This window comes from Pseudomonas sp. 37 R 15 (assembly GCF_900004865.1).
GTDB classification, from domain to species: Bacteria; Pseudomonadota; Gammaproteobacteria; order Pseudomonadales; family Pseudomonadaceae; genus Aquipseudomonas; species Aquipseudomonas fluorescens_AM.
On sequence record NZ_CVTV01000030.1, the window covers coordinates 1 to 115,343 of the forward strand.

At 59.7% G+C, this 115,343-nt stretch carries 101 protein-coding genes and 4 pseudogenes; 23 read left to right on the forward strand and 82 right to left on the reverse strand.

Annotated elements, in window-relative coordinates; translation table 11 throughout:
* Positions 1-37 precede the first annotated feature (37 nt).
* The 7 genes and pseudogenes from BFQ04_RS28465 to BFQ04_RS10010 all read right to left on the reverse strand — a co-directional run bounded on the left by BFQ04_RS28465 (position 38) and on the right by BFQ04_RS10010 (position 5,470).
* Positions 38-1,257 (reverse strand): IS3 family transposase gene (locus BFQ04_RS28465; protein ID WP_371914492.1). Its coding sequence is split into 2 segments (ribosomal slippage): positions 38-912 and positions 912-1,257, totalling 1,221 coding nucleotides; the frame shifts between segments, so codons are not numbered across the junction.
* 90 nt (positions 1,258-1,347) lie between these two features.
* Positions 1,348-1,950 (reverse strand): annotated as a pseudogene (locus tag BFQ04_RS09985) (MFS transporter); the annotation flags it as partial.
* Positions 1,951-2,033: 83 nt separating this feature from the next.
* Positions 2,034-2,432, reverse strand: coding sequence for a hypothetical protein (locus BFQ04_RS09990; protein ID WP_065950666.1), 399 nt, complete (start codon positions 2,430-2,432; stop codon positions 2,034-2,036).
* Positions 2,433-2,452: 20 nt separating this feature from the next.
* Positions 2,453-2,653, reverse strand: coding sequence for a hypothetical protein (locus BFQ04_RS09995; protein ID WP_065950667.1), 201 nt, complete (start codon positions 2,651-2,653; stop codon positions 2,453-2,455).
* Positions 2,654-2,676: 23 nt separating this feature from the next.
* Positions 2,677-3,753: an ATP-binding protein gene (locus BFQ04_RS10000; RefSeq protein WP_065950668.1), complete on the reverse strand. Its 1,077-nt coding sequence runs from the start codon at positions 3,751-3,753 to the stop codon at positions 2,677-2,679.
* The gene (locus BFQ04_RS10005) at positions 3,750-4,496 is read right to left on the reverse strand and encodes a response regulator (RefSeq protein ID WP_065950669.1); all 747 of its coding nucleotides are present in this window, start codon (positions 4,494-4,496) and stop codon (positions 3,750-3,752) included. The genes BFQ04_RS10000 and BFQ04_RS10005 overlap by 4 nt, the downstream gene beginning before the upstream one ends.
* 146 nt (positions 4,497-4,642) lie before the next feature.
* On the reverse strand, positions 4,643-5,470 hold the full coding sequence (locus BFQ04_RS10010) for an AraC family transcriptional regulator (protein ID WP_065950670.1): 828 nt from the start codon (positions 5,468-5,470) through the stop codon (positions 4,643-4,645).
* Positions 5,471-5,656: 186 nt separating this feature from the next.
* Here BFQ04_RS10010 and BFQ04_RS10015 point away from each other — a divergent pair, with 186 nt between their 5' ends.
* The 5 genes from BFQ04_RS10015 to BFQ04_RS10035 are packed head-to-tail and all read left to right on the forward strand — an operon-like array spanning position 5,657 to position 10,642.
* A complete protein-coding gene (locus tag BFQ04_RS10015; protein ID WP_065950671.1) occupies positions 5,657-6,796 on the forward strand; it encodes a tyramine oxidase subunit B in 1,140 nt (379 codons plus the stop codon).
* Between the two features lie 35 nt (positions 6,797-6,831).
* Positions 6,832-7,254, forward strand: a complete 423-nt coding sequence (locus BFQ04_RS10020; protein WP_012724249.1) for a RidA family protein — start codon at positions 6,832-6,834, stop codon at positions 7,252-7,254.
* 57 nt (positions 7,255-7,311) lie between these two features.
* Positions 7,312-8,604, forward strand: coding sequence for an NAD(P)/FAD-dependent oxidoreductase (locus BFQ04_RS10025; protein WP_065950672.1), 1,293 nt, complete (start codon positions 7,312-7,314; stop codon positions 8,602-8,604).
* Positions 8,605-8,615: 11 nt separating this feature from the next.
* Positions 8,616-9,461, forward strand: a complete 846-nt coding sequence (locus BFQ04_RS10030; protein ID WP_065950673.1) for an alpha/beta fold hydrolase — start codon at positions 8,616-8,618, stop codon at positions 9,459-9,461.
* Positions 9,458-10,642 (forward strand): multidrug effflux MFS transporter, encoded by a 1,185-nt coding sequence (locus BFQ04_RS10035; protein WP_065950674.1) that lies wholly within the window; start codon positions 9,458-9,460, stop codon positions 10,640-10,642. Before BFQ04_RS10030 ends, BFQ04_RS10035 begins: the two co-directional genes overlap by 4 nt.
* 1,317 nt (positions 10,643-11,959) lie before the next feature.
* On the opposite strand, the gene BFQ04_RS10045 is transcribed toward BFQ04_RS10035, so the two are convergent.
* The 4 genes from BFQ04_RS10045 to BFQ04_RS10060 all read right to left on the reverse strand — a co-directional run bounded on the left by BFQ04_RS10045 (position 11,960) and on the right by BFQ04_RS10060 (position 13,714).
* A complete protein-coding gene (locus BFQ04_RS10045) occupies positions 11,960-12,316 on the reverse strand; it encodes a type II toxin-antitoxin system RelE/ParE family toxin (protein WP_065950676.1) in 357 nt (118 codons plus the stop codon).
* A gap of 2 nt (positions 12,317-12,318) precedes the next feature.
* Positions 12,319-12,609: a type II toxin-antitoxin system ParD family antitoxin gene (locus BFQ04_RS10050; RefSeq protein WP_065950677.1), complete on the reverse strand. Its 291-nt coding sequence runs from the start codon at positions 12,607-12,609 to the stop codon at positions 12,319-12,321.
* Positions 12,610-12,810: 201 nt separating this feature from the next.
* Positions 12,811-13,026, reverse strand: coding sequence for a hypothetical protein (locus tag BFQ04_RS10055; RefSeq protein WP_058426048.1), 216 nt, complete (start codon positions 13,024-13,026; stop codon positions 12,811-12,813).
* Between the two features lie 451 nt (positions 13,027-13,477).
* Entirely contained in the window at positions 13,478-13,714 is a 237-nt protein-coding gene (locus tag BFQ04_RS10060) for a hypothetical protein (RefSeq protein WP_065950678.1), read from the reverse strand.
* Positions 13,715-14,517: 803 nt separating this feature from the next.
* On the opposite strand from BFQ04_RS10060, the gene BFQ04_RS10065 reads away from it, so the two are divergent.
* From BFQ04_RS10065 to BFQ04_RS29230, 3 genes and pseudogenes are all read left to right on the forward strand, one after another.
* Positions 14,518-14,796 carry a hypothetical protein gene (locus BFQ04_RS10065; RefSeq protein WP_065950679.1) on the forward strand — a complete coding sequence of 93 codons (279 nt, stop codon included), beginning with the start codon at positions 14,518-14,520 and terminating at the stop codon, positions 14,794-14,796.
* Positions 14,793-15,038 (forward strand): hypothetical protein, encoded by a 246-nt coding sequence (locus BFQ04_RS10070; RefSeq protein ID WP_065950680.1) that lies wholly within the window; start codon positions 14,793-14,795, stop codon positions 15,036-15,038. The genes BFQ04_RS10065 and BFQ04_RS10070 overlap by 4 nt, the downstream gene beginning before the upstream one ends.
* Before the next feature lie 596 nt (positions 15,039-15,634).
* Positions 15,635-15,781: pseudogene (locus BFQ04_RS29230) on the forward strand (IS5/IS1182 family transposase); the annotation flags it as partial.
* 238 nt (positions 15,782-16,019) lie between these two features.
* Here the strand turns inward: BFQ04_RS29230 and BFQ04_RS10085 are convergent.
* The 10 genes from BFQ04_RS10085 to BFQ04_RS10130 form a co-directional block, all read right to left on the reverse strand.
* Entirely contained in the window at positions 16,020-16,913 is an 894-nt protein-coding gene (locus tag BFQ04_RS10085) for a LysR family transcriptional regulator (RefSeq protein WP_065950682.1), read from the reverse strand.
* A gap of 81 nt (positions 16,914-16,994) precedes the next feature.
* Positions 16,995-18,047: an alpha/beta hydrolase gene (locus BFQ04_RS10090; protein ID WP_065950683.1), complete on the reverse strand. Its 1,053-nt coding sequence runs from the start codon at positions 18,045-18,047 to the stop codon at positions 16,995-16,997.
* Between the two features lie 48 nt (positions 18,048-18,095).
* Positions 18,096-19,040, reverse strand: a complete 945-nt coding sequence (locus tag BFQ04_RS10095; RefSeq protein WP_175413272.1) for an alpha/beta hydrolase — start codon at positions 19,038-19,040, stop codon at positions 18,096-18,098.
* A 121-nt stretch (positions 19,041-19,161) separates the two neighbouring features.
* Positions 19,162-19,935 (reverse strand): carboxymuconolactone decarboxylase family protein, encoded by a 774-nt coding sequence (locus BFQ04_RS10100; RefSeq protein WP_065950685.1) that lies wholly within the window; start codon positions 19,933-19,935, stop codon positions 19,162-19,164.
* Positions 19,936-20,164: 229 nt separating this feature from the next.
* Positions 20,165-20,632, reverse strand: a complete 468-nt coding sequence (locus BFQ04_RS10105; protein ID WP_065950686.1) for a (R)-mandelonitrile lyase — start codon at positions 20,630-20,632, stop codon at positions 20,165-20,167.
* 62 nt (positions 20,633-20,694) lie between these two features.
* Positions 20,695-21,687, reverse strand: coding sequence for an aldo/keto reductase (locus BFQ04_RS10110; protein ID WP_065950687.1), 993 nt, complete (start codon positions 21,685-21,687; stop codon positions 20,695-20,697).
* A 24-nt stretch (positions 21,688-21,711) separates the two neighbouring features.
* On the reverse strand, positions 21,712-22,302 hold the full coding sequence (locus BFQ04_RS10115; protein ID WP_065950688.1) for a flavodoxin: 591 nt from the start codon (positions 22,300-22,302) through the stop codon (positions 21,712-21,714).
* On the reverse strand, positions 22,299-23,288 hold the full coding sequence (locus BFQ04_RS10120) for an aldo/keto reductase (RefSeq protein WP_065950689.1): 990 nt from the start codon (positions 23,286-23,288) through the stop codon (positions 22,299-22,301). The genes BFQ04_RS10115 and BFQ04_RS10120 overlap by 4 nt, the downstream gene beginning before the upstream one ends.
* A gap of 599 nt (positions 23,289-23,887) precedes the next feature.
* Positions 23,888-24,244 carry a type II toxin-antitoxin system RelE/ParE family toxin gene (locus BFQ04_RS10125; protein ID WP_065950690.1) on the reverse strand — a complete coding sequence of 119 codons (357 nt, stop codon included), beginning with the start codon at positions 24,242-24,244 and terminating at the stop codon, positions 23,888-23,890.
* 2 nt (positions 24,245-24,246) lie between these two features.
* Positions 24,247-24,537, reverse strand: coding sequence for a type II toxin-antitoxin system ParD family antitoxin (locus tag BFQ04_RS10130; protein ID WP_065950691.1), 291 nt, complete (start codon positions 24,535-24,537; stop codon positions 24,247-24,249).
* Between the two features lie 545 nt (positions 24,538-25,082).
* Here BFQ04_RS10130 and BFQ04_RS10135 point away from each other — a divergent pair.
* The 3 genes from BFQ04_RS10135 to BFQ04_RS10145 all read left to right on the forward strand — a co-directional run bounded on the left by BFQ04_RS10135 (position 25,083) and on the right by BFQ04_RS10145 (position 31,331).
* Positions 25,083-26,849, forward strand: a complete 1,767-nt coding sequence (locus BFQ04_RS10135; protein WP_065950692.1) for a hypothetical protein — start codon at positions 25,083-25,085, stop codon at positions 26,847-26,849.
* A 726-nt stretch (positions 26,850-27,575) separates the two neighbouring features.
* Entirely contained in the window at positions 27,576-29,180 is a 1,605-nt protein-coding gene (locus BFQ04_RS10140; protein WP_256544570.1) for a HamA C-terminal domain-containing protein, read from the forward strand.
* Between the two features lie 6 nt (positions 29,181-29,186).
* Complete coding sequence (locus BFQ04_RS10145; RefSeq protein WP_065950694.1) at positions 29,187-31,331, forward strand: DEAD/DEAH box helicase; 2,145 nt, start codon at positions 29,187-29,189, stop codon at positions 31,329-31,331.
* 168 nt (positions 31,332-31,499) lie between these two features.
* On the opposite strand, the gene mobH is transcribed toward BFQ04_RS10145, so the two are convergent.
* The gene (gene mobH, locus BFQ04_RS10150) at positions 31,500-33,230 is read right to left on the reverse strand and encodes a MobH family relaxase (RefSeq protein ID WP_065950695.1); all 1,731 of its coding nucleotides are present in this window, start codon (positions 33,228-33,230) and stop codon (positions 31,500-31,502) included.
* Positions 33,231-33,452: 222 nt separating this feature from the next.
* Here mobH and BFQ04_RS10155 point away from each other — a divergent pair, with 222 nt between their 5' ends.
* Complete coding sequence (locus tag BFQ04_RS10155; protein ID WP_065950769.1) at positions 33,453-33,650, forward strand: DUF7740 domain-containing protein; 198 nt, start codon at positions 33,453-33,455, stop codon at positions 33,648-33,650.
* A 130-nt stretch (positions 33,651-33,780) separates the two neighbouring features.
* Here BFQ04_RS10155 and BFQ04_RS10160 read toward each other — a convergent pair whose 3' ends face one another.
* Positions 33,781-34,740 (reverse strand): ArdC family protein, encoded by a 960-nt coding sequence (locus BFQ04_RS10160; protein WP_065950696.1) that lies wholly within the window; start codon positions 34,738-34,740, stop codon positions 33,781-33,783.
* Positions 34,741-34,870: 130 nt separating this feature from the next.
* Positions 34,871-35,200 carry a hypothetical protein gene (locus BFQ04_RS10165; protein ID WP_065950697.1) on the reverse strand — a complete coding sequence of 110 codons (330 nt, stop codon included), beginning with the start codon at positions 35,198-35,200 and terminating at the stop codon, positions 34,871-34,873.
* Between the two features lie 455 nt (positions 35,201-35,655).
* On the opposite strand from BFQ04_RS10165, the gene BFQ04_RS10170 reads away from it, so the two are divergent.
* A complete protein-coding gene (locus BFQ04_RS10170) occupies positions 35,656-36,021 on the forward strand; it encodes a DUF3742 family protein (RefSeq protein WP_065950698.1) in 366 nt (121 codons plus the stop codon).
* A gap of 8 nt (positions 36,022-36,029) precedes the next feature.
* On the opposite strand, the gene BFQ04_RS10175 is transcribed toward BFQ04_RS10170, so the two are convergent.
* The 5 genes and pseudogenes from BFQ04_RS10175 to BFQ04_RS10195 form a co-directional block, all read right to left on the reverse strand.
* On the reverse strand, positions 36,030-37,586 hold the full coding sequence (locus BFQ04_RS10175; protein ID WP_065950699.1) for a conjugal transfer protein TraG N-terminal domain-containing protein: 1,557 nt from the start codon (positions 37,584-37,586) through the stop codon (positions 36,030-36,032).
* A 10-nt stretch (positions 37,587-37,596) separates the two neighbouring features.
* Positions 37,597-37,905: a hypothetical protein gene (locus BFQ04_RS10180; protein ID WP_065950700.1), complete on the reverse strand. Its 309-nt coding sequence runs from the start codon at positions 37,903-37,905 to the stop codon at positions 37,597-37,599.
* Between the two features lie 3 nt (positions 37,906-37,908).
* Positions 37,909-39,291: pseudogene (locus BFQ04_RS10185) on the reverse strand (integrating conjugative element protein).
* Entirely contained in the window at positions 39,288-40,244 is a 957-nt protein-coding gene (locus BFQ04_RS10190) for a TIGR03756 family integrating conjugative element protein (RefSeq protein ID WP_065950701.1), read from the reverse strand. Before BFQ04_RS10190 ends, BFQ04_RS10185 begins: the two are co-directional and overlap by 4 nt.
* 102 nt (positions 40,245-40,346) lie before the next feature.
* Positions 40,347-40,604: a helix-turn-helix domain-containing protein gene (locus BFQ04_RS10195; RefSeq protein WP_065950702.1), complete on the reverse strand. Its 258-nt coding sequence runs from the start codon at positions 40,602-40,604 to the stop codon at positions 40,347-40,349.
* A 168-nt stretch (positions 40,605-40,772) separates the two neighbouring features.
* On the opposite strand from BFQ04_RS10195, the gene BFQ04_RS10200 reads away from it, so the two are divergent.
* Positions 40,773-41,027 carry a LasR-specific antiactivator QslA gene (locus BFQ04_RS10200; RefSeq protein WP_065950703.1) on the forward strand — a complete coding sequence of 85 codons (255 nt, stop codon included), beginning with the start codon at positions 40,773-40,775 and terminating at the stop codon, positions 41,025-41,027.
* Between the two features lie 452 nt (positions 41,028-41,479).
* Here BFQ04_RS10200 and BFQ04_RS10205 read toward each other — a convergent pair whose 3' ends face one another.
* The 5 genes from BFQ04_RS10205 to BFQ04_RS10225 form a co-directional block, all read right to left on the reverse strand.
* A complete protein-coding gene (locus BFQ04_RS10205) occupies positions 41,480-42,442 on the reverse strand; it encodes a PDR/VanB family oxidoreductase (RefSeq protein WP_065950704.1) in 963 nt (320 codons plus the stop codon).
* A gap of 52 nt (positions 42,443-42,494) precedes the next feature.
* Positions 42,495-43,031, reverse strand: coding sequence for a cupin domain-containing protein (locus BFQ04_RS29970; RefSeq protein WP_083217953.1), 537 nt, complete (start codon positions 43,029-43,031; stop codon positions 42,495-42,497).
* Between the two features lie 29 nt (positions 43,032-43,060).
* Positions 43,061-44,137, reverse strand: a complete 1,077-nt coding sequence (locus BFQ04_RS10215) for an aromatic ring-hydroxylating dioxygenase subunit alpha (protein WP_065950705.1) — start codon at positions 44,135-44,137, stop codon at positions 43,061-43,063.
* A 79-nt stretch (positions 44,138-44,216) separates the two neighbouring features.
* The gene (locus BFQ04_RS10220; protein ID WP_065950706.1) at positions 44,217-45,317 is read right to left on the reverse strand and encodes an alcohol dehydrogenase catalytic domain-containing protein; all 1,101 of its coding nucleotides are present in this window, start codon (positions 45,315-45,317) and stop codon (positions 44,217-44,219) included.
* A 62-nt stretch (positions 45,318-45,379) separates the two neighbouring features.
* Entirely contained in the window at positions 45,380-46,111 is a 732-nt protein-coding gene (locus BFQ04_RS10225) for an alpha/beta fold hydrolase (RefSeq protein WP_065950707.1), read from the reverse strand.
* Positions 46,112-46,561: 450 nt separating this feature from the next.
* Here BFQ04_RS10225 and BFQ04_RS10230 point away from each other — a divergent pair, with 450 nt between their 5' ends.
* A complete protein-coding gene (locus tag BFQ04_RS10230; protein ID WP_065950708.1) occupies positions 46,562-47,248 on the forward strand; it encodes a GntR family transcriptional regulator in 687 nt (228 codons plus the stop codon).
* Between the two features lie 90 nt (positions 47,249-47,338).
* Here BFQ04_RS10230 and BFQ04_RS10235 read toward each other — a convergent pair whose 3' ends face one another.
* A complete protein-coding gene (locus tag BFQ04_RS10235; protein ID WP_065950771.1) occupies positions 47,339-48,259 on the reverse strand; it encodes a SphA family protein in 921 nt (306 codons plus the stop codon).
* 286 nt (positions 48,260-48,545) lie between these two features.
* Between BFQ04_RS10235 and BFQ04_RS10240 the strand changes: the two genes are divergently transcribed.
* The 4 genes from BFQ04_RS10240 to BFQ04_RS10255 all read left to right on the forward strand — a co-directional run bounded on the left by BFQ04_RS10240 (position 48,546) and on the right by BFQ04_RS10255 (position 51,688).
* Positions 48,546-49,094 (forward strand): VOC family protein, encoded by a 549-nt coding sequence (locus BFQ04_RS10240; protein ID WP_065950709.1) that lies wholly within the window; start codon positions 48,546-48,548, stop codon positions 49,092-49,094.
* A 19-nt stretch (positions 49,095-49,113) separates the two neighbouring features.
* Positions 49,114-50,004, forward strand: coding sequence for a fumarylacetoacetate hydrolase family protein (locus tag BFQ04_RS10245; protein ID WP_065950710.1), 891 nt, complete (start codon positions 49,114-49,116; stop codon positions 50,002-50,004).
* A gap of 157 nt (positions 50,005-50,161) precedes the next feature.
* Positions 50,162-50,941, forward strand: coding sequence for an SDR family oxidoreductase (locus BFQ04_RS10250; RefSeq protein ID WP_065950711.1), 780 nt, complete (start codon positions 50,162-50,164; stop codon positions 50,939-50,941).
* 81 nt (positions 50,942-51,022) lie between these two features.
* Complete coding sequence (locus tag BFQ04_RS10255; RefSeq protein WP_065950712.1) at positions 51,023-51,688, forward strand: polysaccharide deacetylase family protein; 666 nt, start codon at positions 51,023-51,025, stop codon at positions 51,686-51,688.
* 335 nt (positions 51,689-52,023) lie between these two features.
* On the opposite strand, the gene BFQ04_RS10260 is transcribed toward BFQ04_RS10255, so the two are convergent.
* The 24 genes from BFQ04_RS10260 to BFQ04_RS10375 form a co-directional block, all read right to left on the reverse strand.
* A complete protein-coding gene (locus tag BFQ04_RS10260) occupies positions 52,024-52,296 on the reverse strand; it encodes an HU family DNA-binding protein (RefSeq protein WP_065950713.1) in 273 nt (90 codons plus the stop codon).
* Positions 52,297-52,421: 125 nt separating this feature from the next.
* Positions 52,422-55,172 (reverse strand): conjugative transfer ATPase, encoded by a 2,751-nt coding sequence (locus tag BFQ04_RS10265; RefSeq protein WP_065950714.1) that lies wholly within the window; start codon positions 55,170-55,172, stop codon positions 52,422-52,424.
* The gene (locus BFQ04_RS10270; protein ID WP_065950715.1) at positions 55,172-55,588 is read right to left on the reverse strand and encodes a TIGR03751 family conjugal transfer lipoprotein; all 417 of its coding nucleotides are present in this window, start codon (positions 55,586-55,588) and stop codon (positions 55,172-55,174) included. The genes BFQ04_RS10265 and BFQ04_RS10270 overlap by 1 nt, the downstream gene beginning before the upstream one ends.
* Positions 55,551-57,068: a TIGR03752 family integrating conjugative element protein gene (locus BFQ04_RS10275; RefSeq protein WP_065950716.1), complete on the reverse strand. Its 1,518-nt coding sequence runs from the start codon at positions 57,066-57,068 to the stop codon at positions 55,551-55,553. Before BFQ04_RS10275 ends, BFQ04_RS10270 begins: the two co-directional genes overlap by 38 nt.
* A complete protein-coding gene (locus BFQ04_RS10280) occupies positions 57,058-57,870 on the reverse strand; it encodes a TIGR03749 family integrating conjugative element protein (RefSeq protein WP_065950717.1) in 813 nt (270 codons plus the stop codon). Before BFQ04_RS10280 ends, BFQ04_RS10275 begins: the two co-directional genes overlap by 11 nt.
* A complete protein-coding gene (locus BFQ04_RS10285) occupies positions 57,867-58,508 on the reverse strand; it encodes a PFL_4703 family integrating conjugative element protein (protein WP_065950718.1) in 642 nt (213 codons plus the stop codon). The genes BFQ04_RS10280 and BFQ04_RS10285 overlap by 4 nt, the downstream gene beginning before the upstream one ends.
* Positions 58,505-58,918, reverse strand: coding sequence for a TIGR03750 family conjugal transfer protein (locus tag BFQ04_RS10290; RefSeq protein ID WP_065950719.1), 414 nt, complete (start codon positions 58,916-58,918; stop codon positions 58,505-58,507). The genes BFQ04_RS10285 and BFQ04_RS10290 overlap by 4 nt, the downstream gene beginning before the upstream one ends.
* Positions 58,919-58,925: 7 nt before the next feature.
* On the reverse strand, positions 58,926-59,297 hold the full coding sequence (locus BFQ04_RS10295) for a TIGR03745 family integrating conjugative element membrane protein (RefSeq protein WP_065950720.1): 372 nt from the start codon (positions 59,295-59,297) through the stop codon (positions 58,926-58,928).
* A gap of 17 nt (positions 59,298-59,314) precedes the next feature.
* Complete coding sequence (locus BFQ04_RS10300; protein WP_065950721.1) at positions 59,315-59,554, reverse strand: TIGR03758 family integrating conjugative element protein; 240 nt, start codon at positions 59,552-59,554, stop codon at positions 59,315-59,317.
* A complete protein-coding gene (locus BFQ04_RS10305; protein WP_065950722.1) occupies positions 59,551-59,886 on the reverse strand; it encodes an integrative conjugative element protein, RAQPRD family in 336 nt (111 codons plus the stop codon). The genes BFQ04_RS10300 and BFQ04_RS10305 overlap by 4 nt, the downstream gene beginning before the upstream one ends.
* 186 nt (positions 59,887-60,072) lie before the next feature.
* Positions 60,073-61,446, reverse strand: coding sequence for an isochorismate synthase (locus BFQ04_RS10310; protein WP_065950723.1), 1,374 nt, complete (start codon positions 61,444-61,446; stop codon positions 60,073-60,075).
* The gene (locus BFQ04_RS10315) at positions 61,443-61,751 is read right to left on the reverse strand and encodes an isochorismate lyase (RefSeq protein WP_065950724.1); all 309 of its coding nucleotides are present in this window, start codon (positions 61,749-61,751) and stop codon (positions 61,443-61,445) included. Before BFQ04_RS10315 ends, BFQ04_RS10310 begins: the two co-directional genes overlap by 4 nt.
* Entirely contained in the window at positions 61,748-62,506 is a 759-nt protein-coding gene (locus BFQ04_RS10320; protein WP_065950725.1) for a thioesterase II family protein, read from the reverse strand. The genes BFQ04_RS10315 and BFQ04_RS10320 overlap by 4 nt, the downstream gene beginning before the upstream one ends.
* On the reverse strand, positions 62,503-64,101 hold the full coding sequence (locus tag BFQ04_RS10325; RefSeq protein WP_065950726.1) for a (2,3-dihydroxybenzoyl)adenylate synthase: 1,599 nt from the start codon (positions 64,099-64,101) through the stop codon (positions 62,503-62,505). Before BFQ04_RS10325 ends, BFQ04_RS10320 begins: the two co-directional genes overlap by 4 nt.
* Positions 64,094-64,813 (reverse strand): VOC family protein, encoded by a 720-nt coding sequence (locus BFQ04_RS10330; RefSeq protein WP_065950727.1) that lies wholly within the window; start codon positions 64,811-64,813, stop codon positions 64,094-64,096. The genes BFQ04_RS10325 and BFQ04_RS10330 overlap by 8 nt, the downstream gene beginning before the upstream one ends.
* Positions 64,810-66,009 (reverse strand): Gfo/Idh/MocA family oxidoreductase, encoded by a 1,200-nt coding sequence (locus BFQ04_RS10335; RefSeq protein WP_256544571.1) that lies wholly within the window; start codon positions 66,007-66,009, stop codon positions 64,810-64,812. Before BFQ04_RS10335 ends, BFQ04_RS10330 begins: the two co-directional genes overlap by 4 nt.
* Positions 65,952-67,130 (reverse strand): cytochrome P450, encoded by a 1,179-nt coding sequence (locus BFQ04_RS10340; RefSeq protein ID WP_065950728.1) that lies wholly within the window; start codon positions 67,128-67,130, stop codon positions 65,952-65,954. Before BFQ04_RS10340 ends, BFQ04_RS10335 begins: the two co-directional genes overlap by 58 nt.
* Positions 67,127-68,797, reverse strand: coding sequence for a class I SAM-dependent methyltransferase (locus BFQ04_RS10345; RefSeq protein ID WP_065950729.1), 1,671 nt, complete (start codon positions 68,795-68,797; stop codon positions 67,127-67,129). The genes BFQ04_RS10340 and BFQ04_RS10345 overlap by 4 nt, the downstream gene beginning before the upstream one ends.
* Positions 68,794-69,828 carry a class I SAM-dependent methyltransferase gene (locus BFQ04_RS10350; protein ID WP_065950730.1) on the reverse strand — a complete coding sequence of 345 codons (1,035 nt, stop codon included), beginning with the start codon at positions 69,826-69,828 and terminating at the stop codon, positions 68,794-68,796. The genes BFQ04_RS10345 and BFQ04_RS10350 overlap by 4 nt, the downstream gene beginning before the upstream one ends.
* On the reverse strand, positions 69,825-70,928 hold the full coding sequence (locus tag BFQ04_RS10355; protein WP_065950731.1) for a saccharopine dehydrogenase NADP-binding domain-containing protein: 1,104 nt from the start codon (positions 70,926-70,928) through the stop codon (positions 69,825-69,827). Before BFQ04_RS10355 ends, BFQ04_RS10350 begins: the two co-directional genes overlap by 4 nt.
* Positions 70,922-72,667, reverse strand: a complete 1,746-nt coding sequence (locus BFQ04_RS10360; protein ID WP_065950732.1) for an ABC transporter ATP-binding protein — start codon at positions 72,665-72,667, stop codon at positions 70,922-70,924. The genes BFQ04_RS10355 and BFQ04_RS10360 overlap by 7 nt, the downstream gene beginning before the upstream one ends.
* A complete protein-coding gene (locus tag BFQ04_RS10365; protein ID WP_065950733.1) occupies positions 72,664-74,397 on the reverse strand; it encodes an ABC transporter ATP-binding protein in 1,734 nt (577 codons plus the stop codon). The genes BFQ04_RS10360 and BFQ04_RS10365 overlap by 4 nt, the downstream gene beginning before the upstream one ends.
* Positions 74,394-79,850 (reverse strand): non-ribosomal peptide synthetase, encoded by a 5,457-nt coding sequence (locus tag BFQ04_RS10370; RefSeq protein ID WP_065950734.1) that lies wholly within the window; start codon positions 79,848-79,850, stop codon positions 74,394-74,396. The genes BFQ04_RS10365 and BFQ04_RS10370 overlap by 4 nt, the downstream gene beginning before the upstream one ends.
* 38 nt (positions 79,851-79,888) lie before the next feature.
* Positions 79,889-86,308 (reverse strand): non-ribosomal peptide synthetase, encoded by a 6,420-nt coding sequence (locus BFQ04_RS10375; protein ID WP_065950735.1) that lies wholly within the window; start codon positions 86,306-86,308, stop codon positions 79,889-79,891.
* A 294-nt stretch (positions 86,309-86,602) separates the two neighbouring features.
* Between BFQ04_RS10375 and BFQ04_RS10380 the strand changes: the two genes are divergently transcribed.
* From BFQ04_RS10380 to BFQ04_RS10390, 3 genes are read left to right on the forward strand one after another with little or no spacing between them, the layout of a single operon-like run.
* Positions 86,603-87,487: an ABC transporter ATP-binding protein gene (locus BFQ04_RS10380; protein ID WP_065950736.1), complete on the forward strand. Its 885-nt coding sequence runs from the start codon at positions 86,603-86,605 to the stop codon at positions 87,485-87,487.
* Positions 87,484-90,537, forward strand: coding sequence for a hypothetical protein (locus BFQ04_RS10385; protein WP_065950737.1), 3,054 nt, complete (start codon positions 87,484-87,486; stop codon positions 90,535-90,537). Before BFQ04_RS10380 ends, BFQ04_RS10385 begins: the two co-directional genes overlap by 4 nt.
* Positions 90,538-90,570: 33 nt before the next feature.
* A complete protein-coding gene (locus tag BFQ04_RS10390) occupies positions 90,571-92,718 on the forward strand; it encodes a TonB-dependent receptor (RefSeq protein WP_065950738.1) in 2,148 nt (715 codons plus the stop codon).
* Positions 92,719-92,802: 84 nt separating this feature from the next.
* Here the strand turns inward: BFQ04_RS10390 and BFQ04_RS10395 are convergent, their stop codons facing one another.
* A complete protein-coding gene (locus BFQ04_RS10395) occupies positions 92,803-94,857 on the reverse strand; it encodes a TonB-dependent receptor (protein ID WP_083217955.1) in 2,055 nt (684 codons plus the stop codon).
* 232 nt (positions 94,858-95,089) lie between these two features.
* Here BFQ04_RS10395 and BFQ04_RS10400 point away from each other — a divergent pair, with 232 nt between their 5' ends.
* Complete coding sequence (locus tag BFQ04_RS10400) at positions 95,090-96,079, forward strand: helix-turn-helix domain-containing protein (protein WP_065950740.1); 990 nt, start codon at positions 95,090-95,092, stop codon at positions 96,077-96,079.
* Between the two features lie 240 nt (positions 96,080-96,319).
* Here the strand turns inward: BFQ04_RS10400 and BFQ04_RS10405 are convergent, their stop codons facing one another.
* The 22 genes and pseudogenes from BFQ04_RS10405 to BFQ04_RS10510 form a co-directional block, all read right to left on the reverse strand.
* On the reverse strand, positions 96,320-97,051 hold the full coding sequence (locus BFQ04_RS10405) for a TIGR03747 family integrating conjugative element membrane protein (protein WP_065950741.1): 732 nt from the start codon (positions 97,049-97,051) through the stop codon (positions 96,320-96,322).
* Positions 97,052-97,141: 90 nt separating this feature from the next.
* Entirely contained in the window at positions 97,142-99,250 is a 2,109-nt protein-coding gene (traD, locus tag BFQ04_RS10410) for a type IV conjugative transfer system coupling protein TraD (RefSeq protein ID WP_065950742.1), read from the reverse strand.
* Positions 99,251-99,258: 8 nt separating this feature from the next.
* Positions 99,259-99,774: an integrating conjugative element protein gene (locus BFQ04_RS10415; protein WP_065950743.1), complete on the reverse strand. Its 516-nt coding sequence runs from the start codon at positions 99,772-99,774 to the stop codon at positions 99,259-99,261.
* Positions 99,771-100,319 (reverse strand): lytic transglycosylase, encoded by a 549-nt coding sequence (locus tag BFQ04_RS10420; protein WP_065950744.1) that lies wholly within the window; start codon positions 100,317-100,319, stop codon positions 99,771-99,773. Before BFQ04_RS10420 ends, BFQ04_RS10415 begins: the two co-directional genes overlap by 4 nt.
* On the reverse strand, positions 100,301-101,020 hold the full coding sequence (locus BFQ04_RS10425) for a TIGR03759 family integrating conjugative element protein (RefSeq protein WP_065950745.1): 720 nt from the start codon (positions 101,018-101,020) through the stop codon (positions 100,301-100,303). Before BFQ04_RS10425 ends, BFQ04_RS10420 begins: the two co-directional genes overlap by 19 nt.
* 9 nt (positions 101,021-101,029) lie before the next feature.
* On the reverse strand, positions 101,030-101,701 hold the full coding sequence (locus BFQ04_RS10430; RefSeq protein WP_065950746.1) for a chemotaxis protein: 672 nt from the start codon (positions 101,699-101,701) through the stop codon (positions 101,030-101,032).
* Positions 101,698-102,240, reverse strand: a complete 543-nt coding sequence (locus tag BFQ04_RS10435) for a PFGI-1 class ICE element type IV pilus protein PilL2 (protein WP_065950747.1) — start codon at positions 102,238-102,240, stop codon at positions 101,698-101,700. The genes BFQ04_RS10430 and BFQ04_RS10435 overlap by 4 nt, the downstream gene beginning before the upstream one ends.
* Positions 102,241-102,346: 106 nt before the next feature.
* A complete protein-coding gene (locus BFQ04_RS10440; RefSeq protein ID WP_065950748.1) occupies positions 102,347-103,093 on the reverse strand; it encodes a DUF5983 family protein in 747 nt (248 codons plus the stop codon).
* Between the two features lie 52 nt (positions 103,094-103,145).
* Positions 103,146-103,640, reverse strand: coding sequence for a RadC family protein (radC, locus tag BFQ04_RS10445; RefSeq protein ID WP_065950749.1), 495 nt, complete (start codon positions 103,638-103,640; stop codon positions 103,146-103,148).
* 100 nt (positions 103,641-103,740) lie between these two features.
* Entirely contained in the window at positions 103,741-103,998 is a 258-nt protein-coding gene (locus tag BFQ04_RS10450; protein ID WP_065950750.1) for a hypothetical protein, read from the reverse strand.
* 71 nt (positions 103,999-104,069) lie between these two features.
* On the reverse strand, positions 104,070-104,651 hold the full coding sequence (locus BFQ04_RS10455) for an STY4534 family ICE replication protein (protein ID WP_065950751.1): 582 nt from the start codon (positions 104,649-104,651) through the stop codon (positions 104,070-104,072).
* Positions 104,652-105,558: 907 nt separating this feature from the next.
* A pseudogene (locus BFQ04_RS10460) lies at positions 105,559-107,525 on the reverse strand (DNA topoisomerase III).
* 224 nt (positions 107,526-107,749) lie between these two features.
* Entirely contained in the window at positions 107,750-108,220 is a 471-nt protein-coding gene (locus BFQ04_RS10465) for a single-stranded DNA-binding protein (RefSeq protein WP_065950752.1), read from the reverse strand.
* Positions 108,217-108,735 (reverse strand): DUF3158 family protein, encoded by a 519-nt coding sequence (locus BFQ04_RS10470; RefSeq protein WP_065950753.1) that lies wholly within the window; start codon positions 108,733-108,735, stop codon positions 108,217-108,219. The genes BFQ04_RS10465 and BFQ04_RS10470 overlap by 4 nt, the downstream gene beginning before the upstream one ends.
* Positions 108,732-109,487 carry a PFL_4669 family integrating conjugative element protein gene (locus tag BFQ04_RS10475; RefSeq protein ID WP_065950754.1) on the reverse strand — a complete coding sequence of 252 codons (756 nt, stop codon included), beginning with the start codon at positions 109,485-109,487 and terminating at the stop codon, positions 108,732-108,734. Before BFQ04_RS10475 ends, BFQ04_RS10470 begins: the two co-directional genes overlap by 4 nt.
* A 219-nt stretch (positions 109,488-109,706) precedes the next feature.
* Positions 109,707-110,897, reverse strand: a complete 1,191-nt coding sequence (locus tag BFQ04_RS10480; RefSeq protein ID WP_065950755.1) for an STY4528 family pathogenicity island replication protein — start codon at positions 110,895-110,897, stop codon at positions 109,707-109,709.
* Positions 110,894-111,442, reverse strand: a complete 549-nt coding sequence (locus BFQ04_RS10485; protein WP_065950756.1) for a DUF2857 domain-containing protein — start codon at positions 111,440-111,442, stop codon at positions 110,894-110,896. The genes BFQ04_RS10480 and BFQ04_RS10485 overlap by 4 nt, the downstream gene beginning before the upstream one ends.
* Positions 111,439-113,025 (reverse strand): ParB family protein, encoded by a 1,587-nt coding sequence (locus tag BFQ04_RS10490; RefSeq protein WP_065950757.1) that lies wholly within the window; start codon positions 113,023-113,025, stop codon positions 111,439-111,441. Before BFQ04_RS10490 ends, BFQ04_RS10485 begins: the two co-directional genes overlap by 4 nt.
* Positions 113,026-113,039: 14 nt before the next feature.
* Positions 113,040-113,249 (reverse strand): hypothetical protein, encoded by a 210-nt coding sequence (locus tag BFQ04_RS10495; protein WP_065950758.1) that lies wholly within the window; start codon positions 113,247-113,249, stop codon positions 113,040-113,042.
* Positions 113,250-113,332: 83 nt separating this feature from the next.
* Entirely contained in the window at positions 113,333-114,175 is an 843-nt protein-coding gene (locus BFQ04_RS10500) for a ParA family protein (protein WP_065950759.1), read from the reverse strand.
* Between the two features lie 4 nt (positions 114,176-114,179).
* Complete coding sequence (locus tag BFQ04_RS10505) at positions 114,180-114,410, reverse strand: AlpA family transcriptional regulator (protein ID WP_065950760.1); 231 nt, start codon at positions 114,408-114,410, stop codon at positions 114,180-114,182.
* A gap of 101 nt (positions 114,411-114,511) precedes the next feature.
* On the reverse strand, positions 114,512-115,264 hold the full coding sequence (locus BFQ04_RS10510) for a hypothetical protein (protein WP_065950761.1): 753 nt from the start codon (positions 115,262-115,264) through the stop codon (positions 114,512-114,514).
* Between the last annotated feature and the right edge of the window lie 79 nt (positions 115,265-115,343).

Here is a 115,343-nt window from a genome sequence, read left to right on the forward strand (position 1 = left end):
TGGATTAGCCCCTACAAAACCGGACACCAACTCCCCGTTAAATTGATGCTGCCGCCAAGCGCCTGAACTCCCTCGGTGAGCGATATTTCAAGGCGCTGTGTGGATGCTGCTCGTTGTAATGCTCGAAGGCAATTGCCAGGTTACGCAGCGCCGTTTCTCTATCTGGTTTGGGCATATGCGCCACGTAGTCACGCTTGATAGTCTTTACGAAGCTCTCGGCCATGCCGTTGCTTTGCGGGCTACGCACCGGTGTCGTTACCGGTTGCAAACCGATCTGCCGGGCAAATGCGCGCGTCTGTTCAGCGGTGTATGCCGAACCGTTGTCGCTTAACCACTGCACTGGCGTAGTCGGCAGTTGGTCACCAAAACGCTTCTCTACGCTTTCCAGCATCAAGTCGCGGATATCATCGCCACTGTACCCGGTCGGGCTCGCGACCCAGCCGATGGCTTCACGGTCACAGCAGTCCAGGGCGAAGGTCACGCTCAGTTTGGCGCCATCCTCGCATCGGAACTCAAAGCCGTCCGAGCACCAACGCGTATCGCTGGTTTTCACGGCAATACGGCCTTCGTGCCGACGCGGCACGCCGGGCTGTTTGATCCGGCGCTCAAGCAGCAGGTTGTGATCACGCATGACCCGGTAAACCCGCTTTACATTGATCGCAGGGAGTCGTTGCTTTTCTCGTGCACGGCGCAGTAATCCCCAGACGCGACGGTAGCCATAGCTGGGCAGCTCGCTGACCTGTTGCTGAATTTCGACTACCAACTCAGCGTCATTCACAGGCCTGCTTCGCCGTACTCTGGGCGATAGCGATTGCTTGATCCGAACCGTTAATTGCGAGCGCGCCACACCGAGACATTTGCTGACCAGCTTCACTGGTCGTCCCCCGGCAACAAGGGTGAGTGCGCAATCCATTTTCGCGACCGGGCGATCTCTACGGCCTCTTTTAGAACTTCGGCTTCCATCGTCTTCTTGCCCAGCATCCGCTGCAATTCGCGGATCTGCTTGAGCGCATCGGTCAGTTCCGACGCCGGTACAACGGCTTCGCCAGCACTGACCGCCGACAAGCTTCCGTCCTGGTAAAGCTTGCGCCACAGGAACAGCTGGTTGGCGTTGATGCCGTTGCGTCGGGCCACTACGGACACGCTTTGTCCCGGTTCAAGGCTCTCGCGAACCATTGCCAGTTTCTGGTCGGTGCTCCAGCGACGCCGGCGCTCCTGGCCGAGCAATTCGCCACCCTTATTATTGCTGTTAGTCATAAACATACCCGTTTGCCTATCCCTTATCTTAAGGGGGGAACGGTGTCCTGTCTTTCATGGGGCTCGTTCACCGGGACAACTGGGTGACTTTTACGGCTGAGACTGAGCGGGCTCTCCGCTCAACGCATCGACCATGGGTGGGTGCTCCTGCACCGCCTGGCGCAAGTCCTCGGTGACTCGCAGCTCGGCGCCCGTCGGCGAGAACGTCGCCGCTGCCGCAAACGGCGCGGGATTGGCCGGCACGGGGCGTTTGCCGCGTCGCCACAGGAAGAAGGTGACCATGCACAGGTTCACCAGCGCAAATACCCAGAACAGGCCGTTGGCGCCGAACGAATTCATCACCGGCGAAATCATCATCGGGCTGATGGCCGAGCCCAGCGAGTTGATCAGCAACAGCCCCTGGATCATCGGCACCAACGCGTCGGCGGGGGCGCGGTCGGCGGCATGGCTGACGGCGACCGGGTACAGCGCGAACACCGCGCCGCCGAGCAGGAACAGCAGCACCGCCAGCAGCATCGACGACAAGGGCAGCAGTACGATCAGCAGTGACAATATGCTGCATGCCACCGCCAGAATGGTCAGCACCTGCAAGCGATCCTTGTGGTCGGACCAGCGTCCGACCGGGTATTGCAACAGCATGGCGCCGAGGATCGTCCAGGCCATCATGCTGCCGACTTCGCCCGACAGGGTGCCGAACAACTTGCCCGGATAAGCTTTGGCGATCGCCTTGAGCGTCTGGCTGGCGGACTGTTGCCCGATCTTGCGGCTGTGCTCGATCAGGAGTGGAGGTGTGACGGAGGGCATGGGGCACCTGGCTTACGCAGAGTACGGGGGTGGGAACTGAGGGTTCCGGTATAAAGACCGTGGGTGACGTCGAGCAGATAGCGCGTCTCCTCGGTCACCAATAACAAGTCGATCTGGACTTCTTCGATGACGATTTCGAGAATGATCAGCAGGCAAATGGCCGGCGCGGTAAATAACCAGTGGTAATAGGACTGGCTGAACAGCGAGGCGATAACACCCAGGATCCACAGTGACAACACCAGGCGCGGCGCCTGTTTCTGCAGGGGAATCCAGAACCGCTGCAACCTTTTGAGCTTGGCACTGTAGAGCCGTACCGAGTCTTCAAGCAGCGGCACGTCAATTAAGTTTCGATCACGATAGTTGATGGGCATACAGGCAATCCCAGGCTGAACTAAGAGAGGCGGGTGTTTGGCATGGCCAGGACGCGCGCAGGCAGCGCGCGGTTCAGCCAGGCCAGGTTGACTTCGTTGACTTGCACCCATTTGCCGTTCTCTGGAATCCCTTCGCAGCTCTTGAAAGCGATACAACGTCCCTGTGTGTCGAGCAAGGCAAAGTGGCGGTACCGATTGACCCTGAAAATAGAGAGGCGCATGCCTTCACCTGGGGCGGTTGAGGTTAGATGGCGACCAGTTGGTCGGGCCAGCTCAGTTCGAATAAGGTGCCGCCGTTGTCCAGGTTCCGGCAGGTCACGCTGCCTTGGTGGGACAGGGCTATCGCGCGCACCACGGCGAGCCCCAGGCCGCTGCCGCCCTGGGCACGGGAGCGCGAACTTTCCCCGCGCTGGAACGGTTCGAAGATGTGCGTTGCGAAGGCCTCTTCTATGCCCGGACCCTCGTCCGCGACACTCAAGGTGTTCAGGCCATCCTGGCTGCTCAGGTGCACCGTGACATTGCCTGGGGTGGCATGCCGTCTCAGATTGTCCAGCATGGCCAGCAACGCTTGGCGGATCCTGGCGGGATCACACTGCACAGGCCGTTCAAGCAGATCCAGATGCAGCACGAACCCGGATGCAAGCAGGCCCGGTTCGAACAGGCGAGCGTCTGCCTCGATTTCCTCGGCCAGGTCGGCGCTTTGGATATGGACTTCGAGGTAGCCGTTGTCTGCCAGGCCCACTACCCGCAGGTCTTCGATCAGGCGCGTCAGGCCTTCCACCTGGTTCAGCAGACTGTAGAACTGCGCCTGGTCCGGGGTAAACACGCCTTCCGCCAACCCTTGCAGGCGGCCACGCAGGATGGTCAGCGGAGTGCGCAGTTCGTGTGCAATGGCGGCATTCCAGAAGGATTGTTCCTCAGCCATGCGTTTCAATCTATCGGCCATGCTGTTGAAGTCATCCACTAACAAGGTGGCCTCCGCCAATGAGCGGTTGGAGGCGGTTGCCCGGGCATCGAGGTCGCCGTCGGCGAGGCGGCGCAGGCTGGTTGCGACCGAGTTCAAGGGCATCAGAATGCGTCGGGACAGTTTGATCGCGACCACGGCGCCCACTGCCAGGCTGATGCAGGTGATCAGTGCCATCCATGCCCACTCCACGCCGGTGGGCAGCCATTCGTCCACGTCCAGATCCGACGGCGGCCAGAACATCCAGAGCAACGCGTAAAACACATAGGAACCGACCACCGCCAGTGCGATCACGCAGAGCACCACGGCGGACATCGACAAAATGATCTGCCGGCTCAAACTGTTGGCGATCCTCATGGGGTGCTCCCGAATCGGTAGCCGACCCCACGGATACTGGCCGGTACGCCCTGCAGGCCCAGGTCTTCGATTTTGCGCCGCAGCTTGCTGATATGGCTGTCGACCGTGCGCTCCAGGCTGTCGCTTTCGGGCGAACACAGGGCCAGTAATTCGGCGCGACTGAATACGCGCTTGGGGGCCTTGGCCAATTGGGCCAACAACCTGAACTCGGTCACCGTCAGGTTGAGCGGGTGCTTCTGTGCCCCGATCTGCACACTGACTTCATGGCTGTCGATGTCGATTTCAAAGGCGTTCACCCGCAGTACGCTGGGGCGGGTGGCATAGCCATGATCGAGCGAGCGCCGCAGTACCGCCTGGGTCCTGGCGACGACTTCGGCCGGGTTGAACGGTTTGACGATGTAGTCGTCGGCACCGATGCGCAGGCCCATGAGTTTGTCCATGTCCTGGTCCTGGGCAGTCAGCATGATCACGGGGGTGGTGCCTCGGTGACGGATCTCGGCCAGTACCATCCAGCCGTCCAGGTTCGGCATCAGCACGTCCAGCAACACCAAGTCAGGCTTGAGCGATTGATGCAGTTCAAGGGCGCGGCAGCCATCCAGGGCATGGGCGGTCTGGAAGCCACTGCGCTTGAGATAGGCGCTCAGGATGTCGGCGATTTCGGGTTCGTCTTCGGCGATCAATATCAACGCCTGGCGTTTGTCCGCGAGGTCCGTGGGTGTCGATACTCGGTGTGATTCGGTCATGGTCCGCTCGGTCGTGCTGTTCGGTCGTCGCAGTATGGCGAATTAGCCTGTTGCGACGAAGACTACTGTGCACCACGAGCATGCGCTTTCATGGGAGGTTTTATGGAGAAACGATGGAGACGCGGATTTATTTGCGCAGAGTGTGATCAGGCGTAGCTGATCCTGTCGGTGTAGGCGTTTTGGGTCATTGTGCGTTGGTAGTCGCAGGGGGTGGTGCTGACCAGTTTCTTGAAATCGCGCAGGAAGTGCGATTGATCGGAAAAGCCCAGGTCGAGGGCCAACTGCGAAAACGATACATCGTGCTGGGTGTTGAGGGTGTCCAGGGCCGCCTGGCAGCGGATGATCCGGCAAAACGTCTTGGGTGACATGCCGGTGTCCTGATTGAACTGGCGGTGCAGGGTACGGCTGGTGTAGCCGCTGAGGTCTTCGAGTTGCTGGATGCGAATATCGCCGCGATGGTGCAGCGCCTGCTGGATGATCATGGCGGTGAGTTTCGATGTCTTGCCCATCAGGCGTGGGGTCAGGTAGTCGTTGAACAGCCGCATCTGATCGCCCAGCAGCGGTGCCTGGACGATGCTTTCGAATATGCGTTGGGCAAACTCGGAGACCTCTAGCAGGTCGAGTTCGCGTTCGGTCAACTCCTCGGCGAGTACATTGACGAAGCCGGGAATGACCCCCGGTGCAAAGCGCACGCCGAAGTAGTGGTGGTGCTGGTGCAACTCGACAGCCTGGGCAACCAGCGGAGTGCCGCAGATTCGCGCCGTGGGGCGTGTCGCATCACAGTCGAACAAAATGTCTACACAGCCGTCCGGTACGGCCAGCAGGTTGGCCGATTGCGCCACATCGAACGCATAGAAATGCGAGATCGCCGGGTGCGCGCAAGGCATCACCGAATAGCGTGAAGAGTTGAGCACGAACCAAGGCTGTTCGTTCGCTGTGTGGTGCCGGGGAGTCGGCACGCTCGGTTTGATCATGGTTGTACCTAGGGAAGGCCGCGCTACGGGAAATTTAACGCATTAATCACGCCAACTATTCGCGTGTCGGCGTGAGCGGCATGTCCGAAATTTACAATACCGCCGATACTCACCGCCTGATACTCGATCTCGACAGCGTGGAGCTGCGCCTACCGCAGTGATATCACCTTCAGCCCGAGAATAACTATGTCCACAACTACAAAAATCGACTTTATCTACCTCTCCGAGCAAGACATGATCCGCGCGGGTGTGACCGACATGCTGGCCTGCGTGAATACCATGGAGGAGATGTTCGGCTTGCTGTACGCCGGTGACTACCGCATGGCCGGCCCGAACAACGATTCCCATGGCGCGATGGTGATTTTTCCGCAGGATTCGCCGTTTCCGAACATGCCCAAACCCACGGCTGATCGGCGCATGATGGCCATGCCGGCCTACCTGGGCGGCAGTTTCTGCACCGCCGGAGTGAAATGGTACGGCTCCAATATCGCCAACCGCGAAAAAGGCCTGCCGCGTTCCATCTTGATGTTCACCCTGAACGACCCCGACACCGGCGCGCCGTTGGCCCATATGTCAGCCAACCTGCTGTCCGCTTATCGCACGGGTGCAATTCCGGGCGTGGGTGCACGCCACCTGGCGCGCAAGGACTCGAAAGTCGTCGGCCTGCTGGGGCCTGGCGTCATGGGCAAGACCACCTTGGCGGCTTTTATCGCTGTGTGCCCGCATATCGACACATTGAAGATCAAGGGCCGTGGCCAGAAGAGCCTCGACGACTTTATCGCGTGGGTCAAACACACTTATCCGCAGATCATCACGATAGAAGTGGTCGACACCCTCGAAGCAGTGGTCCGCGACTCGGACCTTGTTACTTATTGTAGCTCCGGTCCCACCGGCGACCCCTCGATCTACCCAATTGTGCGGCGTGAGTGGGTCAAGCCAGGCGCCTTTCTCGCGATGCCAGCGTCGTGCTCGCTTGACGCAGGCATGGAGCAGCCTGACGTACGCAAGGTGCTCGACAACACCGGTCTCTACCAGGCCTGGTTCGAAGAATTGCCCAAGCCCGCGCATCACAACGTGCCGGTGATTGGCGTGCGCTTCATGGACATGATTGCCGAAGGCAAGATGCAGCTCGATGACGTCGAAGACATCGGCAAGATCATCGCCGGAGCCGCGCCTGGCCGCCGGAACGATGAAGAAATCATCATCATGTCGGTGGGGGGCATGCCCGTCGAGGATGTGGCCTGGGGCACGGTGGTATACCGCAACGCTATCAAGCAAGGCATCGGCGTGACCCTGAACCTGTGGGAAACCCCGGAGCTGCGCTGAGCCACACCTTTCTTCAACCTGACGAGGTATTCGACATGACAAAAATCATCAAGCTCAAGACCGGTTCGCCGTTCGAAGACCAGGCCAGCTATTCGCGGCTGGTCGTGGTGGACAACTGGATCTACGTGTCCAACACCGCTGGCCGCAACCCGCAGACCAAGCTGATCCCGGAAGATGTCCTGGAGCAGACACACCAGGTGTTTGCCAACATCGAGTCGGCCCTGAAAGTCGTCGATGCGAGCCTGGCCGATGTGGTGTGTTCGCGGGTCTTTATCCAGGACCCCAAGGATGTGCCGGCCGTGATGGGCCTGATCGGTGAAAAGTTTCGCGGCGTCGACCCAGCCAGCACCGTCACTTGTCCACCCCTGGGCTCGACGGTCTACAAGGTAGAGTTGGAAGTGACAGCGTATCGCAATGCGTCGAAGGCGCAGGTCGAGGTCATTCGCCTGTCGCAATAATCGTCACGCGGCCGCGCGCAGGTGTGGCCGTTCTTATTCGCTTACCGAGTCTTGACCATGGCACCGACAATAGCGCCCGTGACAACCTCCACCGTGTTTCCCCGCGCCACCTCCGTCGTCATCATTGGCGGCGGGATCATTGGCCTGACGGCTGCGCTGACCCTGGCCGAGCGCAATATCTCGGTGGTGGTCGTGGAGAAAGGCCGGATCGCCGCCGAGCAGTCATCCCGAAACCTGGGCTGGGTGCGCAAGACCAGCCGCCACGCGGCCGACATCCCACTGGCCCTCGCCGCTGACCGCTTGTGGGCGCAGATGCCTGAGCGGGTAGGGGCAGATGTGGGGTATCGCCAGGAAGGCATCATGTTTGTCGGGCGCACCCCGGCGCAAATGGCAATGCACGAAAGCTGGCTCAAGTCGGTGGAGCACTTGTCGCTGGATTCGCGCCTGCTCAGCAAGCGTGAGATTGACGCACTGGTGCCCGGCGGCGTGGGTGACTGGGCCGGCGGCATCTTTACGCCCTCCGATGCGCGTGCCGAACCGACGCTGGCCAGCAGCGCGATTGCCAAGGCTGCCATGGCCATGGGCGTGGTGATCGTTGAGCAGTGCGCGGTGCGTACACTGCAAATGTCCGCAGGTGCGGTGAGTGGCGTGGTCACGGAAAAAGGTGAAATTCGCTGTGATCACGTATTGCTCGCGGGGGGCATGTGGTCACGTCGCTTTCTGGGCAACCTCGGCGTCTCGTTGCCAACCTTGCCGTTGACCTGCTCGGTACTGCGTACCCACCCCATGGACGGGCCGACAGAGATTGCTGTCGGCGCGCCGGACTTTTCGTTTCGCAAGCATAAGGACGGCGGTTTCATCATTACCCAACGCGGTAAGTTGGATGCCTTCCTGACCCTCGACCACCTGTTGCTCGCCAAGCAATACATGCCGCAGTTCCGTGCGCAACGCAGTGTGCTGAACGTGTCGCTGGGCAAGCCGTTTATTAATGACCTGGCACTGGCACGGCGTTGGCGCGCCGACAGCGTCAGCCCGTTCGAGCGCGTCAGGGTGCAGGATCCAGCGGCCAATCCACGGCTCAACGGCGACGCGATGAACAACCTGATTGCTGCCTGGCCGGTGTTTGAACAGGCGCGGATTGCCCACGCCTGGGCGGGCACTATCGATGTAACACCGGATTCCAATCCGGTCATCGGGCCGGTCGCGCAGATTCCGGGGTTGACGGTGGCCACCGGGTTCTCCGGGCATGGCTTCGGCACGTCGCCAGCGGCGGGGCATCTCGCGGCGGACCTGGTCAGTGGACACGCGCCGATCATTGACCCAAGCCCTTATCGCTTTGATCGTTTCTAAAGGAACACACCATGCCTTCTCAAAGCTGTTTCTTTACCAATCGCTCGGGATTGCGCCTGCACTTTTTGCGCTGGGGTGCATCGACCGGTGTGCCCATGGTTATGCTGCACGGCTTGCGAGCCTACGCCCAGACGTGGGAGTCGCTGGTGCAATCCCTGGGGGAGGATTATTGCGTCTACGCCCTGGACCAGCGCGGTCGGGGATTGAGTGACTGGGCTAAGCCGGCCACCTACCATACCCAGTCCTATGTCGAGGACCTTGAAGATCTGATTGCTTATCTGGGCCTGCAGCGTTTTGTATTGCTGGGGCACTCACTGGGCGGCGCCAACGCTCTTGAGTATGCGCGGCAACACCCTGGCCGCTTGCTTGGATTGATCATTGAGGATATCGGGCCAGGCTCCTCAAGCCAGGGTGATGGCGCTGCGCGTATTCGTCGCGAGATGGGCCGGACGCCGTTGAGGTTCGAGAGCTGGGAAGCGGCGCGCGCATTCTGGCAGGCTTCGCGTCCGGGGTTGTCGGAACACGGTCTGGCATCGCGTCTAACGCATTCGATGCAAGAGCGCGAAGGTGCGATTACCTGGCGCCATGATCAAAAGGGAATCGCCGAGGCACGGCTGAGTATCGAGCCTACGGACCTGTGGCCCGCAGTGCGCGCATTGGATTGCCCGAGTCTGTTCATTCGCGGCGCTCGCTCGGACTTCCTGCCCCCGGCGACGCTGCAAGCAATGAGTGCCAGCAACCCACATGTGCAGACGGTGGAGGTCGCCGACGCCAGTCACTATGTTCATGATGACCAGGGCGCGATCTTTAATGGGCTGGTTGCAGACTTTCTCGACCACCTTGCGCTGGCGGAATGAAACCCGCTCTGCGCCAGGTCGCGTTGCTGGCCTCGCTGACGGCTTTTGTGCCGTTTTCCATCGATACTTACTTGCCCAGCCTGCCGCAGATTGCTGTTGAACTGTCGAGCAGTACGGCTCACGTGCAGCATACGATCAGCGCCTTCCTCGCGGGCTTGTGCGTGGGCATGCTGTTTTACGGCCCGCTGTCGGACCGCTATGGACGGCGCCCGTTGCTGCTGGGAAGCCTGGTGCTGTACGGGCTGGGGACGCTGGGTTGTCTGTTTGCCGCAAACATCGAGCAATTGATCGCTTGGCGCTTTATCCAGGCGCTTGGCGGGGCCGGTGCAATGGTGCTGGCCAGAACGGTGGCTCGGGATCTATTCGGTCTGGCGCAGGCCGCCAAAGTGCTGTCTTGGATGCAAATGCTGACGATGATGGCGACGCTGGTTGCGCCCATGGTGGGTACCTGGCTGGTACTGATCGACGGCTGGCGCACGATATTCGCGGTGCTGTTCATCCTCTGCGGGCTGTGCCTGCTGATGGTGAGCATGGGCCTGAATGAGAGCTTACCGCCGCAGGCGCGAGGCGCATCTGTGAAGGCGGCGTTTGCGGCTTATCCGAGCATTTTCCGACAGCCTCGCGGGATGGCGTTGATCCTATGTATGTCACTGACGTTTGGCGGGGTATTCGCTTTTATCACGGCCTCGCCCTTTGTGTACCTGGAGTACTTCGGTGTGTCGCCGCGCACGTTCAGTGCGCTGTTTGGCCTTAATATCCTCGGCATCATTGCGGTGAGCTTTATCAATGCCCGCTGGGTTACGCGCCTTGGGCCGCAACGCATGCTGGGCTTCGGTGCCTGGGTGGCAGGTGGGGCAGGGCTGGCGTTGATGGTATCGGGATATACGCAGTGGGGTGGCCTGAACAGTATTGTGTTGTGCCTGATGTTGTACATGGGGGTGACAGGTTTGCTGGGGGCAAATTGCACAGCGAGCCTGATGAATATGTTCCCGAAGCAGGCGGGGGCGAGCGTTGCTCTGGGCATCTCGATGCAGTTCGCCTTTGGGGGGCTGGCAAGCCTGTGGGTCAGCCGCATGGCCGATGGTACCCCATGGCCGATGTGCCTGGTGGTGGGCTGGTGCGGGCTTGGCTGCCTGCTGGCGTTTGGCATTGCACGGCGTGCTCCGGTCACGCCTGCTTAGGTGCGGGATCAACCCAATGTGGCGCTTCTGTCCTAATGAGGCGCACTGCATGTCGATATCAGGCGTTTATTTTTGCGCTTGGAATGCCGCGTATTGTGACCCGTCATAGGAGAGTGATGATCGCCTGACCCTATAGTCAGTACGTCTTAACGTCGATCAAAGCTGGCTATCCGGGAAGACGCAACTTTCCATCCCTCTCCATGGCGCTGGCGGGCGGGTTACTGCTCGGGGAAAAGGCCGGCGCCAAGGAGCTGGACCCAGGTATGCCAATGCCACACACAAAAGCTCCGGGGGCCGGACGCAAGATTGCAATGCGGGTTCATCCCCGCATGGCTTTACTGGACCTGATCGGGCCGCAGACTATCCTGAACATACGGGGCTGTGACATCTATCTTGTCGCGAAAACGCTTGTCGGTCAGGTTGTTGGCGTTGACGGTCAGCCATTGCGACATCAACCCAGCAAGCACTCAGACTGCTCCAACGGCAATGAGCACTCTGCGTATTTGAGCTGAGGTGATCCGATAGCATTCAACGGCGATAGGGAACTGTCGCAGGTGTTTTTTCGAGAAGAAGATTGTTGAGCCTCAGGCTGGGGGCATCCTTTTCAAACCATCCAAAGCATGCCCTCAGATGTGCCCCCAATGTAGCCATCCACTGGAAGTGAATGGAGCTCCATGGTTTGTCGAAAGGCAAAAATGATCAGATAAACAGCCTGCCAGACGACGCCTAAAGACTCTCAGGGTCGCCAAAAAACATTTTGACTGGGCTCTAGAGCGGTAGTTACAGCCTGAAAAAAACGAATTATGCCCCCAGTTATGCCCCCAATTGCGCCGAGTGTTCGAGCGATCGCGAATGGCGATTTCTGACGCGGACCTGGGTGGCCGTGGCTGGCATTAAATGCACCCCCCGTATACTGGATGACCAAACCGAATCGGGCAAATCCTAGATGATTCGATATCCTTAATCGGAGTTGTCCGGGCTGTCCTTCAGCACCTGTCCTGAAATTGGCATCGCCAGATAGTCATGCTCTGCGCGATGTTTCAATGGCGCTGGTCGCCAGAGGGATCGATACGCTTATCCATCGGGAGTTGGGGCCCAATGCCAGGCGTCTAGATACGCAATCGGCGTTAAAAAAGCGGGGCAAAGTTGAGCATCGTGTTTGTGGTCCTAGATCTCGATAGTGCACTAGGGCCTAAAACCCTGTGCTCCAATTGACCGTTGAGTCGGCTGGCAGCGCGGGGGTTGAGGTTGAGATCTAGAGGGGGCGTCTCACCTTTGTTGTTCCTGGCCAGTCATGTCTGTGTTCTGGATCGCTGATCAGTCATTAGGCAAGTGCAACTGCACGTCCATGGCGTCATGAAGGAGTCGGACGACCTCGATCACCTCGTCATTTGCCACACGATAGAACACGACGTGGCGTGGGCTTTTGACCGTCCCATGAGGGTGTTTAGCTTGCTGGCGTGAATACACGAGGTGATAGCTGCGAAGGCCCGGTGCAAGCTCATCGCGCTCGTGGCTGCCAATGCGATAAGGCGTGCCGGCAATCGCTTGCAGCGCCGCGAGGATCAGTTTTTGATACCGTTGCCGTGCTTGATCACCGAACTGCGTCTGGGAGACCTTGAGGATGTCGACAATGTCGGCACGAGCCGCATTGGAAATCCGATACTGCGACATGCTCAGTGTTTCTCTTTCGTCGGGATTGTTGCCTCCAGGCTCAAGCCCTCGAGGTAGTGCTCCAGATCCCCTTCGTTCACCTGAGTAAAGCGCCCGTGCTCAAGATCCATGATGCCGATTGAGGTCGCCTGACGCAGGGCCTCAATTTTGGCGGTGTCTTCGGCGACGCGCTGCTCCAATAAACGTAAACCTTCTCGCATCACTTCGCTGGCATTCTGATAACGGCCGGACTGCACCAGGTTCTGGATAACCTGTTCCTGGTGAGAGGTGAGCACAACGTTTCGCGTCGCCATCATTAGCTCCAGCTCTGGGCAAACATATTGTTTGGATCGTTGGCATATTATGCCATTTTACCTAAAGGCAGGGAGTTTGGGATTTGTATCTGACGAACTGTAAAGTGTGGGGTCATTCTTTGCGCCGAACAGATGGCCTGGACTGTATGCGCACAAAGTCCAAGCAAGGCTGTCGCATGCGGGACGTCGTGGACAGCTTAATTAGTGTGGGCCTCGGGCCTTCAGTTTTGCCAAGCCTTGTTTAATGTGTCCGGCGTTCTCTCCAATCGTTTGTAGCGCGCCGCGGATATTGTCGCCTGTGTCCGTCGTACCCTTGCGCTCAATCCACAACGTCAACTCCATCACCGCCGCCTCTAAGGCGAGCTGGTTTTGGTACAGACGCTCAAGGACATCAGGCAGTGAATATTCAGTGGGCATTGTTTCGACTCCAATGAAGGAGCCGAAAGCGTAGCAGCGGGGGAGGCGGATGTCCTGAGCCCCCGTGAGTTAAGTGCATGAAACGGTTTAGAGTGAGGGTCAGCATTCGCCAAAAACTGCCGTTGCGACAGGCAGCAGACGGCCAACAGCAGTCATTGCGTACGATCTGAATCGGACGCTGTGTATGCCTGAAGTGATGAAGGTTCGAATCTCTCCTTCACCGCCAAATTGCAAAAACGCAAGCCCCTGATTTTCCTAGAGAAAATCGGGGGTTTGTGGTTTTCGGCGTCCGAAAAATGCCCCCATGGGACCGCCATGGGACTGGCGCGTCTTTTTGGTGCGTTTATGCGGCGCGCATATGTCCGCGCGTCCTCGTGATTCCAACTGCTAATTGAGAGGAGTGAGGGGACAGGTTGAGCTTTCGCAGGGAGGCTAAACGGGGGACTGAGGGCTACTGATCTGGTTTCAGATGAGAACGGGCTTCTTCCCAGGCTTTTCGTGCTTCAGCATATTTTGCATCTGCGAGGTCTTTTGCAGCCTGAAACTTTCTTATAGTTTCATCTGTGGTCGGCCTCACGCTCAGCAATGCATATGCGATTTCATTCAAATGATCTGCTTCAGCAAATAGACGGTTACTTTCCGTAGTCTCCTCCACCCATATCCGTTTGGATATTTTTTGGTGCTGCATACTTCCTCCTTGTACCACGATCTGCAGAATAGGCCGGGTTTGAACCACATTGTGCAAATATCGAGCGTTAAGGTAGTTAAATCAATGATGGCATAAAGACTTCAGCTTGCAGGGGCCTAATTATTGAATTTGGAAGGGCTGCACTCACAGGGCGGAGGGGCGAGCGATACACCGGGGATGATCTACACTCAGAACTCGCTTTTCTGACATCAATAGGGGCCTTTGTGAACGTTCGGGCTTTGGTTCTATGGTTCCTAGGAAGTGCCGTAGTATGGATTTTGATTGTCGTGGGTTTGGTGGCCATTCTTTGATGGGGAGATGAGCCACCGGTAGATGTAGCATTCAGAATCAATGAGCGTACAGTCGGTGCTCCACTGTTAAACAACGGTGAGCATGGCGGGTGATTCGTGATCAACTCAATAGGCGACATTCACCCAATAAGATCTGAGGCGAAAGATTTGCTTGGTAAAATTGCTAAGGCGAATTCAAGAGTCCAAGTCTTTAGTCTTGAAGGTGAGGTCCTGGCCTTAATGTGGAGGCTCGAAACAGATGACGGAATTTCAAAGCTCGACATTGATAACCTTCGCGTCGTATTCAAAATGGCGTCAGAAAAACGCCTCCATGAGTTAGCGCGTCCAAAAAGTTAAGCACGCCGTTACTAATAACACCGCTTATGTTCAGAAGGCCCCTACACCAAGGCTTGGTGTGGGGGCCTTTTTCGATGGCTGCGGTAACCACGCCCCCCTATACTGGCGTACCAGTGCCCCTTGTACTGGTTAGCGCATAACGTCAAGGACTTGCCCATGCCTGCCACCACCGCACTCGTGCCTAACGATCAGCCGGGATTACCAAACACCAGAATCCAAAGAGGCTGGTATTTGCGTTTGAATGGCTTACATGCTGCTACAGACCAGGCGAATGCTGTTCGTGCCTACCATAACGCCGTTGGGTACACGCAGGCCCTGAGGGATGCAGAACTGATTGCGAATGAAACAGAGCTAGCCATGACATCTACTCTGGCCGAGGTCTGGAAAGCTGTCTCGGATCGCTTGGGAGCCAATACGGTGGCGAAAAATGTATGAGCGACGTGTTCTCCCTTAACGGCGTCAGCCTGCCAGATTTGATTCGCACCAAGTTGGCCAATCACCTCGCACGCCTCGGGCGTGTTGCAGATTTGCGCGCTTTAGAACTGGCCCAGGAACGCGCCGAAGGCTTTGTGGAAGGTGTACAAGCGTTCCGCGGGTTGACTCCGGCCACCATCGAAGCGCTATTTATTGCGGTAGGCGTCGCTGCCACAGCTCGACGTGAGGAATTGACTCCATGATGGGCGAAGCGATCCAGTCGGAGACGTTGAAAGCCCTGGTCAGCCAACATGCAGTGCGGGAGGTGGGACTGTCCATCCGTCTGGGCAGCCCCACCGGGCAACTGCAGTTCTTGCTCAGGCTCATTTTACGTCTCCACCTGCTAGTTCGACTGATCGCTATTGGCCGATATCTGCCTGTCGCGAGGGCACTAATCGACCCTAAGCAGTCATCCCAACTAAGTCAGCAAACGGGTTTCGATACCCATCTCACTCAGGGGCAGCTCGTTAATTAGCACGACTACTTCGTCACCGCTGTTGCAGCCAGCCATTGCGACATCAACCGTGCCAGCGTTTCGGGTTGCTCCAGCGGGACCATATGCCCCGATCCTTCAATCACCTCCAGCCGTGCTCCTGGGATCTGCACACACAACTCCTGTGCCTCTTCTACGTGCCTCAGCTCGTCCTGTACAGCTGCAACGATAAGCGTCGGGCACTGGATTTGGCCCGATGGCACATCCGCTCTATCCAGCAAGGATTGAGTGGCAAATGCCGCATACCCCATCCTGGCGCCCATATCTCGAATTCTTCCAATCAGGGCCGTGTCATTAGCTCGTTGCAAGCAATGGATGGGCGCCACACATTTCCTAACCCGAAAGTTGGCCGGGGTAAGTGCGGAGATGAGCTTGAACGTCCTCGCCTACAACTTTAAGCGAGTCATGAAAATTCTCGGTACCAGCGGGTTTATGAAGGCGCTGTCGGCCTGAAGAGGTCTGTATTTTGGCCACCCAGCGGCGCTACGGGCTCCCAGGTCGTCCTGATGGTCCGTAGGACTTGTTCTGACCAATTACTCTGCTAACAACCGTCAGCGCTGCGCGCCGACAGTGCATTAGCGCGTTTTTACACACTCTGGGCCGGTCACGCCCGACGCAGTCGATCAAAATCATCTGCTCATTCACGGTTTGAGGGGGCGGGAAAAATTCAGACGTCTTGAAGGTCGATGACTCAGCTCTTGTAGAGTAACGCCTCAACTACAACGCCAAACGCTGACGAATGTTCACGGCGATTGGGGTAGTAGAGATGGTAACCGGCAAAGGGTTGGCACCAATCTTCTAACACCCGCACAAGGCTACCGTCGGCAAGCTCCTTCGCCACCATGTCCTCTGGCAGGAAAGCCAAGCCACATCCCGCCACGGCCGCACGCAGAATTGGCACGCTGCTGTTGAATGTCCATTGGCCTTCGACACGGGCCTTGAGTTCGTGGCCATCCTTTTCGAAATCCCATTGCATCAGGCTGCCGTGAGTCGGCAGGCGCAGGTTGATGCAGTTGTGCGCCGCCAGATCTCTCGGTTCCATCGGGTAAGGCCGATGCTGGAAATACTGCGGTGAGCCGACAACGGCGATGCGTAACGACGGCCCGATCGGCACGGCGATCATGTCCCTGGCTACCTGATCACCCAGTCGAACACCAGCGTCATAGCGCTGCGCGACGATGTCGGCGAGGGCGTAATCGACGGTGATTTCGACCTTGATGTCCGGGTAGTCGGGCAGCACCTTCAGCAGCTTCGGCCAGAGAATATTGTTCGCCGCATGCTCGGACGCCTGAATCCGCACGTTGCCGGCGGGGGTGTCGCGAAACTCGCTGACTGCAGCCAGTTCCAGTTCAATTTCTTCAAAGCGCGGCGCCATCGCTTGATACAGGCGTTGGCCCGCCTCCGTTGGTGAAACACTGCGCGTAGTCCGCGTCAGCAAGCGCACGCCCAGCCGGGTTTCCAGTGCCCGCAGAGTGTGACTCAGCGCTGACTGCGAAACGCCCAGTTGCGCGGCAGCACGGGTAAAACTGCCTTCGCGGGTGATGACTACGAAGGCTTGCAGGTCGTTGAGATTGGGGCGGGACATTGATGAGAACCTCTCATGAGGAGCGCGTGATTATTCCATGAAAGCAGGTCGCGCACGGATGCGCGACCCTTGGCGCGCTGATCACAAGGTGCGTGCGTAAAAATCCGTCAGTTTGCCGATCGCCGCATCGACATAACGCGGCACCCAGTAGGTTTCAATGTGGGTGGCGCCATCGAGGATGAACACTTCCTTGTCGGTGGTGCCGGTGGCTTTGGGGAACGCATCCTGAGTCATGTACAGGCTGTCGGCCTTGCTACCGGCGATCATCAGCAACGGTTGATTGATCAACTCGATATGGTCGGTGGCGTCGAAACGCATCAGGTCAATAAGGCTGCTGCTGGTGTATTTGAAGGTCGAGTTCGGGTGCGCGTGGGTTTTCCAGTAGTACTCGTAACCTTGGCGATACAGTTCGAAAGGCAGTTTGGCAATCTGCTCGTCGGTGAGGTTGGCATCCCCCGAATACAGCACCGCGCCTCCCGCTGCTTCTTGCGCGCGGGCAGCTGATGCCTGCTGCAAACGTTGCTGGATGCTGTCCATTTGCGAGTCGTTGTAGCCGTTGCGGCGTACTCGACCCGAGTTGAACATGCTCACCGTCGCCAGGGATTTGAAGCGTTTGTCGGTTTGCGCCGCCGCCAACGAATAACCACCGCCGCCACAAATGCCGAGCAGGCCCAGACGATTGTCATCCACGCCAGCGAACTGGCTGATGAAATCGGCCATGCCGTGAATGTCTTCGATGCGATACGCCGGTTTATCGATGCTGCGCGGCTGGCCACCGCTGGCTCCCTGATAGGCCGCATCGGCCGTGATGGTGATGTAGCCCTGTTCGGCGAGCCGCTGGGCATAGAGACCGGCGACTTGCTCTTTTACGCCGCCATTGGGATGCGCAACCACCACGGTCGGGTAGTTCTTCTTCGCGTCGTAGTTGGCAGGAGTGTAGACGTTGGCGGCGATGTCCAGCCCGTTGAGCTTATAGCTGACCGGGTGGATGTTGACCTTGCCCGGCTCGTTCTTGCTGATCGCGCCGTCATAGGCGAGTGTGAACGGGTTCTTCTTGTAGTCAGCGGCTAACGCTTCGCCCGCCGAGAGACCGACCAATGCCGACATGAGCGTGGCTTTGAGAGTGTTTTTCACGTGAAGCTCCTGAGCAAAAAAAGGGCGGCAGTAGCAAAAGTATTTGGGTCAGTCCAGCTGTTTTTCTTTGAGGAACTGCGCGACCAGATCAGCGATCTGCACGTTGTTCAGATCCGACATGGGGAAATGGGTATTGCCGTGAATGCCAATCTCCGGCAGGTGTATCAGTCGCACATCACCGCTATGGCGATTGACCGCGTCACGCCAGAGCCGGGCCATTTTCAGGCGTGCGCGCCAACTGTCCTGAGCGGGCAGATCGACTGTCTGTTCCGGAATGTTGTCTCCGTACAGGATCAGGATCGGAATGCGCGTCAGTGCCATGAATTGCTCCATCGGCACCGCTGCGCCTTGCACCGTGTCGAACGCGCTGGGAATCGGCGCCGGCACTTCACCGTCAGCAAACACGAAACTGCTGCCCGGTTCGAACGCCACGATGGCTTTGACCTTGTCGTTCTTGATCGCCGTCAACCAGCCCGGCCCGCCACCCTGAGAATGCGTAAACAGGATGCCGGGGCCGATTTTGTCGAACAGCGCCGACACACCATCGGAGACCACGCCCATGTCAAACGGCCCGGTGTTCGGCGTCATTGCCCTGAAAAACTGCTCGCGGGTCTGGGCGTCCTGTGCCACTTGCACGCCGTTGAAGTAGCGGGGCCAAAGGCCGATGCGGAACTGGTTAAACCACAGTTGTTCGTCCGGCACAGGCTTGATGGTGGTCTCAACCATGCTGCGCCCGGCATCACCACGCCGGGGCTGATCGATCAGATAGACGCCGTAGTGGCGGCGCAGAAAGATGTTCTGAAAACCCTCGCGACCATCGGCGGTGGTTTCCCAGGTCTTGGAAAACTGACCCGCGCCGTGCCACATGACGATGGGCAGTTTTCGCGCGTCCGCCGGGATTTGATAGAAGGCGTAGGCGTGGTCACCGTGGTAGGTCTGGCCGTTGGGTGTCATCGGTTGGCGCGGGTTGAAGGTGCCCGGTGCCGTGGTCATCGTTCCGCCGGCGGCGAAGCTGCCTTGTTTCTGGATCAGCAGCGGGCCTTCGGAGTGGTTCGCGCAGGCCGCCAACAGGCTCAGCAGCGTGACGCTCAGTAAATGCTTTGCAGATTTCATGTCATTTCCCCGCTGTTGCGAGCGCTTGGGTCAGCGCTGCGCTTGCCCGCTTGGCAGTCTGTGTATCGCCATGCTTTTCAAGCAGCTCGGTGACCTGGCGCAACTGTGCCGCACTCAGCCCGACGCGCAGGCTCGCCGCCATGTGCGAACGCAGTTGTGATTCCACGCCCGGGGACGCTGCCAGCGCCCCGACTGTCGCCAGTTCGCGGCTTTGCCAGTCGAGGTTATCGCGCTCGAAGATGTCGCCGAACAGGTGAGTTTGCAGGAACTGGTTGATCACTGGGGCGAACTCGAACACCGGGCCTATGACCGGGGCGCCGGAGATTTTCGTTTGATTCGCCGTACCCGCTGCCAATAGCTCATCCCCGACCGGAATCGCCCGGCTCGGCTCATGCCCCGTCGCATCGTCAAGGCCGCGTTGTTTGCGCGCCTGCACCACTGTCATCAATTCATTCAAGGCGTTGAGGCTGCGCGGGAAGCCGACGTAGGCGTAGAGCTGCACGAGAACTTCGCGGATTTCGCTAATGGTCAGGCCGGCATCGAGCCCTTGGTTGAGCGCCGTGTTGAGGTTGGGCATGTCGCTGGTTGCCATGAACGCCGCGATCAGTGGAATGGTTTGTTGCTGGCTCGACAAGCTGGCTACGCTGGCGGGTGTGCTGGTCATGGTGGGCGAAGCCTCGGCTGCTTGAGTGGTGACGCTGAGCATCGCCCCGACGCTCAGGCAGAGCGCCATGAGCGTGGGGAGGGCAGTGCTGTTGCGGGTGTCAGTGATCATCGTGAAGGGCTCCATCCATTGCGTGGCGCTGCGGTGTCGCTGGATCGTAAGGAGGATGGTTGTGGCGATTAACCCCGAAATTGCGCATGGACTCCTGAGCAGAGCTCATGAGTCGACGTTGCAATAACCGCTGGAATCCCGGTGCGGGCCTGTTGTTACGGGGCCTTGAGGTTGCGTGGAGGTTTGCCTCGAAGGTGCCGGTCGAGCAGCTTTGACACATTCCGTAACTTTATTGGCCGGCGTATTGCGCCTCCGAGACCTGCTCCGCCCAGGTGACGGTCTTGCCGTCCTCGGCTTCAGCGATGGCGATGTGGGTCATGCCGTTGCTGGCCGTGGCGCCGTGCCAGTGACGGGTGTTCGGTGGAATCCAGACACTGTCGCCCGGACGGATCTCCTGACGCGCGCCACCCTCTTGCTGCACATAGCCGACGCCGGCAGTGACGATCAGCGTTTGCCCCAGCGGATGGGTGTGCCACGCCGTGCGTGCGCCCGGATCGAAAGTCACAATGCCGCCGCCGATGCGCGCCGGCGGTTCACCTTTGAAAAGGCCATCAACGCGCACCGTGCCGGTAAAGTTTTGCGCCGCGCCCTTGACCGAGGGCTGCGAGCCGTTTGGCGTAATGCGGATTTCGCTGGCGGCCTGGCACTCTGCCGCCATCAGTGACAAAGCAACGAGTGGCGCAATCAATCTGTTCATCGGATTAGTTCTCCGGTCAGACAGGGAAAGCGACGCCGCACATGGCGCCGCGTTGGGCAGACTCAGAGTCCGGTCATTTTCAGTGCCGACTCCGGCAGACGTTCCCCGTGCACCTGAATCTGCGCCATCTGTTCGTTGATCACGCGCAGATCGTCGCCGGTCAATTGCAGCTCGACCGCGCCCAGGTTTTCTTCCAAGCGATGCTGTTTGGTCGTGCCCGGTATCGGCACAATCCACGGTTTCTGTGCGAGCAACCAGGCCAGTGCCACTTGCGCCGGCGTGGCGTGTTTGCGTTGCGCGACGGCTTTCACCACATCGACCAACGCCAGATTGGCCCTGCGCGCTTCAGGTGAAAAGCGCGGCACGACATTGCGGAAATCGCTCGCGTCGAACTCCGTGTGCTCGTCGATCTGACCGGTGAGGAAACCGGCGCCCAGCGGGCTGAACGGTACGAAGCCGATCCCCAGTTCTTCCAGCACTGCCAGCAGTTCCAGCTCCGGGCCACGCCAGAACAGCGAATATTCGCTTTGCACCGCCGTGACCGGTTGCACCGCGTGGGCCCGGCGAATGGTTTCCACACCCGCTTCAGAAAGGCCGAAATGCTTGACCTTGCCCTCGGCGATCAGATCCTTGACGGTGCCGGCCACGTCTTCGATGGGCACCTGGGGATCAACGCGGTGCTGATAAAACAGGTCGATGCGATCGGTACGCAGGCGCTTCAACGACGCCTCGGCCACGGCGCGGATATGTTCCGGGCGGCTGTTGGTGCCGCCGGCGCGTTCGCCGGTTATCAAGTCGATATCGAAGCCGAACTTGGTGGCGATGACGACCTGCTCGCGGATCGGCTGCAAGGCCTCACCCAGCAGCTCTTCATTGGCGAACGGGCCATACGCTTCGGCGGTGTCGAACAAGGTAATGCCTTGCTCGTGGGCCGAACGAATCAGTTTGATCATGCTGGCCTTGTCAGCAGCCGGCCCGTAGGCCGAGGTCATGCTCATGCAGCCAAGGCCCAGTGCGGACACTTCCAGGCCATTGCCCAACGTGCGGACTTTCATGATGTCACTCCTTACAAAATTCGATTAGCGCGTGAGGGGGTGATCGTTCAACCAGCCGTTCACGCGTTCCATGGTCTTGCGCTCCTGCTCACCCTCCATCACAAAACCTTCCAGCACTTTGGCCTTCGGCGCGTGCTTGACCAGCACGCTGCGGCTGTTACCCACGCCATACCCGCCGTGGGTGTTGAAGGGGATGAGGGTTTTGCCGGTCAGGTCGTGGGCGCTGAGGAATGCGCGCACGATCGGCGGGGCGGTTTCACCCCAGATCGGAAAACCGAGATAGATCGTGTCGTAGTCGCTAAGGGCGTGAACCGTGTTTTGCAGCTCGGGTTCGAAGCCGCTGTCACGTTCCTGGCGCGCCTGTTCCACGGTTCGCAGGTAGTCCTCAGGGTAGGCCTGGGCCGGGCGAATCTCGAACAGATCGGCACCCAGTCCACGCTGGATCAGCCCGGCAACCACACGGGTATTGCCCGAGCGAGAGAAATACGCGACCAGAATCCGCGAACCTGAACGCGGGGTTTCACTGGCGCCCTGCGTGTCGGCGAGCGACAGCAGCGGAGCGCTGGCCAGTGCGGCGATCACCGTGCGCCGCAGCGGATCGTGATCGTTGCTCATCGACCGACCCGTGCCTTGAGCGCCTCGGGATAGCGCTCGCCTTCGATGCGGATTTGCGCCAGCGCTGTAGCAATGGCCTTCAACTCGGCGGCATCCAGCGTGATGTCCGCGCCGCCGAGGTTTTCTTCTAGGCGATGCAGTTTGGTCGTACCCGGAATCGGCACAATCCACGGTGCCTGTGCGAGTAGCCAGGCGAGCGCGATCTGGGCCGGTGTCGCTTGTTTCTGCGCAGCAATCTGACGGATCAACACTACCAGACCCTGATTGGCCTGCAGCGCCGACTGACTGAAACGAGGGACGATACTGCGGAAGTCGTCACTGCCATAAGTGGCCTCGGCTGACACCGTGCCGGTGAGAAAGCCTTTACCCAATGGACTGAACGGTACGAAGCCGATGCCCAACTCCCAAAGGGTCGGCAGGATTTCCAGCTCAGGCTCACGCCACCACAGCGAGTATTCGCTTTGCAGTGCTGTGACCGGCTGCACCGCGTGCGCACGGCGAATGGTCTGCTCACCGGCCTCCGACAGGCCGAAGTGCTTGACCTTGCCTTCGCTAATCAAGTCCTTCACTACGCCGGCGACGTCTTCGATCGGCACGTCCGGATCAACGCGGTGTTGGTAGAGCAAATCGATGTAATCAGTCTTGAGTCGACGCAACGAACCTTCGACGGCTATTCGAATACGTTCGGGCCGGCTGTCCAGAGTCTGCTTTGTATTGTCGGCGCCGACGGCGAAGCCGAATTTTGTAGCGATCACGACCTGGTCGCGAACTGGCGCCAGCGCCTCGCCGACTACTTGCTCATTGATATAGGGGCCGTAGAATTCGGCGGTATCGAAGAACGTGACGCCTCGCTCAACGGCTGAGCGGATCAGTGCGATGGCTTGTTCGGTATCCGTGGCCGGGCCATAGCCATGGCTCAGACCCATGCAGCCGAGGCCGAGGGCGGATACTTCAAGTGAACTGTTGCCGAGTGTGCGTTTGTGCATATTGATCTCCCGTTGGGCGTGGGGAGAACAGTAAGCGCGCTAAAGACTGAGGACTAGACGGGTAAATCGGCAAGGCTTCATGAGGTTTGCTCATCAGTCCCGGAAAAGGGGAGGTGGCGACTGTCGAATAAAGGCCTGCCCCATGGTAGACCATCACCGCTCGCACACAAAAAATCTGACACTCTCTTGGTCGTCCGCATTTGGCCGAGAGCTGTCAGTCATAGCTGCTCCATGTTGACAGAGCTTCCAAAAAACATGTTGACTGGGCTCTAGGACAGTACTTTCAGCTTGAAAAAATCTATTTATGCCCCCAGTCATGCCCCCAGTTGCGCTGAGTGTGCAAGCGATCGCGATTTGCGATTTCTGGCGCGGACCTCGGTGGCCATGGCTGGCATTCAGTGCCCCCCCGTATACCGGATGACCAATCCGAATCCGGCAAATCCTTGGTGGTTCGATGAGTCGAAATCCTTATTCGAAGTTGCCCGGGCTATCTTTCAGCACCTGTCCTGAAATAAGTTGGCTGGCAGAGTGGGGGGGCTAGAGGGAGCGTCTCACCTTCGTTGTTCTTGGCCAGTCATGTCTGTGTCTTGGATCGCTGATCAGTCATCAGGCAATTGCAACTGCACGTCCATGGCGTCATGAAGGAGTCGGACGACCTCGATCACTTCGTCATTTGCTACACGATAAAATACGACGTGGCGTGGGCTTTTGACCGCCCCGTGGGGATGTTTGGCCTGCTGGCGTGAATAGGAGAGATGATAACTGCGAAGGCCCGGTGCAACCTCACCGCGCTCGTGGCTGCCAATGCGATAAGGCGTGTCGGCAAGCGCTTGCAGCGCCGCGAGGATCAGCGTCTGGTAGCGCTGGCGTGCTTGATCGCCGAACTGCGTCTGGGAGAGCCTGAGGATGTCGACAATGTCGGCGCGCGCCGCGTTGGAAATCCGATACTGCGGCATGCTCAGTGTTTCTCTCTCGCGGGGAGGGTGGCCTCCAGGCTCAAGCCCTCGAGGTACTGCTCCAGATCTCCTTCGTTCACCTGAGTAAAGCGCCCACGCTCAAGATCCATGATGCCGATCGAAGTTGCCTGACGCAGTGCCTCAATTTTGGCGGTGTCTTCGGCGACGCGCTGCTCCAATAAACGTAAACCTTCTCGCATCACTTCGCTGGCATTCTGATAACGACCGGACTGAACCAGGTCATGGATAACCTGTTCCTGGTGAGGGGTAAGCACCACGTTTCTCGTTGCCATAACTAGCTCCAGTTCCATGCAAACAGGTACTTTTGATTGTTGACATATTATGCCATTTTCGCTCAGGAGAATAGCTTGGGGCCGACATCCGGCGATCAGGTGAAGGCTGACTCGGCGCCAATCAGCATCGCGCCGCTGCCTGCCTGGAGGGGGCCGGACGGCCGTGGAAATCAACAATCGCATTGAACGATCTATGGGACACCACTTTCGCACGTTTGCACGCCAGTGATGCAATGCTAAAGACTATTTCGGTCAACTGGCAGTCAGATTCGGACTCCCTTGGTTTTTATTTACCATGAGGCCGGTCGCTCCGGACCGCTGGTTGTTCGCCAGCAGTCGCATTTCGCACGTACCATCTCCGATTCGTATGCGAATCGGAGATGGCGCAAAACAACCCGCAGCCACTGTTGTGTGCCCCACAGAGGGCGCGTGCCATCGTTGTTAAAAGCATTTTGTCAAGAGCGACCAGAAAGCCATCATTCGATTAATATGTGTCGCGAGTGCACACTCATACGCCAGGACTTACAACGCCAGGGAGTGCCGGGATGGCTTTACCGACAATCGATGAAATCGCCAGATTGGGCCAGACTGAAACGCTGCCAGACATAATCTTCTCTGACCGCTTTCGCTGCGATTTTAATGAGCAAGAAACGTTTGCCCAGTTGCTGGCGCAGATGCATAACGATGGCAGGGTCGACTTGCTCGCACCTCTTGATGAAGCTCTCGTGCAAAATTACTCGGGTTACAGCCGCCTCCATGGAATACAAATTTTTGAGCGGATTCTGGGTAAGCTCAACGTCCCAGCTCTACACATCCTGAGAGCTTTTGATACGATTTACGGCGATGAACTGAATTCTTACGCGACATCCACCGCTCTGACAGAGTGGTGCCGTTCAGCACCATCCAGGCCTGTTGAACTGCTTGACCTAACTCACCAGCATCCAAGAGCAGCAGACAGATACCAGACGCTTGCCATTGCGATTCGTTGCGGGCTGGTAGTTGACGAAGCTCGATTCACCAAATGTGCGCTGGGGCACCTGAAGGGCGATAATGAAACGCAGCGGATGGCGGCAATAAAGGCGCTCTGCAGTTGCTCGTTCAAAAATGGGGAGCTTTGGACTGTCGTTGTTGGCACCATGATTGAAACGTTACAGGGGACTGATGATGAGGCCTTACGCTCGGCGATTTTAAAAACTGGCTTGTCATGGTTGCCCGTCGGCAACGAGGCGCCTCAGTCAGAGATCGAGCAACTAATCAAATCGGCCTGCGTTCCTGCCTCTGCTCAGATCGCCCACACCGTAGCCTATGCGCTGGCTTACAGCTTGCCAGCACAAGGCCTACCCATCGTTGACCATCTTTATGCCCGCCTCCTGGAAGCGCCTCTTAAGCCTGAAACGATCGGGGCGTTGGACGTTGCGTTGAGCAATAGCTTGAAACATTGCGGGGGAGAAAGAGCACGTTCGATCATTGAGGCCTTGGTACTCAGGCCAGCAGAGTCTCCGAAATTAGGGCATTTTCAAATGTTGGTTCAGTCACTAAGGAAAGCTCCGCAGGAAGTGCTAGACCAGTGGGTTATCTCATGGTTGCGCAGAGGAGATTTCCGACTTTGCCGCGAGCTCAAAGAGAGTCTGTTTGAAGTGGGCGTGGATCCTCTCTTCTCCACTGATTTTAGCCCAGTCGTTCTCGATGATTGGGAAACAGGATTCATCGCACGCAAGGCGGTGGCCACTTTCTTCTATCAGCCCGGCACCTTGGCAAGCTTTCTGGCGTCACTGGCACGCTCTACTGCCGGGCAGCGGAGCATTGATCTGGTCGCACTGATTTTCGACCCAGTATTTTTGAACTATCCAAGTCTCGCAGAAAGTCATTTTGATGCGATCGCAGCAGACCCGTCCGATCCAGCGAACTGGACAGCACAGGCAGCGGTTAGCCAATTGAAGGGGTATCTCGACGGTCTACAGAACATAAAGATGCTACCTGAGCTCAAACCTTCGGAGCGCGAAGTTCAATTGGAATCAGAGCGTCAGGCAGAGGTTACAGCGCGTGCAATGCGCGATTCCTGGAAGGATTCGCTCATGGCTGACCTCGGTGGAATACAGCGCCTCGTGCTTTACGGTAACGGGATGGTGACCTGGCACCAACAGAGAGAACTCAGCGCTACCTCAACGCAAGCGCTGGGAAATCTAGCCCGTGCAGAACACCCCATGACCAGTGTGTCTTATCAGTACAGGCTGGCGAGAGAAGACTTTCTCGACCCGCAGGGGCTGCGACAGCGACTAATGGCGTACCGTTACGAGGAGCGTACTCGGTGAAGCTGGTATGTTGGCGGTGATGCAGAATTGCTCTCCCTGCTGGGGCAAGACTGCCCCAACATGGATAGGTAGATGCCCAGCACAGACGGCCGTAGCCTTGAAGGTTGCTTGGGTCAGCGTTTTTTCGGCAGATGGGTCAATTCTTCATCAGCGCCTGCAGCCATCCCACAAAACGCTCAAAATCCTGCCTGGCCGATGCCATATCCTCTCCTTTGGTACCGCCTCGTTGCGTCCAGCTTAGCGTAATATCATCTTGATGGCGTCTTCATTTGCAATGTATGAAATTCAAGCGTCAAGCAGAATATTGGGTACGAACTGCGATGCCTCGAGCCGTCCGATACGAAGCTCCAAATCTACAGATAAACGAGTATTTGCAGCCATGCTGTCGCTGCTTGAAGCGCACAAGCCTGCATGGGCGGCTTTCCTGGGCTACTCCATAAGCCGGTGCATACGGGACCCCTCATATCTGGAGGCTTTTCGAGGTATATCGCGAGGCGCCTGTTTAAGGTCGTTCTAACCTAGCGGTGTGGTCCTCATGCTTTCTCCATGATGCTCCTGTGCCGTGGCTCTTACGTTGCGAGGGTAGGCGGTTGAGGAATAGGGATAGTCGGCCAATTGCCATTAGTGGTAGCTTCCGTACTAACACGCGCGTCTGCTATCCCTAAGTGACCCAGGATGCCGACGTGACCGGCTCGATTCAAGCGATACAGGGACGTCATGGTGCTTATGAATATCCCATCGAACAAAGGTGGGCCTGCGGCAAGGCAAGGTTTCAAGTACCAGGATCACGTTGCCGTTTCCTTCATACTGAAGATGCTTCGCGATAGCAGTTACCAGCACGTCGAGTGTGAGACTGCTGACGACATCGTGCTGGTCTCTCGCCAGTCTGGTGAGACGGTTAACGAATATATCCAGGTCAAAACCACCGAAGGTGACAGCAAGTGGAACCAGAGTGAAGCAACAGCTCTGGACAGCGGTCGGGCTGACACTTCTCTACTGCAGAAGTCACTGCTATGTGACTGCCGCCCTGGAAAAGCTCTGTTTCGAATGGTCACCAAACGCGATACCGCCAAAGCTTTGAATTGCTTCAAGTTAGAGCTTGAAAAGCGAACTCAGCCTGATCTTGCGACCAGTCGTGGGACAGCCCTTGCTAAGAAGTTTAAGAAAACACGATCACCCATGGGGCGTGACTTTTGCTATTGGGCGGATAATTTTGTGTGGCAGATCTGTGGCGATGTGGACGCGCTGGAGTCAGTGAATCTGCGTAAGCTTGCAGAAATAATCGATCTTCAAGGCTCGTGGCCTACGCACAAACAACAGCAGGCAATTTACGCCGAATTTCTGAGCTGGGCAGATGATGCGGCAACCGCAAACGTCATCTCGGAATCTATCCAAAAGGTCATTACGCGCGCGGATGCCATGGATCGCCTTGATGCACTCTTGGCGGCGGCTGATAGCAAAAACATCACTTACTCGAAGCCCTATAAATCCAAGCCTCCGCCGTTTCTGGTCGAATTCCATGCGGCAACCGAGGAGGGATTGCTACGAAGCTTGACTGGGTACGACGTTCAGTATGACTTTGGCGAGTGGAGGCAAAAGGAACTTGCTGAGCACCTGGTTCAGTGGCTTCCCGAGTTCTGTTTACAAGCCAGCGAGATTGTGAATTTTCAGGTTCACCATGCTCAGACGATTCTGTCGAAGGCGATTGCTACGTTCACTCAGAATGGTATGGAGCGCGATAAGTTAATTGCAGAACTAATCCTGCATGTGATTTTGAGAAATAAGGAAAATAGCGAGCCTATCGCGTGCAAAGTGTTTTTTGCCTCAAAGACAGGCCTATCCGAGTTCGGGAACGCCCATATTGTTCAGCGCTCAGGCGAGGTTGATCAACTCTGGTTGGGGTTGGCGAGGATGATTACTGTGGGGACCATGGACCAGACTGTGGCGCAGGTTTGCAGTACTCTGGATTCGACAATTAACAAAGCCGCACTGACCAACGAGCGCGAGATTATTATCTCACTGCGCGAACCGAATCACCTCCGCTCCAATTCGGAGGAGTTCAACAAAGCATTAGAACGAAACGCGCCTGCTGAAGAAATGCTGAAGGTGCTGTGCTTTCCTGTGTTACTGGCTTATGACAGTGATGCCTTATCCTCTGGGTACCTCTCCGACTATATTGATCGGCTGAAGCACGAGATCAACGACCACTACAGTTCATTGAAAGTCCATCTGCCGAAGAGAATGGATCAAATCCGAATTGCTGTGTTCCTTGTCCCTATCGAAAGCATCCAGAACTTGATCAAAGAGTTTAACTCACGTTGCAGGGTTTAGGCTGACATGAGATACGAAGTAGTTAAGGAACGACTCGAACGGCTCGGTGAAGATTCAAGCTCCAGGATCGAGCTTCTCCAAGCTATCAGTGTTGCCGTGAACCGGGGGAATCCAGAGTGGGAAGGGCGAGACCTCGTCATCCGTGCGCTCGATAAATTCGCCTTGTTTGGTGAAGTTGAGCAATCTCTTTTGCTGAGTATGATCCGCGCGGTGGGCCTATTCCCTTACATCACTCCGTACCTCGATGGAATATCGATTTCAGACCGTCTGGCCTATGAGGTGCATCGGGTTGACGGAGTTGAAGCGGGCATGGTTTTTCATCGGCTGCAGGCTCATGTGTTCAGCTTGCTGATGCAAGGACGCAACGTCGTGCTGAGTGCCTCAACAAGCGTCGGTAAAAGCTTGGTGATAGACGCCGTTCTGGCCCAGGAAAAATTTCGCAAGATCGTGGTCATCGTCCCAACCATCGCCCTCATCGACGAAACGCGCCGACGTCTGGTCAAGCGCTTCAAACAGAGATGCAATGTCATCACGCATCCGACTCAGGAAGCCGACGACGCACGAGTAAACGTTTACCTGCTGACCCAGGAGAGAGTCTTCCAGCGTGACGATTTACAGGACGTCGGTTTTTTCGTCGTAGATGAATTCTACAAACTTGACCTGTGCAGTGACTCGGAAACCGGCAGCCGTGCAATTGATTTGAGCTTGGCTTTCCACAAACTGGCAAGACAGGGGGCGCAGTTCTATCTACTCGGCCCGCATATCCAAAATATCCACGGTCTCGACGCTTATGAGTACAATTTCATCCCCTCCAATTTTTCCACAGTGGCCGTTGATGTTGAGTATTTCAATTTGCCGACCAACGGAGATGCGCGCAAGGACAAGCTCCTAGAACTCTGCCGCAAAATTGCCACCCCCACGCTCATCTACTCTCAGTCGCCAGCAAGCGCTAACAAGATTGCACAGCTCCTTATCGAAAAGGGTGGGTTTTCGCCGCTCACGCAGACCCAAGACCTTGCTCAATGGATCGCGAAGGAGTACCACCCCCAGTGGAACGTCGCTAAGGCCATATCGCTTGGTATCGCCATTCACCATGGTGGCGTCCCTAGAGCGCTGCAACAGTATTTTGTGAAGCTCTTCAACGAGGGGACAATCAAGCACATCATCTGCACGTCAACGATGATTGAGGGGGTCAATACCTCAGCAGAAAACGTCATCATTTATGATCGCCGGGTTAGTAACACGCCGTTCGATTTCTTCACGTTCAAGAACATTTCTGGCCGCGCAGGTCGCATGAACCGCTACTTCATCGGCAAGGTTTACATGCTGGAGGCTCCTCCGGAAGAAAAAGATCTCACTGTTGAATACCCGATCGGACTACAGAACGAAGATTCTCCGATGGGGCTTTTGATGAAGCTGGAGCCGGAGTACCTCACGGATATCTCCCGTCAACGGCTGGATCGGGCGTATGCGACGCCGTTGCTGTCTACTGCGACCCTCGTTGAAAATCGGCATATCCCCGTTGACCGGCAGATAGAGATCGCCGAATCAATTATCAGGAATCTTGCAGTGAGTCGCCGAATGCTAACTTGGAAAGGAAACCCCGAACAAAACCAGCTCGAATACGTGTGCACCTTAGTCTGTGATCACCTTCAGACCAAACTGATGGATTATGGAATCATTTCAGGCCCTCAGCTTGCCTTTCATATCAACGCTGTCCGAATGGAGAAAGACTTCTCGGCGTATCTGCAGAACGCAATCGACACTAACCGAGCGGGCACCACTGCTAGCGAAGCGATCAACCTTCGTCTCAAGTTTATCCGTAACGTACTGTGCTATCGCCTTCCTCGTGATTTTATGGCCATAAGCAAAATTCAGGCGGATGTCTTCACCCAGCGCAATATTGAGCCAGGAGACTTCAGCTTCTTCTCTGAGCAGATGGAGAACCTTTTTCACGATCCCTTACTGACGGCGCTGGACGAATATGGGATTCCCACGCAGGTCTCGACGCGTATTAAGAGTTCAATTCTTCCATCTGACAACCTGAATGACCTGCTGAACAAGTTACGGCACTTGGCGATCCGCTTGGATGGGATGCAGCTGTCCCCGTTTGAGCGAAATATTATGAAATGGGCGATTGCCGAGATCTAGCTCCAAGGCGCTGGCAGGGAGCATCTGCGGGGTCAAAGAGTGGTACGTTCGGCTTCGCCTTGTGCCCTGTGAGATGTATTTAAATCGTTGAGCTGGCAACAGGGACTGACGCGCAGTGCGCAATCCTTCGCCTGGTTGCCTGAGTCGAGTCTGGGGTGTTACGGACATTTAGAATTTTTCAATTTTTAAAAAAATATTGTCCGAAGGAACCGGCGTAGCTTCGAATAATATTTTTGGTTCTTCTAGCAAATAGCCCTGGAGTTTTCCTTTCTTCCTAGGACCTTCCACCTGACAGACCCAAATATTTAAACCATTGCCGCGCTTCCTGTGGACCTTCAGTTTCTCAAACTGCTTCTGCACCCAACGCCATTCTTCAATCTCTTGGCAGGCGCCCTGAGAGATACCGGGGAATTCTTGCGTATAGCGTTGAAAGAGACCAGGCGTGACCAGAAATACGCTCCCATCCACCGTGTGGATTTTAGCCTTGCTGTCGTTGATATTCAGCTTGTGGCTGAGAATGCCTTCCTTGATCCAATTCAGGAATGCCTGGCCTGGGTTATCCAATTGAAGCGTTGAAGTTTTGACGGCTCTTTCTGACAGCGCGTCATTGGCCTTTGGCTCTTCCAACTCGAACATATCCAGCAGCGTACCGAGGTAATCGGCATCCTCTAGCGCCATTGGATCCGGCTGCGGTTGGCTTTGACCTGATCGTGCACTGACTGTCTCGGGCGCTGGTGTTGGTATCTGGGTGTCAGTTGAGTGGTCATGGGCTGCAATGCTCACCGTTCCACTGAAAGCCCGGGGGCGGTCTGCGCTCCCCCAAATCAATGCCGGTTGAAGGCGCAAAAAGGTAAAGCTCTGCTGCCAGTTTCCCTGGGCCACGAGTGCAGTCCATATGGCTTTGCCTTCTGAGGTGGGCTCGATCAGTCCATGCGATTGCAGTTCGTCAAACACGGCGATGTTGGACGAGGGAATACCCTCAATTGATTGCGACAGCAGATAGGCTCGCAGCTTGTCCGTGACCGTCTTACTGACTAGCCAGAGTGCGTCTTGTGTCAACCAAGCAGCCGCACCCGGTTGGTTGAGTTTCAGCTCGTGTTGAACAAGGTGACGCAGTCCACTGATCAAGTGATGTTGCAGCGAATGGATGGGGGCTTGTAACGCCTTGCTCGGGTTGCCGCCAATGTTCTGCGCGGTGGAGATGCGGTCGGCCTGAATCACCAACTCGCCCAGCACGCCGGCACGTTCATACTGACCCGCTAGGACATACAGCAAACTGGCCCAGAGCGAAGGATATCCACTGAGCCAGTCCAAGATAGGTCGGTCGAGAATGTGGGTGTAGAGCAAGCCTGCGGCGGCGCCGTGCAGGTGGTAGTCGCGACCTTTGACATAGCGAAAACGGTAGGGCTGATCCAGGGGACCGTGCCAAGGATGCCAAAGACGGCCATCGTGACGCTCGACCTGCAGGTCCACGGCGATCTTGCCGATGTCATGCAGCAGGGCGCCATAAGCAATACCTGCCGACCAGGCATCGGTCTGAGCGGCTTGGTCTTCGGGTGCGGCACCGTTGGGAAGGAGATACGACTGACGCAGTTTCAAACTGCAGGCGACCAGTTCCAGTCCATGGTCGAGCATGCCGCCGAGATACGCATGGTGGTGTGTTTCGCTGGCCGGGAGTTGCTGGACTTGTTCGGCGTAACGATGGATCGGATTTAAATAGAGCTGGCTGAACTGCGCGTGGGAGAGGGCGGTGTACTGCCAAATCCGATCAAGCAACTGACAGCGGTGGTCCGCTGCTAACAAGCGGTGGGCCGACTCAACGGGTAGGTAGCCTTCGGCGACGTTGACGGTCGGTGGCGGAGGTGGCTTCTGCTTTTTGTGGCGAAACAGACTGAGCATCGTGACCCCCGGGAGGTGGCTGGGTCAGTGGCCTTTTAGCCTTTTCGGATAGAGCTCTTACCCTTGAGTCCCCATTCCCTTCCAACCCTTACCCGTCCTTTTTGGCTCGTGTCCCTTTGCGCGGCAATCGGGATATCGATACTGCTACACATCGTTTTGTTGGGGCTGGTACGAAAAAGAAAAGAGTCGGTACACTGCGGTGCCTATTTTTTGGGTCTTGCCATGAACCTTACTGACGCCACGCTCGTGCTGCTGCTCGCGGCACGTATCCATGGGACCGACGAAGCCGTCAGGGCTTCAGCGAAGAGCGTGGTCAAGAAGTTGCCGCGCAGTAAACGCGATCTAATCTACAAGGTGATCGACAGCCGGAGTCCGCTCGAGCTGGTGAATTTTCTGGCGCAGAATCTGGATGCGGGATGACAGGGTGCGGGTGTGCACCCATCCCTGACCCGTTGAATCAGAGCCTCGCGGCATGGGTTTTCTGGGTGTCAGAAAAAAGGGCCCAACTTGCGTTGGGCCCTGTGATGCGATTGCAGCGGTGAGATAACTATCAAACTCCATCGTTCATGCATCGTGAGTCACCCATTACCATCTGCTTCAGTTGCTGCTCCAGGTTGAGCACATACTCCGACGCGCTTCGGGCGTGGCCACTGGCGCGAAAGATCGCGCGTTTGTCAGCCTTGAGCAGGCTGAGCCAGGAGTCGACGTAGCCCTCGTGCCGCAGCTCCCCCTGTATACCGGCGTAGGCACATAAAAACGCAGCGCCCATCTCGGCGATCAACTCCTCAAAGGCATAGCCTGGCGAGCCGAACGGACAGGGTGACGTAACGCCTTCGCGCTGCAACCGAGCGTGATGCCCGGTCCAGTGCGTCAGCTCGTGCAGTGCGGTGGCGTAGTACCCGCTTTCATCGTGAAATTGTGCCTTTGTCGGCAATTGGATGAGATCCCTGATCGGGTGGTAAAAGGCTTCATCGGCAGGCCGATGAACGATGCGTGCACCTGAACTTAACAGCAGATTTTCCGCGGCGCTGTTGGGCTGGAAGGGATCACTCTGTACCGTCTCGAGCAGAGTGTTATTGAGCATTTCGAGCCCCTCCGATTGCTCGATGTTGAACAGAAAATGCGTCCTGAGAATACCGAAGTGAGCGACCTTGGGCTGACCATGTTCATCAAGTACGGGTTGGCCTGATTCGGTCTGTTCCTCGCGCTCCATCGGCTTGTCGAGCACAGCCAGAGTGCTGTGCTCACCCTTACGGATGTGCCCACCCGCTTTTTTGGCTTGATTGAAGGTCAGCCAACGATCTTGTGTGAACCCCTGCAACCTGGCCTCGGCCCAGAGCAACGGTAAATTGATACCCGAATAGGGACGATGCGTAATTGCATTGATGGGGTAAGGTTGATGACCGACGTAAGCTGAGCCACTTGAGGACCAGGGTTTGATCCAGGGAGCAACGCCTTGGTCTAACGCGGTAACAATCTTGTCAGTTACGTCCTGGTAGATATCGCGCATGGCAATTTCCTCGAGAGAAAAACGGAGGAACGCCTTGCCCGTCGGGGTAGGATTCCTCGGTGGGTGATGGGCAGGATTGAGGCAGGCCTGTATGCCATCCGAATGTGGAGGTAGGCGCCGCCAATTGCGCTTAGCGCTGATGTTCTCCTGCAAGCGCAATCAGCAAGGCGCCAGGCTGACCCGGTTCTTGGAGTAGGCTGAGACTCAATTGCAACAACGGGTCGTGGCCTAAGTGATCGGTTGGTTCAACTTGGACTACCTTGAACAGCACATAGGGCTCGTGTGGAGAGGTCAGGTGTGTTTCGATGGCTGCGCGCAATACGTTGCTTAACCGATCGATCTGCAGCTTCTCTGCGTGATCGGACTGCTCGAGCAGTACTGCGCGTTGCCACGCGCCAGGGGTGAACACGATGGGCAACCGGAAGGTGTTCAGTACTTCCGGCGTAAGTGAGTCGGACATGGTGTGCCTCCGTTGAGACGCGAAGAAACCTGTCCCGTGCGGGAAAAGATTTCCCCGCAGTGGGTTGAAGAAAAACAAGAGGATTTGCCTGGCGAGCCGAACTCGAAAGGCGCTCAGGAGAGCAGGCGGCGTTCATCACCGAAGAGACGGTGACCGTGCGAGCTACCGAACGCTAATCGCACTTGGGGAGAACTATCACCGAAGTGACGTAACCTTGAAGGTTCTGGCTACCTGGGAAAATGCTGTCGATAACAGCGATCCGTACCTTGTATTTAACTGGACGATTTGTATGGGTCAATGACTGTAGAGACCCTGTTTAACGGATCTTGTCTTCTGTCTTCCAGTGAAGATTTTTCGGCTGGGGCAAACTGATAAACGGTCAGGCACTGGCCGATCTCAGTAGTACGCTATTGCTATTGTCTCAACCATGAAGACGTTCAGAAGAGGGTGAGACCATGCCGATTCAGCAACCTTCTCAGCGTTCACGTGCCCACCGCTGGGCGTACGTCTGCGGTATGTCGGTGAAGCGTGGTTACCGTAGGTTGAAAACGTTTGAATCCCGCATGGTTGAGCGTTCGGAGACGGTAGGTATGCCCGCAGGCAAAATTCTTGTTCGCGGGAGTTTCCTGGCTGCCAAGTTGACTCTGCTCGGAGCATTTATTTTTGTTAGCTTCTGGTTGTTTGTGCTGGTGTGCACAATCGTCGTATTAGCAGCTATCCCAATTGAAGATTCAGACACTCCAGGTATTGACGATGCCGATAATCCAATGCATAGAACGTCTTGGCCTGAGCGGTACGATAAATGGGGTTCTCTGAAGTAGCCTCTTGGTTACTTTGAGCTCGATTTACCCGAAACAATTCTTGCACCGCTCATCAACTGAGAGGTTCCGCTAGAGCTCGCTGTCTGTGCTGCGTGGGTTCCCCTGCTGAGCATTCCTTCCACGCCTGAACCTACGCTATATCCGGCCCAACTCAGGGTGGCTAGAAAAACCATCGGCAGGACGATGAACATCGCCCCCATCACATACTCGATCACCTGCGCGGTGACAGTCCCATCCATAAACCCGGATGTGGGCAGCGACAACAGCACCTGATTGGAAGCCGAAACCTGGTTGTACAGGGTATCGAGCATGCTGGAGTCGACCCAGCGCGCCAGTTCCCACCAGAAGCTCAGCATGTGTAAGGTGAACAGCGCGAACGTCACGGTCATGACCGTCTTCAGCTGATAGGTACTGACCAGTAGGATCAGCGGCAAGCTGATGATGATGCCCATGATCAGGAATGCCTGCACCATCGGCAGGGCGGCGCGTAGTGCATTCATCGCCGGGAAGTTGCTAAAGGAACCGAGGGCCAAGCCGGTATTGGTGGCCAGGTTATTGAGACCCTGATTGATCGAGCCGCCGCGGGCACTGGAGCCATAGTCCTGGTACACCTGCCCGGGCGACATGGACATCGATTGCTGGCGCGGGCTGACCAGCTCACGCAAAGTCGCATCCTCGATCTCGTTGCTCGAACGGCCAGTCAACCAGCCTTTCAGCTGAGTCAGCAGCGAAGGATCGACCTGCTGGATCAAGCGCTCGCGCAACCCCATACCGCTATCACTCCACCACTGCTTGCAGGTGGGGTAGCCCGCGCCATTCTCCAGCCGCGGCAAGGAAACATCGCGGCCTTCGTCATACGGCCAACTGATTCGCGGTGTGCGTGAACGATCCGTGTCGTAGTAGCCGGGCGTGTCGAGAAGATAGCTTGAGCCGATCCAGGACGCGTCATGACTTTGTGCCTTGTCCAGTTGCGGGCGATTGGTAAACAACCGAGAACGGGAATAGCCATAGCAGTCGCGTGTGAAGTCGGCGACTTCCTGCAGCAGTACCTGGCTATCGATGCGCGAACTGTCGATCTCCATGCGCATCTGCCGGATATCCGGTTCGCAGGGGATAGAGGCGGTGGCGGCGGCGGTAACTCCTTTGCTCAAGGCATGGACTAGAAACCACCAGATCGGTACATTGGCGGAGCGTTCGCCGATGGTATTGAAGGTCGTCCCCCAGGCGGTCTCCGCCGGCTTGGCCACACTGACGCCGCAGCGCTGACTCGCTGCATCATCGAGCGTCATTGACGAGAGGCTCAACGGAAACACAGGCGCGCAACCGAACAACACGACGATGTAGGCCAGCCATAACCGGTTCTCGATCCGCGGTACCGAGAGCAGTCCCTTGTTGCCTTCATCCGCGCCTTGCTGACGGGCCGACAACCATTCCTGGAGGATGATGGCACCGAAGGGCGCGGCAAACAGCCCGGTATCGGATAGTACACTCCAGAGACCGTTGTTGATGATCCAGGCCAGCAGTGAGAGGTAAAACTCAAGGTAGCTATTGGTACTCATGAGCATGGTGGTGGCCTCACAGTCGGGTGAGTTCGACGCAAGTAACGAGCACGAGCCCTAATGCTCCGATGCGCTTTAAGCGCAATCGATCTTGTGGTCGATGTCGGTAGCGTCGAAGCAGATCCCACCAGAGCTCGAAAACTGCGGCGTAGAGTAGGGTGCGCCACCCCCGCAGATAAGGTCGTACGGATTCGAATGCCTGCTGCCAGACCTCGAAACTACCCAGCGCAGTGCGGCCCTTCCAGGCGACCAGTGCGGCGCTCAGGACCATCACGGCGGTAATTCCCACACCTGAAAGCAGCGTGAATAGCGATGAGCGTTTCATGGCTCACTTGCGCCTGGCGTCAGCATCATTGAGTCGACCGGGTTCGGGGTCGCCTTGCTCGACGGTACGCGATGCTTCGGCACCACCGGCATGTCGGTCGAGCACCAGGCTGGCGGTATTGGTGGCCAGCATCTGCCGGACCTGCAGTTCCGTCTGCAGCAGGCGTATTTCGCGCTCCAGAGCGTCGATGTTTTTCGTCAAGGCAGTTTGGGCTGGCTCGGCTGAGGCGATGTTCGGTTCGTGACTGCCCGCCAGCAGGGTGCGCAGTAGCAGCAACGCTTTGTCGAGCACACTGGACAAGGCCGTCTCACTGGCCAGGCGCCGTGCCAACAGATCCTGGTCGGGGTCGTCACGCAGGGCTTCGACCACACCACGGGTCACCGGCAGCATCGGGCTGGAGGCTTTCGCCAGGTTGTCAGGGGTAGGCGGCAGAGCGCCAGATAACAGCCCTTGCAGGGCCTTGAGATGTTCGCTTTAGGCCTCCTGGATCAGTGGCGTTAACCCACTGCCAGCGGTAGCACGCAGGGTTTCGCATGCGTCGCAGGTCGCAACTTCGCTCTCGCCCAGGACCCGAACGGCCCATTCGGATTCCTCTTGGGGCGAGGTCCATGTCTGGCAAATAGCCCCACCCAGACAAACACTGCTACTGATCGAGGCGCTGTCATCCACCGAACGGTTATGAAGCAGGTTATAGCCCGCTCGCACAACGTCGGAAGTCACTCGTATGGGCATCTGCCCATTACCTCCAGCCTTCGAGCCGCCTACCCAGGACACGCCATTGTTGCCGTTGCGGGCCTCGGTGTTTTTCACCGCAGCCACCGCATCGCCACCGGTTTGCTCCAGGTTGCCCTGCATCTCCTGATTCTTGGCCAGCGCGCCCCAGCCGGCTTGACCGACCTTGTCCGCCATCTTCTCGGCCATGGCCTGGCAGGTCAGTTTGGAGCGGTCGAAGTCGATCCGCCCTTGCATCACCCCGTTACTGAGCAACTCATAGAGACCGGGATTGGCTCGCTGGATGATCAGCGCTGGCAGCGACATTACCGCTTGGGTCGCGTTCTGCACGATGCCACCCATTATCTGCTGGAAGCCCTCGGTAACACCGTTCAGCTGGTTTTGAAGAGTGTTGGTGAGGCTCATGTTTCCGCACATCATATTCGCTCGCCAAGACCCGCCGACACCGAGACCACTGGGTCGGTAGAGCGAACTCGGTGAGCCGACTGACGAGCCGCCACCAATGGTGTACATGACTCGGTCGTCGAGTACTTCGCCTTGAGTACCCAAGCGATAATCCCCCTCGGCGGCGTGGGCATGCGTGGCCATGGCGAGCAGTCCACAGAGCAACAGGCTCATCACGCCCAACCATGATCGCGCGCAAAGCCGAATCATGATGCACCGCCTTCGAAGTCGATACTGAACAGAAAGGTCTGCCCCTCACGTTTGCAGCAGCTATAGGGGCGCCACAGCGACCAGATGTAGCTGCCATCCGCGCTCTGTACCGGATCGCTGGGGAAGATGGCACACGTGGGCTGAATCTGAGGGAAGAGCAATTGCCATTTGTGGGTCGCCGCGTCGTTTTCAACGATCGGGCCAGGCGGCCAGTAGCCGTCGCGTTTGGCGGGCGTCAGTGGTACGTACACATGCGGCTGCCAATTGCGGGTAATCAAATCGCCAGCCCGTTGCGCCATGACTGCGGCCGCCTTGAAGTCGTCGGGCTGTACCAGAAATCCCTGCCGGGGATAAACGTTTCCCCACATGTTTCCCGAGGCCTGACTACCGATTTCACGGAGCCCCGGCATGAGCGACTCGGGGTAGAAACTTTCCGGGATGCCATGGCGCCAGGCCAGTGAGTCCAGGGTACTCAGGTAGTAGGGCATGAACGCAATAGCACCGCTGGCACAGGCATAGCCGGATTGAGAGGCCAATCGCGTGGCGGCCCAACCTCCGGGGTGGCCGATGCCATCAACGTTCTTGAAGCGGGGCAGGTTGTCGCGCTGGGTGTTCGGTGTGATCAGGTTGCCGCCACCTTCCGCACCGCTGATGGGAGAGGAGAGGGTAGCCATCTCGGTCCAAGGGTTATTGCCGGTGGTGGCGTAGCTCGAGACCACTAATTCAGGAATGAAATGACGAACCTTGGTCGAGGTTTTGACCGTGCAGCCGAAGGGTGTGCAGAGGAGCCAAAAACAAATGCCGACGACCCTGTAGTCGAGACAGTTTGGCGAAAGCACGGAGGAGCTGATGCTGCCGGTATCTAGCGCCATGCTTGGGCAGCACACCAGCAGGATGCTTAGCGCTAAGGGCCGTAGCTTTGTGGGTGGGATTGACGAGCAGGCAACAGGCATGATCCAGGCTCTCGGTGTATGGCCTGGGCAGGTTCGGTTACGGACTGAAGACTGTCAGTGGAAATTATGAAGGCGGATCTATCGGGTTTGTGAGACGTGAGACTAGTATTTGACGTGAAGGGCGCTGCGCAGGATATCGGGTTCTATAAGTAGCTGATCTGTGGTGACTTCGAGAGTGTTGGCGAGCTTGCACAGGACCAACAGCGACGGATTGCCCGTGCATCGTTCGATTTGACTGACGTAGGTGCGATCCACCTCGGCCATGAGCGCCAGCTGCTCTTGGGTAAGGTTTTTCACGCGTCGCATCCAGCGGATGTTTTCCGCCAACTGCAGACGAAGCTGTTCGTAGTCTTGAGTCATGCGCGCAAATTGCGCCTTGAGGGACTCTCAATCCACGGGATATAGTCTACATTGGCATTGATCTAGGCCATTTGAGGCTTATGCCTGTTATCAAGCGTTCATTTGGTGTCGTTAAGATTTCGAGGCTGGGTCCAGCGTCTAACAATGAATCAGAAATCTAGGGTGGGTATGGACGAAAACTACATCTCAATTCCTGCGGCAGATGGTTGCCCAAGTCTTCTGACACCTTGGGGTACTGAGTTTGCCTCAATGATCGAACGGGGCGTGCAGTGTGCTCAGGCTTGGCTTGATACGCCCGGCGAGATTCCCCTGTGGTGGGCGCTGGCGCAAACACGCAAGACCTTTCCTGTCGGTGACTGTCAGGATGCCTTTGAAGCCGGATTCTTGTTGAGGATTCAGCAGCGATTAAATCGCGCCGAATGAGCGATCTGAGGAAAACGACGTTTAAGCAGGCTTCTTATGGATGACGTGGACAGTTCCCGGTGTCCGGCAAGCGTGCTCGGTTTCTGAAGCCCCAATACCAGTGTTCTTGGGAGCGCCTAGGTCTAGAGGGCAAGCTGATGCGGCGCGGTAGTGTGACGGCGCCGAGTTGGCCTAGCGGACAAAAATGGTGGCTACTATCTTAAGCGGGTTAGAGCCTGCTAGGACTGCCGAGTGCGCAGCTCCAGCCCGGGCGGTTAACGTACTTTGAAGGTGGCAATCCACAGGTCGGATGGAAAATGCTGTCCGACGTTTTCCTCCGCAGAAGAGCGGATTACGGCGAATGCTTGTCGTCGAACCGCTCAGGATAATGCCGGTTACAGTCCCTCAGACCCGTTGGCGCGGGAACGTCAGCGTCGTGCGCCTGATGGGCTATCGCAAAACAGCTCCGGACGTCAAAGGTCGAGTACTAGCCGAGGTGTTTTGGAGCGAGAACAACAGGGCGTGAATTGATCTCCTTTTTCCCGCTCAGCGGTGGTCAGGTACATGTCGCGATGTTCAGGTGTCCCCTCCAATATCCTAGTCAAACATGTACCGCACACGCCTTCTTCGCATGAAGCTGGAACTTCAATTCCGTTTTTTAACAGAGCCTGCAGGGCCGTTTCGTCAGCGCCCACTTTAATGACGCCGCCGGTGGAGGCAATCAGCATCTCAAAGCTACCATCCGACGTGGTATCGATCTCTCCGCCGCTGAAGTACTCGCGGTGCAGTTGCTCGTCAGGCCAACCCAGATTCGTTGCATTATCGAGCACCCATGCCATGAACCCTGCCGGACCACAGACGTATACATGGTTGCCATCGACGGGTTCGGCCAGAACCTTCGATACATTGAGAATCCGACTGTTCTCGCCAGTGTCATAGTAGAACGATACATTGTCCAAGAAAGCGCTTTCCTTGATTCGCGCCTGGAAAGGCATGCGTTCGCTGGAGCGCGCACAATAATGAAGTTCGAAAGAGGCGCCTATGTTGGACAGGCGCTCCGCCATGCATAAAATGGGCGTGATGCCGATCCCGCCGGCGATGAGCACCGAGTGCCGGGCGTTATGCGCAAGAGGGAAATGGTTCTTGGGTTCGCTTATGGTTAGCGTCTGACCCACCTTCAACGCATGAACCGCAGCGGATCCTCCTCTTGTGTGGGGATCGAGCAATACTCCGATGACATATCGGTGCGCTTCTTTGGGGTCATTGCACAGTGAATACTGTCGCACCAATCCGTCGCCCAGGTGGACGTCGATATGGGAGCCGGCAGAAAATGCAGGCAGTGCAGCATGATTCGGATCGATGAGTTCGATTCCGCATATATCCAACGCCTCGCTCGTCTTTTGGGAGACGCGGACTGTAAGGTTCGCTGTTGTCATGGGGGCCTTATTCTTATAATTAATCCGTTTACGGGTTATAGCTGTTCAGGCGTTATTTTTTTGCGCCGACCAGGACAAATAACAACAGTGCCGTTGTATTGCCGACATTGCGCCAAGCGTGCTTGTTTCCGTACTGTACAACTACATCGTGCCTGGAGAGCGGGATCTTATCGCCATTGCCCAGTTCCAGTACCACCTCACCTTCCAGCAGGACGTCATAATCGATGGTATCAGTCTGGTGCATGCCGGGTTCGTCCGGGATAAAGGTTGCGGCAAACTCCGGCATTTTCTCGTAGATTTCTTGGCCAAAGGCGGCGGCATCGAAGTCCGGCTTGCTCATGATCGAGTCGGGCGGCATGGAGACTCTGAACAAGCGTGTTTCCCCAACCGAGGGGACGACGCTCACTGTGAGCTTATCGCTGTCCGGTTTCCCTGACCCGATCTCGGCCTGGGAGTCCGTAGCCCAAATCAGCGCCGAACTGAACCCAGGCATCGTTTTGAATGTTATGGCATCAACCCGGGCGTTATCCGATAGGAGTTCGCCGTTGCCGTCCTTGCCGGTTCCCACAACAATACGTCTAATATCCACGTTACCTCCGACAGCTAAAAGCACAAGAGTTAAAGTGACGCCCGATCCGCAGCGATGATGCGAGGTGTTGAGTCGGCCATGATCATCCGCTCCATCAACCGTCGCCCGGCAACACAGTTCGCGTCGGCCCTGAGCAATACATCTTTGAGTTCTTTTTCAGAAGTCTTGATCATTCGCTCGATTTCTTCGACGGCGAAGATGTCTTCGTCGAGAACCGGCGTCACGGCCCTGATCAAGGTTTCGAGATCTTCGCCCGTGGACTTGTCCCGGCCCGAGGCGAAGAAATAATGGGAGGTGTCCTTTGTCGCCGGCGTCACTGCATGAAATATTCTTCCTCTCATAAGTGAGCTATGGCCTTGCTCCGGGCTTTGCCCTGGAGCATAGAAGTCCTCATGGATAAAATGCAATGAAGGCGCATAGAAGGTGCTACCCCAACGCCGATCGACGCTGGCATTCCATCCCATCAGCTTCTTGAAGTAGGGCTGAGGGTCGACAGCGCTTACAATGCTCTTGCAGCTTTGTGTCCACTCGGTCTGGCTGCGTTCGAGGTTCGCCTCTGCAATTTCCCTGTCGCCAATGGTGGTGCTGTGCAGGTAGGCCAGATGGGTGAGGTCGAGCAGATTGTCATGCATCAGCATGTACCTGCTTTTCAATAGGAAATAACCTTTCGGCTCGATATTGAATTCGGGTTTGTCCAAATCCATCTGTTCGTGATCGGGTATAAGCGATTCATCACACAATGCCTGGTCGCCCGGCCACACCCAGATCCATTTCCAGCGCTCGACGGCGCGGTAGGAGTTGATATGGCAGGCGTTCGGAATAGTGGGCTGGGAGGGAATGCTGACGCATTCGCCGTTGGGGGAGAAGGTGAGGCCATGGTAGCCACAGCGCAGATTGTCCCCGACCACTTCACCCGCGGAAAGCGGGTAGTGCCTATGCGGGCAACGGCCATCGATGGCAGCCACCTCGCCATTTTCCTTACGATAGAAAACGAGGGGGTTATCCAGGATCCATCGTTCCATCGGTTTGCGGCTGATTTCCGAGGACCAGGCGGCCAGATACCATTGGTTGCGTGGAGCAAACATGTTTTCAGCGAGCGGATACATTTCAACTCCTGGAGCGATCCACCCGTATCCCTGTTGTTTTCAAGGAGAACTGGGTGGACGGCTCTCGATAGCCAAGTGTTTAAGGAGTGACCACGATGTTTTCAAATCCACCGAAGGTGCGGTTTTCTGCTGCGATCAAGGCTTCATTCACCTGATCCAATTCGTAAATCTTATGCTGAAACGCAGACAGATCTAGGACGCCGGATCCCACCATGCTGGCCATATCCTGAGCCTCCGCCGTGGTGAACCAGCACGAGCCGATGAACGATATCTGTTGCACCATCAGGTAGATGGGAGTCATCACCATCGAGTGATCCATGCCGCCGATGAACGCCAGACGGCCGCCTCGACGTAGTGACATCAGGCCGTCCATCGTCGGATCCGAGCCCGATCCGGCGGATAGGCAATCCAGCACGACGTCTACCCCAGCGCCCTCGGTCAGGGCGCGGGCGCGTTCGGGCAGATTTCCTTCCAGCGCGTTCAGGATATGTATGCGCTCAGGTGACAATGCCTTGACGCGATCAAGAAGGTTACTGTTTCTACCTACAGCCAGGATCCTGGGAACGCCCATGGCAAGCGCCAGCATGACTGCGCCCACGCCAAGCGTGCCAGTCGCGCCATTCACCAGCAGCGTGGTTCTGACATCCACCTTGGCATTGCGCAGGGCGGAATAGGCCGTACCCAGGTAGCCGAAACGGGCACCTGCTTCGAAGGAGACTTCATCCGCAAGGACAACCATGGAGTCCATGGGCGCGATCATGTATTCGGCGAATCCTCCCCAAGGGTAGCGGGCATAAATTTGGTGAGAGGCGGGGCCCATACCGAAGTAACCAGCCATCGTCTGGTTGCTGCAGAGCAGTCCGGCTCCACTGCGGCAATGTTCACAGGCGCCACAGTAGCGGAGGGGATTTACGTAGACCCGTTGTCCGATCTTTAACCCGTGCACATGCGGGCCCACCGCGGCGACTTCGCCCACCGGATCGAGACCATAAATAGCGGGTAGTTTGGGAAGCGGAAGATCCGGGAACCATTCAGGATAGTGATTCACGACATTACGTAAATTCGGAACCACGCCACAGGCTCTGACTCGGACTAAGACATCCGTGCCATTGGGTTCTGGAATATCCATCTCGTCAACTTGAAAGGGGGTGCCAACCTGATGCAGTCTTGCAGCACGCATATCATTCTCCACTCTTATTGTCTTTGTAATGGTATGTAATGCAGAAGCTAATCGTTAGCTTCCTATATATTGAAGGCCTTCCCGGCAATTCCATGGAGTGTGTCGATGATCCATTCAGGGTGCGTCACGATAACGTTATGGGGTGCTTCGACTTCCAGATAATTCCAGTCCTGACGGTCACGGGCGAAAGCCGCGCTCGCATCAACACCGGGAAATGCGGGGCGGGTACAGCGTAGGTAGGTGGCCGGAACACCATTGCCTATGGGGTTCGCCAAGTTCAAGCGGGTGGTATCGACCCCGAAGGGTTGCGGGGTCAAACGTCTCTTCAGCCACTGTGCCAGTGCCGGATCCGACACGCCAAATGCCGAGGGGGCGGGTGGCGATACGCTTACCCCGTCGTTCTTCGCAGCCCTTGCCAGGCGATCGGCACGCGCCTGCGGTGCCATTGCGTCCAGACGGCTGCGGCCATCCAGGGGAAGGCCTCCATCTATGAATACGAGGTGATTGAGTTTTTCCGGGATTTTGTCGGCAACGCCGCAAATGCTCCGGGAGCCGAAGCTATGACCCACCAGAATGACGTCGGTCAATTCTTCCATTTCGATGGTCAGCTCGATATCGCGGACGAAGGTGTCCATCGTGATCGCGGCGGACATCAGATGACTGCGATCGCCCAGCCCCGTTTGCGTCGGGGTATGGACGTCGTATCCAAGGCGGCGCAGGCCGCTGGCCACGGGGCGCCAGCACCAGCCTCCGTGGAAGGCACCATGTACCAGAACAAAACACGCACGAGACATAAGAGGCCCCTGTTATTTTTATCTTGTTCGCCGTTTGGACCGCGTGGGAGGGCGGCGAATGGTTGCACCGCGCTCTGGCGCTCCAGAGAGGCACTCTCTTTCTCCTCCCTTCGAGGACACCAGAGAGGCACTCTCTTTCTCCTCCCTTCGAGGACACCAGAGAGCGATCACTACACGCAAATAATTATGCATAAAAAATTATTTTACGCAAGACTGTCTTCGCGCAGTCTTTCCGGGGCCGGAAGCCTGGCGCTAATCTCGCTATGCGGCGCGATCTCCCTGTAGTGTGGTTAGGCGCTGGCGGGTAGAACCATGCCACGGCGCAAGTCGATGGTCGCAGTGGATGCCTCTATGGGTAGGATGACTTGACTTGGCCCGTTTTGCGCAACCATATTCAGTTTGTGCATAGAAGGGTGTAAGGTAGGCGAAAAGGATCTTGTGCCGGCTGACATGACTACCATCTTGACCCCCGATGTTTTAAAAACGCTGCCTCTGGTTGATCAGGCTTATAACGCGTTGCGCAAAGCGCTTATCGACTGCGAGTTCGAGCCTGGGGATCGGCTTCGGGTGGAGGAGCTGCAGCGGAAGTTCGGTTTCAGCAGCAGCCCACTCAGAGAGGCGCTGAATCGGCTCGTTCGTGGTGGATTGATCAACATTGTCGAGAATCGCGGATTCAGAGTCGCACCTATTACCGTAGCGGCCGTCAAGGATTTGACCAGAGTGAGGCTTTTGGTTGAAGTCGAGGCCATGCGCGACTCCATAACTCATGGTGACGACGAGTGGGAGTCCCGACTGGTGGCCGCCTTCCATAAGTTATCCATCATTGAACAGCGAATGGGACCCGAACCAGGGTTGGTTGATAGCACCTGGGTCAATCGTCATCGAGCATTCCATTTGAGTACCTACTCGGCCTGCACATCACCGCTATTACTCGAAATGGTCGAAGGGCTTTTCGATCAGGCAGAACGCTTTCGTATATTTTCTGCTAGGAACCGTAATGTGAATCGTGCCAAAAGCTCCGAGCACGAGAATCTCTATAATGCGGTATTGAGTCGAGATGGCAGTAAGGCGACGGAACTGTTGACCAATCACATCAGGAGCACAGAGAAGTTTTGCTGTGAGAAACTCGTGTTCTGACCGTTAACCGCTACTTCATGCTTCGAAGATGCGGTATGAGGCTGCTGTTTGTAAAAGCGCCGCAAGTTGCCATTGCGGCGCACATCTCGATCAAAACGGAAGGCTTACCTCAAACCATAGACGGTCGCCTTCCGAGCGATTTTCGGCACCAAATTCCTTTTGGTATTTTACAAGAACGCCGCCAAAGCCCCCTGCTAGATCGTATGACAGTTGTGGGCCAAAGCCGAACGCCTGCCCCCGGTTGCCATTGACTATATCGACTTCACTTGAAGTGTCGTCGGTAAATTGCTTCGTTGCAAACCCCTGAAGGGCGACTTTTATTTTCGGATTTCCGGGAAATAGTCGATATGCAATGTCTCCATCTACTGTCAGGACGCTCCCCGACTTATAGTTTGTGGCCCGATTGCGTGTGTTGAACTCGCTATAGAACGTCATCGATACTTCAGTTCGAGCCGTCGGTAGCCATGTAAAGTTAAAAGTTGGTGCGAAAGTCCAATAGTTCAAGCCATTATTGGCAATCCGGTCCTTGTCATACTTTCCGATTGGGACATAGATGTCTAGACCGCCGAACGCGAAGAAAGTGCCTGTGGAATTTACATAGTATAGATGGGCGGGTGATATGACGGGGTCAGCCATGCCCGCACTGGTTTCTTCCTTTCCAAACGCCCTTACGGTGACCTGAGTTATTGGGGCTATTATTCCGGATGATATATAAAACGGTCCAATGCCTTCGCTCCAGGTGTGAACGATGCGGGGAGCCCATGCATAGACTTCAGCTTTGAAGTCGGGGATCGAGGAACGCCCATCGCCATCATTTAGACGGTCGCTCTCATAGTATTGGACGTAATGGTAGTGGCTGGTTTGCCCGGGTAAGGGCAAAACCCCGTTCATGACGGTGCTCACGCCAATGGGATAATGAACCTGACCGCTTTCGGAGCTCTTGCCTTCTGTCGAGAGGAGCGCCGAAGCGCAAAGCAGGCAGGTGCGTACTATCGTAAGTTTCTCGTGCATCTCTGTATCCCCTTCGCTTTTTATTTTTGTGGGGCCCGCTAGTGCTGTCTCCGTCGCCAATAGGTGCGGCGACGCTAATCGCGGAGCTCTCCAGGGAGGCGCGTGTCGGGCGATGCCCAACGCGACGGACGCAATAATTGCACAAAGATTTTTTTTGTGCATAATAAATTTCAAGGGCAAAATGCACGCACTGTGATGGCTAAGCCCGTGGGGCAGGGCTCGTTCATGGAGTGCCCTTGGGTTTGTGCCGTCTACAAGAACTAGAGAGGAAGCCAGAGTGAATCCCATGAATGAAGATGGATGTGTAACCAGACTTCACCATTACGGCAGCGTCGTTCGAGACCAAGCTAAGATTCGCCACCTGATGGAGGTGGTGCTTGGCTTTCCATTGGTCGCCACATGGATTGAGCGGTCACGTTTAAGAGAATTGGACGAAGAGCATAGTTTTTGTCACACGTTCTACTCGCTTGGGGATGGTAGCGCCCTCGCGTTCTTTCAGTTTGCTGATCCTGAGATGTTCGATAAATGTCGTGCGAAGGTGCCCGCCGTCGTGAGTCGGTTCGACCACTTGGCATTAAAGGTGAGCAGCGACAAATATTCGGTCATCAGAAAAAACCTCACCGCGGAAGGCATTTCGTTTCGTGAAATTGACCATGGCTACTGCCAATCTCTGTACATAAACACCGAGGATGGTCTCGAGATGGAATTCACTGTCGATCCGCCGGACGTGGGGGCTATCCAGGATTATCAGCGTGATCACGCGCGTTCAGATCTCGATCGTTGGATTGCGGGTGATGTCAGTCCGAACAACGTTCTTCGCCATCGCAATCCGTAAAATAATAGAGTGGGCTGAAATGAAATTAGCGAGCTATAAAATTGGTGGCGATTCAAGTTGGGGCGTGGTCGTGCCGGATGGCATTTTCGATTTGAAATCCCGGATGCCCGAATACAGTACATTGCGCGACGCTCTGGAGTGGCAGGCACTGGATGCCATCAAGGCTTTCATCGAAGACGCACCTGCTCCGGATTACGCGCTGGGTGACTTGTTCTTTGAGCCTGTCATTCCCAACCCAGGACAGATCCTTTGCATCGGTTTGAACTATGAGGAGCATCGGTTAGAAACTCGACGTGAAAAACTGGGTTATCCCACGATTTTTGCACGCTTCGCTGGCAGTCAGATTGGACATGATCAGTCGATATTACTACCACCAGAGTCGACGATGCTGGATTACGAAGGTGAGTTGGCTATCGTCATTGGTAAAACCTGCAGACGGGCTTCTGAAGAGGATGCTTTTTCATACATTGCTGGATACGCCTGCTATAACGACGCCAGCATCCGCGATTTCCAGCGACATACCTCACAATTCCACCCGGGGAAAAATTTTCCTGCTACCGGTGCCTTTGGTCCATGGCTCGTTACTCGCGATGAAGTTGCTGATGTCGAGGAGCTGAGTATCGAGACCAGGCTTAACGGCGCAATCGTTCAGTCAGGGAAGTTGTCCAATCTCATTTACTCGTTGCCTCAACTGGTTTCCTATTGCTCGATTTTTACTGAACTTCGTCCGGGTGATGTCATTGTGACTGGTACGCCGGGAGGGGTGGGGATGGCACGCAATCCGCAGCTCTGGATGAAAGCTGGCGATGAGATAATCGTCGACATAAAGGGCGTTGGAACTCTGGTCAATCAGGTGGCCGACGAGAGGGTTGGCAATGCCTTTTCTGCCGCAGACGACTTTGGTCACTAGAACTTGTTGTCGCTGTTGTTTCTCAGTAACTAATTGGAATTAAAGGGATCTCCCGAATTCACGTTAACTCGAGAAACCCTTTGAATCCGTTGCTTAGGAAGATGCGGAAAAAACATCTTAAGTGACCTGGTCGTTATATTAGAACAAGAGGTTTCATATGGAACTCGGAATAAAAAATAGAACGGCGCTGGTTTGCGCATCGACACAAGGTCTTGGCTACGCTTGCGCCGAAGCATTGGCCCGAGAGGGGGTAGTGGTCTTTATCAATGGTCGAGATCCACAGAAATTGGCGCTGGCGGTTGAAAAGTTGCGTAGTGCCACCGGTGGCGAAGTCAAAGGTATTGCCGCTGATGTCACCACTGCAGACGGTCGAGCGTCTTTACTGCAGGGCTGTCCACAGCCGGACATTTTGGTCAATAACAATGCGGGGCCTTCTCCGGGCGCATTTCTTGAGTTCGATCAAGCCAGATGGATGACCGCGCTTGAAGCCAACATGGTCGCTCCATTGCAGCTTGTAAGAGCTGTAATTCCATCAATGCAGCAACGCCAGTTCGGCCGCATCATCAATATCACCTCTGCGATGGTGACCACACCAAGGCCGCACATGACGCTGTCCTCAGGTGCTCGGGCTGGGTTGACTGCGGTGATGAAGGGATTGTCCATCGAATTGGCGCGCTACAACGTGACAATAAACAATCTGCTTCCAGAACGCTTCGATACCGCCCGCCAGGAGCAGATGGCGCGGGTGGCCATGTCTCGCGACAATATCGATTACGAAGAGGCACGTCGTCGCCAGGTCGAAAGTATATGCGCTCAGCGACTGGGCGAACCGCGAGAATTCGGGGCGATGTGCGCTTTCTTGTGTAGCGATCTGGCCGGTTATGTTTCAGGGCAAAATATCCATTTGGACGGTGGGAGTTACCCGGCTCTGATCTAGCCCGGTATTGATCGCAACTTGACGTTGTTGTCCGTCTTTGAAACGAGCGGCGGTCAGCGAAGACTCTGATGGAGGCACGTTATGCCCAAACTGACAATTACGTTTGATAATGGCCCCACTCCGGGCATCACTGATCATGTCCTCGACGTGCTGGCGGAGTTCAACGTTAAGGCCACTTTTTTTCTAGTGGGAAACAAGCTGTTGGCCCCGGGAGCCCGGGAGTTGGCAATCAGGGCTAAATACGACGGGCATTGGATTGGTAACCACACGCTTTCCCATGGTGTACCGCTGGGACTTCAGTGTGAAGTCGGGAGCGCCATCGACGAAATCAAGGGAATGGAAGCGTTGCTCAAAGACTTGGCCCATGATGATCATTTGTTCAGACCCAATGGGCGCGGGAAATTAGGCGCCCATCTGTTGAGTCAGGAGGCGATCGAATACATTGTCGATTCTGGCGCCACCGTGGTGCTGTGGACGAGTGTGCCGCTGGATAGAAAGGTCGACGTTCCCACACCTCAGACTTGGCTCGCCGAAGCTAAACGTGATGTTCTTGATAATGATTGGACGTTGATGGTGCTGCATGATCGTCCGAGTGGACATGAGGGGGCTCAGCCAATGGACTATCTTGCCGATCTATTGAAGTGGGCCAACGAGAACGACATTGAAATCGTCCAGGACTTTCCGCCGTCCTGCGTTCCGATCCGCTGTGGCGAGATAATGATGCCCTTGAGCGATATTTCGAGTTGAGAAAGCAAGTCATTCTATCTCGATATTCCTCAAGAACGTAGACCCCTAGAGGCCGTCCAAATGCGTATTCGCTGCAGCAGGGGCTCCCGACTTATCATGGGGCGGTTTTTTCCGCGATCTGAGTGCTTGAAATAGGAGGGTTGGAGAGGGTGGTTATCGTGAACTCAGCATTGAAGAACAGCAACTGAAACGAAAGTTCAGTGGGTTGTTGCCAACTTAAAGTGGTCAGCGGTTGAGCTCACCTGAATGGCCGAGCGGCTCAGTTAAGTAATGATCCCGATACCCAGCGACGAATGTTCACGGTCTTGCGACAGGGTGAAGAAAGTCTCGGTGCACTAGTTAATCGCGTCTTTCAGCGACTTACCTGCTTTGAAACTGGGCGTCTTGGCCGCTGCGATCTTGATGGTGGCCCCAGTTTGAGGGTTACGGCCGTCGCGTGCCGCACGTGCTTTTACCGCGAAGGTGCCAAAACCAACCAAGGTGACGTTCTCACCGCTTTGCAACGAAGTGGATATGATGGTTGTGAGGGCTTCCAGTGCGCGCCCGGCAGTGGACTTCGGGAGGCCAGCGGAGCTCGCTATGGCCTCGATCAGATCGTTTTTATTCATGTGTGACTCCTTCCGCTGGCTGGGTGTTGACGAGTAATCTACTCAGATAATTCTTCGATATCCATTACAAAACCGCTCTCCAGCCCTCTACGGATGTAACGCTATTTGGGCTTAAAATCGGGTAGCTATGCCCCGATTCCACGGGATTGGTCAATGCGCGCAGCTACCCGAAAAGCTGTCTCTAGCTCTGAACACTGGTATTCCTGCATTAAGGTCCAGCGTTCGGCTTTTTCCTCGGGCTCCGTCATGGCCAGGGCGAGATAGAGGCTGGGTGGCACGACCCGAAACAGCGTTTCGAGCTTCTTCGATAGCAGGACCCCCTCAGTGTATTTGCCCGGCTCCTTACTGGCGGAGAGCAGCAAGGCTTTCTGTGCCGGATTGAGCTTCTTGAATCGTGCGATTTCCTCAATCTCCGCGGGCGGCATGTTCAAACAAATCCACCATTCGATCATGTTGAGCATGGTCTGCGCCGCAGTGGGGAAGTCGGCAAGGTTTTGCGTGGCAAGCCAGAACCAAGCGCCGAGTTTGCGCCACATCTTCGTCCCCTTAACCACGAATGGCGCCAGTAGTGGGTTTTTGGTGATGATATGGCCCTCGTCGGTGACCATGATGATCGGCCGCCCCAAATACTGGTCGCGTTCGGCAAGGTTGTTCACGGTGTTCATCAGGCTAATGTAGCTGATGGACATTTGTGCCTCGTAGCCTTCGCGAGCGTAAGTGGCCAAGTCGACAATGGTCACATCGCTCTCGGGCCAAGACGTGCCCTCGCGATCGAACAACTCACCCTCGAAACCCTGGCAAAACAGGTCGATGGACTCGCCCATTTCCTGGGCGCGCTCGCGACGTTTCTCCGGCAAGTGCGGGTCGGTGGCGACGCGCAGCAAGGCGTCACGCACGTCGCGGGTCAGTACTTGACGGCCTGCTGTGACACAGGTCTGTGCCGCATCAAGAATGCACTCGCGGATCAGACTGCGATCAGCTCGGCTCAGGCGGGCTTCTTCTTTGGCCTCGCCGCCGGTGATCATCAGCCGGGCGGTGATTTCCAATTCACCGAGAACATCGCGCTGGTCTTCGCGACTGGTTACCGCTTCATCGTCCAGCTCATCGATCGACAGACTCGCCACCTGATCCGGCTGCTCGACCAGGCGCCAAGCGTCGGCGAACGGAGCGAGACTGACCGAGGCGCCAGGTTTCAATTGGACCTTGTTGACCGACAGGCCTTGTGTGGCGAAGTAGTCACCCTGCAAACCAAACGAATTGCCGGCCTCGACGATAAACAGGCGAGGGCGGTACACGGCCATGACCTGCATCAGTAGGGTAACCAGAGTGGCCGACTTGCCGGCGCCCGTGGGGCCGAACAACAGCAGATGACCGTTCATGGCCCGGTCCAGGCGTGATAACGGATCAAAACTCAACGGCGAACCACCACGATTGAACAGGGTGATACCTGGGTGGCCGCTGCCGGTGCTGCGGCCCCACACCGGAATCAGATTCGCCAGGTGCTGGGCAAACATCAGGCGGGTGTACCAGTTGCGCGTGTCGCGCGCCGGGTTGTAAGCCATTGGTAACCAACGCAGGTAACTGTTACAGGCGGCGACCTCATCGCCTTCGCGTACCGGTTGCAGGCCCGCACCCAGCAACGCGTTGGCCAGGCTGACGGAGTGCTGGTGCAGTTGCTGTTCATCATGACCGCGCAGGTAGAACGCCAGGGTGCCGCGGTACAGCTTGTGCTGGCGACCGATGATCGCACGAGCCTCTTCAACATCCTGACGAGTCTGGGTCGAGGCCAGGTTTTCACCGATGGCTTTACGGGACAGGCGGTTCAACTGATCCTCGAGTACATCCTGTGGTTTGACCACTAGAGTCAGACTCATTACCGTACCTTCGGGTAACTGGTCGAACAGGGCATTCACCGCGTCGCCTTTGCGGGTTTCGCCAGTCAGTTGACCAATCAAGGGCGCTCGGCGCAGCTTGTCCACTACCATCACGCGGTGGGGCTGCTCATCGAAATACCAGAGTCCGTGCTGCACATCCGAACGCGGCTCATTGAAAAATAGCCGCTCGGCGAAGTCATGATCGAAGGGCAGTTCCAGCGACTCACCATCGCCCGATTCCGGATAGGCCACGCGGCGGTAGAAGTCCTCAGGCTCTTCATCGCTAAGTTTGGGGGCCGGATTGAACCAGGGCAGCAGCCAGGCATACAAACTGCGGCCATCGACTCGCGTCGATTGCACCCCGCACGCCTGCAACGAAGCACGGATACGTTCGCAAGTCTGTTGCAGGGATTGCAGCGGGGTGAGCCCCGTCTCTTCACTGTAATACTCAAGCCAGCGATAGACCACCAGGCGCACCCGACGGTTATTGCCACGCCAGGGCAGGCGTGTCACCACCTTATCCTCAAACAGACCACCGGGCTTGGCGATGGCCTTTAGATGACGGCGGCTGAGCTCCAAATAGGCTTCGGTGAAGACGGTGCCTCGCGCGCGGTCCTGAATATAATCGGTGAGCCGGGTCAGGTAGGGGGTGAAGTCGTTGTCGTCCTGGCAGAAAAACTGCGCCACCCAAGGCGCTTGATCCAGCTCGTCAAAGCTATCCTGCAGGGCATCTTCAAGGGCATCGCGCGCCGCCATCAGCCAATCGGGTTCGCGCCCTTCGGTGCCGATGGGCAGCAACTCGAACACCGCACCCACCGAGCGATTGTCATCCAGTAGAAAACACTGCTCGGTGTCCAGGTATTCGACCCATGGCAGGTGATCGGTGAAGCTGGGGTTATGCGCATAGAGTGCAGCTTCATCGGCTAAGGTGGCGCGAGGGCGCAATGGGTGACGCCAGGCGTTCCATGCAGAAGTGCGGTTGCCCGCATCGCTGGTACGCACTACAAGTCTTCCTGACGTTCACCGGGTAATGCGTACTGCACCCGTTGGTAGAACGGAAAGACGGTCGAGTAACCCGGAACCGGTGCCTGCTCGGTACCACTCAAATGCGGATACACGTACAGCACCAGATCGGGATTGGGCAGGCGCGGGAACAGGTTGCGGATCTCGTTCGCCGCTGTGCGCGTGTACGGTTCTTGGAGAGAAGCGGAGAACTCTGCCTGAGCCAGCGGGCGGCGTAATTGCTGCCGAGTATCCAGCAGTTGCTGCTGACTGCCTTGCGAACCGGCACCGTTCCAGAGGTCCAGCATGGTTTGCTCTCCATGGGGCAGCAGCGTGTCCTTGTCAGTGGAACACCCTGTCAGAACCAAGGAAAACACGCTAATCCAGGTCAGGTAGAGAAACGTGGTCTTTTTCATGGCGAACGCTCCGGCCCTTGGGCTCGTAGTCGATGGTGATCTCATGGTCGAGGTGAAGAACGACTTGGGCGGCCGGTGGCACGTACACGGCAGCAAAGGTCTCGCCATACAATTTGTTGATCCACTCGCGGATGTCGCTGACCCCACCACTGAGAATTGAATTCAGCGCGCTATTGCCACTGCTGTTGGTGACCCCGAGCGTACTGCCGCCCGAACTGATCAAGCTGCTGTTGTTCCGCTCATCCCCGAGCAAGGAGGCGACACCTGCGCCGGCCGCCGTGATGAGGCTCTGGCTACCGAGGTATTGCTGAGCGTTCGAGCGGCGCTCGCCGGCGATGCAAGGAACGCCATACGGATCGGACAGGTAACCGAGGCCACCGCGGATCTTGTCGGTGTTTGAGCTTTGGGTGGTGGAGGCATTGCGGCTGGCTACCGCCTTCGGTTGGGGCACCGTGCGGATGGTGCCGTCGGTAAACACAAAGGTGATTGACTCGACCTGTCCGCGCACACAAGACAGGGTCCAGTCACCGGACGCCGTGCCGCTCATTACGGCCCCCGCGACGTCCGGCAGGTCGATGCCGTTGGCGGTCAGGTTCTCCGAACCGACCAGCACCTTGAAGGGATAGGGGTCATTCACAGTGCCGTCCACCGGGACTCGGCCGATCAGCGCAGTCATGGCGACCGAGCCCATCAGCGTAGCGTTCTCAGGAATGGTGTAGACCGGCTTCGCGCCTTCGGCACGATCAACGGATCGCGTTAGGTTACGTTCACCCTGGGTGATTTCACGAAGCTGTTTTTGGCTACGATCAATCGCGTTATCTTTCAGCCCTTCTTGTGAATTGAAGGCGGTAGGTAGACTTTGTGCGGAGGGGGTCTTGGTTTTGCCGCGGGCGTTGGTAGGCGGAGCATCCGAAGGCTCAATCCACTGCAGTACATCATTGGCAGAGTGCTGCCCTTCGAACTGAGTACCGTCACCCGGCTCAAGCCCCAATCCGATTGGCATTTCCTTGCCTTTGCCGGTCAGCCCCGATAACTGTTCCTGCAATTGCGTCAGCAGACCGCGTGCCTGACGACTGTCTTGTTCTGCTTTGAGCCGGGCCTCGTTGGCTTGTCGGCGGCCTTCGTCGACCTGCTGGGTCACGCTGCCAAGCGCCGTCTGGATGCGCGAATCGACACTGTTTTCCCGCTCGCGTAGGCGATTGTTTTCCGTCTGCAGTGAGTCATTGTGTTTTTTCAGCCCGAGCATGTCGCTGCGCATGGCCTTCACCTGGCCGACCAGGGTGGCGACCGTGTCGCGTGGGGTATCGCCAGCAATGCCGAGCGACTTGGCTTGCTCGGCGGATAATTGAATATTGCCCTGATCAACTGGGTGCTGTGGAGAAGGTGTGCTGCCACTTGGGGCCCAGGTTTTCAGGATGATCAGCACCACGCCCAGCAGCGCAGCCGGTACCAGCCATTTGAGCAAGGCGTTAGCTTTCATCGTCAGCACCTGGCGCAACGGGCGGGAGCAGCACAGCGTGTTCGAGGCCGGCACCTCGAGTGACGAGGTAAGCGATCGTGGTGTCTTCGGCACTGCCGATAGGTCCGAGGAAAGTATGCTGGAAGGTCGCGGCGAACAGCGTGGCCTGAAGCCGACGTGGATCGAGTTGCACCGTCTCTGAACTACGATTGCGCAATTTCACCGCCGTCACCCAGTAATCACCGAGTCGCCAGACGGCGATGGGTGTGCTGGACACGTTTTCGGTCGGCAGCAGGGTTGGCAGCTCGGTGCGCAACTTGAGCGGGACGCGGGTTACGCCGGGTAGGGATTCTACGGTGCGCAGCGGCGCGTACAGGCTTTGCGCGGCGTAGCGCGTCAAAGCGACCGGGATCGGTGTACGTTCTGGAACAAGGACGGTGCTAGATTCAGCCTCGGTAGCTTGCACCTGAGCATTCTTGAGAATACGTACGGGCTCCAGCGGTTGATCACCAGGCGTGGCCGCGATATCCAAGAGGATAATCTCGCCCGTCGTGACCGATTGCAGTTGCAGTCGGGTCGGTGCAATGGCTTCTGACGCGCGCAGGTACAGCGTGCCGCCAGTTGATTGCACACGCAGTTTGCCTGTCAGGGTTGAGGGCACACCAACTCGAACAGCCTCATCGATAAACACCACCCGCTCCTGATTGATCACCAGAGGGACCGCGAGGGGGAGGCGTTCCCAACGCATCAACTCGACGGCCTGCGCTGCAGCACCCCATAACATCAGTGCGACAGTGAGTCCCAGGGTAGACATCCGCTTCATGGCTCACCTCCAGGCAGCGAGATCTTTTGCGGAGTGCCCTGATAACAATCCAGTGCCAGTCCCCACTTGTTGCGTTCGGGGTCCAGATCAAAACGCACCACGCGTAATGGATAACGCACCACCACCCGTTTTACCGGTTCTGCGGCGTAATACTCATCAGCGTTGAGGTCGAGTGTGACCAGCCAGCTGTCGCGGTCGAGTTGCTTGACCCTGAGTTCTGGATCCTCGCTGTACCCTCGGCCCAGAATTTCGTAGACGCCACGTACCCGCTGGCGCAGTTCGCCGGCGGCTTTGCGGTACTCGTAGTCGCCATCGAGGAAGGCCTTGCAGGAGGGTGTCAGGTAGGGCTGTAAGCCATAGATGGCGCGTCGATAGTCCTGCTCGCCATCCGAGGGCCAGCGGTTGAGTTGGCCAAAGATGTACAGGGCAAAGGCATACACATTCTCCGAGGGGATATCCCACCACTTGCGCGTGCTGCCCGAGCGCAGATCCGGGGGGACATGCACGGTCAAATCGGTCGGTGCCGAGCGCCAGCCATAGCAGAGTCCGGCACAGAACAGGGCGAGGATCGCTACCGCCAGACGCAGGCTGAAGATATGGGCCTGTTGGGCATCTACCTTATTCCGAAAACGACTCATGATTGCCACCGGGATAGGGCAGGGCGCAGTCGACGCGAACGGCGAACTGTCCAGGCGCCGGAATGGAGAATCAAACTTTCGCGCCCCAGGCGCCAACGGCTGGCGAGTATCCATTCGAGCTTGCGGTACAACCAGGTCTCGGGGCGAGCCCGTTTGGCCTGACGCAGTAGTGCGCCACCGGCAAATAACACCACCGCCATGCTTGCAATCATGCTGGTCGGCGCCACGGCAATGGAGGCGGTGGCGATCGCAAGAGGAACGCCCAGCAGCAGGCCAATAACGGCGCCGGTGCCGAGCGCTACCCACATCTCATCATTGGTTAAACCGCGCAGTACGGCAGGATCGCGATTGAGTCGCTCTGGTAGAAAGACCAAGGTGCCGTCGGCACGGCGTTCGATAGCGTCGTTCATGCCAACCTCACAGAATGGCGGCAGCCTTGGTCAGAAACCAGATGATGATCACTACCAGCAAGGCTCCGATGCCGACGACGGCGCCGAGGTCTTTCCAAGTCTTGCGCTGGTTCTGCACGTCGGCATACACCGTCAGGGAATGCCAGGCCACACCGAGAAAAGCGAGCAGTGCGATCAGCAGGCCGAGCAGGATGCCGCCGTCGTAGGCGTAGTTTTTGATTGTCTCGATCAACCCGGAACCTTCACCACGGGAAGGAGCTTCCATGGTCGGTAGTTCGGCAAAAGCCAGGCTTGGACCGAGCACCAGCAGCAGACCGATCAGCCGCTGACTGGCACGATCACGCAGATTGTTTTTCAGGGGGACAAAGCACTTGAGCATGATGGTGATCTCCGGTGTTAGGACAGAGTGAAGAACATCAAAACCAGCAAGGTGAGAAGTATGCGTGCGGCACTTCCGCCAAACGCGCCGAAGCGCACACTGCCGGTCGCCCAACCCCGATAAGCCGTCCACATCACCCAGGCACACCAAAGCAAAGCCAGGACCAGAGTCAGGGACAGCCACATTGTCGAACTGCTCTGCGGTGCGAAGCCGGAGGCGTTTTGGAAAGCTGAGCTCTGCGCGTCAGTCATGCTCATGGCGACGGCTCCGTGGGCCGAGTGTCGAGGCAGTAGTCGCCGACTAATTCAGTGGGGTCGCGGGGCTGAGCGCGAGAGGGAGACAGGTAGCCCTGCACGCCCTGGCGAATACGTTGGATGTCCTGAGACAGGCGGGGATAGTCGAAGCGATAGCGATCGTCAGGTTCAGCCGTGCTGGCTGCCTCAGCTTGCGTTGCAAGGCGTTCGATAATGTCGAGTTGCCGCTGGACTAGACTGAGCTGATCCTGCTCATGGGCAGATGCGGCATAGCTGCTGCTGTAGGCCAATGCTATTGGAAGTAGCAACAAACTGTGGATATTTTTAATTGGCATGATGCTGTCCCGTGTGAGTCAGGAGACAGCATCAAGTGAGCAGATTACTCATTCAGTAAAAAATCTGAAGTATGTTCAGTCGCTTTTAGGATGTAGGAGAAAATTCACTCAAGTTAGACAGGTGCTCCAAAAAGATTTGCGTAGTTATCGAATGGGGCATCGTTCAGTTGTAGCTAAACTTCGCTCCTACGTTTTTGATCTGCGTGGGAAGAGCAGTAATGCATGTTCCATGCTGGCAAGCTTGATTTGAGTTTCCTCATACTCATCGGCAGGCCAAGAGCCATGAACAATCCCGCACCCTGCGAACAAATGACAGTGTTGAGGGGTGATCAGCGCCGAACGCAGGGCTACCAGAAAATCTCCATTGCCCTTTGAGTCCAGCCAGCCCACGGGTGCCGCATACCAGCCGCGGTCAAAGCCTTCGTGGCGACGGATGAAGCTCATGGCTGTCGCTCTTGGCAAACCACCGACCGCCGGGGTCGGGTGCAGCGCCTGGATACCATCCAGCAAACGCTTGTCGGGGTTGAGTTGCGCTGCGATCGGCGTGCTCAGGTGCTGCACGGTGGCTAGTTTCAGCAGGCCGGGGCATGACGCGGCCTGGAGGTCGCTGACCTTGCCGTTCAAGGCCTGGGTGATGGTCTGCACCACCAGTTGGTGTTCATATTGTTCCTTGGGATCGGCCAGTAACCGTTCACCGATGGCGTGATCCTCGTCGGCGGTGATGCCACGTCGCGCACTGCCGGCCAGGGCGTGGGTGGTCAGGCGACCCTCCTGGCAACTGAGCAGTCGTTCGGGGGTGGCCCCCATGAAGCAATGCTCGCCACGGTGCAGCGCGAACAGATGGGACGCGTTGCGTCGTGCGTGCAGCCGCTGCATCACTGCACCACTGTTGAGGGCCGCGTCCAGCTGGTACTCGATATGCCGCGCCAACACCACTTTGTTCAAATCGCAGCGCCTAATGGCCTGCAACGCCGTATCGACCTTGGCCTGCCATTGGTGCGAAGGCAGCGCGTTGCGTTCGATGACGTCGGGCGCAGCGGTCGCCGAGGCGGGCGGGTTGAGCAGTTGCTCATAGGCGGCCAGGCTTTCGCGTGCCAGTGTGGCCGGATCGCTGTCGGGTTCGACCACACGCTGGCAACGCAGCCAGCGGCCGTTGGCATCCTCGCTGAGCAACCAATGGGCCAGTTGAAAACTGGCGTCAGCGAAGGCGGCCCAATGTGGCGCGCACGGCCGTTGTTCATCGAAGCGCATGCCGCCCAGCAGCAATGGTGCCTTGGGCCCGTCGATCACCGCGTCGGCGCACAGGGCGAACCATTGCCGGTCGACGTCGAGCATGCGCTGGGGGCCGCTGGCCTCGATCTGCCAGGCGCAGCCCAGGCCGAACAGTGTCAGGTCTGGCGAGTGCGCGCGCCAGAAGAAACCCTGCCGGTGGGCTTCGTAAAGGGCCAGGGCCTCCAGCGTCGGTGCAGGGTGTGAAGATACGGCGATGACTGGCCGTTGATACGCGACCGCACGCTGGTGCGCGGTCTGGAATACCTTGAGCAACGCGTCCAGGTTCATACCACCTTGCTCTTTTTCTGCAACCAGAAGGCGGTCTGCTCGGCGATGTACCAGTGGATGATCTGGTTGAACAACCCCTCGATAAACTCTCCGTCCAATCCAGCCTCCTGCGCCCATTGCCGACGTTGCGGCAGCATCGCCGCGACACGTTCCGGGGCGGCGATGCTGGCCTGGTCGGGCTTGAACGCGGAGGCGGCCTTGACGTACTGCATGCGCAGGCCGAGGGTCTCGATTATCTGCTGGTCGAGGCTGTCGATGGCTTCACGAATGTCCGAAAGGCCAGTGCAGTGTTCCGGGGTTTTCATACCGAGTCTCCCTGTAGGTAGGCAGTGCGTTGCAACAGGTGATGGATCACCGGTCGCGGCTGATGCTTGAGGTAAAAGTGGTCGCCGTCGAACAGGCGGATATCCGGGGTGTGGTTGCTGAGGTCAGCCCAGGCACGGGCCTGCTCAAGGCTCACTTCTGCGTCATCGCGGGCCAGCAGCACGTCGAGTGGCGCCGACAAGCGGGTAAGCTGCTGGGGGCGCCAGGTTTCGATGGCCTGGTAGTCGCTGCGCAGGGTTGGCAGGAACAACGCACGCAATTGGAGATTGGCCCACAGGCCGGCGGCGTCGGCGTCCTGGCGCAGGATGTCGGCGATCAGCGCGGCGTCGTCCTGGCGGTGCAGGTCACTGTCTGGTTGCCGGTGTGGCGGCGCGTGACCCGAGACGAACACATGGGCGGCGCCAGAGCCCGCCGCTTGCAGGCGCACTGCCACGGCGTAGGCGAGGGCGGCGCCCATGCTGTGGCCGAACAGCAGCAAAGGCCGGGCGGGCAACGTTTGCAGTGCTGCGCCAATGTGCCCGGCGAGACTATCCAGGCAGCGGATATGCGTTTCGTTGAAACGCTCTTCGCGTCCCGGAGATTGCACGGCCAGCAGGTCGATATCCCCCGGTAGGTGCGCCAGCCACGGACGGAAAAAACTCGCGCTGCCCCCGGCATGGGCCAGGCACACTAGGCGTGCCCGCGCCTGTTGGCTTTCTCGCAGCACACGCAGCCATGGCGATGCAGTGCCGCTCATAGCGCCAGCACCTGTTCTGCCAAGGCCTTGCGGTTGACCTTGCCGAGGCGCGTCAACGGGAACTCGCGCAGCACCTGCAAGCGATCTGGCAACTTGTAGGCGGCCAGCCCACGTTCGCGCAGCCAGGCGTTGATCGAGGCCAGGTCGGGTCGCTCGCCGTGGGCCAGCACACAGGCGCAGCTACGTTCGCCGAGCAAATCGTCGGCCAGCGCCACCAGCGCTACATCGCGAATCAACGGATGGCCGAGCAGCAGGTTCTCGATCTCTTCCACGGGGATTTTCTCGCCCCCGCGATTGATCACATCCTTGCTGCGACCCTCGACAATCAAATGCCCTTCGGGCAGGCGCCGCACCAGGTCGCCGCTGCGGTAAAAACCGTCGGCGGTAAACGCGCGCTGGTTCTGCTCGGCGGCGTTGTAATAGCCGCGAATGGTGTAAGGGCCGCGCACCAGCAATTCACCGACGGTGCCGGGGGCGACCGGCTGGTCGTCGGCGTCGACGATGCGGATCTCGTCGTCGGCGGTCAGCGGCAACCCCTGGGTGTCGAACACCCGCGCCTGCGGATCATCCAGTGGCGTGAAGCACAGCAAGCCCTCGGCCATGCCGTACACCTGTTGCAGGCCACAGCCCAAGACCGGGCGGATGCGTGCGGCGATCTCGGCCTTGAGCCGGGCGCCGCCGACCTGCAGCCATTGCAGGCTGCTCAGGTCGTCATCGGACCATTGCGCGACTTCCAGCCACAGCAACACCAGCGGTGGGATCAGGGCCGTGTGGGTGATGCGTTCGCGTTCGATCAGCTCAAAGGCGGTGTCCGGGCTCGGTTCCGGCGCCAACACCAGGGTAGCGCCGACACTGAACACGCCCAAAGCACCGGGAGAGGCGAGGGGGAAGTTGTGCGCCACCGGCAGTGCGGCGAGGTATCGGGTATCGGCATCGAACCCACACGCCTGGGCGGCCAGGCGCGCATTGCACGCGTAGTCGTCATGGGTGCGCGGAATCAGTTTGGGCAGGCCGGTGGTGCCGCCGGACAGCAGCAGCACCGCCACCTCCCGCGAATCCGGCGCAGGCAGTTCGCGCGGACTGGCCACGCACTGCGCCAGCGGCACGAATTCCTCGGCGGCACCGACCACCCACACCTGTTGCAGGCTCGGCACTTGCTCGCGCAGCGTGCGCGCCAACGGGCGATAGTCAAAGCCAAGATGCTGATCGACAATCACATAGGCCACTGCCTGGCTGAGGTGTGCCAGGTGCGCCAGTTCGTGTTCGCGATGGGCCGGCAGCGCAAACACCGGGATCACGCCCAGCGTCAGCAGGGCGAAGGTCAGGCTGAAGAATTCGGCGATATTCGGCAACTGCACCAGCACCCGCTGGCCAGCCACCAGCCCGCGCTCGGCAAGGCCGGCGGCCAGGCGGTCGGCCTCATGATCGAGCTCGGCGTAGCTCCAGCGCCGCGAGCCGTCTACCAGCGCCTCCTTGTCTGGCGTGCGCCGGACCTGCTCGCGCAGCAGTTCGCCCAAGGGCACGCCGCGCCAGTAGCCTTGCTCGCGGTAGCGGCGAATAAAGTCGTCGGGCCAGTCAGTGCATCCATCAAGCATGGCAATCTCCTTGGGCAGTCGGGCAGCCCAGCAACTGGGCACCGTGCAGATTCAGCGGGTGCGCAAGGCCGGTGACTTGCACCGCCTGTACGCCGGTGTGCATGGCCGGTTGCAGGCGCAGCAGCGGATCATCGCCAGCCAGCAGGTGAAGGGCGGCGTGATCGTCGGGGTGTACGCCCAAGTGAATCGCGGCCAACCCGGTAGCGCCATTGGGGTGGACCCTGTGCGCCGGGTGCTGGGACGGTGAGTAGGGCGTGACCAGGAACGGCAAGCGATCATGGCGCGGGTACACGAAACGAAAGCGCGTCTGACTGCCATCGACGCAGGTGCGCCGCCAATTCACCGTACGTCCCATGCTCACGCCGCAAGCCGCCAGGCCCTTGAGGCGTGGCGCCAGGACCGGGTCTTCGCACAGCAGGGCCAGGTCGCAGAAGCCTTCGCCCTGTGCGGCCCAACGCAACATGCGCCGCCCGGCCCCCCGGCCGGCCAGGCAGTCAATGGGCCACTTGAACAGCCAGGCATGGCGCGGCGTGGTCAGCAGTTCGATGATCGGCCCCTGGCTGAACCAGATGTGCGCGTGTTGTGCGCTGGCTTCAGCGGTGGCGTAAGTGACCTCGAAGCCGGCGGCGCGAAAATTCGCCACGGCCTGATGCAAGTCGCGCACCCACAGCAGCACATGGCTGCAGGCGGAAGAGGATAGGGCAGTGTTCAAAACGGGAGGGCTCCCAGCAGTTGGGCGGTGTCGTCACCGCAAGGGGGTTGTACGGCGTCGGCACGGGCATGGAGTTCGGCCAGTGACAGCGCACGCGGCACCCTGGGCTCGATCAGTTCGGGCATGCCGATCAGGCCGTTCATTTCGCGCCAGGCCATGGACACCTCGGTGGCCCACACGCCGCTGCGCAGGCGGCGTGCGGGGTCGTCGATGTCGCGACACAGTTCACCCAGCGCAAGGCTGACCGCGTCGGGCCAGAGCTGGTTGAACACCTGGTGGTAGCTCGCTGGAATCTGCGGGTCGAGCACCACCATTGTCGGGCCGGCCAGGCGTTCGCTGCCGGGGCCGGCCATGATCAGGCGGTCGGTGTTGTCCCGTGGGGCATGCAGGCGCGGGTTCCACAGCACCGGGCCATGGGTGTCGCCCAGGCTCAGCACGCCGGCTTCGCAGCCCACTTCGAGGCGATGCAACAGGAAGGAATGGTTGTCCGGATCCCGGGGGTGCACCTGGTTCTGGATGCGCAGGCTGATTGGCACCCCGTTGAAACTCGCGTTGAGCCGCGTGAAAGGCTGCGCCCCGACCCCGGCGGCAGGCGCTGCGAACACCCAGGGCCGCAGGCCACCGGCCAGGCGCCCGAGAATGTCCAGCAGCGGGTAGGCCACCTGGCTGTTGCAGGCCGCGTCTATGTACGCCAGCCCCTGCTGTTCGCGCAGGTACTCGGCCACGGCGAGAAAACGCCGGATCGCGAGGATATTCGGGTACAGCGTGTTCACCGCGTAGGCTGCCTGGCCTTGACGAGCGGCCTGCATGCACGCCGCGATTTCGCGGTGGTGCACCGGGTGTTCCTGCAGCACGTGGATGCCGCGTCGCAGCAGTTGCTGGGCCAGCTCGCTGCCGGCACCGCCTGTGGCGCCGGAGCGCACCACCACGCAGGCGATGTCGACGTCATCCGGTATTTGCTCCACCGCCTCGTACAACGGTACGCCGTAGTGCGCGGCGCAGGCGCGCGAGTAGGCATTGCCGCGTGACAGGATGCCCACCAGTTCATAGTCGGCCTGGGCGCGTGCCAGCGCTTGCAGGTAGATACGGCCAAACGCAGTGCCGGCGACGATCACGCGTTTGCGTGCAGTCGGGCGGCTCATGACCAGGTCACCGGCAGGCAGTGGGCGCCGCGAAAGAACGTCGCGGTTTTCCATTGCACGTCGCCACAGCGCTGCAGGCTGGGCAGGCGCACCACCAGGGCGTGCAGCGCCTCCTGCAATTCGACCCGCGCCAGGGCTGAGCCGATGCAGTGATGCAGGCCGTGCCCGAAGCCGAAATGGCCGCTGGCATCCCGTTGCAGGTCCAGCGCCTGTGGGTTTTCAAAGCGGGCCGGGTCATGGTTGGCGGCGCCGATCGAGGCGAACACCGCGTCGCCCTGGCGCACCAGGGTTTCACCGACCTGAATGTCTTCCAGCGCGTAGTGCACAAACATCGCCGCCGAGGCCAGCGGGATGTAGCGCAGCAGCTCTTCGACCGCCTGCGGTATCTGCTCGGGATCGGCCTTGAGCTGTTGCCACTGCGCGGGGTTGTCCAGCAGCACCTGGATAAAGTTGGGGATCTGCGAGGCACTGCCTTCGTAACCGGCGACCAGGATCGCAATGCACAACAGCAGCAATTGCTCCTCGTTGAGGGACTCGCCTTTTTCGTCGGCCTGGGTCAGGGCGGTCATGAAGTCATCCCGTGGCGCGCGTCGACGTTCGGCCACCAGGTCTTTGATGTACGCGGCCAGCTCGCCCAAGTGACGCTGGGTCTGATCCGCGTCTTCAGGGCGGGTCGACAGCAGGGAGTCGTTCCACACTTTGAAACGATCACGGTCCTGCACCGGCACACCCAGCAGCTCGCAGATCAGCGCCAGCGGTAACGGCAAGGCATAGTCGTTGACCAGATCGGCCGGCGGGCCGGCGGCGAGCATGCGGTCGATCAACTGATGGGCGTAGTCGCGGGCGTGGGGACGCAGGGCTTCGACGCGGCGGCGGGTGAAAGCCTGGGCGGCGCGCGAGCGGATTCGCGTGAGTTGCGGCGGATCCATCATCACGATGCCACCGGCGATGCGTGGGAAGGCACGCGGGCTATCGTCGCGGCGGAACGCTTCGCTGCGGCTGAAGCGCCGGTCGCCGAGCACCAGGCGTACGTCGTCATAGCGAGTGGCAAGCCAGGCGGGGGCGCCGATGGGCATCTGGATGCGCAACAGCCCCGGTGCCTGTTGGGCATGGCGATAGGGTTGCGCCAGCTTGAGGTCGGTGAAGCGGTTGAACGGGTAGGCCAGCGGGGTCATGGCAAGTCCTTGGCGGTGCTGAGGTCGGGCAAATGGTCGAGCAGCTCAAGCTGCAATTCGGGGTCTTCCAGGTGGGCCGCCAGTGCGGCGCGGCTCAGGCGTTGGGCCGGGACCTGGGCCACGAATACGCGATGGCCCAGGCGCGCCAGCGGGTGTGTGGCGGCGGGCAGGCTGCGGTTGCCGTGGAATCCGGCCCGCGCCAATGCGCTTTGCCACTGCGACAGGTCGAGGAAGGTGGCGCTGCTGAGCTGGCGTTCGTCGCTGGCCTGGTTGAGCATGAAAGCCTGGGAGGCCATCACCCAGAATTCCTCTTGGGTCGGTTCGCTGAACACCAGCCAGCCGCCCGGCTTGAGCAAGGCGAGCAGGGTGGCCAGGGACCGCTCGGTGTCGCGGGCTGCATTCAGTACGCCCCCGGCAACGATCAGGTCCCAGCTCTGGCTGGGGTAACCCTGGGCCAGGGCCGGGCGGTCGATATCGAACACGCCGTGACGCACCCATGGCCAGTCCTTGAGCCGCTCGGCGGCTTGCTCGCTGAAGTAGCGCGATACGTCAGTGCACAGATAGTCCACGCTGGCATTCGCCAAGGCGGGCAACACCGCTTGGGTGGTGGACCCGGTGCCCGCGCCGACTTCCAGCACGCGCAGCGGCACACCGGCCGGCTGGCGTGCGGCCCAGGCGCCGATCCAGTGCGCGACGGCGCGGTGCTGGTATTGCGCTGCGAGGCTCTCGCGGTACAGCGCCGCCGCACGTTCGGTGCGGCCTTCGGGAAACAGCAGGTGCACTGCCGCACACTCACCGCGCATCAACAACGGCAACTGCCGCGCATTTTCCCGCGCATAGTCGAGGGTGCCGCTGCCGCCTGTGTTGCGCGCCCACTCCACGCTCAACTGCGCCCAGATAGTTTCCAGGGCGATATCGTTCCAGGCAGTCGCGTCGAGGGTGGGCTGCAACCGATCGGCGACGCGTTGCAACAGGCCTTGGGACTGCAGCACATCCAGCCAGCGCACAATCAACGGCCGGTGACCAGGGGTAATGCCCGCCAGTGCCAGGCTGTGGGCCACGTCATTAAGCGGTGCCGGCAGCAACCCACACTGCTCAAGCCCATTGAGCATGGAGAGGAGCGCGGCGTGACCCAGTCGGTCATTAAGTCGCACCGCCTCCACCAGTTGCGCGGGTTCAAAGGCTTGGTCGAGGGCGGCCTCGGTTGCGGCCAGGTGATCATCCACCGGCCTACTCGGGCAGGGACGCGGCACCACGAACAGCGTCTGGCCGTGCAGGGCAACGGCACTGACTTGAGGATGGCCCAAAGCGCGCTCACGCCAGCGCTGATGCGCCAGCTTGACGCGGGCCAAGTCGTGCCATTGCTCCGTGAAACCTTGCACGCGGCAATCGAGTTGCGCCGCCGCACGCTCTGCGAGCTGCCAGTCACCCGGGCGGTGGCTGACGAACAGCACCTGTTGCAGGTGGCTCAAATCACTCAACGCCAATGCGGGGAAATCCAGCAGGCGCTCCAGCTGTTCGGCGCTCATCATCACCACAGCTGGGCGTTGGCGCTCAAGCAAGGCCAACAGCCGGGCCGGCGCCAATTGATGAACGCCCAGGTCGGTAAACGCAGGCAGTTGCCAGGGCGCAGTGGGCAGGTCGATCAGCAGGGTGTCGACGTTCATCGGGAAACTCCGGTGGCATGGAACAGACGTTGCCCGGCGGCGGCCAGCGGGTCGGTCGCCGCGGGCCACAGGTCGAGCAACTCAAAGCCCGCGACGTGCAAGGCCTGGCGCCAGACTTCGGGTGGCATGAACACCTCATCGGTGGTCCGTAGCGGCGCGCCGGCCGGCGGAGACAGCAACAGGTGCATGAAGGTCAGCATCGCCGGGTTGTCGGCGATGGATTCGCTGAACAGCAAGGTGCCGCCGTCGCGCAGGCAAGCGCGGATTCGCGCCAGGCTGCGCGGCAGGTCGCAGGCGTTGTGCAGCACGTTGCCGGCGATCACCAGGTCCTGGCTACGGGTCGCGATGCCTTGCGCGCTGAAGTCGCGGTCCAGGTCGAGCAGGCCCAATTGCATACCGGGCTCCAGGCGGAATGCGCGCTGAGCCGCGCCGGTGAACAGTGAGCTGATATCAGTGAAGCGATAAGCTTTTTCACGGTTCTCCAGGGCTGCCAGCACGGCACGCGTGGTACAGCCGGCCCCGCCGCCGAGCTCCAGCACCTGCAACACGTCGTCGGCGGCGCTGGCTTCCCGCGCACGGGCCGCGAGCGTCTGGTTGATCGCGGCGGTGAAGTGGTTGTGCTGGTACGCACCGAGTACCGCCACCGGGTCCCCGGCGAGCACCAGCAACGGCGCCAGGGCGATGCGGTCGCGCAGCAACTCGGGCAGGCACTCGATGACCTGGGCATGGAGTTGCGCCATGCTCGACGGGAACCCCAGCTCGGCATACAACCCTGGCAAATCGCCGATGGCGGCTTGAGGCGGCGTGCCATTCCAGGCCAACCGCTCGCCGTCTACCTGCACGGCTTCGGTACGCGACAACGCCGCGAGCCAGCGCCGCACGATCCAGGCGTGGCGCGGTGCGGTGCCGAGCGCTTGGTTAAGCTGTGCGGCGGTTCGCCAGACCTGCATCGGCAAGGCCTGTGTACGCAAGAGCACGTCGGCCATGACACCCAGGCTCAGTTGTTCCAGTGCGTTAAGGGCGGTATTCATAGGCAACCTTCTTCGGCGTGTTGCAGGTGTGCGAGTGGGTGGTCCAGCAGGGTCAGTGCGCGGATCGCCTGAGTGCGTTGCAGGCGCTCAAGGCTGGCGGCGGGCGGCAACGCGTACGCGGCGTCATGGCAGCCTGGGCGGATTTCGCCTTCGAGCACACTCACCACCGTGACTGCCGCCATGGCGCCGGTCAGAGGCGCATTGCCCGCGCCGCTGACGACCAAGCTGCGGGTGTACGCCTGGTCGTCGCAGAGGCCATCGAGTTGCAGCAACAACGTGACAAAGGAAGGCTGGCCACTGAGGTCCAGCTGGCTGGCCGTACATAAGCGTTGCACCGCTTCGGCACGCGACAGGCTGTGCGCCTGGTCGAGGACCTTGAGTACATGGCCGTCGGTCATCACGTTGAACCACTGGCCTGTTTCCAGGCGCAGGTCCCTGGCCAAGCGTTCGCCTTCCCGGTTCAGGTAGGGCAGCACATGCACCGGCCCGGGGAAACACGGCAGCAGCACGTCGCGCCTGCGTCGCAGTGTGCGGCTGCAACGGCCGTTGTGCCAGGCCGCCAAGGGCTCGCTGGTGCCGTCTACCGCCCCTTGCAGGAAGTCGTCGGCGGCGACTGCAGTGAAATGGTCACGCAGACCGAAATAGCTGTTCAGCCCCAGCACCCGTGTAAACCCCTGCAGCGCCAGCCAGCGTGGCAGCAAGCCGGTGAGGCCCGGTTGCAGACCCGCACCAAGCACCGCGCTGCGCCCGCGCCATAAAGCCGGGTCGAGCTGGATATCGCCCGCAGCGTCGACGTAAGGCGCATCGGCGTTCAAGGCGGCCTGCGCGACACGGTCCGCCACGCGCCAGGCGGGGCCGGCGCAGTTGAGCAAGACGTCGCAGCCACGGGCAAACCTGGCCAGGGCTGGCGTGTCGTTGAAATCCACGGCCGTCCATTGCAGGCGTGCTTCGGGCCATTGTTGCTGGAGCAGCGCCAGGCAGCGCGCGCCGTTGTGCGCGTCACGCCCGCCCAGGCGCAGGTCCTGCAGGCCCAGGCTTAACAAGGCCTGTGCGCTGGCCACGCCAACGTCGCCACTGGCGCCCAGCACCCCGATCAGCATGGCTTGGCCTGCGCATTCAGGCGCCAGCCACCGGCGCGCTGACGGTCATGCCAGAACCCGGCGTAACGACCGTTGAGGCTGAGCAGGTGCGCGTGGGTGCCTGACTCCACCAGGCGACCTTCGTCCAGGACCAGGATCTGGTCGGCGGCCATGATGGTCGGCAAACGATGGGCGATCACCAGCACGGTCGAGTGTTGCATCAGGCGTTGAATCGCGGCCTGTACAAAGGCTTCGTTGTGTGGGTCGAGCGCGGCGGTGGCTTCGTCCAGCAGCACGATGGGCGCACGCTTGAGCAAGGCGCGCGCCAGGGACACGCGTTGGCGCTCACCGCCGGACAACGATGCGCCACCTTCGCCCACCGGTGTGTTCCAGCCTTGCGGCAGGCGGGCGACGATTTCATCGACACCGGCCAGCCGTGCCGCTTCGGCGACGTCGCGGGCACTGGCGTCCGGGCTACCGACGCGGATATTCGCTTCCAGGCTGTCGTCGAACAGGTACACGTCCTGCATCACCAGCGACAGTTGCGCCATCAGCGCCGCGTTGGACAGCTCGCGCACGTCCACGCCGCCGACCTTGACGCTACCCGCCGTGGTATCGAAAAAACGCATCAACAGGCGGGTGACGGTGGTCTTGCCCGAGCCCGACGCGCCGACAATCGCGGTCATCGAATGCGCCGGTGCGCTGAAGGTCAGGTCGCGCAACACCGTCGGGCCACTCGGGTAGGCGAAGCTCACATGTTCGAAGGCCAGGCTGCCGGGCGCTGACAGGGGCAGGCTGACGGCGGGTTCGGGCAACGGCGGCTCACGCAGGATACTCACCAATTGATCCAGGTCGTTGCCGGCCATGCGCAACAGGCCGCTGCGTGCTGCGGCTTCGGCCAATGGCCCCACGAATCGTGCTGCCAGGGCGAGCAGGGCCACCAACTGGATCGCATCGATTTCACCATGAGCCGCCAGTGCAATGCCCACGCCGACCAGAAGCGCAAAGGCCAGCTGCACGGTCAAACCACCGGCGAGCAGCTTGGGAAAGGTCTGCGACAGCATCGAACCACCCGCCAGCTTTTGCGCCTGATTGGCCGCCTGTAACGGCGCGTAGCCGTCCTGGGTGCGGCCAAATGCGCGCAGCACTTGCTGATAGCGGGCGAACTCCACCACCCGGTTGCCAGCCAGTGTCGCGGCGGCTTCCACTCGCGCATCGTTGCTGCCGATGGCGGCGGCCGACCAGTGATGGGTGAAGTAGATCAGCGGCGCACACAACACAGCCGTCAGGCCCAGGCGCCAGTCGAACACGAACAGCGTCAGCGCCACGGTGGCCGGCACCACCACCCCCGACACCACCGGCCCCAGGTAATGGGCAAACAAACCGGTGACCATCAACGTACCGCTGGTAGCGCTGCGTGACAGACGCCCGACCTTTTCCGAGTTGAACCAGCCCAACGGCAGGCTGACCAGGTGCTGGCCGAGGCGATCATGCAAGGTCGTCAGCACCAGCAAGGCCAGGGCGAAGCCCTTCATGGCCTGCTGGTAATGGGCGATGCAGGTCAGCACCACCATGGCCGCCAGGCCCGCCAGCCAGGCGGTGGCCGTGGGCAGGTCGCCAGCGAACAACGCGTGCAGGATCGGCACCAGCAGCGCCACGGCGAGGCCTTGCAGCACGGCGCTGGTCACCAGCCACGCCAGGTAACGGTAGAGGCGCGGGGCATGGGCCGGGCCCAGTAAGGTCACAAGGCTGCGAATCACAGGGACATCTCCACGGCAGGGGTTTCGGTGCCGGCTCGCCACAGTCGGGCATAGGCGCCATTGGCGTTCAGCAGGTGTTCATGGCGGCCGCTTTCCAGCACGCGGCCCTGATCGAGGACGACGATCTGATCGACGCCGCTGATGCTCGCGAGGCGATGGGCAATCACCAGCACCGTGCGGCCACGTGCCAAGGCAGATAGCGCATCCTGGATCAATGCTTCGGACTCGGGATCGGCGTGGGAGGTGGCTTCATCGAGGATCAGCACTGGCGTGTCGGCCAGCAGCGTGCGGGCGATGGACACGCGCTGCGCCTCGCCGCCGGAGAAGATCGCATCGTCGCCGATCACCGATTGATAACCCCGGGGCAAGGCCTGGATACGCGCATGGATCTGCGCCGAGCGCGCTGCCGCCTCGACCTCTGCATCGCTGGCATCCGGGCGGCCCAGGCGCAGGTTGTCGGCGACGGTGCCGTGCACCAGTTGGGCGTCCTGCAACACGAAGCCCACGTGTTGATACAACTGGCGCGGATCGATCTCGCGCACATCGGCGCCGCCCACACAGATACGGCCGGCGTTGACGTCATGAAAACGCGGCACCAGCTTGGCCAGGGTCGACTTGCCGGCGCCGGACGCGCCGACCAATGCGGTCACGCTGCCGGCCGGGCAGTGCAGGTCGACGCCCTTGAGGATCAGGTGCTCGGCGTCGTAGCCGAACTGCACCTGTTCAAAGCGGATGTCGCTGCCCTGGGGTTGGACGCAGGCCTTGGGCGTAGGCAATTCCTCAACGTCCAGCAGCGCTTCGATGCGATCCGCTGCCGCCAGGGCCGTACGCTGGGCCGTGAGGCTCTGGTTGATCACCAGCAACGATTGCGGGATGACCACCGCCACTAGGGTTTCGGCGAACAGCTCCAGCGGTGTGATCCAACCGTGCGCCAGCAACAGGCTACCCACCCCCAGGCTCACCAGCAGGATCACCGGCACACTCAAGGCCATCGAGGAAAAGGCTTCCAGGCGCAGCAGCGGCTTGACCCAGCCGGCGTACTGCTCGCTGAACTGGTTGACCGCCTGCTGATAGCTACGGTGCGCCTGGCCGATCTGGCCGAACGCCTTGACCACGGCAATGCCGTGCACGAACTCGACAATGGCCGCGCTGACCCGGGTCATGCTCTTGTCCAGCAACTGCATCTTGGCGCCAAAACCGCGCATCATCAGGGTGTAGGCCACTGCGTAGATGGGCAGTGTCAGCACCGCCAGCAGCGCCAGCCGCCAGTTCAACGTCGCCAGCCACAGCAGGCCCGCCAGCGGCGTGACGATGGCTGCGGTGAGTTCCACCGCGTGGTGGGCGACCAGGTGGTGCAGGTCTTCGAGGTCGTCTTGCACCACCTTGCGCACGGCGCCGGAGGTGGTGTCGGTGTACCAGCCCAACGGCACGCGCCCGAGCTTGCGCACCATGGCTTCGCGCAGACTTGATTGCAGCCGGTGGTCAGCCACATGGGTCAACCACAGCGCCACGCCACTGGCCATCCACCCCACACTCAGGGCGATCACCACCAGCGCGGCCCACAGCCACAGGGTCTTGCTGTCGGCGCTGCCGGCCAACAGCAAGCGGCCCAGTTCGGTGAGGCCGATAAAGGGCACCAGGTTGACCAATGCGCCGAGGGCGGCGAACGCCACACCAAGACGGATGAGGCGATTGACTGGGCGTTTCAGGGTATCCAAGGCAGTGGTCATGAGTTTTTCCGAAGGGCCTCAAGCAGGTGCGCAGTAACGGTGTGGACGTGGGGCGGTTCGATCACGCTGAAGTGGTTGCCAGGCACGTCGATCAGCTCGAAGCGGCCCAGGCAGGCGTCTTCCCAGAACGGCGCGGCCAAATGCCCGACGCCGCCGGTAATGCCGAACGATTGCTGCTCCAGGCAGCGCAGGTAGGTCATGTTGCCGAGGAACGGCGGCGGGTCGAACCGCGCCGCCCGCATGCTGTGGCGGCACACACGAAACAGCGTCGGTACCAGTTCGGGGCCGATCGGCACCCCGGCCTGGCCCGAGGCCAGGCGTGCGTATTCGGCCAGGCGCTCCTCCTGGCTGCGCGCCGATTGCTGTTGGACCGCCAGCGCCAGCGCGTCCAGCCCCGGATCGCCGCTCAACGCCGCCATGGCCCCGGCCGGCACGCGGCGGTTGTCGCGCGCCATCAACAAGTCGATGGCGCGGTACACGTCGTAGTCTTCGATGTGCGCGCCGAACACGGTTTTCACTGGGTCCAGGTTCAGGTTGGGTACGAAGATCGCCTCGTAGGCCAGCTCTTCGTCGGTGTCGATGAACATCGGGATGCTGTCGATCAGGCTCAGGTCGACCACCTCCATGCCGCGTTCGAGCAAGCGCCGGGCAACCTCAGTGGCCAGCAGCCCGCCGAGGCAGTAGCCGATCAGCTGAAAACGTTGATGACCGTCGGCAATCAAGCGCTCGGCGTAGTCCTCGGCCACGCGCTCGATCAGGCGTTTGGGCTCCAGCGCCAGGTACTGTTCGGTGTCAGCCACGGCGAAGCCAATCACCGGACCGGCCTGCTGGTCGGCAAGGGCGCGGCCCAGGTGCTGGAAGTAATCCAGGGTGCCGAGAGCGGCGTGGAACATCACCCGGACCGGGCCGACGTCACCCCCGCCAAATGGCACCACCAGCGCGTTGCTGCTTGACGAGCGTTGCGCTTCACCGCTGGCGGCAATCGCGCCCGGCGTGGCTTCGCCCTGATTGAGCAAGCGCGCGAGGGCGGCGACATTCGGCTCGTTGAGCATCTGGCGCAGCAAGGTGTCGTAGCTCAGGCGTTGGGCCTGGGGCAGTTGCTCACGCAGTTGGCCAGCGACGCGGGCGAGGATCAGCGAGTCGGCGCCTTTTTCATAGAAGCTGTCCTCGACGCCGATCTGCGCCAGCCCCAGGGCGTCGGCCCACAGGCGGCACAACTCGGCGCTGAGCGGATCGCTCGGCGCTTCCTGGCTGCTGGAGGCCTGGGCATCGGCGGCAGGGCGCCAGCCGGCCAAGGTCTTGCGGTCGACCTTGCCATTGGCGGTCAGCGGCAAGCGGTCGAGTACCTGCAGGTGCGCTGGCAGCATGTAGTCCGGCAGGCGCTCGGCCAGGGCGCGGCGCAGGCTGTCGACACTCAGGCGCTGCACGCCGGCCTTGAAGCGCGCGGCGAATACCTGCATGCCGAGGGCGGCCAGCGGATGATCGGCCTGGGGCAGGGCAGGCAGGCATTCGCCACCGAAGGCCTTGACCCGCGCCCGCCAGATATCGGCGTCACGCAGGCCACTGCGGCCCTGGTCGTGGTCGCCATTGGCCGGCGTCATCATGAAGCCCTGTGTCAGCAGGATCGGCGGCCATTCGCCGGTCGGTTCGCTGAACACCAGCCAGCCGCCAGGGCTGAGCAACTCGGTGATCTGGCCGAGGGCATTGTCGATGTCCTTGACGCTGTTGAGCATGCCCGCACACAGCACGATATCCACGCTGTTGCTGGCCAAACCCTGGGGGCGGATGTCCTGGTCGATGTCCAACACGCCATAGCGCACCCAGGCCTGTTCAGCAAAGCGTTGCTTGGCCGCCGGCAGGAAAAACGCCGTCATGTCGGTAAACAGGTAGTCGACTTCCAGCCCATCGAGCAGGCCGATGACCGGCGCGCTGGTAGCGCCAGTACCCGCGCCGATTTCGAGGATGCGCAGCGGGCCGTCGCCTTGATGGTGGGTGGCCAGGCGGTTGATCAGCGCCGCGATGCTGTGGTTGTTGTAGCGCGACACGGCATCCCCGCCGTACAGCTGCAAGGCCAAGTCCAGTTGGCCTTGGGGGAACAGCAAGTCGAACGGGTTGACCTCGCCCTTGAGCAACTGCGGCAATTGCCACACATGGTTGAGCTGGTAGTCGAGCAGCGCCTGGCTGCACAGCCCCGAGGCGACCGCTTGTTCCACCCGGCCCCACGCCAGCGCCGGGTTGGGCGCGGGTTGCGCCAGGCGGTAGTGCGAGTAGGTGTAGTGCAGCAGACCAGCCTCGCACAGCGCGCCCAACCAGCGGCGAACCAGCCAATGGTGGCGCGGCTCGGCCTGCAAGGCGTGCAGGATTGTGGCGGCGTCCGGTTCGGCCCGTTCGCCGCTGAACAGTCCGGCCTTGAGCAACACCTCCAGCATCGAACTCAATGCGGCGGCACTCAGGTCAGCCTGGTACTCGCGCACCTGTTGCGCATCGAAACTGCCCACCTGGCTGTCGGCATAACGTTTGACCGCCGTGAGCAACGGCGCGCCTGGCAGCGGCTCGGGTTCGGCGCGTGCGGCGGTGACGAACGCCAAGAGGTCGCCACTGACCAGGCTCACCGCACTGTCCACGCCAGGGGTGGCGAGCAGTGCGGCCTCGACCTCACCGAGTTCCACCCGATGGCCGCGGATTTTCACCTGGCCGTCTTCACGGCCCAGGAATTCCAGTTCACCCCCCGGCAAATAGCGGCCACGGTCACCGGTGCGGTACAGGCGCTGACCGTCGAGCGGGTGAGCAAAGAAACGTGCGTCGCTCAATGTCGGATCGCCCAGGTAGCCCTGGGCCAGGCCGACACCGGTGATATACAGGTCACCCGGCACCCAGGTCGGCGCATCGCGCCAGTGGCTGTCGAGTACCCGAAAGCCCTGGTTGGCCAGCGGCAGGCCGTAGGGAATGCTGCGCCACGCCGGGTCGATGGCGCCGATGGGGTGCAGGTTCGACCAGATCGAGGCTTCGGTGGCGCCGCCCAGGCCCACCAGTTTCAGGTTGGGCAGCAACGCCAGGAGTTGCGGTGGCAGGTTCAGCGGGATCCAGTCACCGGACAGCAAGGCCAGGCGCAGACTGTCCAGTGGGCGGGGTTCGGCGTGCAGGTAGTCGGCGAGCATGTGCAGTTGTGCCGGCACTGAGTTCCACAGCGTGACCTGATGACGCTGCACCAGTTCGGCCCAGTGCGACGGGTCGGCGCCACGTGCCGGGTCGGGCAGCACCAGGGTTGCGCCCATGGCGAGGGGCCCGAACAGGTCATACACCGACAGGTCGAAACTCAACTGCGCCAGGCCCAGTACGCGGTCATCGGCGTTGACGTCGAAGCGTCGGTTGATGTCTTGCACGGTATTGAGCGCGGCGCGATGGCTGATCATCACGCCCTTGGGTTCGCCGGTGGAACCGGAGGTGTAGATCACGTAGGCGAGGTCATCGGGGCCGCCCTCGATCAGCTCGAAATCCGCGCCCGCCGAGGGCAACCGGTCTACGGCGTGCCATTGCAATGTCTCGGGCAACGGCGTGTTCGGCTGCGCCAGGGAATGCCCCAGCACATGCCGCACCTTGGCGCTTAGCAGTACGCGGTCGCGGCGTGCGACCGGGGCGTTGCTGTCCAGGGGCAGATAGGCCGCGCCGGCGAGCAACACGCCGTAGGCCGCCACCACCTGGTCGAGACCCTTGGGCATCAGGATCGCCACCGGTTCCTGCGCGTCGCACCCGGCCTCACGCAGGGTGGCGGCCACGGCCAGTGCGCGTTCGGCAAGGGCGGCGTAGGTCAGGCTGCCACTGGCATCGATCACCGCCAGGGCGTGAGGATGTTCCCAAGCCATGGCCAGCAGACCGTCATGCAGGCGACCGGTGGGCAACGGGGCGGCGGTGGCATTCGCCGCCAGGCGTTCACGCTGTTGCCAGGCCGGCAGCGGCACTTGCACCGGATGTTCCCAGGCGGCCGGATCAAGGGCGAGCAACTGCAGTTCGGCGACAAAGGCCTGTTGCATGTCGTCCACCAGGCCGTCGGGGAATACGCCTTGGCGCACGTCCCAATGGATGTGCAGACCGTTGGCGTCATCCATCACTTGGCAATCGAGGGTGACCTGCGGCGTCTGGGTGATGCCGTGGCCCACCCGGCGTTGACTGGCCGGCGATGCCTCGATCCCCAGGCCGATGGCGCTGGTGAAGACCACCGGCATGGCCGCCGCTTCACGCCCACGACGGCGACCGATTTCGCGCATGACCTGGATGCCGGAAAATAGCCGGTGCTCCAGGTCGGCAAACAACTGGCTGCCCAACTGGCGTGCCTGGGCGGTGAAGTCCAGCCCTTCGGGATCGTTGACCTGCAACAGGCTGACCGAGGTGAAGTCGCCCACCAGGCGATCCACCTGCGGGTGCAGTGGCAGGCGGTTGAGCAATGTCAGGTTGAGGCTGAAGGCAGGCTGCTGGCTCCAGCGCTGCAACGTGGCGACGTAGGCCGCCAGCACAACGATGGATGGGGTAAGACCGCGTTCGCTGGCAGCGCTTTTCAGGGCGGCCCATGGCTGCGACTCAAGCTGCGCCGAGTTCCGTTGGAAACGGGGCACGCGGGTGTCTTCGCCGCTCAGGGGCGTCGGCAGTTGTGGGGCGGCGGGCAATGCGTCGATGCGGGCCAGCCAGTAGTCACGGTCACGTTGGTGGCGGCTGCCTTCGAGCAAACTGCGCTCGGCCAGTAGATAGTCGCGGAAGGTGATGTCCAGGGCTGGCAACGTTGCCAGTGGATCCTGTAGCAACAGCTCCAGCTCATTGAACAGCAGCTGCGCGCTGGCCCAGTCGGCAATCAGGGAGTCCATGGAGAAGTGCAGTGTGTCGCCGTTGTCGCTGCGGCTCATACGCAGTTCGAACAGCGGCCAGACCTCGGTGGGGTAGAGCTTCTGCTCCATGGCCTGGCGAATCTGTTGCACCGCGTGCTGGTGCTGCTCGCGGGTGGCGCCACGCAGATCGGCGATGGCCAGAGGATAGTGGTCGACGGCGGGCAGCACACGCTGCGAACCTTCGCTGGCGATCACCGCTCGCAGCATGTCGTGGCGGGCGATCAGGCGGTTCCAGGCCTGTTCCACCTGCTGCGGGTCCAGGGTTGGCCAGCTCAGTTCCAGGTAGCCATGGCAGGCGACATTGCCGTAGCCGAAGGACGATTGGCGGCCCAGCAGGTAGGCATTCTGCACATCGGTGAGGGGGAAGGGCGTGTGGTGCTGCGCCGGATCGGCCTGCACGAGCGGGCGTTCCTGTGTCTCCAGCAGATGCAGGATCTGTTGCTTGTGTTCGCGCAGTTGCGCCAGGCGTTCGGTGTCGAGCAGGCCCTGGGGCGCGCGGAATTTCAGTTGGCCATCCTGGGGCCAGAGTTCGACGCCCAGGGACTTGAGTTCGCTTAGCAGTTTGGCGGCGGGCATGGGGACAGCTCCTGGAAAAAAGGGTGGTTGCGCGGGCATCAGATAACGCCTTCTTCAACGGTGTGCGGGGTGGGTAGGCGTTCGAGGGTCTGCGCCACTTCCAGCAGACTGGCGGCACCGAATAACTGGCCCATGGGCAGTTCCACGCCCAGACGGCTGCGCAGCATTTCGAGAAAGCGCGTGGCCAGCAGGCTGTCGCCGCCCAGGCGGAAAAAGTTGTCGTGGCGCGAGACGCTCGGCACCTTGAGCAAGTGCTGCCAGAGCTCGGCGAGCTCCTGTTCGCCGGCGCTCAGTGGTTGCTCATCCATCGCGTCCCGTGGCTGGGCAGCGGCGCTCAAGGGAGCGAGCAGCGCACGGCGGTCGACCTTGCCATTGCTGCTCAAGGGCAGGCGTTCCAGCACCAGGATCTGTTCCGGGCGCATGTAGGCCGGCAGGCACTGCTCCAGATGCTGTGCGAGCACCTCGACGCAGGTGCTGGCCGTAACGGCGGCCATCAGTCGGTGGTCGGCGACCAGCGCCACGGCGCTGTTCACACAGGGGTGACGCGCCAGGGCGGCTTCGATTTCGCCCAGTTCGATGCGATGGCCACGGACCTTCACCTGGCTGTCGGCGCGCCCGAGAAACTCCAACAGGCCATCGGGGTGGTAGCGGCCGAGGTCACCGGTGCGGTACCAGCCATCGACAAATCGCTCGGCATTCAGCTGCGGCGCGTGGCGATAACCACGCGCGACGCCGGCACCGCCGATCCACAGTTCCCCCGTGACCCAGTCCGGGCAGTCACGGCCCAGGGCATCGACTACCCTGTAGGCCTGGTTGGCCAGCGGCACGCCGTAGGGGATCGAACGCCAGCCCGGCATTGCCTGGCGTACTTCAAAGTGGTTCGACCAGATCGCCGCTTCGGTCGCACCGCCGAGGGCGATAAAGCGGCAACCGTGGACCTGCTCTTGCAGGCGTTGCGGCAGATCAAGGCCTATCCAGTCGCCGGACAGCAGAGCGACCCTCAGGTCCAGGGGCTGGCGGTCTTGAGCGTTGGCTTCCAGCAGCATGTCGAGCAGCGCCGGCACGCTGTTCCACAGGGTCACGCGGTGCTGTTGCAATGCCTTGAGCCAGGCGCGGGCATCGCGGCGCTGGTCTTCGTCGATCAGCACCACCGCGGCGCCCACCGAGAGCAGGCCGAACAGGTCATACACCGACAAGTCGAAGTCCAGCGCCGACAGTGCCAGGCCCCGGTCGGCGGCTTGGACGCCATAACAGCGGTTGATCTCGGCCACGGTATTCATCGCCGCGCGGTGGGTGATTTCCACGCCCTTGGGCTGGCCGGTGGAGCCGGAGGTGTAGATTACATAGGCCAGTTCACCCGCTGCGAGAGGCCGTGGCGCCGCCAGCGGTTCGGCCTTCAACGCGGTGGAGGGCTTGAGGTGTTTGACGCCGGGCAGTTGCGGGTCGTGCTCGGCGAGTATCAGGGTCACGCCGGCCTGTTGCAGGATGCGCTGGCAGCGCTGCAATGGCTGATCGACACCCACCGGCAGATAGGCGGCGCCGGCCGCCAGAATGCCCAGCACACAGGCTACCTGCTGCGGCCCTTTGGCCAGGGACACGGCCACCAGGTCGCCGGGTGCGACACCTGCGTCGATCAGACTGTGGGCGATACGCAGCGCGCGGTCGGCCAGTTCGCCGTACTTCAGCGTGCCGTGTTCACCCCATAACAAGGCGGGGCGCTGCGGAGCGTGGCGCGCCTGTTCAAAGAAACCCTGGTGCAGCGTCGGGTCGCCCGGCACGCAGTCGACCGGGGCGTTGAGTTGGGCACGCCGCTGCGCTTGGGCCTGGGGCAGCAGGTCGGGTGGCGCGCTGTCCCAGGTGTGCTCGGCCAACCAGTTGAGGCTCTGCAGGTAAGCGTCGAACATCGCTTCAACCAGGCCTTCGGGAAACAGGCCGACCACACGGTCCCAGTTAAGGGCAATGCCACCGTTGGCTTCGACGACCTGGTGGTCGAGCCACACTTGCGGGGTTTGTGTCAGGCCGAACACTTGGTGGGCAAACGGGCCGTCCACCGGCGCCGCCGTGCCATCCGGGACGCCCAGGGCGCTGGTGAACACCACCGGCATGCTCACCTGTTGCTCGCCATTGCCCCGGGCCAGCTGGCGCAGCAGGCTGACCGAACCCACGCAGCGATGCTCCAACGCCTCGCCCAGGGATTGTTGCGTACGCCGTGCACGGTCAACCCAGCGATCACCCGCCACGGGCACATACCCGAGCAGGGTCAGCGATGTGAAGTCGCCCATTACCTGGTCGATCTGAGGGTGTACGGGGCGGCGATCGAACAGTGTGAGGTTGAGGCTCAGGTCCGGGCGTGCACTCCAGCGGCCGAGGGTTTCGGCAAAAGCGCAGAGCAGTACCGCCGAGGCGGTGAGCCCCTGTTGCTGGGCCTTGGACAGGATCGCTTGCCAGGCGCTGGCATCAATCTGCCCTTGCAGGCGTTCAAAGCGTGGTCGGCCCAGGCTGGCGGGGTCGGCGGCCAGCGGCAACTGCGGATGCGGCGGCAATTCGGGCAGGCGTTCCTGCCAGAAGCGCTGCGCGGCGTGCAGCTCTTCAGGTGCTGCGGCGCACTGCAGTTGGTAATCGCGAAACGACAGATCCAACGGGGCCAGCGCTATGTCGGGCTCGCGGTACAACGCATCGAGTTCGGTGTAGAAACGCAGGATGCTCAGGGCGTCGAGGATCAAATTGTCCAGGCTGATCGCCAGGCGTGTGTGCCGGCCGTGGGGCACCGTTTGCACATCGAACAGCGGCCATTGGTGAGGGGCGAACACGCGATGGGCACAGTGTTCACGCAGCTCTTCCAGGCTGGCGTGGCCCTGGCCGATCACGAAGGCCGGCACTTGTTGCAGGATGCGCGCCTGGCCACTGTGATCGAACACAGCGCGCAGCATTTCGTGGCGTTCGATCAAGCACTGCAAGGCGTGTTGCAGGCGTGGCAGGTCAAGGTCCTCGACGTCGTATTCACGGTAGAAGTGGCAACTCACGCCCCCCAGCACCAGGCTGGGGTCGCGGCCCAGCCAATAGGCCTGCTGCACCTCAGTCATAGGGAAGGGCGCGTGGCGTTGCGCCAGATCTGCAACAACGGTGTGTGCGGGTTCGGCCTGTGCCTGTTGATGCAGGTCGACACAAAACTGCGCCAGTACCGGCTTGGCAAAAACCTGGGCGATACGTGCACCGCCCAGCCCTTGTTCGGCGAGCAGGCGCACCAGGCGGGTGGCGCTCAGGGAGTCGCCGCCCAGGGCAAAGAAGCTGTGTTCGCGGCACACCTCACCACAGCCAAGCAACTGCTGCCAGGCGCGGGCCACCTGTTGTTCGATAACGCCGCAGGGCGCCGTCAGGTTGGCCTGCTGCACCGGGCTATGCTCGGCAAGCCACGCGTGCAAGGCCTTGCGGTCGACCTTGCCGTTGCCGGTCAAGGGCAGCTGCGCGCAGCCAAGGATCAGCGAGGGAATCATATACGCCGGCAGGCGCTCGGCCAGACCCGGCAGGTCGATCTGCACAGGCTGCATGGCGTCGTGCGCCAGACGGACCACCGCCGCCAATTGCTGGCCGGTCAGCAACACGACCGCGTGCTCCACGCCTGGGCAGGCCAGCAGCGCCTGCTCGACTTCGCCGGCCTCGATGCGGTAGCCATGTAGCTTGAGCTGAAAGTCGCTACGCCCGAGGAACTCCACAGTGCCGTCGGGGTGGTAGCGCGCCCGGTCGCCTGTGCGGTACCAGCGCAGGCCTTGATAATCGACAAAACGTGCGGCGCTGCGTACGCGGTCGCCGCGATAACCCTGGGCCACCCCGGCGCCGCCGATCCACAGCTCCCCGGCCACCCAGTCCGGGCAGTCATGGCCCTGGTGGTCGACGATGCGCAGGCTGACGTTGTCCAGCGGTTTGCCGTAAGGCAGGCAGTGCCAAGCCAATGGCTGGCCGGGTAGGGCTTCGAACAGCGTCGAGTGGATCGCCGCTTCGGTGGCGCCGCCCAAGGCCATGAAGCGACAGCCCGGCGCCTGGGCCCACAACCGTGGCGCCAGGTCCGGGGCGACTTTGTCACCGCCGAGCAACACCGCACGCAGCGGCAGGCGCGCGTCGGCCGGGGCGCAACCGAGCAACATGTCCAGCAACGCCGGCACGCAGTTGAGCACGCTGGCGCGGTGCTGCAAGGCCAGTTCACGCCAGCGCGGGGCATCGCGCTGCGCTTCGGGCTCGATGCCAATCACCGCCGCGCCGGTGGACAGCGCAGCAAACAGGTCGAACACCGACAGGTCGAACTCCAGCGCAGAGAGCGCGAGGATGCGGTCATCGGCGGTCAGTTGGAGGCGTCGTTGCAGGTCTTCCACCGTGTTGGCGGCGGCCAGGTGGCTGATTTCCACGCCCTTGGGTTCGCCAGTGGAACCGGAGGTATAGAGGATGTAGGCCAGGTCGCTGACCGCACCGGGCCGGGGCGCGTCCAGCGCGGGGCCCGCAGGTGGCAGGGCCTTGAGCAGCAACCGCGCATCTGAGCTTTCGCAGATTTTCTGGCAGCGTGCGTCGGGCTGGTCGATGCCGATCGGCAGGTACGTGGCGCTGCAGGCGAGGATGCCCAGTACCGCGATGACTTGCTCGGGGCCCTTGGGCAGTTGCAGCGCCACGACATCGCCGCGCTGGATGCCTTGGTCTTCCAGGTACGCTGCAACTTGCAGGGCCCGCTCGGCCAGCTCGCCATAGCCGATGACGGTAGAGTGGCCCTGCAGCAGCGCGGGCAAGGTGGGCGTCAGGCGTGCCTGGGCAAAAAAAGCCTCATGCAGGCGCTTGACGGGCAGGGCAGCAGGCTGGCCTTGCATGGTTTGGCGCAGGGCCAGTTGCTCGGCGGGGATCAGCGCAGGCGGTGCCTGATGCCAGGCGTCCGGGTCAAAACACAGGCGTTGCAGCAGGTCGGTATAGGCCTTGAACACGCCATCCAGCACACCGTCGGCGAACAGCCCTTCACGCGCATCGAGGTTGACCAGGATGCCGCCGTCCAGCTCGGTGACTTGCGCATCGAGCCACACCTGCGGGCCTTGGGAAATGATCCAGGCCGGCTGGCCGAAGCTGGCCTGTACGCCCTCGGCGAACAGCTCACCCAGGCCCAGTGCGCTGGTGTATACAACGGGAGCCAGCACTTGTTCACCGCGTTGGCGGGACAGTTCACGCAACACCTCCAGGCCGGAAAACGCGCTGTGTGCGACATCGCTGTGGAAGCGGCGTTGCAGGGTGGTGGCGCGTGCGGCAAACGTGCCGGCGACCCGGCCGTCCCAGGCCAGCAGGATCGACGAAGTGAAATCCCCGACCAGGCGATCAACGTCGGCATGCAGCGGCGTGCGGTTGAATAGCGGTAGGTTGAGCAGCAACTCGGGTGTATCGCACCAAGCACCAAGAGCTTCACTGAACACCGCCGCCAACGCCATGGCCGGCGTGAGCCCATGCTCCCGCGCCTGGCGTTCGAATGCCTGGCGTTCTGACGGCGGCAGCCAATGGTGACGGCGGCAGACCTGGCGGTCATCGCCCTGGGGCTTGATCGGCAGGCTCGGCGCACCGGGCAATTGATCGAGGCGCTGCAACCAGTAGTCGCGCGCCTGTTGGTGACGATCCCGCTGCTCGGTGCTGGCCTGCTCCTGGCGCAGGTCAGCCAGGTAGCGGGCAAAGGTGTAGTCCAGCGCGGGTAGGGGATGTTGGCGGTACAACAGCACCAGGTCGCCGAGCAGGGTGCGCAGGCTCAAGGCATCGGCGGCGAGCATGTCGAGGTTCAGGTGCAGGCGGGTGCCGTCGGGCAACAACGACAGCTGGATATCCAGCACCTGGCCTTGCTCCACGGCCAACTTGCGATGGGACAGCTCGGCGCGCAAGGCTGCCATCCGTTGTTGCACCTGTTCGGCGCCGGCCTGGCGCAGGTCATGCACCGTGAGCCCCGGCCACGGGCTGTGCGCGAGGACCAACTGGCGGCCGTCATCGAGAAACTGCGCCCGCAACATCGGGTGCCGCGCGAGCAGGGCACGCACCGCGGCTTCCAACCGTATCGGGTCAACGTCGTGGCCATCGAACTCGTTATAGAAGTGCGCGGCCACGCCACCCAGCGCTTGGCCAGGGGCGCGACCGATCCAGTAAGCGTGCTGCATCGGCGCCAGTTCAAACGGCAGCCCGTCATCGGTAGCAGCGCTGACCGGCGCGGGGGCCGTGGGGGCGGTGTCAAGCAGGGCCAGCCAGCTACATAGGCGCGGGTCCGCCACCAAGTCGGCGAAACGCGCGGCCAGGCCCTGGCGCCGCCATTGGCCGGCAAGACGGATCAGGGTGACGGAGTCCAGGCCCCATTCGATCAGGTTGGCCTCCAGGGGCACCTGGTCGGCGGGCAGTCCAAGGGCGTCGGACAGGGATTGGCGCAGCAGTGTTGCGGTTGAGGTGCTGGGAGTGGCCATGGCTCAACGTCTTCTCATCGCTAGGGCCCGGGCCGGGGTTGGCCCAGGCGCTGGGGGCAGGCAAATGCATGGGGGAGATGCTAGTCATTCTCATTTTGGCGACTACCCGGATCGAATCGTTTTTGCCCCGTATCCGTTTGCCCAGTGCCGATTGCACGGGCGCAGTTGCGGGACATGGCGCCGATACGCCGCGCGATGCGGTTGGAAAATGACTTGAATCGGGTAGAGCCCGGCCCACGGCCTTGACTACCGTCGCTCGCCGCCCTCTTGCAGGGCCTCTTCATGGAGTTGCGGATGTCTGTCGATTCGGGTTTACAAGTGCGCGGCCTGCGCAAGCGCTACAACAATGGCGTCGAAGCGTTGCGCGGCGTGGACCTGAGTGTTGGCCCCGGGATGTATGGCTTGCTCGGTCCCAACGGCGCCGGCAAGAGCAGCCTGATGCGCACCCTGGCGACCCTGCAGCTGCCGGACGCCGGCAGCATTCACCTGGACGGCGTGGACGTTCTACGCGGCCCCGACCATCTGCGTCGCCGCCTGGGTTACCTGCCGCAGCAACTGGGCGCGTACCCCGGCGTGAGTGCGCGGGATTTGCTCGACCGGTTCGCCTGGCTCAAGGGCCGTACCGATAACCGCCAGCGCCGCGAGGAAATCGAGGCCCTGCTGGATAAGGTCAACTTGCAGCAGGCGGCCCACCGTGCGTTGGCGACCTATTCGGGCGGCATGTTGCGCCGGTTCGGTATCGCCATGGCACTGGTGGGCTCGCCGCGCCTAGTGATCGTCGATGAGCCAACGGCGGGCCTCGACCCGGCCGAACGCAACCGTTTTCATCGAGTGCTGGCGGATGTCGCCGCCGAATCCATCGTGCTGCTCTCGACCCATATCGTCGAAGACGTCGAGAACCTGTGCAGCCGCCTGGCGGTGTTGGCCGGCGGGCAGATTATTGTCGAAGGTCGCCCGGCCGACTTGCTCGCTGCCGAACAGGGCCGCTTGTGGGAAGCGCCGTTCAGCCGTGGTGAATCGTTGCCCGAAGCATTGCATGTGGCCGCCAGCCCGCAAGGCAGTCGCGTGATCGTGCACGGCGAGCGTCCGGCAGACCCGCGTTTCAGCCCCCACGCGCCGCGCCTGGAGGATATCTATTACCTGGCGCTGGCCCAGGCCGGCGAGGCGGTGGACGCATGAATACCTTCGCCTTGCTGTTGCGTGAAGCCTGGGTGGAAGTCCGCGCCGGGCTGCGCAGTGGCATTCCCTTGTTGGTGTTTCTTGGCCTCACCGGCTACCTGCTGATGTCCCTGACGAATGCCGACTATGTGCAGAAAATGGGCGCCAGCGACATTGCCCGCAATGCACCCAGCCTGATTTACTTGATGTCGTGCGGTTGCATGTTCTTCCTGTTTTTTGCCTGGGCCTGGGTGTTTGCGCAGCCGGCCCTGCGCGACCGCAAGGCGCAGTTAGAAGAGGTGCTACTGGCCTTGCCGCTGTCGCTGCCGGCGCTACTGTGGGGGCGTTTTATCGGCGCGGCGCTGGTGGGTGGGTTGCTCGCCAGTGCGTTGATTGTTGGCTTTCTGGTCAGCCCGGTATTGGGCTGGCTCGGTTGGGTACCAGCGGCGAGTATCGGTGCGCCGGTGTGGTCGGCGTTGGCCTTTGCCTGGGTCGCCTTGTTGTTGCCGGTGAGTACGGGGATCGGTGCGTTGTATTACCTGCTGACGTTGCGCAGCCGTGGCCTGGCTGCGCCCTTTGCCCTGGCGACGGTATTGATGCTGCTGTGGATGTTTGCGGTGGTCGTACTCAAGGGCGGGCATATCAACCCGCTGTTGGCGGCCAGCCTGGACCCGTCGCTATTTACCTTTGCCCAGGCCCAGGTCGAAACCTGGAGCGCCGCGCAGAAGTCGCAGTCGCTGCTGGCGCTGACGCCAGGGTTCTGGCTCAACCGCGCGTTGTGGTGTGTGTTGCCGCTGCTGGTGCTGGCCGTGGTGTTGGCGCGCACCACGCGCCAGGGCCTGATGGGCCGGCTCAGCGGTGCGGTGCTGGCGGAACCGCCGATGCTGCGCAGCCGTGACGTGCAATTGCCGGGTCCGTTGACGGCCAGTCGTTGGACGCACGCGTTGTGGCATGAAGCGCGCTGGCAGGTACGCCAGTTGTTTGCACGGCGGATCTGGTGGGTGGCGCTCGGCTTGCTGCTGGTGATGGGCGTGCTCAGTGGTTTTGTCCACGGCGTGTGGCATGCGCGCGGGCCGATGGTGCCACGGGCGGATCTGACCCTGCCGCTGTTGTCGAGCGCGTTGTTCCTGGTGATCGCCTTTATTATCGCGGCGCTGGTGGGCCTGGTGTGTCGGCGTGATGACGTCGAAGGCCTCGGGGCGATGTTGCAGGCGACCCCCGCACCGACCTGGCTGCGATTGTTCGGCCGTACGGCCTGTGTGTTGTTGGCGACCCTGACCTTGGCGCTGGTGCCAGGCATTGCCAGCCTGCTGATCAGCGCCATCGCTGCGCCCGATAGCCTGGCGCCGGGCTTTGTACTGGTCTACCAAGCGCTGGTGTTCGCGCCGCCGCTGCTGGAACTGGCCGCGCTGACGGTGCTGCTGCACGCGTTGATTCGCCGCTCGGGGCTCGCGTACGCCACGTCGATGCTGCTGACGTTTTTCCTGGTGCTCAACCACGAATTGGGGCTGGTCAGCTACCCCGCCTATGCGATGGGGATACCGGCGCATGTGGCGTTGTCGCAACTCGCCGGCTGGGCGCCCTGGTTACCGTATCTCGGCACCCTGGCAGGCTGGAAACTTGCAGGTTGCGCGGTGATGGTCGGCGTGGCGGCACTGGTGTTACCTCGCGGTCCCGAGCGCCGCCGTTTCGCTGACGTGCGCCAGCCGTTGCCGCTCGGCGTGTTGGCCCTGGGCGCCTTGAGTCTGCTGGGCAGTGGCGTGGCTTTGCACCATCACCTGGTGGAGCAGGGCGACTACCAATCGGTGGCCGAGGAGCGTGTTGATCGCGCCGCCTGGGAACAGCGCTGGCTGCCGGGCGCAACGGCTTGGCAGGTGGCGGGTGGGCGCGTGCAGCTGCGCGTGGATTCTGCTGCGCGTCAGGTTGAGGGCCAGTGGACGCTGGACGCCGTGGTGGCCAACCAACTGGATGCCGAGTTGCCGCCAGGCTTGCAGGTGACGGCAGTCAGCGTGATGGGGCAACCGGTCACGTTCGAACAGGCGACCGAGCACCTGCGCGTGCCCCTGGTACCTTGTGCGACGAACGCCTGCACTGTGGTATTGAACTGGACGGTCAGCGCCAACGGCTGGCCGTCGGAAGGCGAAGCGTTCTGGTTGGGGCCGCACGGTGTGTGGCTGCAAGCGCGCCGCGTTATGCCGCGCCTGGGGCTGGACAGTGAGCGGCTACTGCGTGCGCCGATGCAACGCAGCGAGGTCGGTTTGGCAGCCGACGTGCCCACCTTGGCGGCAGGTTCCGCCGTCGCCGTGGAGGCCATCGCGCCGGCGGGCGACTGGCAATGGCAAGTTGAGATTGATGGACAGGACTTCAACGGTCACAGCGCGGCGCCCTTGGATTTTGCCTACAGCTTGCAGGCAAAGGCGGATGCCAGCCGCCAGCAAACGGCTGTTGAAGTGCGCGAAGACCTGGACCTGATGAGCGCCTGTGTGGCGCGACGCCTGGGCAGTCGCCCGGTGGTGGAGGGCGTGAGCCAGTGGCCGACCGGCATGGGCGACAGCCGCTTGAGCCACGGTCAGCTGTTGCTCGCCCAATCGCCGGATTGGGACGTGGCCGCGACCGGCGTCGGGCGTTCGGCACGCCGTGCGCATATTGCCGAACTGCTTGCCCGTCGGGTGTTGATTGACGCCAGCGACCTGCGCCAAGTGCCGGGTTACCTGTGGTTGAGCCAGGGCGTGGCGGGCGCGATCGGCTTGCTGTGTGTGGCGGATGTAGACGGTCCTGAGGCGCGCGCGGCACTGGTGAAACTCATGGCCGATGACCTGACCCGCGCGCTGGGCAATGACGGCGAACCCGTCGGCACCCTGGCTGATGCCCGCGAGCAGGGTTGGGCCGCCACTTATGCAGCGCTGGCGAGCCTGGCATGGACCACCGAACAAAACCCCGAACAACTGACGGCAATGACCGCCGCCATCCGAAACGGCCAGGGATGGCCGGCTGCGATCCAGCCCTTGTTGGGCGCGCCTGATCCTCACGCGATTGCCGCTGCGCTTGAGCGCTGGGGCCCTGCGCAATGAATTCGAACCATCCCTGCCTTTTGGAGCTTTGTCATGTCATCTGCACTGTTTATCCAGCCGCTGCGCCGTCCCCTCGGCTGGCGGGCCAACGTCTTGACCCAGGCCATGGCGCTGGGCTTGTCCAGCCAGATGTGCACGGCCTATGCCGCTGACTATCAGCCGCAGGCCTCCGCGGAGGCCATCGAACTGGCACCGCTGACGGTCAGCGCGCGCTTGAGTCAGGAGAGTGCCAAGGGCATCCCCTTTGGCCTTTCGGTAATCGATGGGAAAACCCTCGAGACCCGGCGCCTGCGCACCCTGGAAGATGCGCTGCGCACCACGCCGGGGGTGGACGTGAACTCCTGGGGCGGCGCCAATGACGCCAATGTGCGTATCCGTGGTGTCGGCTCACTGAACCAGATGAGCATGGATGACGGTTCGGTGGTGTTGAATATGGACGGCGTGCCGATGTCAGTGCGCAATGCGGCGCTGGCGACGCTCGACGTGCAGCAGGTGGAGGTGCTCAAGGGCCCGCAGGGCACCTTGCTGGGGCGCAACAGCGAGGCGGGCGCGATCAACGTCACCACCCGCAAACCGACGCGCGAGCTGGAGGGGTATGTGCGCGGCGAAGTGGGCAACCAAGGCCAGTTCATGACGGAAGGCGCCGTGGGCGGGCCGTTGACCGACTCGCTGGCCGGGCGTATCGCGGTGCGCCGCAGCGGCTTTGATAACTGGGTCGATGACCAACAGGACGGCGACCCGCTGACCAAACCACGTGACTTGGCCCTGCGCGGCAGCCTGCTGTGGGACAACGACCAGGGCACCACCGGCCTTTTGACCGCCGAGCGCCAGCGCGCCGAGCACTATGCGGGCCTGGAACTGCTGCGTCCGTTTGGCAATCGCCCGAGCCTGGACTACACGCCAGGTACCTTTGATGGCAACCAGAAGACCAACGAGCGTTACTCCTTCGAACTCAACCACGACCTGGCGCAGTCGCGCATCACCTCGATCAGCGCCTACACCAGCACCGACTTAAATGCCGTCAAAGGCTACGATCGCAACATCACGCGGGCGTTGTACGGTTCCCCGTTCGAATACCTGATCGAAGACTCGGCCCATGAGCGGGTATGGAGCCAGGACCTGCGCCTGGGATCACTGGCGGATGCCGATGTGTTTTGGGTGACGGGTCTCAACCTGTCGCGCTCCGAACGCAGTTTCGATTCCAACAACTTCACCAATGGCGCGCAACAGTTGCGCGACTTCAGCACCAACAGCTACGCGGCCTATGGCGAGGTGACGTACCCGATTGCCGAAGACTGGAAACTCACCACCGGCCTGCGCCACACCTGGGACCGCAAGACCTATGGTGCCGATTATTCCAGTGGCGGCGCGCAGATCAGCGACAGCCGGCGTTTGCAGGACAACTACAGCACCGGACGCGTGGCGCTGAGCTACGCGCTGACGCCGCAGACCAACGTGTACGCGGTGCTGTCACGGGGCTATAAGTCGGCGGGGTTCAACGACTACGCTACGTCGATCAAGGACAGCGAGCCCTACAAGGCCGCCAAGGTGAATTCCGCCGAATTAGGCTTCAAACATGAAAGTGCCGGGGGCGACCTGAGCCTGGAAGGGGCGTTGTTCATCACGCGCGTGCAGGACGACCACCTGCTGGGCTACGACTTCAACACCCTGGCGGTCAGCGCAGTGAATGCCGACACCCGCAGCAAGGGCGCTGAGCTGTCGACCACCTTGCACGTCACCGATGAACTGACCTTGGGCAGTGCCGTGAGCTACACCAATTCGGTGGTAACGTCGGATGCGCCGGGTGTGTCCGGCGGTGACGTGGCGGCGGGCAGTCGCGTGCCGGATGTGCCGCTGTGGAGCGGCAACTTCAGCGTCGCCTGGCAAAAGAACCTGGGGGCCTTGCTCGGGTTGCCGGCGCCACGCCTGAACACCTTGCTCAATTACCGCGTACAGAAAAACCGCCCGGCCGACCCGCAGAACCACTACGACCTCAAGGGCTACGCCAAACTTGACCTGCACCTGGGCCTGGAGAGTGGCGGCTCAGAGATCTACCTGTGGGGCGACAACCTGCTGGATGCACGCTACGACCTGTACGGCTCGTACTCCACCGACCAGGTACTGACCGGCATGCCAGGACGCGGGCGTTCGGCAGGCGTGGGGTATAGCTACCAGTTCTGAACCCCAGTTGTGGCCGTCGCCGGCAAGCTGGCTCCTACAGGTTGCCATTGGTGTAGGAGCCGGCTTGCCGGCGACGGGGGCGGGTCAGAACTGATAGGTGTAGCCTACGCCCAAGGTACGGCGGCGTGCCGGTGCACCGTAGGCCAACGGGTCACTGTAGAAACCGTAGGTGTCGTAAGTCTGGTTCAGCAGGTTGTCGGCGAAGGCATAGACTTCGCCGTATTTGCTTTCCAGGCCCGCGCGCAGGTCGAGTTTCTCGTAGTTGTCCAGGTTGAAGTGGTTTTGCGGGTCGGCTGCGCGCTCGCCCACCAAGTGATAGTTCAGGCTGGTGTTGAGGGTGGTTTCACCGAGGCTGGCGAAGGTGCCCAGTGGGTTTTTCCAGCTGGCGTTGAAGTTGCCGCTCCAGCGCGGAACATCCGGGGTGCGGTTGCCGGCAGCGACGTCACCGGCCTGGATGCCTTGCACGCCGCTGGTGATCTTGGCATCGAGGTAGGTGGCGCTGGCGGCCAGGGTCAGGCCGTAATCGAAACGCCAGCTGCCTTCCAATTCGGCACCACGGGTGCGGGTGTCGGCGTTGAAGGCATTGGTGGCGAAGGTTGCTGCGTCGTAGCCGAGCAGGTGATCGTCGTGCACACGGGTAAAGAACAGCGCACCGTTGAGGCTGCCGCGACGGTCTTTGGTTTCACTCTTGAAGCCCAGTTCCGCGGCTTTGCTGACGGCGGCTTTGTAGGGTTCGCTGTCGGTGACTTGCGAGGCATAGTCATTGAAACCACCGGATTTATAGCCCCGCGCGAGTTGCACGTAGACGTTGGTTTGCGGCGTGTAGGCGTAGCTCAGGGCGACGCGGCCGGTGCCGTAGTCGTCCGTCAGCTTGCGTGAGTCTTGCACCGCACTGCTGCCAGAGAAGTACTGACCGCCGTAGGTCTTGCGGTCCCAGGAGTGGCGATAGCCGGTGGTGAGTTTCAGGCGCTCGGTGAGGGGGAAGGTGACTTCGCCGTAGCCGGCGTAGGTGGTGGTGGTGAAGTCACGGTATTTGGCGCCGGTGGTGCCGTAGGTGTTGCGTGGAGTGTCGTAGCTGCGCTCGTTGCGGCTGGCGGCGAGGCCCGCCACCCAGAACACGTCGGAGTCGGGCAGCGAGCTCAGGTGCAGGTCCTGGCTCCAGCTGCGCTCGAAGGATTTGTCCACCACCCAGAATTCGCTAGGGGTTCCGTACAGGGCCCCCATGAGTTTGTTGTCGTAGGCGATCAGGCCTTCGAAGTCGGCGGTGGACGTGGCGGTGGTGGAGGTCAGGCGGCTGTTGGCGAAGTCGTGATCGACCTTGAGCGTATAGCGCTCGGTGGTCTTGTAGTTGTCGTCGAACAGGCCTGGCGTCAGGTCCAGGCTGGGGTCGCTGCCGTAAGGGCGCAACACCAGCGAGTTGGTGGCGCGCTTGGTTTTCTGGCGTTCGGTGCTGACCAACACATGGGTGTCATCGTTAAGGTCCCAGAGCAAGCTGCCTCGGTAGGCATCGTTACGCGGCTTGGTGATGGGGTGGTTAGTCTGGTCGTTGTCGATCCAGTTGTCATAGCCGGCACGACGCACAGCCAGGCGACCGCTGAGTCTGTCGCTGATCGGCCCGCCGATGGCGCCTTCGGTGAGGAATTGGCCTTCCTGGCCGACTTCGCCACGCACATAACCCTCAAGTTCGCGGGTAGGTTGGCGCGTGGTGATATTCATCGCGCCCGCCTGGCCAATTGCACCGGACAACGTGCCCTGAGGCCCCTTGAGCACTTCAATGCGCTCGACGTCGAGGGTGCCGAAACCGAGGCTGCGCGACGACACTGGCACGCCATCGATATTGAACGCCACCGAGCTGTCATCCATCGACATCTGGTAGAGCGAGCCGACGCCACGGATCAGCACGTTGAAGTCATTCGGGCCTCCGGAGGAGTTGACACTCACGCCGGACGTATTGCGCAGCGCGCTTTCCAGTGTGTCGAGACGCTGGGTGCGCAGTTGCTCGCCGCTGATCACGCTGAGGCTGATGGGCACTTCCTTCGGGTCTTCCTGCTCCATCCGCGCAGTTACCGTCGAGGCCGGCAGTTGCACGGGCTCGCTGGTGGCGGCGGCGAGCGCCGAATTGGCCAGTGTCAAACTCACGACTATTGTTATAGTATTACGTTTGTAGCAAGATTGGCGGGTAGCCGTCGTGTTGCATCGTGCAGACATGATGGGACCTTGACTGAGGATTCTGATCGGCGCGCGTTGCGGGCTGGCAGCGGCGATTTGGTGGAGCCTGTGCAGCGCGACAAATGCTAATAATTATCAATTGCATATATCTGCCCCGATGTGATCTGATTTGAGCCGTATCCGGTCAGCCAGGAGATTTACGATGTCAGCCGTTCAAGGAGGCGCAGGGGAGCCGATGCCGGTCTCGCGAATCATTACGGGAGGATATGGAAGCGACCTCGGGCCAGGGGCGCACTGTCGCGTCACCCGCGTGTCGCTGCAGGACGGGCTGGACATCGTGCGGTGGCAAAGCACGTTCGAACAGCCGATCGAGTTGCCCTTGCAGGACGACAGCGATTGCATCCATTTCAGTTTCACCAACCTGCTCAAGGGCAAGGCCGCGTGCAGCTTTCAGGAAGGGCGCCGGCAACGGCGCTATGCGATTGACGAGGGCGCCGGCAGCATCAGCTTCGGGCGGTGCCGCCATGGCCTTTATTACCAGCATGGCGAGATCGATAACATCACCGTGATGATCCGCCCCGCTGTACTCGCGCAGTGGGAACTCAAACTCGACCCGCTGCTGAACAAGGCGCTGGCCTGTGATCATTGCTTTCTCTATGGTCATCGCAGCGGCGAAATGAGCGCTACCGCGCATATGCTCGGCACCGCGATGGAGCAGGGCGCCAGCCTGCCGTCCGCCCAGCCGCGCAGCAGTCTGTGGCTTTACGGGCAAAGCGTCACCCTGGTGAGTCTGTTCTTGGAAGCACGCCAGGACGCCGAATGTACCTGTCGCGTCAGTAACACCGACCGCCAACGGCTTGTGCGTGCTCGTGATCGTCTGCTCGAGGACCTGGGCAAGGCGCCGAGCCTGTCGGAGCTGGCGCGTGAGTCCGGGTTGAGCCAGCCCAAGCTGACACGCGGGTTCCGCCAACTGTTCTTCAACAGCGTCTACGGCGTATTCCAGCAAGCACGGATGATCCAGGCGCGCAGCCGCTTGATGAGCGGCGATGAATCCGTGATGCGCATCGCCTCGGACCTGGGCTATGCCAACGCTAGCCATTTCGCCACGGCGTTTCGTAAGCAGTTCGGAATCAACCCCTCGACTCTCAAGAACGGCGGGAGAGGCAAATCATTTGGTGTTAGTGCGTTGTAAACGAAGTTGAGCCTAAGAGATCCAGATACGTTTGACGCAGGCAGGTGCGCAGCAAATCTGACGGATGCCACAGTGAAATAGGCCATGATTGCCAAAGCCACTTGAACATGGAAGGTTGGGAAGGTTGGTACTTTCACATGCTCGCAGCTGTCCAATATGAGTCTGCAACGAAAGTGTGTAACTGGCAATTATGCGCAGCCGGTGCTGCTTTCCATAACCTTGGAGGATAAATCTGATCTTTCAGAGGTGCTTTTTGAAGGTTGCTGCGGTGACTGTCATGGCTAACCCCAGCATGATCGCGCTAGGCAAAAAAAGAGCCATGGGATTGAGCGGAAAAGGCAGGGATAAGTAAATGATCCAGGGCGCGAACAGCAGTGGCATTACCGTACGCTTGGCGCGGTGATAAACAAAACTGCTTTCTCGGCCCGCGCCAAATTTGCGTAGGTCGCGGCGTATCAGGCCGTCAATAAACCCGGTGAACATAGTCACCAGAAACAGGGGAGTCGCTAAGGCCAAAATGGTCAGGCGCACTACGAAGGTAAAGGTCACATACACTGCAGCCAGCACGAAGTCCTCGATGCTCACGTAGAGCTGGTTGATCCAGCTCCAGAAGCCGTTGCCCTGGCTCGACATCCGCGCCTGTCGGGCAAAATCCGCAAAGCCAGTCTTGACCAGCAGCCACTGTTTGAGGCGCTCCAGCTCCTGAACAATCGTCGGTCCGGGTTGTTGGAGGATAAGTGAAGATTTGAAGTGCTCGCTGAGCCAGCCCAATTCGCTGGTCAGCATAGCCTGGCTGTGTCGCCAACCCTGATCGCCCCAGAACAGTAGCAGGCCGGCGAACTCGATGAGGATCGAGAACAGCAACGAGGCGATCAGCAATCCGATGACGCGCAGGACCAGACTGATCGCCGAGATGATCAATCCCGGACGCTGGATCGGTTGTGGCGGCGTGTTCTGGGTGGAAGTCGCCATAGTTCACCCCATTGCGCGCTGCAGAGTTGATGTGCGCAATACGTCTCCTGGATCGTTTTCTGCTGAATCGAAACCTGTGGCGGGGTAGGGCTACCCCACCTGATCCAGATCGAAGTTGGTAGTTGGGCCGCCACCGCTTGCGCTCCACCACTGTCCTGCCTGCTCGTTGTAGGTGGCCCGCATTCGCTGAGTGAGCTCCTGTAGGTCCTTGGGCATGGCATCGTCGTTGGAGGGTTTTGGCAATGGCATGCGGACTTTCCAGAGTTGCCCACCGGCCTGGAAGGAGAACATTTGTCCCTTGGGCAAACTGACGATGTGCGCAGGCTCGATCAGCGGCACGCTGGTGCTGCTGACACGGTCCTGTGAGGACGAGGTGAAGTCCGTATTGGCCTCAGGATCGGAGGTGTCGGTGGCGCCCGACACGAGGGTCATGGTCAGCACGTTTACCTTGGGCAACTGCTGGGTGAGCAGTTCAGCGGTGGCGGTTTCGCGCACGCGGAGCATCTGCAGGGTGTTGAAATTACCAATGACTTGGCCAGCCTTGGCACGGTTACCTATGCGCGCTTCGATATCGCTGAGGGTCTGGGTGTAGGCCGTCACCTGGATGCCGGCACCGCCACCCTTATTGATCAGCGGGATGAACTCATCGCCCATCAACTCGTTGAACTCGTCAGCGTGTAGGTTGATGAGCAGTTTGGCGCTGCTGTTGTTGCCCGATTGGGGCAGGCCATGGTCGATGCCGTGTTTGTAGATGTGTCCGGCGACCGAGACCAAGTCGGCGAACATGGAGTTGCCCACAGCGGCGGCCACCTCGGCGTCGGTCAGTGCATCCAAGCCGACATAGACGATGCCACGTTTTCGGATGATCTGCATCCAGTCGAAGATCGGCCGCGGGTCATCCAGGTCGGTGTAGTTGGGGGCCAGTAACTGGGCGGTCTTGCCGGTGGTGAGTTTCTCCAGCAGCGGCAGTAGCGAGGCAACGATCTTGTCGAAGTATGTACGGTCGTAGCGCACTGCCGAACGAAGTCCGTCCATTACTGGATCAAATACCCGTTTGGCCGCCAGGTACTGCTCGATGGCCACCACGCGCTTTTCGCGTCCCACCATGTGCCGGGGAATGTTTTTTTCGGTGAGCTTGCCTTCAAGTTGGACAATCACCTCCCAGGCCTTTGGGTCGGTCTTGGCGAAAAACTGCTGGGCGTATTCGATGAACAACGCATCGATATTGACCACATGTCGCTGGATCTGCAGGTAGTCCGGACGCCGACCCAACTCGATCAAAGCCCGGGCAATGATGTTGACGAAGCGCCACGCGAACTCACGGAAGGCCGCTGAGTTGCCTTCACCACTGAGTTGCCCAGCTATGCGTGACGCCACTTCCGAGATACGCCCGAAACGCCCCACTGCGTTGTAGCGCGCGGAGATTTCTGGCCAGCCTAGATGGAAAACATAGAATTCCTTTTCCCTCCCGGCGCGTTTGGCTTCCACGTACATGCGCTTGAGCAAGTCGGCATCGCCCTTCGGATCGAAGACGATGACCACCTCATGTTCAACGCGGTGAATGTCCTGAGTGATGTACACCTCGGCAAGTCGCGTCTTGCCTACACGAGTAGTGCCAAGCACCAGGGTGTGTCCGACCCGTTCGCCCAGTGGCAGACTGACCTCCGTTTCATTGGGCTCGACCCCATGCAACAGCGGCGAGCCACCTACCGGGGGCAAAGGGCGCAACGGATTGAAGGCACTGTCCCAGGCGGTGACACGGGCCAATGCAGAGAGAGGAAACGGTGCATGCTCCAGGCGCCGTTCGAGTCCGCGCGCCAGACGGTAGCTCGTCGGTTGGTCTACATAGTGGGCGAGCGCTGGATCTTGAGCTTCAACCAGGCGCTGGGTGTGCACGCGGGTCCAGCGAAAGCCGCGGCCCATGAACAGACGCTTGCGGCTGATCGGAATCTGCCGACTGGTCAGCTCGTAACGTGGCAGCCGACGGATATTGCGCCGATAGCGCAGCACCTCCCAAGCTTGTCGAAGCCGAATCAAGCCGAACAGGGCATAGGCCAGCGCCGCAATCAGCCCAATTTCGGGTGAAAGGGCCACAGCCCAGGGCGAGTATACGCATAACACCGCGGCGGCGATGCAGATCGCTACGGTGTACAGCTCCACCGCTGGCCGGAGCTTGGACTCCATCGCATGCTCGGTCATGACCTGACTCACTGTTCCAATGAGGTGGCAGTGATTAACACGGGGTAGTGCTCAATCTGCAGGCGGGCGGCGATGTCGTTGCCGTTCACCGGTAAGATGGTGATGCCCGGAGCGGCTGCTCGAATCCGGGCCAAAGCTTGGGTGTCGACCACTTCGACGGCAAGGCCTGCCGCACCCAGTTCCTGCAGTTCAGATGCGCGTTGACGCAGCCAGGTTAGCGACTGGGGATCGTCGCCCACCAGAAAGAAGGGTTGCAGGCCAGGCATGTTCAGGGCGCGAGATGCGATCTTGCCGGGACTCAAGTGAGAGCTGCGGACGGGCAGTATCCAAGCCTCATCGGCAAACTTGGAAAGGTCGGCAAACCCGGGCCGATCAGCCCCAACTTCGTTATTTATCGGCACGCCCATGGCTGGAAAATTGGGTGGGGTGAAGTCACTAGGCTGATCCCCGGCCACGGTCAGCTCCGGCTGGGCGAAAGGAGCTAAGAGCAGGATGACATAGCAGATAAAGGATATTCGCTTCATGGTGGTGTGCCCTGTTTGAAGGAAACCTGCAGTCGTTCGAGTTGTTTGGAAAAGCCGGCGCGGTAACGCGCGGCTGGCGTTCCTCCCGCCGGGCGGTGATAACGTCCGGCAGCCAACACCCAATCACCGGTGGCAGCGTGATGCTCCTGCAACAGCGCGGCGGTCACGGCGAGATTTCGGTAAGGGTCGAGGGCTTCGCAAGGATTGGAGAAACGTTGTCCGTGGTAACCCAAGTTGGTTTGCCCGAGTCCGGCATCGACCCGCTTGGGGTCATGTCTGGCGAGCGCCTGAAGCAAGGCGCGACAGGCAGCCTCGCGAGTGGCAAAGCGGTAAGGACTACCTGCGATGTTCAAGGTCCACGGCCAGGGAAGCAGTCGATCACGGACGCGGAGTCCACTCTCCTGCTGGGCAATCGCGAACAGCACCGTCGAAGGGATGCCGGCGTTATGCGCCGCCAGTTGATAGGCCGGAGGCGGAAGTTCGTCCGCCTGGGCGGCGAGCATCGTCAGCAGGAGCGCAAGACCACTCAGTCTAGGCGTTGCCATTGTCCGTTCACCTGTTGAAATGTGGCAGGCAATGGCCCCGGAGCACCCAGGCTGAACCAGCGACCACGGTCATGGTTCAGGGTGATCTGTCGGCGTTGAACCTGGGCCGGATCGATGTCCGCCTCCCGAGCCCAGCGTCGGACGCGTTCATCCTCGCCTTGGCTGCCCACCAGGTAGATATCGAATGCCGTGTCACTGCTTTGCAGACGCTGCGCTTCGGCGGTGCACGCCGGGCAGTGGTCCTCCACAAACAGGGCTTGGCGCGGAGCGACCGCTGAGCTGGTAGGGGACGGGGGTGCCATGCCCTGGATCGGCAGCAGCCCGGGAAACAGCTTGGCCCAGGCCGCGGTGTAAGTGTTTTGGTAGGCCAACTCGCGTTCGGCGCGTTTGGCTTCCAGCGCTACCTGTAATTCGGCATAGCGCTGGCGCTCCTGGTCGGTCTGGGCCTCGACTCCAAGTGCGGTCAGCGGATCAAGGTTCGGGCTCCAGAAACCGCGCGGGCCGGCTTGGATCTGTTCGAAGCGCGTCCACTCCTGCTCCGTCAGACCCCAGCTCGCCGCCTGTTGTGAGTCAGAGCGCCCCAGGGGAGCGGACTGCGTGTCCTGGATCTGTGACTGTGTCGCGACGGGGTTGCCCACCGCAGCGCCCATGGTCAGTAGCGAAGCTAGACAGACAACGGTGGGCAGTAGCGCTCTGTTCATGATCACTACTCAAGGGAGGTGCACAGTCTGATCTGGCTGAGCGGCCACCGCAAAGATGGCTGAGTTCGGCTCCAATCTTTTCAGGCGCCAGGCCCCTTGCTGCTCACCGCTATGTAGCAGCCGGACATCCGTGAGCGAGCGACTGTCATGAGGTGCGACCGCCAGAAAGCGCTCACCACCGCGGGACTCGATACTCAATACTGAAAACGGTGGCGAGAGCGGGGTGGGTTTGGGGCGAGCGGTCTTTTTCGGTTTCGTCGCAGAAGGCGTCGGCGATGGGGGTGATTGCTGGGTCTTGTGCTCCAGAAGCTGCTGCTCGACCTGTTCAAGGCGCGCGCTCAGCGCTGTCAGGTCTGCCTGGGTGGCGCGGGCTGCGAGACCATCGCGCAGTTCCTGTATCTCTTGCGCCCACTGATCCAACATCGGATCGAGGATATTGACCTGTTGCTCACCAGTATCGACCATCTGCTTCAGGTCTTTCAGCGCGTACTGTAGCTTTTCCTGTGCATCCTTGAGGGCGTCTGAATCACGTTGCAGGGTGCCCAGTGCTTGTCGGTATTGCGTGTTCGTGCTCTGCAGTTCTGTCATGCGTTGATATTGGTTGTACAAACCACCGCTCAGCCCGGCGACCGCGAGGCAAACTAACCCGACAATTAGGGTTTGGCACGTCGTGGCTTTCATGGCCGCGCCTCCGATCGATGGGGCAAAACGGGTGTGATCAACACGTTGCCAGCATCCGTTTTCAGCTGTACGAAGCACACCGAACGGCCGACTTCATCGGTGGTGAGTTGCCAAGCGGGGCCAGCCAGCACTTGTAACGCGCGGTGCAAAGGAATTGGACCAAGCCGGTAATGAGCCGCGGGCAGTGGCCGGGTGAACAGCACCTTCACCGATGAGGTCACGGGGCAGAGCGAATAGCCCGTACGCTGCAATACGTAATGCAATGCATCCTGCACTGAAGGGTTCAGGCTGGACGGGATGCTCACGTCAATGATTTGAGCAAGAAGATCGCGTTGTTCCGTGGTTGGCTCGGTACTGACAAGCGTGTAGCGGCCATAGCGAAGCTCTGCCGGATGGCTTGCTTCGGATATGCCCTTCAAGTGCTGGGCCCGATTGGAGCCGCCATCGATCTCTGGATAGGACGGCATTGGGTTAGGGGTTGACGTGGTGCAGGCACTCAACAAACCCAGCAGGCAGACAGGCGTGAAAAAACGCTCCATGGAAGAAACCTCATGTCAGATTCAGTGCAGAGCCTGACATGAGGCGAAAGAGTGATTCAGCGAGGAAGTCGATTCAAGGAAGGTCGTGTTAACGCCGAACACGTTGCTATTCATCAAAAATGGCGAGCCCATTCAAGACGGGAGCGTCGGGGTCGAAGATCAACAATCGCACATCCGCTAATGCCGCCAGATACAGTAAGTTGACCAAGGCTGCCGGGGTACCGGCATCGAGTTGCTCTTGCCTCAGCGATGAGTAAGGGAGGCCCTCGATTTTCGCCAGGTTATCGTCAGTCCAGGGTGTGCCGATCAGTTTGCAACCGATGCCATTGCAGCCCGCTAAGGCAAAGGGTTCGAACAGCAGGCCGGTTGGTCTGGGGTCAAAATTACCAGCCCGTACCTTCAGATAGCCCAATGCTTCTTCAGTGAGGTGTGCAGTGCTGATTTCCCAGGCTCGGCTGTAGTGCCCAGTCTCGAAACTCAAGCGATGGACCACGGACTTGGCTTCGTCCAACGAATCAAAGTCGCCGACGTGTAACTGCTCGTCGAACACGTCGCCCACTACGGCATAGATTACCTGGTGCACCAACCCGTTGGACGGGCAGCAACCAGCCAATTCATTCAGAATGAATTGGCCTTCACTGATCAAAGCGAAATCATCACTGAACACGCAGTAGACCAGTTGCAGCATATCGTCGGCTAGATGTACCTGAGATTCGTGTATAGGCCGAAAGCAGGGAGGATAGCCGTCCTCGTAGACAATCAATACTCGCCGTTCGATATACAGCTTGTCGTAGCCGCGAGCAAATGGGTTTGAGGCCGTCAGCAAGCCTTGGGCTTGGTGTGTAGGGTTCATAAGTGTGCTCCAGAATGGCAATAAATAAGGCGCCCGTAGGCGCCTGTAAGAGTTAAAGCCAGCCGTATTCGGCAAGGGAGAGCGGGCGGCCTTCACCCACGATGAAGTGATCCAGTACGTGAACCTCTATCAAGGCCAGGGCCTCCTTCAACCGTGCGGTCAAGACGCGGTCCGCTTGGCTGGGTTCTGTACACCCTGAAGGGTGGTTGTGAACGAAAATGACGGCCGCTGCGTTATGCGCGAGGGCGCGCTTAACGACTTGGCGGGGATGAACGCTGGCGCCATTGATGCTTCCGTGAAAGAGGATCTCGAATGCCAGAATGCGATGGCGAGCATCGAGAAAAATCACACCGAAAACCTCATGCTCTTGAGGTGCAACATTCAGTTTTAAGTATGAGGCCACAGTGTCAGGCGACGTCAGGATAGGGCCGCGGGCGAACAGCCGACGATCCAGAATATGCAGCGCTTCGTTGATCAGCTGGTTTTCGTGGACGATACGATCAGCCTCGAAATCCGAGGTCTCAATCAGTGTGAGTTGGGTGCTCATGGTGGTACCTCCGAAGGGAATAATCAGGGGTACACGCCCGAGGGGAGTGGTATCCCCGAGGTGGATAAAGAATCGTGGGTGTTAGCCGATGACGCGCTGTTTACAGCCGAGTGAATCGGTGGCGTTGACCGTGCAGAGGTGAACCACAACCGTCGCAGGGCAATGGGGAGAAGGCTTTTATTCCCCGACCGGTTTCGGGATCGAAGTCGGCACTGATGGGCATTAACCGAACCAGTCCACGATGGATGCAGGCGATGCGTTTCTCGATTTCATCCGTCGTGTAGTAGAGCGATAACGTGCTGTAGTCCTCGTAAGCCGCAGCGAACAGGCAGTCGTCGCAAAGCCAGAAGGATTCCATGTTGACTCTCCTGTGCTGATTGAAGAAAAGGCGCTCGATTGAGCGCCTTGATGTAAAACATCGTGGATTGTTCAGGCAGACTGAACAGTACGCGTGGCGACACGGCGGGCCGTGCGGGGAGTGGGTGGAGATTCAGGTTCAATCCTGGACTCTGTTGGGTTGTCGGTATCTTCAGCTTCGGCATCAGCCGACGTTGGGGAGGACTCACTGTTTGGCGCTTGCTCAGCAGGTGCTGTTGCTTCCTGCCTGGCGGGCGCTTTGTACTCGAACGTGCCGTTGACCTTGATCCAGTCGATGAACAACAAACGACCTTTCAAACTGGCGCCCGGTTGACCCTGCTTAGCGCCTTTCTCGTAGAGAAACGGATCGATCCACAGGTCGCCGATACGGAACGACAGCAAGACCTTTTTCTCGGCTTTGACGGCGTCCATATAGAGACGAATCAAACGCTCAGCTTCGCCTCCAGCGACCTTGCAGTCGAAGCGCGTGTACTCCACCGCATCGGTAGCACCGTGCAGGGCGGCGATATCGCAGGCCATGAAGGGTTGGCCGCGGCGGACTTGTACTTCACGAACACGGTTGAGGTAGCCGATACCGACGGTGTGCAGGTTGAAGTAAGTGGTCGCTTCTTGGGAGTGGTTGGCGTGGGCCATGGTAGTTCTCCTGTTTCAAGGGAAAACGGCGACGCACAATCCCTGACGGGGAAGTGAGCCCCCGTCAGGGTGGGTAAGGTAAAGGCGAGCAATGAACGACTCGCCACCGGCAAGCCGATGACGATCAGAACGATGCGCCTTGGGGGAATAGCGGTGCAGCAGAGGAGCGTCTGCGGTGGTGATCCGCAGGCATGGAGTAGTCGGCATTCATCACCGCTGAAGCGGTAACCGCGCGAGCTTCCGAACGCTGATCGCACTTGGGTAAACCACCACGAACGTGGCGTAGCCTTGAAGGTTTTGGCTACCTGGGCTGGGCTGTCGACGACAGCGAACCACGCCCTTTGTATAAGCCTGTCACAGGGGAGCGTCAAGACGCTGCAACCCGATTTTTTTAGGCCGGAATACGGTGGAAGTCACTGGAATTAAGAAAATTAAAAAAATGAAGAGGGGGCCTGGCGGGGTGCCAGGCGAGGAAGAGAAAAGCCACCTTTGACGGTCTTACGCAGTCGACAAGCGCCTCGCAACACCTGGTTGAACTGCGCCATGATTCGCCAACCGACCCTTGTCGTGGCCTGGGTCGGAACCTGCTGGCACGCATCCGCGCACAAAGGGTGCCCCGTGTTTCCCCGGCGGGCTCCGGGACTGAATACGATCGCCGAAGTGGATGACCGCTGTTGCCGGGCAGAGGCAACAGTGGTCATCCGCTACCGTGATCAGGTCGAGCACAAAACGGGAATTAAATTCCGCAGAAGAGAAGGCTCCGAACTCTAGGAGTCCGACCGAGCTACCCGGAGCAAATCGGTCTTGGGTCGCCGTTGGCGATGATCCTGAGGCACTACAGCAGAGAGGGTGGGACGAGGTCAAGGCAGAGAACGCATCGTTCCCATGATGATCGTCCCTTGGAACATCATGAGCGACGCGTAGCTTTACTGATCGACACCGTGCCCTTGCAATCTGGGTAGCGAGAGCATGACCAGAACGGCCCTGATTTTCCCTTTCGCCTGAGCATTGACGCGTTGCACATGGGGCAGCCTGGACTCGTTTCGACCGCTATGACCAAAGTGAGCGAGCGCCAGTGTGCGACCAACTGCGCAATCCAGTTCGCCTGCTTGGCAACGAACGCATCCAGGGTCAGGCGTCCCGCTTCGATTTCGTCCAGCGCCTGTTCCCAGATTGCGCTCATACCCGGATCTGCGACTGCGGCGGGTACCGCCTCAATCAAGGTATGGGCCGCGGCGGAGGCCATCAAGGCGCGTTTTTTCTTCAGCAAATAACCGCGATCAATCAACCCCTTGATGATGCCGGCTCGCGTGGCTTCGGTACCGATACCGGTGGTGTCCCGAAGTTTCTGTTTCAGGCGTGGGTCGTTGACCAGCTTGGACACATTTTTCATGGCCTTGATCAGATCGCCTTGGTGAGAGGTTTGGGAGCGGCAGTGCGCATCGACTTGAGTTCGACATCGTCCACTGCGCACTGCGTGCCCTGTTGCAAGACCGGTAAGACTTGGGACTGGTGACTGGGCTCATCTTCCTCGGTGTTTTCGCAGAGTAAGCCTTTCCATCCCTGAACCAGGATCTGTTTGCCGACAGCGGTCAAACGCTCTTCGCCACATTCCAGTTCGACCTGGGTTCCATCAAACTCATGATGCGGAAGAAACTGCGCAAGGTAGTGGCTACGGATCAGTTCGTAGACATGGCGTTCCTGTTCGGACATCCGCACAAGGTTTGCCGGCTCGGTGGTGGGAATGATGCCGTGGTGGGCGGTGACCTTGGCATCGTTCCATACGCGAGAGCGCAATGATCGATCGAGGCTTCCGAATGCAGGTCTGAGTGCAGGATCCGTTTTGAGCAGGGCATCGAGTACTGCGGGTGCCTCGTTGAACATACTCTCTGGCAAATAGCGGCAATCGCTGCGCGGGTAGGTGGTGGCTTTGTGGGTTTCATAAAGGGCTTGGGCGATGTTCAGGGTTTCCTGGACGCCGAGCCCCAACTTGCGCGAGCAGACTTCCTGCAACGTGCTTAGGTCGAAGGGCAGGGGCGGAGGTTCTCGAAAATGCTCAGTCTGCAACGAGAGTACCGTGGCGGACTTCTCGTCGGTGATGGTTTGGACCGCGTGATGGGCAAGCGCCTGTTGCAGGCAACGCCCCGCTTCGTCCCGTCCTGAGCGTGGCGGTAACCACGACGCGATGAATCGCTGGCCCAACGACGATAGGCGCACGTCAACGGTCCAGTAAGGCACCGGGACGAAGCCGGCAATCGCCCGATCTCGATCGACCACCAGACGTAAGGTGGGTGTCTGGACGCGCCCCACCGAAAAAACGCCGTCGTAGCCTGCCCGACGACCCAGGAGGGTAAACAAACGGCTGAGGTTCATGCCGATCAGCCAGTCGGCACGGCTGCGGGCTAGGGCTGAATGATAGAGCGGGAAGGTCTCCTGACCAGACTTCAGCGAGGACAATGCTTTACGAATCGAGGTCTCGTTGAGTGCGGATAACCAGAGGCGCTCAACAGGACCTTGATACTTGCAGAGCTCCAATAACTCCCGGGCAATCATTTCACCTTCGCGGTCGGCGTCGGTTGCGATGACGACGGTGGTAGCGTCACTGAGCAGGCGTTTGATGACCTTGAACTGTGCGGCAGTCTTGGGTTTGACCTCAACCTGCCACTGCGCGGGAATGATCGGTAGATGATCCAACGACCAATTCTTGTACTGAATGCCATAAGCTTCGGGTGGGGCCGTCTCCAGCAGGTGGCCGATACACCAGGTGACGGTTGAGTCGGTGCCGATCAGGCAACCATCACCGCGCCGGTTGGCTCCGAGCACCTTGGCGATGTCACGACCCTGGGACGGTTTCTCGCAGAGGAAGAGACGCATGGAACTGCTCCGGATTGAGTTCGGAGCAGCGTTGGTGAAAACAGCAGGGGCGAGATATGAGAAACCTGAATGACAGGTTCCTCATATTAGTCGGTGAGTGCAGCTTTGAATGGGCCGAGGCTGCTACCTTGTTGTAGCGTGGGCAACAGGATGAGTCTTCACGAACAGCGAGTAATCACTGGTCGGCAACTTCGCGCAAAGGCGCAATTTTTATACCTAAGCTATTAGGCCTTAGGTGGCGGCGCTTTGCGCTTGCTGGGCTTCGACACAGTTGAAATGGTTTGCTCGGTATTTTGCCCGACGTGTTTCGCGGCTGCTGACTGCTCACTGGATCGTTCCCGCATGATCACACTATGCACCCGGTGGGGCAGGACACCGACTCGACGGGCCTCGATCTTGAAGGTCACCCGCGCGTTGTCTTCGCTGTCCTCCCACTCATCGCGCACCGTACGACCTTCGACCAGCACGCGCATGCCTTTCTGGTACAGCGTGCTCCAGTGTTCAGCCTCACGGTGCCAGAGCTCAACTGGTGCCCAATAGCCACCTCGATCTTCATAGCTGCCTTCGCGTGGTACGGGGTTGTCGAAGTACACATTCAGCCGCAGCAAACGCCGTGGCTCGTCATTGCCTGATGGAAATTCCTGGAACTCTGGCGCACTGCCGATATTGCCTTCACCGACGAAAAAAGTACTCATCGTGATACCTCCACTGGGGGTGTGAACTGGCGCAGCAGCCGTTCGGCACTGGCCATTTTGATCGCGCATGTCGTGGCCTGGCGGTAGAGTGAATGCACCACGCTCATCTGCAGGTTCAGTGCAATGCGCTCGCATTCGAAACGGTGCAATCTCTCGCGTACGGCCTGCGGCACGGCGTTGTTGCAGATCTGGCGTTCCCACACCGCAACCCCCATGCGGGCAAAGTCACGGCTGCGCCAACGCAAAAAGGTGCTGCCAGCACCGGTGTTCTGGAGCACCAATCGAATATCCAGCAGCGAGTAAGGGGGCTGTCCGGCTTGCTGCACCACAGCCTCCATCAGGTGACATAACTGCGCCTCGATTTCCCTCGCCACCTGCGCCAGGTGCTCCAATTCCCCCTTACCCTTAAAAGGTTTTAAAAGGCCTTTTAGGGAGGCTGCGTGTTCGAGCTGTCGATAGGCATCCGGTGTCAACGCGTCGAAGGGCAATGGGTGAGCCGGGTTCATGGGATTCATGCTTCGCCCTCTAGCTCATTCACTGTTGCGGACGACGCTTCCACGTCCTCTGCCAACGCGTCAGCGTCATCCACTGGCACAGCACCACGACGAATGATTGGCGGCGCGAACTGGGAGCGGCGATGACCCTCAAGGATGTCCATGGGGGGTAAACCCATCTTCTCGATGGCCGCTATTGCACGGGCGCTGTTCGCCGCCATGTCATCGCGTGTGACGCCGGCATGCCGATAGCGCTGGGCCTGGGCGAACAGACTGCGCAGCAGATGGGCGCCGTCGTCGATCCAGGCTTCCATGTCGATGCGGCCGATCAGGGCGGTGTGATGGGCTAATAGAGTCTGGCGTACCAGGGTGTCGTAGTCGGTCAGTAGGTAGACAGCGAGAAAGCCCAGCTGGCTGCCGATGTACAACGGCAAGGTGACGGGGTGGATGTTGAGGTTGTCGCCCATGTCGATCTGTGTCGGCAGGTCCTGCCTGATTCGGTCCAGCTGTTGGGTCAGTTCCCGCATCCCAGCCTTGGCCTGCATCAGTTTTTCTTCGAGTTGCACGATGGCCCAGTCGGCATAGGGATCGTCCTGGGCCGCGGTTTGCTTGATTAGGTTGGTGACACTGATGTAGCCGGCCATGCCCATGATCGAGTGGACGCCTTCGCGGGCGGCCCGACCTTGCCAGATACGGGCGGCGTGGTGGGTGTGCAGGGTCAGGGTGATGCTGCTGCGCAATGAACCCAGATTGAGTTGATAGTGATCGGCCACGGTGTTGTCCTCGCATTCGCTTGGACAGGAACGTTGCGACAGATGAGGGTCAAGGACAGCCAAAAAGCTGAATGCGGTCTGTTCGGTTTGGTTTAAGAGGGTTAACTATGGAGACATCAGTGGGAGAAGATGTCCCGGCTTTTCCCTAAATGTTTCATAGTTTGGTCCAATGTGTTCGTAGAGTAGAACTCCATGGATTTGATGCCACTGGCATCAAATCTACTGACGTCCACCGCGTTTGCCGCTCAGTTGGCGCAGCTCACTCAGGCACGCTTGGGCAACGGCAGAAGCGGGTTCGCCCTGTTGTCGAGATGGCCGCGAGGGGGCGGGTGGGGGCGGTTCTGCAATGGGTGACGGTTCGGCCTGACATGCCCAAGGACGAAAGTCGCCGTTCAGTGCGCGCTGGATCAGGCCCATCAGATACGCCGCTGGCTTGCGGATCCCACCGGCCGCACAGCGTGCCCCCGCTTCGTTGAGCACCGCCTGACGAACCGCGGGTTTGAGCTTGTTCAGCGCCACAGCGATGGCCTGACGCTCGCTTGGGCTCAGGTGCAGCGCAGTGGGCCAGTGCAGGTTATCCACCGCTGGGGTCGCGCGCGGTACTGTACAAATACTTTCTTTTAATACAGTACAGGCGGCGTTCGGATTCCGAACGGTGCCGGAAACACTGGCGTTCAGACTCGGTTCGGAATCCGAACGAGGGCCTGCACGATTCCGAACGAGGGCATTTTCTCCCGGTTCGGAATCGTGCAGAGCGGCATCGGTTGCCGGATCCAATCCTTGCTGCGCCCAAAGTTCACCCCAACTGTCGAGCCGCGTCGGCAGTCGATCCCGATCAATATTCGTGTCTTGGCGGACTTCCTCCACAACGTGCTGGGCGACAATACGTACCGCCTTGGCGGCATGACCGAGGGCATGTCCGACCAGCGCCAGGTAATCCTGATCCAGTTCCATGGCTTCGGCGGGAGTTAACGGCTCATCGTGCAGAACGTACAGCGAACCTTGGATACGTCCGCTGAGCTGATCGCGTCCACGACTCACCAAACTGAGCCAGCGCGTCAACCTGAGCATCGTCAACACCCGAGAAATGGTTTCACGGGAGGCTGACGCACCGTAGGGCACGCTTGATAGGTAAGGCTGCAAATCCTCATAGCGCGGTGTGACCACGCCCTGACCGTGCAGCATGAGCCGAAACACCTGCCAGGCATTCCGTTCCAATGGCGTCAGCCGATTATCCAATAGCAGCCGACGTGGTACGACTTCGTGTGATTGGCCGCTGAACAAAAAGCCCGCCTGTAGAGCCTGGTTGGAGGGCTGTTCAGTGGTGGGGCGTGCGGGCCAGCGGTCACTTAGTTGCTGGGTGCATTGCTGCAGGACACGCTGCCAGCGACTGGACGGGGCAGTGTTCATGCGCCGTTGCTGTACTGGTCGATCTGCAGCCACACGATGGTCAAGCTGATCTGTTGCTCTTCGGCCAGCATCATCATGGCGTCGAGCTGATCCTCGGAACCGTCCTGAGTGCGTAGCTGGCACCATCGCTGCCAGAGCGCATGTTCCTGGGCTTCGCTCAAATGTTGAGGACGGCCCTTACGGGTTTCTATTTTGAGCAGACGCCGACGCAGGGCGGTTTCGGAATGCGCCAGGCCGAAGCGCTGATACATGATGGTGCTGCTGGCGCCGAGCTTGAGCGCTCGATTGATCAAGCGCTCGTTCTGCTCGTCGCGCTCGGCTTGTTCGATCAACCGGTGCAGCACCGGCGAGTCGATCTTGACCTCTACCCAGGGTACGGTGGCATGGGCCAGGCGTGACAGTGTGGTGGGCGGTAGGGATTGCAGCAGGAAGATGTCGTCCTCACCCAGTCCGAGTGCTTTGCAGCGCTGCAGGTTGCCCTGGCGCAACTCGTGTAGCACCTGGGTCAGCATGGCCTGGTTGAGCACGTTGAAGGACAGGTTCATGGCAGCTCCTTCGGTGACTCATCTTCAGGGGTAAGCGTTACGTCGATCAGGCGACGGGCCAGGCGGATCAACCGATACAGTTTGATGAGCAGACTGTCGGGCAATCGCTCCAGTCCCACATCCACGGCGGGACGATCTGTCAGCGGAAGTTGATAGATCCCCAACAACAACTGGCCGAACAGCGCTGACGGCAGTTGCTTACGATCTTCCCAGTTGACCTCGTCTTGAGCGCGCAGCAGGGCCAGGAGCAGTAGGTGAACGCCGGCCGCGCGAGGCACTGCAAGATCAACTCGCTCGATGTTCAGGGCGAAGCCCAAGCCATGCTGCTGGTCGATGATGCTCTCGGGATGTCCGGCATAGGCCGCCATTTCCCGCGCCAGTGTGGCAATGGCGGATCGCAGTTGTTCGGGGCTATCCAGTGCTGGTGCGATGGTCCAGATGTCGTCGATCGTGCCGGCTTCGAAGGTCGGTAATGCTTCAGTGGCAGTCTCGCGATCGATCTGTTCGCGAATCAGTTGAACGCGAGACGGAGGACTGACTGCTGATACGGCATTCGTTTGGGGCGGTGTGAGCGGTTCCTCTCGCGTTGGTTCGGTCTGGGGCCTAGTTTCAGTTGATTTGGGATGGGACTCGGAGGAGGGAGCTCCTGCCGCGGCGACATCAACGCTCGGCAGATGGTTGTTCTCCGAAGGCGTGGTGACGACAACGCCGGGCGTCGAGATGACCTGCTGGGTGTCGCTCAGTTCCAAGGCCAACATACGGTAGGACTGTCTGAGCAAGTGGCTCATGCGTTCGAGCAGTTCATCCTGAAGCGGCTCAAGATCGAATGACTCGGGTTCGGCATCAAAGTAACCCAGGGTCTCGAGCCAAAAATCGGCGAACGCAACGGGGGCGGTTGGATATCGGTTCCAGGTTCGTTCAGCCTGGCTACGTAGACCGATCAGGCGCTCTATTTGAGGTTTGCCCAAACCGGCATACAGGGTTTGTGGAATGGCGGGCAATAAGTGTTCGAGGGTGTCCAGCATTCGGCTGATGTGCGACTGCGAAATCGGATAGCCTCCAGCGGCAAGATGTCGTGCCAACTCACGTTGCGAGAGCACCGCTCCCTCTGCTTCGAGCATGGTTTTGAGTTTGGCCACCGCCAGAGCCCGTTCGATGAACGTGAGTTGGCCGTGCAGATCGCTTTCGGCCAGATGGCCGAGTAGGGCGGTGAGTTCATTGGTCCAGGGCCGGAACAGGCAATGAATGCGAAAGAAACGCTCATCGCGGGTTTCCTGCCACAGCTCGCCGAGAATTGCCAAGCGCGTATTGCCGCCGTTGCGGATGATGAAATAGGTTTCACCCGGGCGGCGGGTAATCGGTGGCGGTTGATCCAGCCCGCGTTCACGGATTGAGGCCTTGATATCGTCGTACAGCGGATTACGGATGAAACGCGGGTTGTGTTCGTAGGGCCGCAACTGCTCCAGCGTGACCAACATAGGCGTGTCAGCAAGTGGATCGGACAGCCGCTCCAGTTCCGGCCCTCGAGGGAAATGGTCCCGTTGCAGCTTGTCGGTGATCTCCTCCTGACTGAGCTTCTTCATTTGAACTGCCTCAGTTAACGCCGGTTGCGCAAATGGTCACCGACCTCGAACTTGACGATCTCGGCAGTGCCCGAACCTTCGAAATGTTGGGAAAGTTCTGCGAGGAACCAGCCCACGGCCGAGCGCCCACCCTGCAGGCGAAAGACCACGGTGCAGTACTCCTCACAGGGTGGGTGGTGTGGTTGAGTGGACGGTGGAACGATGATGGGAAGTTGATCCAACATCAGAAAACTCCTAGCCAAACGGTTGGCCTCAAGATCGATCAAACACAATGCCGGGGTGAGAAGTGCCGGCTTGGTGATTTGTCTCATTGAACCTCCGCGCATCGGCTTACCGAAGAGATCGCTTTGTGCCATTCCGGAAGCAACTCAATGGCCAGCGCTTGCATGGTTTCCAGCGCAGATGGCGAGCGTCGCTCCCGTGACTGGCGTGTCTCGACTCTGTGGACCGGCAGGCCAAGAGAGGCCGCATTGAGATAAGCCACTCGGTCTGAAACTACGGTGTCTAGAACCGATACGTTGTTAGCCCCAGCAAAGGTCTCGCGCAGGCCACGGATGATCATCCGGGTGTCCACTCGAATGGCATTCACCTGGTTCAGTAGCAGTCGTAAGGGTGGGGGTGGAATGCCCAGGTGGCGGAAAGGTTCGAGTTCGCTGAGTAGCTTCAAGGTGCCGCGCTGCAGCTCGCGGGCGGCGAGCATTTCCGGGGTTATGGGAGAGAGGACGAGGTCGGAGGCCAGGATGGCCATCTCCAGCAGCACGCTACGCGCACCTTGGGTGTCGATCAAAAGCAGGTCGTAACGGGCGCGGAAGTTGTCGAGCAGATTGCGTAGGCGTAATCGCCCGTCAGGGGCGTGCAGCAGCAAGGTACTCAGTCGACCTTGATCGTCGTTGGAGACGATCAGATCGAGCCCTGCAATCACTGTCCTGGAAATAATCTGGGCAGGCATAGCTAGGTTGAGTGCGATGAACTCGTACGCACCGGCATCAGCCTTCTGGCTCAAGGCGTAATAGCTGGAGAGGGTGGGTTGGCTATCCAGATCCAGTAGCAGGACGCGTAGGCCTGCGTCAGCCAGTAGGCCGCCGAGATTGGCGGCTACTGTGGTTTTGCCCACCCCGCCTTTGGTGGAAACCACCGATACCACACGCATAGCATCAGGCCTGCTGATCTAAGCGTTCAACGATCCATCGTTCGATCTCCAGCGAGTCCCAACCGACTGCCCGCAAACCAATTCTTTTGGCTTGAGGGAATTTACCTTCCTTCATCAAGTTGTAGATATGAGCCCGCTTGAAGCCGGTTTTTCGCTCCACCTCGTCACGTCGCATGATGTGGCGTTCAATGTTGTCTGCGCGCGCGGGCAGGTAGTGAGCCAATTGATCAGTCATGTGGAGCACTCCATAGCACTTGCTGGGGAGTTGCCATTCAAGAACAAGATGGGTAAACGGACACCGAAAAATGCGATAGCGGGTCTCGCGGGTTTCGGTATCTACCCAGAGTCATCGATGCTGCGCCTAGCCGCCGCGAACTTTTCTTCAAGAGTACGCTGGCTAAATCCAGCTTTGTTGCGATTGTGAGCCATCAGAGCGCTGATGATGGACGCTTGGCTGGTGAAGGGTGAGTAGGGTTTACCACTCGGCGTTTTTGCTAAAAACAGGTTAACCAGAGTGCCTATCAGTTGAAGGTAGGCTCGTTCATTCCGAGCGTTTGGTTTTTTATGTTGATGGACTAGGTTTGTGAGCTTGGTGTTGTCTCTGCGAAGGGCTTGGACTTCTAGTTCTAGCTTTCCACTATGGTCTTTCACATTTTTGTAAAGTGTCTTTAGGGCATTGTTTTCTGTGATCAGCGTGTTTACTAAATCAATGTCGTTGTTGTGGAAACTTTTTCTTTCTAGCGTACTGAATAAAAAATTTGGTTTTTCCAAAGGATAGAATTTTACAAACCAGCTCTTTAGATCTACATGTCGTATTGTAACCAGAGAGGGTTCAATGTAGGCTCTAGAGGGAGTTGTGATGCCGTAGTATCCGTAAATTAGCTCTCCATGAAGGATGGCATCCCAGAGAATATCAAGTTTTTCCTGGATGCATGCGGGGACTACATGCTTCTCTGGCTGATAAATAGAGGAGGACGCCTCGCGCAGTATTTTAGATTCAAATTCTTCAAGGCCACACCAGCGCACCGCTACTTCGATAGGGCGGTAAAATATCTTAGTGCCAAGCTGTTTAGGAATATTTTCTTCCATGAAGACTCCGTGTCGTAACCATCCCATTGTCTATGGTTGGTTGTCACAGTTCTTAACTGGTCTTTTGTATTCACCGGGC

Coding starts and splice junctions, on each gene's coding strand:
- BFQ04_RS09990 (WP_065950666.1), bottom strand. CDS start 2,432: ATGCCCATCAACTATCGTGATCGAAACTTAATTGACGTGCCGCTGCTT.
- BFQ04_RS09995 (WP_065950667.1), bottom strand. CDS start 2,653: ATGCGCCTCTCTATTTTCAGGGTCAATCGGTACCGCCACTTTGCCTTG.
- BFQ04_RS10000 (WP_065950668.1), bottom strand. CDS start 3,753: ATGAGGATCGCCAACAGTTTGAGCCGGCAGATCATTTTGTCGATGTCC.
- BFQ04_RS10005 (WP_065950669.1), bottom strand. CDS start 4,496: ATGACCGAATCACACCGAGTATCGACACCCACGGACCTCGCGGACAAA.
- BFQ04_RS10010 (WP_065950670.1), bottom strand. CDS start 5,470: ATGATCAAACCGAGCGTGCCGACTCCCCGGCACCACACAGCGAACGAA.
- BFQ04_RS10015 (WP_065950671.1), top strand. CDS start 5,657: ATGTCCACAACTACAAAAATCGACTTTATCTACCTCTCCGAGCAAGAC.
- BFQ04_RS10020 (WP_012724249.1), top strand. CDS start 6,832: ATGACAAAAATCATCAAGCTCAAGACCGGTTCGCCGTTCGAAGACCAG.
- BFQ04_RS10025 (WP_065950672.1), top strand. CDS start 7,312: ATGGCACCGACAATAGCGCCCGTGACAACCTCCACCGTGTTTCCCCGC.
- BFQ04_RS10030 (WP_065950673.1), top strand. CDS start 8,616: ATGCCTTCTCAAAGCTGTTTCTTTACCAATCGCTCGGGATTGCGCCTG.
- BFQ04_RS10035 (WP_065950674.1), top strand. CDS start 9,458: ATGAAACCCGCTCTGCGCCAGGTCGCGTTGCTGGCCTCGCTGACGGCT.
- BFQ04_RS10045 (WP_065950676.1), bottom strand. CDS start 12,316: ATGTCGCAGTATCGGATTTCCAATGCGGCTCGTGCCGACATTGTCGAC.
- BFQ04_RS10050 (WP_065950677.1), bottom strand. CDS start 12,609: ATGGCGACGCGAAACGTTGTGCTCACCTCTCACCAGGAACAGGTTATC.
- BFQ04_RS10055 (WP_058426048.1), bottom strand. CDS start 13,026: ATGCCCACTGAATATTCACTGCCTGATGTCCTTGAGCGTCTGTACCAA.
- BFQ04_RS10060 (WP_065950678.1), bottom strand. CDS start 13,714: ATGCAGCACCAAAAAATATCCAAACGGATATGGGTGGAGGAGACTACG.
- BFQ04_RS10065 (WP_065950679.1), top strand. CDS start 14,518: ATGCCTGCCACCACCGCACTCGTGCCTAACGATCAGCCGGGATTACCA.
- BFQ04_RS10070 (WP_065950680.1), top strand. CDS start 14,793: ATGAGCGACGTGTTCTCCCTTAACGGCGTCAGCCTGCCAGATTTGATT.
- BFQ04_RS10085 (WP_065950682.1), bottom strand. CDS start 16,913: ATGTCCCGCCCCAATCTCAACGACCTGCAAGCCTTCGTAGTCATCACC.
- BFQ04_RS10095 (WP_175413272.1), bottom strand. CDS start 19,040: ATGACCACGGCACCGGGCACCTTCAACCCGCGCCAACCGATGACACCC.
- BFQ04_RS10100 (WP_065950685.1), bottom strand. CDS start 19,935: ATGATCACTGACACCCGCAACAGCACTGCCCTCCCCACGCTCATGGCG.
- BFQ04_RS10105 (WP_065950686.1), bottom strand. CDS start 20,632: ATGAACAGATTGATTGCGCCACTCGTTGCTTTGTCACTGATGGCGGCA.
- BFQ04_RS10110 (WP_065950687.1), bottom strand. CDS start 21,687: ATGAAAGTCCGCACGTTGGGCAATGGCCTGGAAGTGTCCGCACTGGGC.
- BFQ04_RS10115 (WP_065950688.1), bottom strand. CDS start 22,302: ATGAGCAACGATCACGATCCGCTGCGGCGCACGGTGATCGCCGCACTG.
- BFQ04_RS10120 (WP_065950689.1), bottom strand. CDS start 23,288: ATGCACAAACGCACACTCGGCAACAGTTCACTTGAAGTATCCGCCCTC.
- BFQ04_RS10125 (WP_065950690.1), bottom strand. CDS start 24,244: ATGCCGCAGTATCGGATTTCCAACGCGGCGCGCGCCGACATTGTCGAC.
- BFQ04_RS10130 (WP_065950691.1), bottom strand. CDS start 24,537: ATGGCAACGAGAAACGTGGTGCTTACCCCTCACCAGGAACAGGTTATC.
- BFQ04_RS10135 (WP_065950692.1), top strand. CDS start 25,083: ATGGCTTTACCGACAATCGATGAAATCGCCAGATTGGGCCAGACTGAA.
- BFQ04_RS10140 (WP_256544570.1), top strand. CDS start 27,576: ATGAATATCCCATCGAACAAAGGTGGGCCTGCGGCAAGGCAAGGTTTC.
- BFQ04_RS10145 (WP_065950694.1), top strand. CDS start 29,187: ATGAGATACGAAGTAGTTAAGGAACGACTCGAACGGCTCGGTGAAGAT.
- mobH (WP_065950695.1), bottom strand. CDS start 33,230: ATGCTCAGTCTGTTTCGCCACAAAAAGCAGAAGCCACCTCCGCCACCG.
- BFQ04_RS10155 (WP_065950769.1), top strand. CDS start 33,453: ATGAACCTTACTGACGCCACGCTCGTGCTGCTGCTCGCGGCACGTATC.
- BFQ04_RS10160 (WP_065950696.1), bottom strand. CDS start 34,740: ATGCGCGATATCTACCAGGACGTAACTGACAAGATTGTTACCGCGTTA.
- BFQ04_RS10165 (WP_065950697.1), bottom strand. CDS start 35,200: ATGTCCGACTCACTTACGCCGGAAGTACTGAACACCTTCCGGTTGCCC.
- BFQ04_RS10170 (WP_065950698.1), top strand. CDS start 35,656: ATGCCGATTCAGCAACCTTCTCAGCGTTCACGTGCCCACCGCTGGGCG.
- BFQ04_RS10175 (WP_065950699.1), bottom strand. CDS start 37,586: ATGCTCATGAGTACCAATAGCTACCTTGAGTTTTACCTCTCACTGCTG.
- BFQ04_RS10180 (WP_065950700.1), bottom strand. CDS start 37,905: ATGAAACGCTCATCGCTATTCACGCTGCTTTCAGGTGTGGGAATTACC.
- BFQ04_RS10190 (WP_065950701.1), bottom strand. CDS start 40,244: ATGCCTGTTGCCTGCTCGTCAATCCCACCCACAAAGCTACGGCCCTTA.
- BFQ04_RS10195 (WP_065950702.1), bottom strand. CDS start 40,604: ATGACTCAAGACTACGAACAGCTTCGTCTGCAGTTGGCGGAAAACATC.
- BFQ04_RS10200 (WP_065950703.1), top strand. CDS start 40,773: ATGGACGAAAACTACATCTCAATTCCTGCGGCAGATGGTTGCCCAAGT.
- BFQ04_RS10205 (WP_065950704.1), bottom strand. CDS start 42,442: ATGACAACAGCGAACCTTACAGTCCGCGTCTCCCAAAAGACGAGCGAG.
- BFQ04_RS10215 (WP_065950705.1), bottom strand. CDS start 44,137: ATGTATCCGCTCGCTGAAAACATGTTTGCTCCACGCAACCAATGGTAT.
- BFQ04_RS10220 (WP_065950706.1), bottom strand. CDS start 45,317: ATGCGTGCTGCAAGACTGCATCAGGTTGGCACCCCCTTTCAAGTTGAC.
- BFQ04_RS10225 (WP_065950707.1), bottom strand. CDS start 46,111: ATGTCTCGTGCGTGTTTTGTTCTGGTACATGGTGCCTTCCACGGAGGC.
- BFQ04_RS10230 (WP_065950708.1), top strand. CDS start 46,562: ATGACTACCATCTTGACCCCCGATGTTTTAAAAACGCTGCCTCTGGTT.
- BFQ04_RS10235 (WP_065950771.1), bottom strand. CDS start 48,259: ATGCACGAGAAACTTACGATAGTACGCACCTGCCTGCTTTGCGCTTCG.
- BFQ04_RS10240 (WP_065950709.1), top strand. CDS start 48,546: ATGAATGAAGATGGATGTGTAACCAGACTTCACCATTACGGCAGCGTC.
- BFQ04_RS10245 (WP_065950710.1), top strand. CDS start 49,114: ATGAAATTAGCGAGCTATAAAATTGGTGGCGATTCAAGTTGGGGCGTG.
- BFQ04_RS10250 (WP_065950711.1), top strand. CDS start 50,162: ATGGAACTCGGAATAAAAAATAGAACGGCGCTGGTTTGCGCATCGACA.
- BFQ04_RS10255 (WP_065950712.1), top strand. CDS start 51,023: ATGCCCAAACTGACAATTACGTTTGATAATGGCCCCACTCCGGGCATC.
- BFQ04_RS10260 (WP_065950713.1), bottom strand. CDS start 52,296: ATGAATAAAAACGATCTGATCGAGGCCATAGCGAGCTCCGCTGGCCTC.
- BFQ04_RS10270 (WP_065950715.1), bottom strand. CDS start 55,588: ATGAAAAAGACCACGTTTCTCTACCTGACCTGGATTAGCGTGTTTTCC.
- BFQ04_RS10275 (WP_065950716.1), bottom strand. CDS start 57,068: ATGAAAGCTAACGCCTTGCTCAAATGGCTGGTACCGGCTGCGCTGCTG.
- BFQ04_RS10280 (WP_065950717.1), bottom strand. CDS start 57,870: ATGAAGCGGATGTCTACCCTGGGACTCACTGTCGCACTGATGTTATGG.
- BFQ04_RS10285 (WP_065950718.1), bottom strand. CDS start 58,508: ATGAGTCGTTTTCGGAATAAGGTAGATGCCCAACAGGCCCATATCTTC.
- BFQ04_RS10290 (WP_065950719.1), bottom strand. CDS start 58,918: ATGAACGACGCTATCGAACGCCGTGCCGACGGCACCTTGGTCTTTCTA.
- BFQ04_RS10295 (WP_065950720.1), bottom strand. CDS start 59,297: ATGCTCAAGTGCTTTGTCCCCCTGAAAAACAATCTGCGTGATCGTGCC.
- BFQ04_RS10300 (WP_065950721.1), bottom strand. CDS start 59,554: ATGAGCATGACTGACGCGCAGAGCTCAGCTTTCCAAAACGCCTCCGGC.
- BFQ04_RS10305 (WP_065950722.1), bottom strand. CDS start 59,886: ATGCCAATTAAAAATATCCACAGTTTGTTGCTACTTCCAATAGCATTG.
- BFQ04_RS10310 (WP_065950723.1), bottom strand. CDS start 61,446: ATGAACCTGGACGCGTTGCTCAAGGTATTCCAGACCGCGCACCAGCGT.
- BFQ04_RS10315 (WP_065950724.1), bottom strand. CDS start 61,751: ATGAAAACCCCGGAACACTGCACTGGCCTTTCGGACATTCGTGAAGCC.
- BFQ04_RS10320 (WP_065950725.1), bottom strand. CDS start 62,506: ATGAGCGGCACTGCATCGCCATGGCTGCGTGTGCTGCGAGAAAGCCAA.
- BFQ04_RS10325 (WP_065950726.1), bottom strand. CDS start 64,101: ATGCTTGATGGATGCACTGACTGGCCCGACGACTTTATTCGCCGCTAC.
- BFQ04_RS10335 (WP_256544571.1), bottom strand. CDS start 66,009: ATGGAAAACCGCGACGTTCTTTCGCGGCGCCCACTGCCTGCCGGTGAC.
- BFQ04_RS10340 (WP_065950728.1), bottom strand. CDS start 67,130: ATGACCCCGCTGGCCTACCCGTTCAACCGCTTCACCGACCTCAAGCTG.
- BFQ04_RS10345 (WP_065950729.1), bottom strand. CDS start 68,797: ATGAACGTCGACACCCTGCTGATCGACCTGCCCACTGCGCCCTGGCAA.
- BFQ04_RS10350 (WP_065950730.1), bottom strand. CDS start 69,828: ATGAATACCGCCCTTAACGCACTGGAACAACTGAGCCTGGGTGTCATG.
- BFQ04_RS10355 (WP_065950731.1), bottom strand. CDS start 70,928: ATGCTGATCGGGGTGCTGGGCGCCAGTGGCGACGTTGGCGTGGCCAGC.
- BFQ04_RS10365 (WP_065950733.1), bottom strand. CDS start 74,397: ATGACCACTGCCTTGGATACCCTGAAACGCCCAGTCAATCGCCTCATC.
- BFQ04_RS10370 (WP_065950734.1), bottom strand. CDS start 79,850: ATGCCCGCCGCCAAACTGCTAAGCGAACTCAAGTCCCTGGGCGTCGAA.
- BFQ04_RS10375 (WP_065950735.1), bottom strand. CDS start 86,308: ATGGCCACTCCCAGCACCTCAACCGCAACACTGCTGCGCCAATCCCTG.
- BFQ04_RS10380 (WP_065950736.1), top strand. CDS start 86,603: ATGTCTGTCGATTCGGGTTTACAAGTGCGCGGCCTGCGCAAGCGCTAC.
- BFQ04_RS10385 (WP_065950737.1), top strand. CDS start 87,484: ATGAATACCTTCGCCTTGCTGTTGCGTGAAGCCTGGGTGGAAGTCCGC.
- BFQ04_RS10390 (WP_065950738.1), top strand. CDS start 90,571: ATGTCATCTGCACTGTTTATCCAGCCGCTGCGCCGTCCCCTCGGCTGG.
- BFQ04_RS10400 (WP_065950740.1), top strand. CDS start 95,090: ATGTCAGCCGTTCAAGGAGGCGCAGGGGAGCCGATGCCGGTCTCGCGA.
- BFQ04_RS10405 (WP_065950741.1), bottom strand. CDS start 97,051: ATGGCGACTTCCACCCAGAACACGCCGCCACAACCGATCCAGCGTCCG.
- traD (WP_065950742.1), bottom strand. CDS start 99,250: ATGACCGAGCATGCGATGGAGTCCAAGCTCCGGCCAGCGGTGGAGCTG.
- BFQ04_RS10415 (WP_065950743.1), bottom strand. CDS start 99,774: ATGAAGCGAATATCCTTTATCTGCTATGTCATCCTGCTCTTAGCTCCT.
- BFQ04_RS10420 (WP_065950744.1), bottom strand. CDS start 100,319: ATGGCAACGCCTAGACTGAGTGGTCTTGCGCTCCTGCTGACGATGCTC.
- BFQ04_RS10425 (WP_065950745.1), bottom strand. CDS start 101,020: ATGAACAGAGCGCTACTGCCCACCGTTGTCTGTCTAGCTTCGCTACTG.
- BFQ04_RS10430 (WP_065950746.1), bottom strand. CDS start 101,701: ATGAAAGCCACGACGTGCCAAACCCTAATTGTCGGGTTAGTTTGCCTC.
- BFQ04_RS10435 (WP_065950747.1), bottom strand. CDS start 102,240: ATGGAGCGTTTTTTCACGCCTGTCTGCCTGCTGGGTTTGTTGAGTGCC.
- BFQ04_RS10440 (WP_065950748.1), bottom strand. CDS start 103,093: ATGAACCCTACACACCAAGCCCAAGGCTTGCTGACGGCCTCAAACCCA.
- radC (WP_065950749.1), bottom strand. CDS start 103,640: ATGAGCACCCAACTCACACTGATTGAGACCTCGGATTTCGAGGCTGAT.
- BFQ04_RS10450 (WP_065950750.1), bottom strand. CDS start 103,998: ATGGAATCCTTCTGGCTTTGCGACGACTGCCTGTTCGCTGCGGCTTAC.
- BFQ04_RS10455 (WP_065950751.1), bottom strand. CDS start 104,651: ATGGCCCACGCCAACCACTCCCAAGAAGCGACCACTTACTTCAACCTG.
- BFQ04_RS10465 (WP_065950752.1), bottom strand. CDS start 108,220: ATGAGTACTTTTTTCGTCGGTGAAGGCAATATCGGCAGTGCGCCAGAG.
- BFQ04_RS10470 (WP_065950753.1), bottom strand. CDS start 108,735: ATGAATCCCATGAACCCGGCTCACCCATTGCCCTTCGACGCGTTGACA.
- BFQ04_RS10480 (WP_065950755.1), bottom strand. CDS start 110,897: ATGAACACTGCCCCGTCCAGTCGCTGGCAGCGTGTCCTGCAGCAATGC.
- BFQ04_RS10485 (WP_065950756.1), bottom strand. CDS start 111,442: ATGAACCTGTCCTTCAACGTGCTCAACCAGGCCATGCTGACCCAGGTG.
- BFQ04_RS10490 (WP_065950757.1), bottom strand. CDS start 113,025: ATGAAGAAGCTCAGTCAGGAGGAGATCACCGACAAGCTGCAACGGGAC.
- BFQ04_RS10495 (WP_065950758.1), bottom strand. CDS start 113,249: ATGTTGGATCAACTTCCCATCATCGTTCCACCGTCCACTCAACCACAC.
- BFQ04_RS10500 (WP_065950759.1), bottom strand. CDS start 114,175: ATGCGTGTGGTATCGGTGGTTTCCACCAAAGGCGGGGTGGGCAAAACC.
- BFQ04_RS10505 (WP_065950760.1), bottom strand. CDS start 114,410: ATGACTGATCAATTGGCTCACTACCTGCCCGCGCGCGCAGACAACATT.
- BFQ04_RS10510 (WP_065950761.1), bottom strand. CDS start 115,264: ATGGAAGAAAATATTCCTAAACAGCTTGGCACTAAGATATTTTACCGC.